General features: G+C 61.8%; 120 protein-coding genes, 1 pseudogene and 1 riboswitch (2 of these 122 only partly in view). Of the genes and pseudogenes, 72 read left to right on the top strand and 49 right to left on the bottom strand.

The window, feature by feature from the left end:
- From H4W29_RS18820 to H4W29_RS18800, 5 genes are all read left to right on the top strand, one after another.
- Window positions 1-917: the 3' portion of a carbohydrate ABC transporter permease gene (locus H4W29_RS18820; protein WP_192730778.1), read on the top strand. It extends 25 nt beyond the left edge of the window; the window shows 917 of its 942 coding nt (coding positions 26-942); its start codon lies off the left edge, out of view; the stop codon is at window positions 915-917.
- Window positions 910-1,758 (top strand): carbohydrate ABC transporter permease, encoded by an 849-nt coding sequence (locus H4W29_RS18815; RefSeq protein ID WP_192730266.1) that lies wholly within the window; start codon window positions 910-912, stop codon window positions 1,756-1,758. The genes H4W29_RS18820 and H4W29_RS18815 overlap by 8 nt, the downstream gene beginning before the upstream one ends.
- Window positions 1,759-1,777: 19 nt before the next feature.
- Window positions 1,778-2,986: a glycoside hydrolase family 172 protein gene (locus H4W29_RS18810; protein WP_192730265.1), complete on the top strand. Its 1,209-nt coding sequence runs from the start codon at window positions 1,778-1,780 to the stop codon at window positions 2,984-2,986.
- A 91-nt stretch (window positions 2,987-3,077) separates the two neighbouring features.
- Window positions 3,078-4,406: a DUF7256 domain-containing protein gene (locus H4W29_RS18805; protein WP_192730264.1), complete on the top strand. Its 1,329-nt coding sequence runs from the start codon at window positions 3,078-3,080 to the stop codon at window positions 4,404-4,406.
- Between the two features lie 57 nt (window positions 4,407-4,463).
- Window positions 4,464-4,796 (top strand): HNH endonuclease, encoded by a 333-nt coding sequence (locus H4W29_RS18800; RefSeq protein WP_192730263.1) that lies wholly within the window; start codon window positions 4,464-4,466, stop codon window positions 4,794-4,796.
- A gap of 24 nt (window positions 4,797-4,820) precedes the next feature.
- On the opposite strand, the gene H4W29_RS18795 is transcribed toward H4W29_RS18800, so the two are convergent.
- A complete protein-coding gene (locus H4W29_RS18795; RefSeq protein WP_192730262.1) occupies window positions 4,821-5,252 on the bottom strand; it encodes a helix-turn-helix domain-containing protein in 432 nt (143 codons plus the stop codon).
- A gap of 69 nt (window positions 5,253-5,321) precedes the next feature.
- On the opposite strand from H4W29_RS18795, the gene H4W29_RS18790 reads away from it, so the two are divergent.
- A complete protein-coding gene (locus H4W29_RS18790) occupies window positions 5,322-6,578 on the top strand; it encodes an MFS transporter (protein ID WP_192730261.1) in 1,257 nt (418 codons plus the stop codon).
- 12 nt (window positions 6,579-6,590) lie between these two features.
- Here the strand turns inward: H4W29_RS18790 and H4W29_RS18785 are convergent, their stop codons facing one another.
- Complete coding sequence (locus tag H4W29_RS18785) at window positions 6,591-7,037, bottom strand: ABC transporter permease family protein (RefSeq protein WP_192730260.1); 447 nt, start codon at window positions 7,035-7,037, stop codon at window positions 6,591-6,593.
- Between the two features lie 150 nt (window positions 7,038-7,187).
- Between H4W29_RS18785 and H4W29_RS18780 the strand changes: the two genes are divergently transcribed.
- The gene (locus H4W29_RS18780) at window positions 7,188-8,255 is read left to right on the top strand and encodes a DMP19 family protein (protein ID WP_192730259.1); all 1,068 of its coding nucleotides are present in this window, start codon (window positions 7,188-7,190) and stop codon (window positions 8,253-8,255) included.
- Between the two features lie 81 nt (window positions 8,256-8,336).
- Here the strand turns inward: H4W29_RS18780 and H4W29_RS18775 are convergent, their stop codons facing one another.
- Both H4W29_RS18775 and H4W29_RS18770 read right to left on the bottom strand, forming a co-directional pair.
- On the bottom strand, window positions 8,337-8,663 hold the full coding sequence (locus tag H4W29_RS18775) for a hypothetical protein (RefSeq protein WP_192730258.1): 327 nt from the start codon (window positions 8,661-8,663) through the stop codon (window positions 8,337-8,339).
- A gap of 140 nt (window positions 8,664-8,803) precedes the next feature.
- A complete protein-coding gene (locus H4W29_RS18770) occupies window positions 8,804-9,562 on the bottom strand; it encodes an SDR family oxidoreductase (protein ID WP_192730257.1) in 759 nt (252 codons plus the stop codon).
- A 284-nt stretch (window positions 9,563-9,846) separates the two neighbouring features.
- On the opposite strand from H4W29_RS18770, the gene H4W29_RS18765 reads away from it, so the two are divergent.
- A complete protein-coding gene (locus H4W29_RS18765; RefSeq protein ID WP_192730256.1) occupies window positions 9,847-10,539 on the top strand; it encodes a hypothetical protein in 693 nt (230 codons plus the stop codon).
- A 218-nt stretch (window positions 10,540-10,757) separates the two neighbouring features.
- On the opposite strand, the gene crcB is transcribed toward H4W29_RS18765, so the two are convergent.
- Both crcB and H4W29_RS18755 read right to left on the bottom strand, forming a co-directional pair.
- Window positions 10,758-11,183, bottom strand: coding sequence for a fluoride efflux transporter CrcB (gene crcB / locus H4W29_RS18760; protein WP_192730255.1), 426 nt, complete (start codon window positions 11,181-11,183; stop codon window positions 10,758-10,760).
- 77 nt (window positions 11,184-11,260) lie between these two features.
- Window positions 11,261-11,322: riboswitch (Fluoride riboswitch) on the bottom strand.
- Between the two features lie 58 nt (window positions 11,323-11,380).
- On the bottom strand, window positions 11,381-12,259 hold the full coding sequence (locus H4W29_RS18755) for a LysR family transcriptional regulator (protein ID WP_192730254.1): 879 nt from the start codon (window positions 12,257-12,259) through the stop codon (window positions 11,381-11,383).
- A gap of 109 nt (window positions 12,260-12,368) precedes the next feature.
- Here H4W29_RS18755 and H4W29_RS18750 point away from each other — a divergent pair, with 109 nt between their 5' ends.
- From H4W29_RS18750 to H4W29_RS18710, 9 genes are all read left to right on the top strand, one after another.
- Complete coding sequence (locus H4W29_RS18750) at window positions 12,369-13,313, top strand: AEC family transporter (RefSeq protein ID WP_192730253.1); 945 nt, start codon at window positions 12,369-12,371, stop codon at window positions 13,311-13,313.
- A 166-nt stretch (window positions 13,314-13,479) separates the two neighbouring features.
- A complete protein-coding gene (locus H4W29_RS18745; RefSeq protein WP_192730252.1) occupies window positions 13,480-13,665 on the top strand; it encodes a hypothetical protein in 186 nt (61 codons plus the stop codon).
- A 151-nt stretch (window positions 13,666-13,816) separates the two neighbouring features.
- Window positions 13,817-14,539, top strand: a complete 723-nt coding sequence (locus tag H4W29_RS18740; protein WP_192730251.1) for a DUF6892 domain-containing protein — start codon at window positions 13,817-13,819, stop codon at window positions 14,537-14,539.
- A gap of 319 nt (window positions 14,540-14,858) precedes the next feature.
- Window positions 14,859-15,659, top strand: a complete 801-nt coding sequence (locus H4W29_RS18735) for a class I SAM-dependent methyltransferase (RefSeq protein WP_192730250.1) — start codon at window positions 14,859-14,861, stop codon at window positions 15,657-15,659.
- 296 nt (window positions 15,660-15,955) lie between these two features.
- Entirely contained in the window at window positions 15,956-16,591 is a 636-nt protein-coding gene (locus H4W29_RS18730; RefSeq protein ID WP_192730249.1) for a phage connector family protein, read from the top strand.
- Window positions 16,584-18,683 (top strand): phage tail protein, encoded by a 2,100-nt coding sequence (locus H4W29_RS18725; RefSeq protein ID WP_192730248.1) that lies wholly within the window; start codon window positions 16,584-16,586, stop codon window positions 18,681-18,683. Before H4W29_RS18730 ends, H4W29_RS18725 begins: the two co-directional genes overlap by 8 nt.
- A complete protein-coding gene (locus tag H4W29_RS18720; RefSeq protein WP_192730247.1) occupies window positions 18,664-19,140 on the top strand; it encodes a hypothetical protein in 477 nt (158 codons plus the stop codon). Before H4W29_RS18725 ends, H4W29_RS18720 begins: the two co-directional genes overlap by 20 nt.
- The gene (locus tag H4W29_RS18715) at window positions 19,133-19,645 is read left to right on the top strand and encodes a virion core protein, T7 gp14 family (protein WP_192730246.1); all 513 of its coding nucleotides are present in this window, start codon (window positions 19,133-19,135) and stop codon (window positions 19,643-19,645) included. The genes H4W29_RS18720 and H4W29_RS18715 overlap by 8 nt, the downstream gene beginning before the upstream one ends.
- Before the next feature lie 7 nt (window positions 19,646-19,652).
- Complete coding sequence (locus H4W29_RS18710) at window positions 19,653-22,187, top strand: hypothetical protein (protein WP_192730245.1); 2,535 nt, start codon at window positions 19,653-19,655, stop codon at window positions 22,185-22,187.
- Between the two features lie 51 nt (window positions 22,188-22,238).
- Here the strand turns inward: H4W29_RS18710 and H4W29_RS34795 are convergent.
- A pseudogene (locus H4W29_RS34795) lies at window positions 22,239-22,445 on the bottom strand (alpha/beta-hydrolase family protein); the annotation flags it as partial.
- 156 nt (window positions 22,446-22,601) lie between these two features.
- On the opposite strand from H4W29_RS34795, the gene H4W29_RS18700 reads away from it, so the two are divergent.
- Window positions 22,602-24,200, top strand: coding sequence for a hypothetical protein (locus tag H4W29_RS18700; RefSeq protein WP_192730244.1), 1,599 nt, complete (start codon window positions 22,602-22,604; stop codon window positions 24,198-24,200).
- Window positions 24,197-24,610, top strand: a complete 414-nt coding sequence (locus H4W29_RS18695; protein ID WP_192730243.1) for a hypothetical protein — start codon at window positions 24,197-24,199, stop codon at window positions 24,608-24,610. Before H4W29_RS18700 ends, H4W29_RS18695 begins: the two co-directional genes overlap by 4 nt.
- A 62-nt stretch (window positions 24,611-24,672) precedes the next feature.
- On the opposite strand, the gene H4W29_RS18690 is transcribed toward H4W29_RS18695, so the two are convergent.
- Both H4W29_RS18690 and H4W29_RS18685 read right to left on the bottom strand, forming a co-directional pair.
- On the bottom strand, window positions 24,673-25,344 hold the full coding sequence (locus H4W29_RS18690) for a VOC family protein (protein ID WP_192730242.1): 672 nt from the start codon (window positions 25,342-25,344) through the stop codon (window positions 24,673-24,675).
- Between the two features lie 108 nt (window positions 25,345-25,452).
- Window positions 25,453-26,370, bottom strand: coding sequence for a LysR family transcriptional regulator (locus H4W29_RS18685; protein WP_192730241.1), 918 nt, complete (start codon window positions 26,368-26,370; stop codon window positions 25,453-25,455).
- 133 nt (window positions 26,371-26,503) lie between these two features.
- Here H4W29_RS18685 and H4W29_RS18680 point away from each other — a divergent pair, with 133 nt between their 5' ends.
- Together H4W29_RS18680 and H4W29_RS18675 are read left to right on the top strand one after the other, a co-directional pair.
- Window positions 26,504-27,382, top strand: coding sequence for an aldo/keto reductase family oxidoreductase (locus H4W29_RS18680; RefSeq protein ID WP_192730240.1), 879 nt, complete (start codon window positions 26,504-26,506; stop codon window positions 27,380-27,382).
- A gap of 259 nt (window positions 27,383-27,641) precedes the next feature.
- Window positions 27,642-28,646: a carbon-nitrogen hydrolase family protein gene (locus tag H4W29_RS18675; protein ID WP_192730239.1), complete on the top strand. Its 1,005-nt coding sequence runs from the start codon at window positions 27,642-27,644 to the stop codon at window positions 28,644-28,646.
- Window positions 28,647-28,859: 213 nt separating this feature from the next.
- Here the strand turns inward: H4W29_RS18675 and H4W29_RS18670 are convergent, their stop codons facing one another.
- Window positions 28,860-29,471, bottom strand: coding sequence for a hypothetical protein (locus H4W29_RS18670; protein ID WP_192730238.1), 612 nt, complete (start codon window positions 29,469-29,471; stop codon window positions 28,860-28,862).
- A 74-nt stretch (window positions 29,472-29,545) separates the two neighbouring features.
- Between H4W29_RS18670 and H4W29_RS18665 the strand changes: the two genes are divergently transcribed.
- Genes H4W29_RS18665 through H4W29_RS18655 form a run of 3 tightly spaced genes read left to right on the top strand, consistent with a single transcriptional unit; the run spans window position 29,546 to window position 36,210 of the window.
- Window positions 29,546-32,029: an LPD22 domain-containing protein gene (locus tag H4W29_RS18665; protein WP_192730237.1), complete on the top strand. Its 2,484-nt coding sequence runs from the start codon at window positions 29,546-29,548 to the stop codon at window positions 32,027-32,029.
- 31 nt (window positions 32,030-32,060) lie between these two features.
- Entirely contained in the window at window positions 32,061-35,903 is a 3,843-nt protein-coding gene (locus H4W29_RS18660; RefSeq protein ID WP_192730236.1) for a hypothetical protein, read from the top strand.
- 55 nt (window positions 35,904-35,958) lie between these two features.
- Window positions 35,959-36,210, top strand: coding sequence for a hypothetical protein (locus H4W29_RS18655; RefSeq protein WP_192730235.1), 252 nt, complete (start codon window positions 35,959-35,961; stop codon window positions 36,208-36,210).
- A 250-nt stretch (window positions 36,211-36,460) separates the two neighbouring features.
- On the opposite strand, the gene H4W29_RS18650 is transcribed toward H4W29_RS18655, so the two are convergent.
- The gene (locus H4W29_RS18650) at window positions 36,461-37,399 is read right to left on the bottom strand and encodes an IS110 family transposase (protein ID WP_192730234.1); all 939 of its coding nucleotides are present in this window, start codon (window positions 37,397-37,399) and stop codon (window positions 36,461-36,463) included.
- Window positions 37,400-37,736: 337 nt separating this feature from the next.
- On the opposite strand from H4W29_RS18650, the gene H4W29_RS18645 reads away from it, so the two are divergent.
- The 9 genes from H4W29_RS18645 (at window position 37,737) to H4W29_RS18605 (ending at window position 44,357) form a co-directional block, all read left to right on the top strand.
- Entirely contained in the window at window positions 37,737-37,940 is a 204-nt protein-coding gene (locus H4W29_RS18645) for a Pam3-gp28 family putative phage holin (RefSeq protein ID WP_192730233.1), read from the top strand.
- Window positions 37,937-38,332, top strand: a complete 396-nt coding sequence (locus tag H4W29_RS18640; RefSeq protein ID WP_192730232.1) for a hypothetical protein — start codon at window positions 37,937-37,939, stop codon at window positions 38,330-38,332. Before H4W29_RS18645 ends, H4W29_RS18640 begins: the two co-directional genes overlap by 4 nt.
- 234 nt (window positions 38,333-38,566) lie before the next feature.
- The gene (locus H4W29_RS18635; protein WP_192730231.1) at window positions 38,567-38,899 is read left to right on the top strand and encodes a DUF6572 domain-containing protein; all 333 of its coding nucleotides are present in this window, start codon (window positions 38,567-38,569) and stop codon (window positions 38,897-38,899) included.
- A gap of 96 nt (window positions 38,900-38,995) precedes the next feature.
- Window positions 38,996-39,811 carry a hypothetical protein gene (locus H4W29_RS18630; protein WP_192730230.1) on the top strand — a complete coding sequence of 272 codons (816 nt, stop codon included), beginning with the start codon at window positions 38,996-38,998 and terminating at the stop codon, window positions 39,809-39,811.
- A 161-nt stretch (window positions 39,812-39,972) separates the two neighbouring features.
- Window positions 39,973-40,800, top strand: coding sequence for an oxidoreductase (locus tag H4W29_RS18625; RefSeq protein WP_192730229.1), 828 nt, complete (start codon window positions 39,973-39,975; stop codon window positions 40,798-40,800).
- Window positions 40,801-40,886: 86 nt separating this feature from the next.
- On the top strand, window positions 40,887-41,825 hold the full coding sequence (locus H4W29_RS18620) for an AraC family transcriptional regulator (RefSeq protein WP_192730776.1): 939 nt from the start codon (window positions 40,887-40,889) through the stop codon (window positions 41,823-41,825).
- Window positions 41,826-42,018: 193 nt separating this feature from the next.
- A complete protein-coding gene (locus tag H4W29_RS34790) occupies window positions 42,019-42,735 on the top strand; it encodes a hypothetical protein (RefSeq protein ID WP_192730228.1) in 717 nt (238 codons plus the stop codon).
- Window positions 42,736-42,737: 2 nt separating this feature from the next.
- Complete coding sequence (locus H4W29_RS18610; RefSeq protein ID WP_192730227.1) at window positions 42,738-43,964, top strand: HlyD family secretion protein; 1,227 nt, start codon at window positions 42,738-42,740, stop codon at window positions 43,962-43,964.
- A gap of 78 nt (window positions 43,965-44,042) precedes the next feature.
- Window positions 44,043-44,357, top strand: coding sequence for a hypothetical protein (locus H4W29_RS18605; RefSeq protein WP_192730226.1), 315 nt, complete (start codon window positions 44,043-44,045; stop codon window positions 44,355-44,357).
- On the opposite strand, the gene H4W29_RS18600 is transcribed toward H4W29_RS18605, so the two are convergent.
- Entirely contained in the window at window positions 44,318-45,247 is a 930-nt protein-coding gene (locus H4W29_RS18600) for a LysR family transcriptional regulator (RefSeq protein WP_192730225.1), read from the bottom strand. The genes H4W29_RS18605 and H4W29_RS18600 overlap by 40 nt on opposite strands.
- Before the next feature lie 121 nt (window positions 45,248-45,368).
- On the opposite strand from H4W29_RS18600, the gene H4W29_RS18595 reads away from it, so the two are divergent.
- Both H4W29_RS18595 and H4W29_RS18590 read left to right on the top strand, forming a co-directional pair.
- Window positions 45,369-45,968: an NAD(P)-binding domain-containing protein gene (locus H4W29_RS18595; RefSeq protein WP_192730224.1), complete on the top strand. Its 600-nt coding sequence runs from the start codon at window positions 45,369-45,371 to the stop codon at window positions 45,966-45,968.
- Window positions 45,969-46,121: 153 nt separating this feature from the next.
- Complete coding sequence (locus H4W29_RS18590; protein WP_192730223.1) at window positions 46,122-46,880, top strand: dienelactone hydrolase family protein; 759 nt, start codon at window positions 46,122-46,124, stop codon at window positions 46,878-46,880.
- A 181-nt stretch (window positions 46,881-47,061) separates the two neighbouring features.
- Here H4W29_RS18590 and H4W29_RS18585 read toward each other — a convergent pair whose 3' ends face one another.
- Window positions 47,062-47,217: a hypothetical protein gene (locus H4W29_RS18585; protein WP_192730222.1), complete on the bottom strand. Its 156-nt coding sequence runs from the start codon at window positions 47,215-47,217 to the stop codon at window positions 47,062-47,064.
- 198 nt (window positions 47,218-47,415) lie between these two features.
- On the opposite strand from H4W29_RS18585, the gene H4W29_RS18580 reads away from it, so the two are divergent.
- The 5 genes from H4W29_RS18580 (at window position 47,416) to H4W29_RS18560 (ending at window position 49,968) form a co-directional block, all read left to right on the top strand.
- Window positions 47,416-47,556 carry a hypothetical protein gene (locus H4W29_RS18580; RefSeq protein WP_192730221.1) on the top strand — a complete coding sequence of 47 codons (141 nt, stop codon included), beginning with the start codon at window positions 47,416-47,418 and terminating at the stop codon, window positions 47,554-47,556.
- 60 nt (window positions 47,557-47,616) lie between these two features.
- Complete coding sequence (locus H4W29_RS18575) at window positions 47,617-47,799, top strand: hypothetical protein (RefSeq protein WP_192730220.1); 183 nt, start codon at window positions 47,617-47,619, stop codon at window positions 47,797-47,799.
- A 73-nt stretch (window positions 47,800-47,872) separates the two neighbouring features.
- Entirely contained in the window at window positions 47,873-48,118 is a 246-nt protein-coding gene (locus H4W29_RS18570; RefSeq protein WP_192730219.1) for a hypothetical protein, read from the top strand.
- Between the two features lie 72 nt (window positions 48,119-48,190).
- Window positions 48,191-49,090, top strand: a complete 900-nt coding sequence (locus H4W29_RS18565) for a transglutaminase family protein (RefSeq protein WP_192730218.1) — start codon at window positions 48,191-48,193, stop codon at window positions 49,088-49,090.
- Between the two features lie 68 nt (window positions 49,091-49,158).
- The gene (locus tag H4W29_RS18560) at window positions 49,159-49,968 is read left to right on the top strand and encodes a transglutaminase-like domain-containing protein (protein WP_192730217.1); all 810 of its coding nucleotides are present in this window, start codon (window positions 49,159-49,161) and stop codon (window positions 49,966-49,968) included.
- Between the two features lie 150 nt (window positions 49,969-50,118).
- Here the strand turns inward: H4W29_RS18560 and H4W29_RS18555 are convergent, their stop codons facing one another.
- Window positions 50,119-50,751, bottom strand: a complete 633-nt coding sequence (locus H4W29_RS18555; protein ID WP_192730216.1) for a CatB-related O-acetyltransferase — start codon at window positions 50,749-50,751, stop codon at window positions 50,119-50,121.
- Window positions 50,752-50,917: 166 nt separating this feature from the next.
- On the opposite strand from H4W29_RS18555, the gene H4W29_RS18550 reads away from it, so the two are divergent.
- On the top strand, window positions 50,918-51,256 hold the full coding sequence (locus tag H4W29_RS18550; RefSeq protein WP_192730215.1) for a YciI family protein: 339 nt from the start codon (window positions 50,918-50,920) through the stop codon (window positions 51,254-51,256).
- Window positions 51,257-51,263: 7 nt separating this feature from the next.
- On the opposite strand, the gene H4W29_RS18545 is transcribed toward H4W29_RS18550, so the two are convergent.
- Entirely contained in the window at window positions 51,264-52,061 is a 798-nt protein-coding gene (locus H4W29_RS18545; RefSeq protein WP_192730214.1) for an ATP-grasp domain-containing protein, read from the bottom strand.
- 280 nt (window positions 52,062-52,341) lie between these two features.
- Here H4W29_RS18545 and H4W29_RS18540 point away from each other — a divergent pair, with 280 nt between their 5' ends.
- On the top strand, window positions 52,342-52,878 hold the full coding sequence (locus H4W29_RS18540; RefSeq protein ID WP_192730213.1) for a DUF1269 domain-containing protein: 537 nt from the start codon (window positions 52,342-52,344) through the stop codon (window positions 52,876-52,878).
- A gap of 199 nt (window positions 52,879-53,077) precedes the next feature.
- On the opposite strand, the gene H4W29_RS18535 is transcribed toward H4W29_RS18540, so the two are convergent.
- The gene (locus H4W29_RS18535; RefSeq protein ID WP_192730212.1) at window positions 53,078-54,436 is read right to left on the bottom strand and encodes a HEPN domain-containing protein; all 1,359 of its coding nucleotides are present in this window, start codon (window positions 54,434-54,436) and stop codon (window positions 53,078-53,080) included.
- 175 nt (window positions 54,437-54,611) lie between these two features.
- On the opposite strand from H4W29_RS18535, the gene H4W29_RS18530 reads away from it, so the two are divergent.
- Entirely contained in the window at window positions 54,612-55,007 is a 396-nt protein-coding gene (locus tag H4W29_RS18530; protein ID WP_192730211.1) for a hypothetical protein, read from the top strand.
- Window positions 55,008-55,080: 73 nt separating this feature from the next.
- On the opposite strand, the gene H4W29_RS18525 is transcribed toward H4W29_RS18530, so the two are convergent.
- Window positions 55,081-56,856, bottom strand: a complete 1,776-nt coding sequence (locus H4W29_RS18525; protein ID WP_192730210.1) for a PAS domain-containing HWE histidine kinase family protein — start codon at window positions 56,854-56,856, stop codon at window positions 55,081-55,083.
- 542 nt (window positions 56,857-57,398) lie between these two features.
- The gene (locus tag H4W29_RS18520) at window positions 57,399-58,037 is read right to left on the bottom strand and encodes a helix-turn-helix domain-containing protein (RefSeq protein WP_192730209.1); all 639 of its coding nucleotides are present in this window, start codon (window positions 58,035-58,037) and stop codon (window positions 57,399-57,401) included.
- 161 nt (window positions 58,038-58,198) lie between these two features.
- On the opposite strand from H4W29_RS18520, the gene H4W29_RS34385 reads away from it, so the two are divergent.
- The 4 genes from H4W29_RS34385 (at window position 58,199) to H4W29_RS18500 (ending at window position 61,876) form a co-directional block, all read left to right on the top strand.
- Window positions 58,199-58,549, top strand: coding sequence for a hypothetical protein (locus tag H4W29_RS34385; protein ID WP_246517224.1), 351 nt, complete (start codon window positions 58,199-58,201; stop codon window positions 58,547-58,549).
- Window positions 58,542-58,754: a hypothetical protein gene (locus tag H4W29_RS18510; RefSeq protein WP_192730208.1), complete on the top strand. Its 213-nt coding sequence runs from the start codon at window positions 58,542-58,544 to the stop codon at window positions 58,752-58,754. Before H4W29_RS34385 ends, H4W29_RS18510 begins: the two co-directional genes overlap by 8 nt.
- Window positions 58,755-58,862: 108 nt before the next feature.
- Complete coding sequence (locus H4W29_RS18505; protein ID WP_192730207.1) at window positions 58,863-59,264, top strand: hypothetical protein; 402 nt, start codon at window positions 58,863-58,865, stop codon at window positions 59,262-59,264.
- Window positions 59,265-59,359: 95 nt separating this feature from the next.
- Entirely contained in the window at window positions 59,360-61,876 is a 2,517-nt protein-coding gene (locus H4W29_RS18500) for a CHC2 zinc finger domain-containing protein (protein ID WP_192730206.1), read from the top strand.
- Here H4W29_RS18500 and H4W29_RS18495 read toward each other — a convergent pair.
- Window positions 61,858-62,184: a hypothetical protein gene (locus H4W29_RS18495; RefSeq protein WP_192730205.1), complete on the bottom strand. Its 327-nt coding sequence runs from the start codon at window positions 62,182-62,184 to the stop codon at window positions 61,858-61,860. The genes H4W29_RS18500 and H4W29_RS18495 overlap by 19 nt on opposite strands.
- A 65-nt stretch (window positions 62,185-62,249) precedes the next feature.
- Between H4W29_RS18495 and H4W29_RS18490 the strand changes: the two genes are divergently transcribed.
- The 5 genes from H4W29_RS18490 to H4W29_RS18470 all read left to right on the top strand — a co-directional run bounded on the left by H4W29_RS18490 (window position 62,250) and on the right by H4W29_RS18470 (window position 65,522).
- Window positions 62,250-62,474, top strand: coding sequence for a hypothetical protein (locus tag H4W29_RS18490; RefSeq protein WP_192730204.1), 225 nt, complete (start codon window positions 62,250-62,252; stop codon window positions 62,472-62,474).
- A gap of 531 nt (window positions 62,475-63,005) precedes the next feature.
- On the top strand, window positions 63,006-63,809 hold the full coding sequence (locus H4W29_RS18485) for a glycoside hydrolase family 108 protein (protein ID WP_192730203.1): 804 nt from the start codon (window positions 63,006-63,008) through the stop codon (window positions 63,807-63,809).
- Window positions 63,810-64,039: 230 nt separating this feature from the next.
- Window positions 64,040-64,381, top strand: coding sequence for a hypothetical protein (locus tag H4W29_RS18480; protein WP_192730202.1), 342 nt, complete (start codon window positions 64,040-64,042; stop codon window positions 64,379-64,381).
- Window positions 64,382-64,654: 273 nt separating this feature from the next.
- Window positions 64,655-64,996 carry a hypothetical protein gene (locus H4W29_RS18475; RefSeq protein ID WP_192730201.1) on the top strand — a complete coding sequence of 114 codons (342 nt, stop codon included), beginning with the start codon at window positions 64,655-64,657 and terminating at the stop codon, window positions 64,994-64,996.
- Between the two features lie 91 nt (window positions 64,997-65,087).
- A complete protein-coding gene (locus H4W29_RS18470; protein ID WP_192730200.1) occupies window positions 65,088-65,522 on the top strand; it encodes an energy transducer TonB in 435 nt (144 codons plus the stop codon).
- Window positions 65,523-65,603: 81 nt separating this feature from the next.
- Here H4W29_RS18470 and H4W29_RS18465 read toward each other — a convergent pair whose 3' ends face one another.
- From H4W29_RS18465 to H4W29_RS18450, 4 genes are all read right to left on the bottom strand, one after another.
- The gene (locus tag H4W29_RS18465) at window positions 65,604-66,944 is read right to left on the bottom strand and encodes a hypothetical protein (protein ID WP_192730199.1); all 1,341 of its coding nucleotides are present in this window, start codon (window positions 66,942-66,944) and stop codon (window positions 65,604-65,606) included.
- A gap of 88 nt (window positions 66,945-67,032) precedes the next feature.
- Window positions 67,033-67,707: a hypothetical protein gene (locus H4W29_RS18460; RefSeq protein ID WP_192730198.1), complete on the bottom strand. Its 675-nt coding sequence runs from the start codon at window positions 67,705-67,707 to the stop codon at window positions 67,033-67,035.
- Between the two features lie 184 nt (window positions 67,708-67,891).
- The gene (locus tag H4W29_RS18455; protein WP_112706271.1) at window positions 67,892-68,086 is read right to left on the bottom strand and encodes a hypothetical protein; all 195 of its coding nucleotides are present in this window, start codon (window positions 68,084-68,086) and stop codon (window positions 67,892-67,894) included.
- Between the two features lie 336 nt (window positions 68,087-68,422).
- Window positions 68,423-68,626, bottom strand: coding sequence for a hypothetical protein (locus tag H4W29_RS18450; protein ID WP_192730197.1), 204 nt, complete (start codon window positions 68,624-68,626; stop codon window positions 68,423-68,425).
- A gap of 285 nt (window positions 68,627-68,911) precedes the next feature.
- Between H4W29_RS18450 and dusA the strand changes: the two genes are divergently transcribed.
- The 3 genes from dusA to H4W29_RS18435 all read left to right on the top strand — a co-directional run bounded on the left by dusA (window position 68,912) and on the right by H4W29_RS18435 (window position 71,768).
- Window positions 68,912-69,949: a tRNA dihydrouridine(20/20a) synthase DusA gene (gene dusA / locus H4W29_RS18445; protein WP_192730196.1), complete on the top strand. Its 1,038-nt coding sequence runs from the start codon at window positions 68,912-68,914 to the stop codon at window positions 69,947-69,949.
- Between the two features lie 150 nt (window positions 69,950-70,099).
- A complete protein-coding gene (locus H4W29_RS18440) occupies window positions 70,100-70,618 on the top strand; it encodes a DUF992 domain-containing protein (protein ID WP_192730195.1) in 519 nt (172 codons plus the stop codon).
- Between the two features lie 310 nt (window positions 70,619-70,928).
- A complete protein-coding gene (locus tag H4W29_RS18435) occupies window positions 70,929-71,768 on the top strand; it encodes an SDR family NAD(P)-dependent oxidoreductase (RefSeq protein ID WP_192730194.1) in 840 nt (279 codons plus the stop codon).
- A 2-nt stretch (window positions 71,769-71,770) separates the two neighbouring features.
- Here H4W29_RS18435 and H4W29_RS18430 read toward each other — a convergent pair whose 3' ends face one another.
- Window positions 71,771-72,310 (bottom strand): Pycsar system effector family protein, encoded by a 540-nt coding sequence (locus tag H4W29_RS18430; RefSeq protein WP_192730193.1) that lies wholly within the window; start codon window positions 72,308-72,310, stop codon window positions 71,771-71,773.
- Between the two features lie 178 nt (window positions 72,311-72,488).
- Between H4W29_RS18430 and H4W29_RS18425 the strand changes: the two genes are divergently transcribed.
- The 4 genes from H4W29_RS18425 to H4W29_RS18410 all read left to right on the top strand — a co-directional run bounded on the left by H4W29_RS18425 (window position 72,489) and on the right by H4W29_RS18410 (window position 79,610).
- Window positions 72,489-76,229: a FecR domain-containing protein gene (locus H4W29_RS18425; protein WP_246517223.1), complete on the top strand. Its 3,741-nt coding sequence runs from the start codon at window positions 72,489-72,491 to the stop codon at window positions 76,227-76,229.
- Window positions 76,229-78,238 (top strand): adenylate/guanylate cyclase domain-containing protein, encoded by a 2,010-nt coding sequence (locus tag H4W29_RS18420; RefSeq protein ID WP_246517219.1) that lies wholly within the window; start codon window positions 76,229-76,231, stop codon window positions 78,236-78,238. The genes H4W29_RS18425 and H4W29_RS18420 overlap by 1 nt, the downstream gene beginning before the upstream one ends.
- 138 nt (window positions 78,239-78,376) lie before the next feature.
- A complete protein-coding gene (locus tag H4W29_RS18415) occupies window positions 78,377-79,069 on the top strand; it encodes a fumarylacetoacetate hydrolase family protein (protein ID WP_192730191.1) in 693 nt (230 codons plus the stop codon).
- Between the two features lie 10 nt (window positions 79,070-79,079).
- Window positions 79,080-79,610 carry a gamma carbonic anhydrase family protein gene (locus H4W29_RS18410; RefSeq protein WP_192730190.1) on the top strand — a complete coding sequence of 177 codons (531 nt, stop codon included), beginning with the start codon at window positions 79,080-79,082 and terminating at the stop codon, window positions 79,608-79,610.
- 59 nt (window positions 79,611-79,669) lie between these two features.
- On the opposite strand, the gene H4W29_RS18405 is transcribed toward H4W29_RS18410, so the two are convergent.
- Window positions 79,670-80,368: a DUF1223 domain-containing protein gene (locus H4W29_RS18405; RefSeq protein ID WP_192730189.1), complete on the bottom strand. Its 699-nt coding sequence runs from the start codon at window positions 80,366-80,368 to the stop codon at window positions 79,670-79,672.
- A gap of 223 nt (window positions 80,369-80,591) precedes the next feature.
- On the opposite strand from H4W29_RS18405, the gene H4W29_RS18400 reads away from it, so the two are divergent.
- The 4 genes from H4W29_RS18400 to H4W29_RS18385 all read left to right on the top strand — a co-directional run bounded on the left by H4W29_RS18400 (window position 80,592) and on the right by H4W29_RS18385 (window position 83,601).
- Entirely contained in the window at window positions 80,592-81,446 is an 855-nt protein-coding gene (locus H4W29_RS18400; protein ID WP_192730188.1) for a cytochrome b/b6 domain-containing protein, read from the top strand.
- On the top strand, window positions 81,443-82,219 hold the full coding sequence (locus tag H4W29_RS18395) for a molybdopterin-binding protein (RefSeq protein ID WP_192730187.1): 777 nt from the start codon (window positions 81,443-81,445) through the stop codon (window positions 82,217-82,219). The genes H4W29_RS18400 and H4W29_RS18395 overlap by 4 nt, the downstream gene beginning before the upstream one ends.
- 75 nt (window positions 82,220-82,294) lie before the next feature.
- A complete protein-coding gene (locus tag H4W29_RS18390) occupies window positions 82,295-82,567 on the top strand; it encodes a hypothetical protein (RefSeq protein ID WP_112547111.1) in 273 nt (90 codons plus the stop codon).
- Window positions 82,568-82,830: 263 nt separating this feature from the next.
- Complete coding sequence (locus H4W29_RS18385; protein ID WP_192730773.1) at window positions 82,831-83,601, top strand: SDR family NAD(P)-dependent oxidoreductase; 771 nt, start codon at window positions 82,831-82,833, stop codon at window positions 83,599-83,601.
- Window positions 83,602-83,722: 121 nt separating this feature from the next.
- Here the strand turns inward: H4W29_RS18385 and H4W29_RS18380 are convergent, their stop codons facing one another.
- The 9 genes from H4W29_RS18380 to H4W29_RS18340 all read right to left on the bottom strand — a co-directional run bounded on the left by H4W29_RS18380 (window position 83,723) and on the right by H4W29_RS18340 (window position 90,707).
- On the bottom strand, window positions 83,723-85,267 hold the full coding sequence (locus H4W29_RS18380; protein WP_192730186.1) for a DHA2 family efflux MFS transporter permease subunit: 1,545 nt from the start codon (window positions 85,265-85,267) through the stop codon (window positions 83,723-83,725).
- A 159-nt stretch (window positions 85,268-85,426) separates the two neighbouring features.
- Entirely contained in the window at window positions 85,427-86,284 is an 858-nt protein-coding gene (locus tag H4W29_RS18375; RefSeq protein WP_192730185.1) for an alpha/beta fold hydrolase, read from the bottom strand.
- A 98-nt stretch (window positions 86,285-86,382) separates the two neighbouring features.
- Window positions 86,383-87,558, bottom strand: a complete 1,176-nt coding sequence (gene arsK / locus H4W29_RS18370; protein WP_192730184.1) for an arsenite efflux MFS transporter ArsK — start codon at window positions 87,556-87,558, stop codon at window positions 86,383-86,385.
- Window positions 87,555-88,262, bottom strand: a complete 708-nt coding sequence (gene arsH, locus H4W29_RS18365; protein WP_192730183.1) for an arsenical resistance protein ArsH — start codon at window positions 88,260-88,262, stop codon at window positions 87,555-87,557. Before arsH ends, arsK begins: the two co-directional genes overlap by 4 nt.
- Window positions 88,255-88,683 (bottom strand): arsenate reductase (glutaredoxin), encoded by a 429-nt coding sequence (gene arsC / locus H4W29_RS18360; RefSeq protein ID WP_192730182.1) that lies wholly within the window; start codon window positions 88,681-88,683, stop codon window positions 88,255-88,257. Before arsC ends, arsH begins: the two co-directional genes overlap by 8 nt.
- Window positions 88,680-89,384: an aquaporin gene (locus H4W29_RS18355; RefSeq protein ID WP_192730181.1), complete on the bottom strand. Its 705-nt coding sequence runs from the start codon at window positions 89,382-89,384 to the stop codon at window positions 88,680-88,682. Before H4W29_RS18355 ends, arsC begins: the two co-directional genes overlap by 4 nt.
- Complete coding sequence (arsN2, locus tag H4W29_RS18350; RefSeq protein WP_192730180.1) at window positions 89,381-89,824, bottom strand: arsenic resistance N-acetyltransferase ArsN2; 444 nt, start codon at window positions 89,822-89,824, stop codon at window positions 89,381-89,383. The genes H4W29_RS18355 and arsN2 overlap by 4 nt, the downstream gene beginning before the upstream one ends.
- On the bottom strand, window positions 89,824-90,354 hold the full coding sequence (locus H4W29_RS18345) for an arsenate reductase ArsC (protein WP_192730179.1): 531 nt from the start codon (window positions 90,352-90,354) through the stop codon (window positions 89,824-89,826). Before H4W29_RS18345 ends, arsN2 begins: the two co-directional genes overlap by 1 nt.
- On the bottom strand, window positions 90,351-90,707 hold the full coding sequence (locus H4W29_RS18340; protein WP_192730178.1) for an ArsR/SmtB family transcription factor: 357 nt from the start codon (window positions 90,705-90,707) through the stop codon (window positions 90,351-90,353). Before H4W29_RS18340 ends, H4W29_RS18345 begins: the two co-directional genes overlap by 4 nt.
- Before the next feature lie 42 nt (window positions 90,708-90,749).
- Between H4W29_RS18340 and H4W29_RS18335 the strand changes: the two genes are divergently transcribed.
- Together H4W29_RS18335 and H4W29_RS34680 are read left to right on the top strand one after the other, a co-directional pair.
- A complete protein-coding gene (locus H4W29_RS18335; protein ID WP_192730177.1) occupies window positions 90,750-91,268 on the top strand; it encodes a DUF6428 family protein in 519 nt (172 codons plus the stop codon).
- A gap of 9 nt (window positions 91,269-91,277) precedes the next feature.
- Window positions 91,278-91,520, top strand: a complete 243-nt coding sequence (locus tag H4W29_RS34680; protein ID WP_281401367.1) for a pyridoxine 5'-phosphate oxidase C-terminal domain-containing protein — start codon at window positions 91,278-91,280, stop codon at window positions 91,518-91,520.
- Between the two features lie 185 nt (window positions 91,521-91,705).
- On the opposite strand, the gene H4W29_RS18325 is transcribed toward H4W29_RS34680, so the two are convergent.
- The 4 genes from H4W29_RS18325 to H4W29_RS18310 form a co-directional block, all read right to left on the bottom strand.
- The gene (locus H4W29_RS18325) at window positions 91,706-92,416 is read right to left on the bottom strand and encodes a GIN domain-containing protein (RefSeq protein ID WP_192730176.1); all 711 of its coding nucleotides are present in this window, start codon (window positions 92,414-92,416) and stop codon (window positions 91,706-91,708) included.
- A gap of 52 nt (window positions 92,417-92,468) precedes the next feature.
- Window positions 92,469-93,032 carry a DUF1700 domain-containing protein gene (locus tag H4W29_RS18320; protein ID WP_192730175.1) on the bottom strand — a complete coding sequence of 188 codons (564 nt, stop codon included), beginning with the start codon at window positions 93,030-93,032 and terminating at the stop codon, window positions 92,469-92,471.
- Complete coding sequence (locus H4W29_RS18315; RefSeq protein WP_192730174.1) at window positions 93,029-93,355, bottom strand: PadR family transcriptional regulator; 327 nt, start codon at window positions 93,353-93,355, stop codon at window positions 93,029-93,031. Before H4W29_RS18315 ends, H4W29_RS18320 begins: the two co-directional genes overlap by 4 nt.
- A 216-nt stretch (window positions 93,356-93,571) precedes the next feature.
- Window positions 93,572-94,225, bottom strand: coding sequence for a TetR/AcrR family transcriptional regulator (locus H4W29_RS18310; protein WP_192730173.1), 654 nt, complete (start codon window positions 94,223-94,225; stop codon window positions 93,572-93,574).
- A gap of 188 nt (window positions 94,226-94,413) precedes the next feature.
- On the opposite strand from H4W29_RS18310, the gene H4W29_RS18305 reads away from it, so the two are divergent.
- Window positions 94,414-95,316: an NADP-dependent oxidoreductase gene (locus H4W29_RS18305; RefSeq protein ID WP_192730172.1), complete on the top strand. Its 903-nt coding sequence runs from the start codon at window positions 94,414-94,416 to the stop codon at window positions 95,314-95,316.
- Window positions 95,317-95,339: 23 nt separating this feature from the next.
- Window positions 95,340-96,551, top strand: a complete 1,212-nt coding sequence (locus tag H4W29_RS18300; protein ID WP_192730772.1) for a TCR/Tet family MFS transporter — start codon at window positions 95,340-95,342, stop codon at window positions 96,549-96,551.
- 25 nt (window positions 96,552-96,576) lie between these two features.
- Here H4W29_RS18300 and H4W29_RS18295 read toward each other — a convergent pair whose 3' ends face one another.
- Window positions 96,577-98,361, bottom strand: coding sequence for an adenylate/guanylate cyclase domain-containing protein (locus H4W29_RS18295; protein ID WP_312872309.1), 1,785 nt, complete (start codon window positions 98,359-98,361; stop codon window positions 96,577-96,579).
- A gap of 200 nt (window positions 98,362-98,561) precedes the next feature.
- On the opposite strand from H4W29_RS18295, the gene H4W29_RS18290 reads away from it, so the two are divergent.
- Together H4W29_RS18290 and H4W29_RS18285 are read left to right on the top strand one after the other, a co-directional pair.
- Window positions 98,562-99,194, top strand: coding sequence for a DapH/DapD/GlmU-related protein (locus H4W29_RS18290; RefSeq protein ID WP_192730171.1), 633 nt, complete (start codon window positions 98,562-98,564; stop codon window positions 99,192-99,194).
- Window positions 99,195-99,226: 32 nt separating this feature from the next.
- Window positions 99,227-99,652, top strand: a complete 426-nt coding sequence (locus H4W29_RS18285; protein WP_192730170.1) for a GFA family protein — start codon at window positions 99,227-99,229, stop codon at window positions 99,650-99,652.
- Between the two features lie 150 nt (window positions 99,653-99,802).
- On the opposite strand, the gene H4W29_RS18280 is transcribed toward H4W29_RS18285, so the two are convergent.
- From H4W29_RS18280 to H4W29_RS18240, 9 genes are all read right to left on the bottom strand, one after another.
- Window positions 99,803-100,669, bottom strand: coding sequence for an arginase family protein (locus tag H4W29_RS18280; RefSeq protein ID WP_192730169.1), 867 nt, complete (start codon window positions 100,667-100,669; stop codon window positions 99,803-99,805).
- 102 nt (window positions 100,670-100,771) lie between these two features.
- Window positions 100,772-101,659 carry a copper homeostasis membrane protein CopD gene (gene copD, locus H4W29_RS18275; protein ID WP_192730168.1) on the bottom strand — a complete coding sequence of 296 codons (888 nt, stop codon included), beginning with the start codon at window positions 101,657-101,659 and terminating at the stop codon, window positions 100,772-100,774.
- On the bottom strand, window positions 101,659-102,024 hold the full coding sequence (gene copC / locus H4W29_RS18270; RefSeq protein WP_192730167.1) for a copper homeostasis periplasmic binding protein CopC: 366 nt from the start codon (window positions 102,022-102,024) through the stop codon (window positions 101,659-101,661). The genes copD and copC overlap by 1 nt, the downstream gene beginning before the upstream one ends.
- 162 nt (window positions 102,025-102,186) lie before the next feature.
- On the bottom strand, window positions 102,187-102,786 hold the full coding sequence (locus tag H4W29_RS18265) for an SCO family protein (RefSeq protein ID WP_192730166.1): 600 nt from the start codon (window positions 102,784-102,786) through the stop codon (window positions 102,187-102,189).
- Window positions 102,783-103,691, bottom strand: coding sequence for a copper uptake system-associated protein (locus tag H4W29_RS18260; RefSeq protein WP_246517218.1), 909 nt, complete (start codon window positions 103,689-103,691; stop codon window positions 102,783-102,785). The genes H4W29_RS18265 and H4W29_RS18260 overlap by 4 nt, the downstream gene beginning before the upstream one ends.
- A gap of 7 nt (window positions 103,692-103,698) precedes the next feature.
- On the bottom strand, window positions 103,699-105,069 hold the full coding sequence (locus H4W29_RS18255) for a PepSY-associated TM helix domain-containing protein (RefSeq protein WP_192730164.1): 1,371 nt from the start codon (window positions 105,067-105,069) through the stop codon (window positions 103,699-103,701).
- Between the two features lie 88 nt (window positions 105,070-105,157).
- Window positions 105,158-105,565, bottom strand: a complete 408-nt coding sequence (locus H4W29_RS18250) for a hypothetical protein (protein ID WP_192730163.1) — start codon at window positions 105,563-105,565, stop codon at window positions 105,158-105,160.
- Between the two features lie 102 nt (window positions 105,566-105,667).
- Entirely contained in the window at window positions 105,668-105,943 is a 276-nt protein-coding gene (locus H4W29_RS18245) for a hypothetical protein (RefSeq protein WP_192730162.1), read from the bottom strand.
- 170 nt (window positions 105,944-106,113) lie between these two features.
- The gene (locus tag H4W29_RS18240; RefSeq protein WP_192730161.1) at window positions 106,114-106,290 is read right to left on the bottom strand and encodes a hypothetical protein; all 177 of its coding nucleotides are present in this window, start codon (window positions 106,288-106,290) and stop codon (window positions 106,114-106,116) included.
- A 136-nt stretch (window positions 106,291-106,426) separates the two neighbouring features.
- Between H4W29_RS18240 and H4W29_RS18235 the strand changes: the two genes are divergently transcribed.
- Complete coding sequence (locus H4W29_RS18235) at window positions 106,427-106,948, top strand: NuoB/complex I 20 kDa subunit family protein (RefSeq protein ID WP_210332197.1); 522 nt, start codon at window positions 106,427-106,429, stop codon at window positions 106,946-106,948.
- 39 nt (window positions 106,949-106,987) lie between these two features.
- Here H4W29_RS18235 and H4W29_RS18230 read toward each other — a convergent pair whose 3' ends face one another.
- Window positions 106,988-107,926, bottom strand: coding sequence for an AraC family transcriptional regulator (locus tag H4W29_RS18230; protein WP_192730160.1), 939 nt, complete (start codon window positions 107,924-107,926; stop codon window positions 106,988-106,990).
- A gap of 270 nt (window positions 107,927-108,196) precedes the next feature.
- Here H4W29_RS18230 and H4W29_RS18225 point away from each other — a divergent pair, with 270 nt between their 5' ends.
- Window positions 108,197-109,045 carry a VOC family protein gene (locus H4W29_RS18225; RefSeq protein WP_192730159.1) on the top strand — a complete coding sequence of 283 codons (849 nt, stop codon included), beginning with the start codon at window positions 108,197-108,199 and terminating at the stop codon, window positions 109,043-109,045.
- Between the two features lie 142 nt (window positions 109,046-109,187).
- A protein-coding gene (locus H4W29_RS18220) for a putative quinol monooxygenase (RefSeq protein ID WP_192730158.1) crosses the window boundary here: on the top strand, window positions 109,188-109,225 show its 5' end (the start). The gene runs 388 nt beyond the window's last position; the window shows 38 of its 426 coding nt (coding positions 1-38); it begins with the start codon at window positions 109,188-109,190; the stop codon falls past the right edge of the window.

Below are 109,225 nucleotides of genomic sequence, written 5' to 3'. Positions count from 1 at the left end.
ATCAGAGCCAGCCCATCAGGCCGAAGGGCCTGTCGGCCAAACATCGCGAATGGGTGGCGGGCTATCTCTTCGTCCTGCCTGACGCAATCGGCCTCCTGATCTTCCTCGGCCTGCCGATGGCGCTCTCGCTGGTGCTGGCGGTCTTCGAGGTCAACGGCTTCGGCGGCTATCGCTTCGTGGGCTTTGCCAATTTCCTGCGCATGGGCAAGGACCCGCTCTTCTGGCAGGCCGCCCGCGTCACCGCGCTCTATGCCGTCCTGCTGGTACCGCTTCTCTATGTCTGCGGCCTCGGGCTTGCCCTTCTCGTGCAGAAGACCAACCGTTTCAACGCGGTCATGCGGGCCATGTTCTTCGCGCCGCACATGGTCAGCCTCGTCGTCGTCGCCGTCGTCTGGCAGTTCATGGTGGTCGACAAGATCGGCGTGATCAACAAGCTGACGCCGCTTCTCGGCATATCGGGCGTTTCCTTTCTCGGCGATCCGCAATTTGCGCTCGTCACCGTCGTCTTCGTCAGCCTCTGGTTCCTGATGGGCTTCTACATGCTGATCTTCTTGGGCGGGCTGCAGGATATTCCCAAGGAATATTACGAGGCCGCCAAGATCGATGGCGCGACGGCCTATCACTGCTTCTGGCACATCACCCTGCCGCTCCTGAAACCCACGAGCTTCTTCGTGCTGATGGTCTCGATGGTGGCGGCTGTCGCCGGCGCCCAGGCCTTCGACATCATCTACGTCATGACCAAGGGCGGGCCGGCCAATTCCACCTCGGTGCTGATCGTCTACATCTACCAGCAGGCCTTTTCCTTCGGCGCCTTCGGTTATGCCGCCGCCATGTCCTCGGTGCTGGTCGTCGTGCTGATGCTGGTCACCGCCATCTTCTTCGTCATGACCAAGGGAGGCCGCTTCAACTATGACTGAGGCCCGCGCTTCATCCTATCCTTCCAACTCGCAGGTGACGATCGTGCGCATCCTCTGGATGATGATCACCGCGATCCTGGCGCTGATGATCCTCTTTCCGCTGCTGTGGATGGTGTCGATCGCCTTCAAGACGCCGGCCGAATCCTTCTCCGCCAACCTGATCCCCGAGCATCCGACATTCGACAATTTCAAATATGTGCTCACAGGCGTTCCCTTCCTGCGCTACATGGCCAACAGCTTCTTCGTGTCGGCGAGCGTCACTGTCATCGCGCTGTTCTTCCACACGATGGCGGGATATGCGCTGGCGCGCCTGCGCTTTCCCGGCCGCGAGGTGATCTTCCTGGCGATCTTCTCCACCTTCCTTGTGTCGCTGCCTGTCATTATCGTGCCGCTCTTCGTCATCGTGCGCGCCATGGGCATGCTGAATACTTATGCCGGGCTGATCGTGCCGGCGATCTTCAATGCCTTCGGCATCTTCCTGCTCAGGCAATATTACCTGTCGCTGCCGCGCGAGATCGAGGAAGCGGCGATCGTCGACGGCGCCGGCTACTGGCGCATCTACTGGAGCATCATCCTGCCGCTCAGCCGGCCGATCATGGCCGCGCTTGCCATCCTGTTTTTCCTGGCCAACTGGAATGCCTTCCTCTGGCCGCTGACGGTCGCCTCCAAGGCCGACCTCTGGGTGGTCCAGGTCGGCATCGCCAATTTCAAGAGCCAGTATTCCGCCTCGTGGAACTACATGATGGCAGCCTCAACGATCGTCGCCATCCCGACGCTCGTGCTCTTCATCATCTTCCAGCGCCAGATCATGGATTCGCTGAAAACCAGCGGTCTCAAATAACATCGAAAAGGAGATATTGATGACCCAGGCTGGCATTTCGCCGCTGCGCGGGCTTGCGACACTGAGACAGGCAAGGACGCGCCGTTTCTCCAGCTACGACCGCACCGGCGGCAATGACGACAGGCTGCATATCGAGCCCGGCAAGACCGTCGTCATCGCCGAACATGCGGGTGCCGGCATCGTCACCCATATCTGGGCGACGCTTGCCTGCGAGAGCGAAAGCTTCCTGCGCAAGATCGTTCTCCGCGCTTATTGGGATGGCGAGAACAGCCCGAGCATCGAAGCGCCGATCGGCGATTTCTTCGGCATGGGCCATGCGCAGACAGGCAATTATGCAAGCTTGCCGATGCAGGCGAGCCCCGAGGACGGTAAGGCCTTCAACTGCTATTTCCCGATGCCCTTTTCGAGCCACATGCGCTTCACCATTACCAATGAAGCCGAGCATGACCTGCTCTTCTATTACTATGTCGATCTCGAACTGCATGATGCGCTGGAAGACGGGCTCGGCCGCTTTCATGCGCAGTACCGCCAGGCGCGCCCGAAAGGCGAAAGCGAGGCGGGTCTCACCAACGAACAGTTCCTGTTCGGCGGCGAAACGACCGATGGCAAGGAGAGCTACACGATTCTGGAGGCCGAAGGCCACGGCCACTATGTCGGCGTGCTCTTCTCCGTCTATTCGCGCCGCCGCTCCGATGTCTGGGACTGGTACGGCGAAGGCGACGACATGATCTTCATCGATGGCGAGCCGGGGCTTTCGGTGCCGGATACGGTGCGAAAACCCGATCCGCGCATCGGCCCGAAAGCGGCGCTGATCGAGCCGCGCGGCGAAAGCAGCGAAGGAGCGAACGACGCCTGGCCGCCGACGCTGCACGGAACCGGCACGGAAGATTATTTCAACACCGCCTGGTGCCCGACACAGGAGTACAGCGGTCCCTATCACGGCATCATCTCAGCCGGCGGCCCGAACTGGACGGAACCGGTGACGCTCTATCGCTGGCACCTCGAGGACCCCACCATCTTCCAGAAGCGCATCCGCGTGACGATCGAGCACGGCCACGCCAACCGCCGCTCCGACGACATCTCCTCCGTCGCCTTCTGGTACCAGGCAGAGCCGCACAAGCCGTTCGACGCCTTGCCCGCGACGGAAGAGCGTATCCCGACGTTCCGGCGGCCCTACCAGAACTGGAACACGGCGGCAGCGGCGGCGAAGAAGGGTGGCAGCGCTTAAGCGCCCCTCGCTCCAGCCTCCCGCCACGTCATTGCCCTGTCTCCAATCCGTCCTATCTGTTGCGCGGGACAATCAGCGAGAGAGGACGCGCATGCCGATAGACAATGCGAAATTGGCGCCGATGCAGCCGGGTGTATCGGTGGAGGAGCTGAAGGCGGCTTTGGGGGCGAGCTGGGAGGAGCCGCGCATCCAGGCGGAAGGCCGTCTGCATGTCGAGGAATTCGGCACGCGCATTACCGCCGATGGCAGGCTCGGCGAGGTTTATTTTCGAGCCCCCTTCGAGCTTCCCCCTATCCATGGTGTCACGATGGGAATGCCGGCCGACGAGCTGCATCGGCTTTATCCCGGCGCCGAGCGCATTTCCGACGAGAGGGAGAAATATGGCTGGACCATCCTGAAGATGAACCTCTCGGATACGCTGGATCTCGGCGTCGCCATCAGGGAGGACGTCGTCAGGATGATCAGCCTCACGGACCCGACGGCGGTCTATCCGGAGCGGCCCTATAAACATGCCGATCCCGATCTTACCGAGGCCTATGACCTGACGCTCACCGACCCCGTCAATCTCGCCCGCCGCCCAAAGAATGGCTGGTGCTACGGCCGCCCGCCCGGCATCGATGGCGACAGATGGCCGATCAGCACCACCAATGGCATGCCGCTTCGCCACGCCTTCACGGTGAAACTGCCGCCGCAATACCGCACGCAGGGTGATGAATACGTAGCGATCTCGCTCTTCGTCGACGAACAATGGGAAACGCCACCGGCAAGCAGGAATGCCGGAGCCGGCGGCGCACGCCGCGCCGATCCTCACCGCTTCGACATGGAATTCATGGACAACGACTATGTTCTCTTCTGGCTGACGGAGGAGGAGCTTGCAGCTCCGCTCGGCGTCCCGCCGGAGATCGAAGGCGCCCCCGTTCCCGGCTGGCTCTCGAAATCGCCGCTCGATTATTTCGGCGAATTCAACCTGCCGAGGACGGCGGCCGAGCAGCAGGCAAAGAACGTCTTTTCGCCCGGCGGACTGGCGGTTAACGAGCTTCTGGCGGCAGCCCGCCCCACACCCCAGCCCCAGGCCGGCTGGAAGCACCTGCCCGGCCCCGAGGCGCTCGATTACGGCTGGCCGGTCGAAATCACGCTGCGCGAGGGCGACCCGAATGTGGGCAGGCCGGCGCGCGAATTCAGCCACGAGAACGAGCTCAGCGGCTATATCGCCGCCTATTCGGAGGAAGGCCAGGAACTGGGGCTGGATCGCTTTCAGGACTGGCACGCCCATCTCGGCGGCACGATGTTTCCCATGCAGGGGTATCCCGATTTCTCGCCCTATTACATCGAGATCGCGGAAATCTTCGGCGGCTTCAATTTTGGCGACGGCATCGCCCAGATCGACCTCAAGGAGATGAAGCTCGAATGGGCGTGCTGATGCTGAAAAGCTTGGAGACGGTTGCCCGCCGGCCTGATTTGCCGCTAACTTTGTCCGATGGCGCGAAAGAGAAACCGAGACGTCACCTCCTGGTATGAGGCGCCGACGCCTGATATCTGCCCACTCTGCGGCCGGGTCGTTCCGGCCGAGCAGCGGGATGAGCATCATCTGGTGCCGAAGAGCCGCGGCGGACGGGAGATTCAGGTCCTGCACCGCATCTGCCATCGCCAGATCCATGCGCAGTTCAGCGAAGCGGAGCTGGAACAGTCCTACCCGACCGTCGAGGCTCTGCTTGCCCATCCCGCCATCCAGACCTTCGTCGCCTGGGTGAAGAAGAAGCCGCCGGGATTTTATGATGGGACACGGCGGAGCAAACGCCGGCGAGAGTGAACCATACAAGCCGTCGCCCCGGCCTTATTGGACCTTGCCTGCCCGCCTGCTTTTGCCCGCGCCTGCTCGCTTTCCCGCAACCTCGACCAGCCGCCGGAAGGTCGGGCATTCCATGTGCGAGGGTGCCGAACATTCGGCGACATGGCGCAGCGTGTCGCTGAGCGCCGTCAGTTCCCGGATCTGGCGGTCGATCTCGTCGGCCTTCTGATGCAGCGCGGCGCGCGGCAGTTCCGGAGCGCCGGTCTTGCCGAACATGCCCGAGATTTCCTCCAGCGAGAAACCGGCCGTCTTGCCCATGGCGATCAGCTTGAGCTGCAGCAGCACCTCGGGCGGAAACTGGCGGCGCAGCCCATGGCGGAAGACCGACGTGATGAGGCCGATCTGCTCGTAATAGCGCAGCGCCGAGGGCTTGATTCCGCTCCGTGCGGAGACCTCTCCGATATCCAGAAATTTCATGCTTGACCTCAAGTCGGCTTGAATTCGTAGCCTGCTCCTGAACAACATTTCAAGCAAGAGGACATCGACATGGAACAAGCAGAAAAAACTGGATCGGAGCGAACGGAAAGACGGGGCGTGACGCTGACGCTGTCGCTTTCGATGCTGCTCGCCTCGCTCGGCACCAGCATCGCCAACATCGCCCTGCCCGATCTGGCGAAGGCCTTTTCGGCGCCCTTCGCTGAGGTGCAGGGCGTCGTGGTCAGCTATCTCGCAGCCTTGACGATTTCGGTCGTCATCACCGGCCGGCTCGGCGATCTCTACGGGCTGAAGCGCATGCAGCTTGCGGGCCTTATCCTCTTTGCCGCCGCTTCGCTGCTCTCGGCTGCCGCACCCGATCTGCCGCTGCTGATGGCGGCACGCGTGGTTCAAGGCGTCGGTGCGGCCTTCCTGATGACGATCTCGATGGCGCTGATGCGCGAGACCGCAAGCAAGGCGCGCATCGGCCGCGCCATGGGCCTGCTTGGCACGGTTTCCGCTCTCGGCACGGCGCTCGGCCCCTCGCTCGGCGGCGCGCTGATCCCGCTTGCCGGCTGGCGCGGCATTTTCTGGGTGCAGGTGCCGCTGGCGGGACTTGCGCTGAACCTGGCCATCGCGACACTGCCGGCCGACAAGGCCAGGGGCAAGACGCGGCCGGCAAGCCTGCTTGCCACCCTGGAAGGGCGCCTCGTCCCCAATCTCATCGTCAATATCGTGGTGGCCGCCGTGATGATGACGACGCTGGTGGTAGGCCCCTTCTACCTGGGCCTGGCGCTCGGGCTGAAAGCCGCGATCGTCGGCCTCGTCATGTCCGTCGGCCCCGTCATCTCTGTTGTCAGCGGCGTGCCCTCCGGCCGGCTGGTCGATGCCTGGGGCGCACGCACCGTGCTTTCGATCGGCCTCGCTATGCTTGCGGCCGGCGCCTTCCTCTTGGCAATCCTACCGCAGATGCTTGACGTCGCGGGCTATATTGCCGCCATCATCGTGCTGACGCCCGGCTACCAGCTGTTCCAGGCCGCCAACAACACCGCAGCCCTTGCCGACGTGCCGAAAGACCGGCGCGGCACGATCTCCGGCCTGCTCGGCCTGTCGCGCAACATCGGCCTGATATCAGGCGCATCCCTCATGGGCGCCGTCTTCGTCTATGGCGCAGGCACCGACGATTTCATTCATGCGACGCCGGCAGCAATTTCCGCCGGCATGCAGCTGACCTTCCTGCTTGCCGGCGGCCTGGTGCTATCAGCCATGGCCATCGTCTTCGCGGGCGCCTTCAAACGGACATCGGCCACGATTGCTTCCGGTGGCTGATATCCAGTCACATCACAGCGCACCGCCGGATAGCTCCTCAAAACCTTTGCGCGAGACGTAAACTGTAATGGTCGCCTCGGCAGATGGCGCGAGCTCTATGACTGCGGCGACCTTGAAGGTCGTTGTTCTTGGTGCAACACCAAACGGTGTCCGCGTGCCCTGAGGATCAATCAGAAGGAACCGATCACCGACCTTGATGGCAAGCGCATCGGCCACCTGCCGGCCGATAACAGCATGACGACCTGCGGCAAAATCGGCTGACGCCACACCGGTCCAAAGGTTAAGGCTGCGAAGATCATCGGCTTCGATGCCTCGAACCATGACTCCGGTACTCCGATCATTGGCCGTCGCCAGGGCATTGGAGGACTGACCGGCGATCTGCCCAAGGCCGGCGTTCGTGAAAACAAAAACAACTATGATCGCAACGACAAAACCAAGAACATTCTTCATGAGCGCCATCTGTTCAGCGTACTCCAAGCGAAACTTCCCGTCATGATGCGGTGAGCCCTGCCGCGGTATAGGTCGGTCACCTCATCCCCAGCGCGCCTGGCGGGCTTGACCTCTGCAGGTAGTCCGCCAAATCTACCAGCGCCACGGGAAAAAATATCCATGAAATATGCCAGTGTTTTGCTCGCCGCCCTGCTTACCGGTGCGATCGTAGCCACAGCGTCCGCGGCATCCGATCAAACACAACCGGAGGCGCGCGATTTGCAGGCCCTGACGACCATGTCCACCGAATTCGTCATCGAGACGACCTTCCTGCCGCAGATCATGCGGGTGAAATATGATGACGACAAGGGGCCGATACTGGCCGATATCGGCAGGCTGCAGCCTGACGTGCGCAACCTCTTCTGGCTCTCGTATCTGCACTACGTGGCGCCGGGCAGCGGGCTGCACCATTTCTTCACCACCGTCGCCGAGGGGCGGAAGATCACGGAGGAAGCCAAGAAACTGCTGGTCGCGCAGGGCCAGTCCGTCAGCGACGATACGTTCCACGAGATGACCGCGATGACCGAAAAATCAGATCCGGCACGCAACGCCGATGCCGTGCTGCAGGCGCTGACAGCGGCCGGCCTGACGCGGCAGGCGCAGGCCTTTGCCGCAGAGCGCGATCTCGCGGCCCAAAATGAGGACGCCGATTTTGCCGCGCTCGACGCCGCCTTCGGTGAGATGACCGAGCTTCCGGCCGCCATCCGCAGCTATGTCGAGCGTACGCCTGTGCTTGTCGAATGGGCCGCCAGGGCGCGCGCCGAGATCGGTGACGAAGACCGGCTCAGCTATCTGACGGGAAAACTCAACAAGATGGAGGATGCCGAGATCGATCGCCTTCCGAAAGCGCTGAAGCAGATCTACGTCGTCGATTATTTCAACGCCGAGATGCTGAATGGCGGCGTCCACCAGTTCTTCTTCAATTCGTCCGGCCGCTATGCCCCCGATGTCGCAGTCGCCTTGCGCGAGCTCGGATTGACCAGGCATGCCGATGTCGTCAAGCGGGGCATCGACATGTTCAGCAAGCCCTATCCGACCGATACGCAGAAGCGGCGGGTGCTGAACTACGCCGGCGAATGGGGGCCATGGGATGATGCCCTCTCCGCCCTCACCTATGAAGTCGATGATGGAGAGATGACGCCTGCACTGATCACGCTCGCCAAGCGCGAAAACCTGCTGCCGCGATAGGCCGGAACCGGCCTCGACTGGAGCAACCGAACCGACATGCCGCCATCGACGATCATCGGCCTACCGGTCACGCAGGGCAACTCAGGCAAATACGGTAATACAGACGGCCGTCCAGATTAGCGCCGTCCCCAGTGCCATCGCTCGCCTGGCGACAGCGACTTTGTCTGCCTCGTCCTCCGCGACAGGTGTGGTCACGATCCAGGGCACGCAGCCAAGTGCTGCAAATCCGATGACGGCAACGATCATCACAAGATAATCGATTGCACGCCAACTCCCCTGTTCATAGACCCCCCAGTAACCCAGAAAGGCCATTCCGACTGCAAACATGGTGGCGGATGCAGAGCAAAGCCCCGTGACCGACCCGGTAGGTGCACGCAGGTTGCTTTTTTCACGTGTCTGCGAATTCATGGCGCGATATCCACGACGGTTGGCTGTCCCTCTGCAAATATGTCAGGAATTGAGCCCGTCGTGAAGCGCTGGTGCCCCTCTGGAACGGCCGCGAAATTCCCCGCCTCGGGCGGCGCGACCACCGCCCGAGGCCAGTTCTGCTAGAGTAGCCGAACCGACATGCCGCCGTCGACGATCATCGGGCTGCCGGTCATGAAGCTCGACTGGTCCGACAGCAGGAAGAGTGCCGCCTGCGCGATCTCCTGCGCCGCCGCCATCCGCTTCATCGGATGCAGGCCCGAGATATAGTCGAGGAATTCGGGATTATTCTCCCCGCCGGCCGGCGTGATGGTTCCACCGGGAAGCAGGCTGTTGATCCTGATGCCATCGGCCGCGTAATCGGCAGCGACCGATTGCACGAGGCCGATCAGGCCCGCCTTGGAGGCTGCGTAAGCCCCCATGCCGGGCAGGCCGCCATTGCTGTATCCGACGAAGGACGAGGTGAAGACGATCGAGCCGCTGCGCTGCGCTTTCATCACGGGCAGCTGCGCCTTCAGCGCGAAGAAGGCGCTCGTCAGGTTGGTGGAGATCACCGTCTCCCAATTGGCCGCGCTCATTTCCGCGAACGCACCCATCTCGCCGACGACACCCGCATTGTTGAAGGCCCCGTCGAGCCGGCCATAGGCATAGAGCGCCCGGTCGACGAGGGCCTGCGCATAGGCTTCATCGCGCACATCACCAGCCAGGGACACGGCCATGCCACCCATTTCGATGATCTCGGACACAAGCTCCGCGAGGTTCTGCTCGCGGCGCGCACCGAGCACGAGTTTTGCGCCTTTGGCCGCAAACAGCCGGGCGGCAGCTGCTCCGATGCCGCTGCTTGCGCCGGAGATGATGATGACCTTGTTTTCCAGTTCCATGTCCAAACCTCCTGTTTTGATGGTCATGGAGGGGTAGGAAATATGGGAAGCGGCAGCCACCCGATTCCGGATCGGCGCCCTGCCGGCCGGCAACGCCTGATGAACGATCCGCCCCCGAAACCCGTTAACCATCTCCCGCTCTCTAAGACCATAGTCCGGCGGATGCCGGACCTCGGTCCGATGCACGCTCCGCATTTCGCACCTAACATCGTGATCCTGATGGTGGCCTTCCCGAGTCGGCTATCCCATGACTTTCGATGAATTATCCTGCGAGGGAGAGACGGATGCGTTTCGTAACTTTTGCGTCCATAGCTGCGCTTTCAATGATCATGGCTTCCAGCCCGCTGGCGATCACCGGCTTCGATAGTGCCGCCATGGCAAAGGGCGGAGGAAACGGTGGCGGCAACGGCGGCGGTAATGGCGGAGGCAACGGCGGCGGTGGCGGCAGCAGCAATGGCGGCGGCAACGGTGGCGGACAAAGCGGCAGTCACGAAAACCGCGGCAACAAGTCTGGCAGTTCCCAGACCGGCAAATCATTGCGCGACGGTTCGAAATCCGGGAGCGCAGCGAAGGGCAAATCCGGCGAGGCGAAGACGAAATCGCTCATCGCGAAAAACGCCGCAGCCGATATCAAGCAAAAGAACCTCGCCTCCGAGCTGAAGGGCCTGAACTCTCTCAACCGCAGCTACAAGGCCTATATGCATACGTCCGATCCGAAGATGACCGCGATCGCCGCCTATGCCATGGCCTATGCCCAGTTCGAACTCGATAACGGCATCGAGCCTTCAGTCGACGATCCGGTTCTCGGCGATGCGGCATTGGAGGATGCGCTGGCTTCCGCAACGCGCAGCGGCGAAGTGAGCCCGGAAGTCCTCGCCGAGGCCAAGACCATCCTCGGCGTCGGTGACGCCGACGGCAAGATCGACCAGATCCGTGAATCCCTGTCCTACTCCGCCCCGACCTCGACAGGGAATTAACGGCCGCTCGATCCGCCGGGCGGCATACCCGGCGGATCGATTGCACCTGTCGCGGATTTTCTGACGGACAGGATAATCTCTTTCCCCCTTGAATTACGCCATTTGCCGCGCGACCCGCGCTGGCCTGTTCCCCGGCGACATCCCGTCCGCCTCGGGCAGGCATCAAGCCGAGACTGAAAAAACCGTCAAAAACCTGTTGAGCCATTCCTCCTCCCGCCTCAAGCCTGCTCCTCGATCGCCGCCTGCGCCGCGTCGGCCACCCCGCCATTGATCCGCGTCGCGATCAGATGCCCCACCGCGCCGATGCAGAGCACGACCGATGCCGCGACATTGATGCAGGCCCGGATCGTCGCGCCCGAGCGCAGCAGGTCGAGTGTCTGCAGGCTGAAGGAGGAGAAGGTCGTGTAACCGCCGCAGAGGCCGATCATCACGAAGAGGCGCATATTGTCGGAGACCGGAAAACGGCCATTGGCGAGCGTCAGCGTGCTGAAGAGGCCGATGATGAGCGAGCCTGTGACATTGATGATGATGGTGCCCCAGGGCAGATCGCGGCTGACGGGCATGGCAAGGACCGATGCGGCATAGCGGGCGAAGGTGCCGAGCGCACCGCCGGCCATGACGATAAGGCAGGTATAGAAGGACATGCTCGCTCCAAAACTCTCGGGCGGGCAATAAAGAACCCGCCTTGCGGCGGGCTCCGGACAGATTCCCACCGCGGTTGAACACGGTAGGAGTCATCAGCCTTGTGGGCGGTTTCGGGGGCACTCCATCCCCATCGGGTGATGTATAGCGCCGGCTGCGGTGGGGTGGCAAGGGGTGCCAGGCGGCATAACCTTACCCTTCAATCCACGCCACGCTCCGCCACCTCGAACAGCTGCGGCACGGCCGGATTGCGCGCCGCGCGCGGCGCGCAGAGCACGACATCGAATTCCGGCGCATCGTCGAGCGCTCTGGAGACGACACCCTCGGCCAGATCGCCGCACAGCGATTGCGGGATCAGCGCAATGCCCAGCCCCTCCTGCACCAGCCGGATGATGGTGTGCTGCAGGCGCGGCTCGAAGGCAAAATGCGGGATGACGCCGCCGGCAGCGCAATAGAGGCCGATCGCCGTGCGCAGTGTCGGCGCCACGGTCGCGGGCGCGGCGATCAGTTTTTCGCCCGCAAGCGACTGCGGCCCGATCGTTTCGGCCTCGGCCAGCCGATGGCCTTGGGGCACGATCAGGCACAGCCGGTCACGGGCGAGCAGTTGCGTGCGCAGATGCGGAGCGGAACCGCCGCCGAAGGTGACGGCAGCATCGAGTTTGCCTTCGGTGAGCATTTCCTCGATATCGGTGGGTATGCGCTCCTCCAGGATCAGCCGCACATCCGGACGCGCCTGCGAATAAAGCCGCACCAGCGCCGGGATGACGCTATGGGCGGCATGCATCATGAAGCCGAGCTTCAACTCACCCTTCATGCCGCTGGCAACCAGCTGCACATCGCGGCAGGCGGCATCGAAGCCTTCAAGCACGGCGCGGCAATCGGCAAGGAAATGCTGGCCGGCGGGTGTGAGCGCCACGTTGCGCGAATTGCGCTCGAAGAGCCGCACGCAGAGCGTTTTCTCGATTGCCGATATCTGCCGGCTGAAGGGCGGCTGACTCATGTTCATGCGCTTGGCCGCATGGCCGAAATGCAGGGTTTCGGCAAGCGCCACGAAATAGCGCATATGGCGCGTGTCCATTCAATACCTCAGAAGCATCAATCAGCGCTCAAGATGACATTGGATTATCTTGATCACGCACGCTAGGCAAGGATCACCCTCTCGCAAGACCTGCCCCGAGTTACCCCTGATGCTGACGAACCTTTCGATTGTCCTGCCGATCTTCGCCCTCATCCTTGCCGGCTGGATCGCCCGCAAGACCGGGGCGCTCACTGAAAATGCCACGCGCGAGGTCAACCGGCTGGTCGTCTATCTCGCTCTGCCCGCACTGCTCTTCGATATCATGGCCAATGCCAAACCCGCCGAGATCTGGCAGCCGGGCTTCATCCTGGCGTTTACCGCCGGCTGCGCCGTCATCTTCGGAGCCACGCTCTGCTGGCGCGTCGCCAGGGGCCGGCATCTGGCGGATGCCGCGATAGACGGGCTGAATGCCAGCTATGCCAATACCGGCTTCATTGGCTTTCCGCTCGTCCTGTCCCTGATCGGCGATACTGGCATGGCACCGGTGCTGATCTCGACCATCCTCACCGTCTGCGTGCTCTTTGCCGTCGCTATCGTCCTGATCGAAGGCGGGCTGCAATCCGAGGCCCGGCGGCGCGATATCGCCATCAAGACGGCCCGCTCGCTCGCCAAAAACCCGCTGCTCGTCGCACCCGCCCTCGGCGCGCTGGTGATGCTCTTGGATGTAACGCTTCCCGCCCCCGTGCATGCCTTCCTGAAGCTCCTCGGCGGCGCCGCCTCTCCCTGCGCACTGATCGCGCTCGGCCTGTTTCTGGCTGGCACCAAAGCCGGCGAAACCAACGCGCGGGCGACGACCGCAAGCATTCTCGTCGGCCTCAAGCTAATCGCTCAGCCCGTCGTCACCTGGCTGATTGCCGCGCCACTCCTCAACCTGCCGCCGGCCGCCACCCATACAGCCGTGCTGCTCGCGGCCCTGCCGACCGGCACCGGCCCCTTCATGCTGGCCGAATTCTATGGCCGCGAGGCAAGCCTGACCGGCCGCGTCGTGCTCGCCTCGACCGTCCTTTCGGTGCTGACGATTTCGGCCTATCTGGCGCTGGCGGGGCGGGTATAGGAACTGGCGGCACCATCCATCTCAGAGCCCAAGAAATCGGCGCAGCAGTTTATCCATGTCCCGCCTCTTGAACCGGCGCGGCGCTGCAGCATGTCCCTGACTAATCACTTTTCGTTAGTCGCCATTTCAGAGCGTGGCGGTATTTTTGTTCAGGGAGGATGCAGCCATGGAACGCGTAGAGCCTGCAGATGTCGAGCATGATGCCCTGACCAAGGTCTGGTCCGTCACCGAGTTCTGCACCCGACACCGGATCGACGGCAAGGAGGAGAAACGGCTGCTGCAGCTCTTCGGCGTTTTCGCCACCGCCAGCGAACTTCTGCACAACGCCCGCCGCGAGCCGCGTTTCCGCTGATCGCCCGGCAGCATCAGGCATTCGGGAGCAGGCCGGACATTCCCTTCGGCGCACAGATTTCACCTGCTGATGTGTGATAGCCCACTTTTTTTCATCCACCGGCTGCACTAGCTTCTGTCGCAGAGACCCGATCCCTGGTGCATGAGGCGGCATGATCCGAAGACGCAATCTACTGGTCGGCGCAACCGCCGCAAGCATGCTTGGCACGGCGAAAACGACCCGCGCCGCCTTCTATCCCGAACCTTCGGGAGCGTCGGGCGCGCCCTTCGGCGATCCCAATCTCAAGCTCGTCGTCATGTCCGCGATGATGGACAAGGGCATTATCGATCTCGGCACACGCGAGGAACTCGCCGAACATGTGCTTGGCCGCCGCGTCGATCTCGACAGCGAGGGCTATTATCCGCTTCTGCCGGTGCGAACCTATCTGGAGCGCTATCCGCTGACGCGGGAGATGCTGGACAGGGTGGATACGCTTTATTTCGACGGTGGCAACACGATCTATTCCTATATCTGGAAATTCTGGGGCGGCGAAGATGAGAGTTTCGATGTGCCCGACATGTCGGGCATCGCCAATTGCCCCAATATCACCACGCTCGATTTCACCTCAATGGTCCGCTTCGTCGATCTCGAAACGCTGGGACCACCGCTGAAGCTGCAACATCTCACCCTCGGCGTCGATCTCGCCAACCTGCCCGCACTGCTCGACATGCCCGCTCTGCGCGGCGTGAAGATCTACGATGACGATATCTATCGCGATGTGATGACGCCGGGGAGCCCGGCCCGGCAGGTGATGGAGAGGCTGAAGGCGCGCGGCGTTTCAGTCTTCGTTCACTGGATATCAAGTGATCAGGGAGAGCCGCCGGCCTATCAATGAGCAGGCTAGAACAGGCCGACCAGCCGGGCGGAGCTGATCGCAAGGCCGGCGATCGCAACCAGCAGGACGGCGCACATGATGATGAGAAAGACCGGGTTCTTCACTGTTGCTCCTTCGAAGCCGGGCATGGCTGAGAGGGTGACCTAGCAGCTGCCGGCAACAACGACAACCATTCCGCCGAGACCTTATTTCCAGCCTCACTATCACGACCCGGGAGGCGCGAGCCGAGTCATCTACACCAATTGCTTCATCCACCACAACGATGCAGGATCAGTCGCCGGATTCATTCCATCTGACATCGAGGGAAGCAGGGCCGATCATGTCATCCATCACGACAGGCAATGACGAGCAATATAGCGACAGCAAGAAACTCGCCGCCCGCGGGCGCCTGAACCGGGAATATACGATCGCCGAAACCGGCTGGTTTCTCTGGGTGGCAAGACAGCTTCCCCTAAAGCCAGGCGATCGCGTGCTGGATATCGGTTGCGGCCCCGCCTGGTTCTGGGCTTCGGTGGCAAATGAATTGCCCGACGATCTCGCCCTCACGCTCGCCGATCTCTCCCCCGGCATGCTGCAGGAAGCCCTCGAACGCTGCCATCCGCTCTGCTTCGCAAGCGTGACGGCTCAGCAGGCGGACGCCACGGCCCTGCCCTTCGAAGACGGCTCCTTCGATACCGTCATCGCCATGCACATGCTCTACCACGTGGCCGATCAGAACAAGGCGATCGCCGAAATGCACCGCGTGCTGAAGCCCGGCGGTCACCTCGCAGTGACGACCAATGGTGCCGGCAACATGCGCGGCATGTATGCGCTGACCTCAGTCTTCGGCAGCCCACCCTACGACCCGGCGGGTGCGGCCTTCGGCTATGAGACGGCCGAGCGGCTGATGCAGGCGCAGTTCGGCAATGTCACCATGACGGAGCATCCGGCGCATATGCGGATAACGGAGCCGGAAGATGTGTTTCTGGCGTTGACCTCCTATCCGCCCGGAGACCGGGCGAGCGAGGCGGAGCTTGCGGCGTTTCGCGCGGCGATTGCCGAGACGTTCCGGGCAGGTGGCGGCGTGCTCGAGGTGGGCAAGGAGACCGGCTTGTTCATCAGCCGGAAGGCGGGGGTTTAGGGGAAGAATAGCGAAGGTGTGCCGCGTGGCACCCCCCTCTGGCCTGCCGGCCATCTCCCCCACAAGGGTGGAGATTGGCCGGGCGCACCGGTTTCCCCAACAAGCAGCGTTGCAAACTGCGCGACGTCAGTGATGTCCGAAGGTCACGCCACGTGTCGATCTCCCCACCTGTGGGGGAGATGGCCGGCAGGCCAGAGGGGGGTGCCACGCGGCACACCTTCTCCTGCCCATTACGCCCCACTTCACCCCAACAACCATCCACACCGTACGCCTACCCCAACACGAGAGGTTGGTTCATGGCTACGGTCGTCTCTATCTGCAATCTCGCCCTTTCCAATATCGGCAAGGACAATATCAACGATCTGACGGAAAAGAGTGCGGAGGCACGCGCCTGCAATCAGTTCTATGCGCAGACGCGCGATGTGCTGCTGCAGTCCTTTCCTTGGGCTGCTGCCGGCAAGACGCTGGCACTGGGCGCACTGGACAATGACAAGCCCGGCGTCTGGCGCCATTCCTATGCGCGACCGGCCGATTGCCTGCAGATCCGCTGGATCAGGACGCGTTATTCCACCAACGCGGCAGATCTGCCGGAGACGCTGAACCCGGATCTCGACGAGGCCGGGCGCGAGATGCAGTATCCCTACGCGCTCGAGGGCGACAGGCTCTATTGCGATCTCTCGCCGGTGCTCCTGCGCTATACCTGCCGCCTGACCGACCCGACGAAATATGCGCCTCTCTTCATCGAGGCGCTCTCCTGGCATCTCGCCGTCCGCCTCGCCATGCCGCTGACGCGCGATCCGAAAATCCGCGCCGATGCCATGGCGCTTGCCCAGAGCAGCCAGCGGGCCGCCGAACAGGCCGAGGCCAACCAGGTGAGGCACACGAGCGAGAATTTCGTCAGCGAACTGATTGCGGTGCGCGCCCATGGCTGATTTCCGCGCCTACCAGCCCTCCTTCACCGCGGGCGAACTCTCGCCCGCACTCGGCGCCCGCGTCGATCTCACCAAATATCAGAGCGGTCTGCGCACGGCGCTGAATGTCTTCGTGCATCCGCATGGGGGTGTCTCGAACCGGGCCGGGCTGCAATTCATCCACGAGATCAAGGACAGTTCGAAACAGGCCCGGCTGATCCGCTTCCAGTTCAATACCGAGCAGACTTACATCCTCGAATTCGGCCATCACTACATCCGCATCTTCCGCGATGGCGGGTTGGTGCTGTCAGGCGGCGCGCCATACGAGGTCGCGACCGCCTATACAGCAGATGACGTGCAGGACCTCGTCTTCGTGCAGGAAGCCGATGTGCTCTATCTCTGCCAGGTCAATCACCCCGTGCGCAAACTCGGACGTCTTGCCGACAATAGCTGGACGCTGACGACAGTCCTGTTCAAGCCCCTGATCAATCCGCCGGCGGGCACGCCATCTGTCACCAAACCCGGCGATACCGCGGGCAAGCCGGGCTACGTGGCAACCACATACCGCTACTGCGTCTCCGCAGTGGCAGACAGCGGCGAGGAAAGCCTGCCGTCGAGCGCCGGCGCCACCGTCAACGATCTCGCCATCCAGGGCGGCATCAACCGTGTCACCTGGGCGGCCGTGTCAGGTGCTGCGCGCTATATCGTCTACCGCGATGACAACGGCATTTTCGGCTATGTCGGCGGCACGACGGGCCTGAGCTTCGATGACGAGAACATTACGCCCGATCTCTCCGACACGCCGCAGGCCGGCCGCAACCCTTTCAGTGCGGCTGGCAACTATCCGCGCTGCGTCACCTTCATCGAGCAGCGGCTGGCCTTCGCCTCGACACAGAATGACCCGCAGGCCGTCTGGCTCAGCCAGTCCGCCAATTACGAGAATTTCGGGGTCTCCTCGCCGGCCAAGGCGAGCGACGCCGTGACCTTCCGCATCCGCGCAAGGCAGGTGAACGAGATCCGCTCGATGATTTCGGTGCGCGGGCTGCTGCTGTTGACATCAGGTTCCGAATGGATCGTCACCGGAGGCTCGACCTCCGATGCGATTTCACCCTCCGCCATCAAGCTCGACAACCAGGGTTATCGCGGGGCCGCCAAGGTGCAGCCGATCGTCGTCGGCAATACCGTGCTTTTTGCCCAGCGCCTTGGCGGCGTGGTGCGCGATTTCTCCTATGAATATACGCAGGACAGCTATGTCGGGAAGGATCTCACCGTCCTTGCCCGCCACCTCTTCAAGGGCCGCGAGATATCAGCCTGGGACTATGCCCAGGCGCCCGATTCCGTCGTCTGGGTGGTGCTCGATGACGGCGCGCTGGTCTCGCTCACCTACATGAAGGAACAGGATGTCTGGGCCTGGACCCGCCACGAAAGCGGCCCCGGCAACGACGCCTTCTTCGAGGATGTGACCGTGATCGAGGAAAACGGCGAGGACGTGCCCTATTTCATCGTTCGCCGCACGATCAATGGCGCACAGAAACGCTATATCGAACGGCTGCACAGCCGCGCTTTCGAGGATGTGCAGGACGCCTTCTTCGTCGATTGCGGCCTCACCTATTCCGGCCCGCCCGCCACTACGCTAAATGGGCTTGGCCATCTCGAAGGCCAATCCGTCGTGGCGCTTGCGGATGGCAACGTCGTGCGCAATCTCACTGTCACAGGCGGAGCCGTGCGGCTGCAGAACGCCGCCTCGAAAATCCATATCGGCTTGCCGGTGACGGCAGCAATCGAAACGCTCGATCTCGATGTCGGCCAGGTGCAGGGCCTCGGTACCGTGCAGGGCCGCACAAAATCCGTCTCCGAAGTGACCTTCCGGGTGGAAAATACCCGCGGCATCTTCACCGGGCCAGAGGATGGCGAGCGGGATGGCGGCAGACTGGTGGAATACAAGCAGCGCCGCAACGAAAACTGGAATGAGGCGATCAGCCTCTATACCGGCGATCTCACCATCACCCCCTATTGGGACTGGAGCACCAGCGGCGCCATGTGGGTGAAGCAATTCGACCCGCTGCCGATGACCATTCTCTCCATCATGCCGGATGTCACCCTTGGCCGCTGAGATCACCATTATCGAGGCGCGGCCGAGCCATATCCGCACCATTGCCTCCCGTATGCGGGCGGCCGACCGCGAGGAGGTTTTCGCCGCCTCCGGCCGCTCTCCGCTTTCAGCTCTCTGTTTCTCCTACCGCCACTCCTCCCTTGCCTGGACAGCCCTCTTCGATGGCCGGCCGGAGGTGATGTGGGGTATCGGCGACATCAATATCCTCACCGGCATCGGCGCGCCCTGGCTGCTCGGCACGGATGCTGTGGAGAAGAATTTCCGCGGCTTTCTGAGGATATCCAAGGATTGGCCGGCTCAACTGTTGAGCCACTATCGCTTGCTGCGAAACGTCGTGGATGCGCGCAACGCGATCTCCATTCGCTGGCTCGAATGGCTGGGCTTCCGGCTGTTCGCACCCGTCGAGATCAACGCTCATCCATTCCACCTGTTCGAAATGGGAGAAGCTGATGTGTGATCTTGGTCTGGCGTTGACATTGGGCTCGACGCTTCTTGGCGCCGCCGGCCAAGTGCAGCAGGCGAAAGCGACGGCTGAGGCGAACAAATACAACGCCCAGGTCGCCGAAATGAATGCGCAGATCGCTGACAAGCAGGCGAAGGACGCGATCGAACGCGGCAAGCAGGAAGAGCAGCAGAAGCGCCTGCAAACGGCGCAGCTGGAGGGCCGCCAGAAAGCCGCGATGGCCGCAAACGGCATCGACCTCTCCTTCGGCTCGCCGCTCGATACGATCGTCGATACCGCCAAGATGGGCGAGATCGATGCACTGAACGTGCGCACCAATGCCTATCGCGAAGCCTATGGCTACAAGGTGCAGGGCACCAACCAGCTGGCAAGCGCCAAGCTGGACCGTATGCGCGCCGACGCCGCCGTCAAGGGTGGCTATCTCGAAGCCTTCGGCACCGTGCTCGGCGGCACGGGCAAGGTTTATACGCAGGGCAAGGCCCTGGGTTATTTCAAGTGAGGGTTTGATGCCGACTGTTCCGACTTATCAGGATACGCAACAGCACGTAGCACTGCGCCCGGAATATACAGAGGGCTTCACCGTGCAGGCCGATGCCGAGGCTTTCGGCTCCGCCATCGGCAAGGGCATGCAGGGACTGGCAACCGGCATGGGCACGCTCGGCGAGGCCGTGGTAGAGGTGGAAAAGCTTGACAATGCCAATGCCGCCAAGGATGCGCAGACGAAGCTCAACGACTGGCAGCGCGACGGGCTTTACGGCAAGAGCGGCTTCCTGACGCTGACCGGCCGCGCCGCCGTGGAAGGCCGCGCCGCCTTCGAAAAGCTGGCCGAGCAGAAGCGCGCCGAATTCGGCAAGAGCCTGACGCCGGGTGCCGCGCGCATCTATGAAGAGACCAGCCGCGCCAGCATGAACACCCTGCTGGACAGCACGATCCGCCACACATTCGACCAGCGCAAGGCATGGTTTGCCGAGACCTCGGCCAACAGCATCAAATCCGCCGGCGCCGGCGCCGTCGCCGTCTACAGCGATCCGGCCAAGGTGGATGCCGAGATCGGCAAGGGCGTGGCCGAGATAGAGCATCAGGGCCACATGCAGGGCTGGAGCAGGGAAAGGCTCGACCAGGAACGCGCCCGGTTCGTCTCCGACACGACGAAGAATGTCGCGCTGGGCATCGCCAATGACAGCGCCATCAAAGCCGAGCAATATGTGAAAGACGCCGGCGACCGGATGCTGTCGGCCGACAGCACCGCCCTGCTGAAATCGCTGCAGCCCGCCGTCACCGAGGAAAAGGCCCGGCAGAACACCACCGACATCATCGCCGGCCTGCCGCCGACCTATACCGGCGCGCCTGACGCCAATGCCGCCCCCACAGCGGCGACGCCAAACGCTGATAGCGGTACAGGCGGCCAGCCGCAGACCGGCGGCCCGGTTCAGCCCTCTACAGCAGGCGCAAGAACCACCGGCCTCGAAACGGATGGCGCCGGCAGCGGAACCGGGGGAGCCCGCACACTTGGCGCGCCGCGTTCGGCGGGCAAGACCGCGGCCCCGCAAATCGCCCGCTCTCAAACAACTGGCCAGCAACCCGCCGGCCCGCAGGTATCGACCACTCAGACCCCGCCGCGCCAGCCGAGCGGCCTGGAGGATTTCCGCACCGTTGCCGCCACGCTGACCTTCCCCGGCAAGGCGAAGGACGATCTGGCGGTGGCGAGCTTCGTGAGAAATGCCGCCGGCACCACGGTCGCCCCGTCGCTCCAGCCCTGGTTGACCGATGTCACAGGAGCTATCCTCGGTACAGCCCCCGCCGGAAGCACTGCGGCCGATGCCACAAGCTTCCGCCATTTCGGCCTGCCGACGCAGACACCCCGCCCCGGCGACATCGTCGTGCTCGGCCCGCCTCAAAGCAAAGGCGCCGGGAGGAACGGCGGCAACGCCCCTGATGATCGAGAGAAGGGTCAGATCGGCATCTTCCGCGGCTACGACGCCGACGGCAACATCCTCGTGCTCGGCCGCGATCCCAGACGCGCTGGCGAAACCGCGCTGACGGCCCACGCCGCAAGCCAGGTCATCGGCTTCCGCACATCCGGCACCGTCGACGAGAAGACCATGACCTTGCCGAACTACAATCCCGAGAGCTTGCGCAGGATCGAAGAAAGCCTGAACAGCATCGCCGACCCCGCCTTGCGCGCCGCCACCGAGGCACAGCTGAACGGCTATACCGTCTCGCTGAAGAAGGCGATCGACGCCCAGCGCGTGCAGGTGCAGGAATGGGCCAACAACGAGGTCATCGCCGACCCGACCTTCGACCCGACGAAACTGCCCGTCCACATCCAGCAGGCCATCGGCCCATCCGGCATGCTGGCGCTGCGCGACTACAAGGAAAAAGTCCGCGCCTACGGCCAGCCGGCGACGGACACGCAGACGCTCTACGATCTGCAGACCGAGTTCGCCAGGGATCCCGCCGCCTTCTCGCAGATCGATCTCCTTGGGTATCGCTCCAAACTCTCCGACAAGGATTGGGAAAAAGTCACCGGCTGGCGGCAGATGGCCCTCACCGACCAGCGCAAGGCCCGGCTTGAAAGCCTGGATATCAATAGTGCCTTCGAACTCGCGAAACCTCAGCTGGAATCGCTCGGCTTCTTCGCCCAGGACGGCGGCTTCGCCACCTCCTACAGTGTCCCGCACCGCGTCGCCGAGTTCCGGTTAGCGCTCCTGGATCAGATGGACGTATTCAAGGACAAGAACGACGGCCAGAACCCGACCCAGAGCGACATCCAGAAAATGATCAACCGCCTGCTGTTCCCGATCGTCATCAGCTCGCCGGGCTCATTCGTCACTGGCTGGACTCCCACAAAGAAGCAGGGCTACCTTTATCAGGCCAACGCGCTTGCCGACGATCAGAGCTACGATATCGCCGTAGAATATGAGGATATTCCACGCGATCTCAGGCAGTCGATCGAGGCGGATTTGACGAAGAAAAACCGCAGGAAGCCGTCTCAGGATGAAATTGTGAGTGAATACGAAACATCCATACTCAATCGTTGAGTGACGGGGAAAACCTGGTGGCGGGAAATCGCAGGCACCCTGGCAAAAGCCTCACTTCCCGACCGCCTCCCTCTCGAACTTCCCCTTCAGCCTTACCACCTCAGCCGCCGTCCGCCACCGCCAGCCACGCATCGATATAGTGCTGCGGCGCGTAGACATGGCCGTAGCCCATCGGCGAGGTGGTCGCGATTGTCGCGTCGAAGCCGAACTGCAGAGCTGTAACGATCGGATACCAGCCGAAGCCGGCGAGATGTCAGGACTTGTTTCATCCACACGAAAACGCAGCGATCAAGGCGCCTGCTGTCACAGCCCCGTGACGAGGCAAGACCGTCTCGCCGCTCAAGGCGGATAGTCGCCATGTCGAGCCGACAACCTTCCTGAGCCTATGGTTCAGGAAACCAGAGGTACAATCATATGACCATTTCGAGCGAGATAAACCGATCCGGCCCCTATAATGGGGACGGCACCGCCACGGCTTTCGAATACAAGTTCAAAATCCTTGAGCCCCGTCACCTGCAGGTGATCCGAACGGATGCGTCGGGCACGGATTCAATCCTGGTACTCGACGCCGACTACATCGTCACCGGCGTCGGCAACGATGGCGGCGGAAGCGCGGTCATCGTCCCCGCCCCGGCGGACGGCACCAAGATAACTTTGCTGCTGGACGTGCCCTTCACCCAGGAAACCGACCTGGAAAACCAGGGGGCTTATTATGCGGAGACCCTCGAGCAGGCGCTTGACCTCGTTGTGATGAGGCTCCAGCAACTCAAGGAGAGAGCGGCCCGTGCAGTCACCATTCCGCCGTCATTCGATTCAGCAACGATCGACAAGCTGATTGCAGACGTTCTGACGCTCAGCAACAAAGGCGATGCACTGGAGGCCGTTGCCGCCGTCTCGCAATATCTGGAGACTGTGGCTGATATTGCCAACGACATTCCCGATGTTGCTGGCCTGACGCAGACCGCCCAGCAGAAGGCCGCGGAAGCCGCTCAATCGGCAACGAGCGCAAATACCAGCGCCGGCCTCGCGACCGCCTATGCAACGAATCCGGAAGATATTGTGGTTCCCGGTTCGGGCGGGCTGTTTTCCGCCTTTCATTGGTATCGCAAGACGCTGGCGATCTACAACGACGTCGCCAATACCCTGGCCGGCTGGCTTCACGGCGCGGCGGCAAAGAGCGAGATCGGCGATGACGACGAGTTCGCCATCGCCGACAGCGCGACAGGCTGGGGCCTGAGAAAGGTTCTGGCGGGCAGCATCGTCAAATATGTCTGTGTTGCAACCGGTCTTGATTTCTTTACAGGATTCATCCCCGCCTATGTCGGTATTACGTCTGTAACCATCGGCCCAGGCGTTGGCTGGTTTGGCGGTAAGAAGCATCAGACCGCCCTTGCCGCAGCAAAAACGCTCGTTCAACTACTCGACACGGGGGCTGTGCAGGCGTCAAAGACGTATTTCCTGTATGCCATCAGGAAGCTATCAGATGGCACTACAGATTTCGTTATGTCGCTGTCGGGGTTAGAGGCAGATGTCACGAAGCCGGTCGGGTGGGAATGCTTGTCTGGGAGCCGCGTGGGCGTCGTCATCACCAACTCATCGGGAAACATTGTTCCCTTCTGGCAGACTGGCAACGAGGTCAACACCGACACCTACTCGTGGTTCATCGCCAACGCCAATGTGCAGGGCCTAGCTGTACCGAGCAACGTTCCTGTGGGACTGAGCGTGGATATCTGGGTACTGATTGATACCGTTGTGGCAAGCACGGGGCAAGACTGTATCGGCATCGTCTCAGATGCTGCTGCCGCCAAATACACTACTGGTGCCGCCCATCAGGTGCGGTGCCGATCGCGCTCAGGCAACGACTATCCCGATCAGAGTGCGGCGGCAGGCAAGGCGCGAAGCAATACTAATGGTCAGCTCTGGAGGCACGTCAGTGTAACAAGCGCGGCCTGTTCAGCCTCCTTCTTCGTGTGCGGCTGGTACGATTACACCTGCAAGAGGCTATTCGCATGACCACTGTATATGTTCGTTATGGCAGCGCCGGAACTATCCTTGAAATATTCACCCGCGATCAGCCTGATATGATCCTCACCCCTCACGATGACGAGGAACCGTTGATCGCCAAATTCCTCCGCGACCCCCTCGGCCTCGAAGACGCCTTCCCACCCCTCAAGAAATGGCAGCTTTGGCTCGCCGCACTCGAACTCGAACCACCGGTTTTCAAGGCTGATGTCCTCTCTCTCGTCAACGGCATGGGTGACATGTCGGTGAAGGACAAGGAAACCGTGCGCATCATGATCGAGGACGCACAGGAATATTCCCGCAACGATCCCCGCATCGATCTCCTCGCGATGGCCATGGGCATTCCGCCGAACCAGATGGACGATCTCTGGAGATGGGCAGCCGGGATCAAGCCTGTGTGAGTGAGCTGCCGTAAAATGGCGAGCGAGGCCAGCCAATCCGGCCGCCCCGCTCGCCAATGACCTCATTGCGGCAGCGGCTTGCCCGTCTGCTCAGCCATCATGTATTGCGCATACCAATCCGGCCAGTTTTCGTCATGCTTTCCGCCATTGCGCTTCTCGTGCTCGCCATGGGCTTCGGCTGCCCGGCGCAGCCCCGCAGCGAGGTCTTTCGCCGTGCCGAAGGCGGCAAGGTCGGATGTGATGCGGCCCGGCAGCCGAGCGGTGATTTCCTGGAAGAGCCAGCCATTGCCGTCAGGATCGCTGAAGGCTGCGAAGGAACGATAGCTGCCGCGGTCGGGATCGGGACCGCTGACCCGGCGCCGGCCGAAGAGATAGGGCGCGTCGGGCCCGCTATAGACCTCGCCTTCGGGATGAAAGACCTCGCTGACATCAACACCGCGCTGCCGCAACTCTTTGCGGGTAGCCTCGATATCGGAGACGATGAGATAGAGCCCCTGCGCGGAGCCGGGTGCCGCCGGCGTCACGTTTTTCCCGAAGATGACGGAGGCGTTCGAGCCCGGCGGAGTGAACTGGATCACCCGGTAATTGTCACCAGAGGAATAATCCGCATCGAGGCGCCAGCCGAGCCCACCGTAAAATGCCTTGGCCCGGTCGACATCAGAAACGGGCACGACGATGATTTCCAGCTTCATCTCGCTCGTGCCGTTGCCGGTCATATTGCTTGCGCTGCTCATTATCTTCCTCCTCTCATCGTCACGACGATGGTGATGTTGATGATGATGGTGATGCGGCGAATGCATCGCCCTTCCCACTCTACCACGTTGCGGGCCGATGATCTCCGCTCACCCTTCCCGCGGCATCGCCTTGATGAAATCGATGAAGGCGCGCAGCGGTGCGGGCACCAGCCGGCGGCCGGGATAATAGAGGAAGGGGCCGGAAAAACTTTCCCACCAGGGCTCCAGCACCGGCTCCAGCGCGCCGCTCTCGAAATAGGGCCTGAGCCAATCCTCGAAGGTGAAGACGACGCCGGTTCCGGCCACCGCAGCATCGACGGCGAGATCCGTGCCGCCGCCATTCTGGACGATCAGTGGGCTCGGCGGATCGACCCTGACGATCTCGCCATCGCGCTCGAATTCCCAGACCGGAATAGCGCGACCGGCAAACCGCCCGCGGATACAGGCGTGATTGAGCAGATCGCGCGGATGCTCCGGCCGGCCATGTGCAACGAGATAGGCTGAAGATGCACCGCCGGCATAACGCTGAATGCGTGGGCCGATCGGCACGGCGATCATGTCCTGCTCCAGCCGCTCGTCGTAGCGGATGCCGGCATCGCAGCCCGCGGCAATGATATCGACGAAATTCTCCTCGGTGACGATTTCGAGGCGGATATCCGGATAAGCTCTGAGAAATGCCGGCACGATGCGCGGCAGCACCAGCCGTGCCGCACTGACCGGAACATTGAGCTTCAGCATGCCTCCCGGCCGGTCGCGGAGATCCTTCACGTAATCGAGCGCCGCATTGATCTCGCTGAAGGCGGGGCCGAGCCGCTCCATCAGCCCTCGGCCGGCCTCGGTCGGCACCACACTGCGTGTGGTGCGATTGAGCAGCCGAACGCCAAGCTCGGCCTCCAGCCGGCGCACTGCATCACTGAGCGCCGACGAGCTCATATGCCCTGCCCGCTCCGCCTCGCGGAAACCGCCGGCCCTCGCCACAGCAAGAAACGCGCTGACATCGCTGATTTCTGGCGAACCTTGCTTCATAATCCTGATCTCACTCATTGTCCTCCACACAGGACAGCCCGTCCGGATTATAGCCAATTGTCGCAGCAATGATACGAGCCTATCTCCCTCGTGCCTTTAATCGTGACCTGCCTTCAATCGGAGAAGAGATTTCATGTCTACTGTCGAAAAATCCGGAACCTTCAAACTGGGCTCCCGCTCGGTGAAGCGCCTCGGCTATGGCGCGATGCAGCTCGCCGGCAAGGGTGTCTTCGGCCCGCCGCGCGATCGCCACGAAGCGATCGCCGTGCTGCGCGAGGCGGTCGAAAGCGGCGTCGATCACATCGACACCAGCGATTTCTACGGCCCGCACGTCACCAACCAGATCATCAGGGAAGCGTTGCACCCCTACAGGGACGATCTCGTCATTGTCACCAAGGTCGGCGCGCTGCGCGGGTCGGACGCGTCCTGGAAGCCGGCTTTCTCGAAGGAAGAGCTAAGGGCGGCGATCCATAGCAACCTGAAAAACCTCGGCCTCGACGTGATCGAGGTGGTCAACCTGCGCGCTATGTTCGATGTGCACGGCCCGGCCGAAGGCTCGCTCGAAGCGCCGCTCACGGTTCTGGCCGAGCTGCAGCAGCAGGGCCTGATCAGGCATATCGGCCTGTCGAATGCCACGGCAAAACAGGTGGATGACGGCCGCAGGATCACCGAGATCGTCTGCGTCCAGAACCAGTACAACCTCGCCAACCGCGGCGATGATCCGCTGATCGACAAGCTTGCAGCCGAAGGCACCGCCTACGTGCCTTTCTTCCCGCTCGGCGGCTTCTCGCCCCTGCAGTCCTCGACGCTCTCTGATGTCGCTACCCGCCTGAACGCCACGCCTCTGCAGGTGGCCCTCGCCTGGCTCCTGAAGCGCGCGCCGAACATCCTGCTGATCCCCGGCACCTCCTCCCGCGGCCATCTCAGGGAGAACCTCGCGGTGGCCGACATCGAATTGTCCACAGACGTGATGGCGCAACTCGACGGCATTGCCGCCGCGAAAGGCGCCTGACCTTACGTCAGGACCGAAACGCGGCGGATCACCTGCCGCGTTTCGAAGCCCACGTTACGGCCGCTCTCCAGATTGACGAATCGCCACGGCATCGACATCTTTCTCGTCAGGCGTGGCCTGCGCCCAACCTCCAGCGATCCTCTCCGGCAGGATCTTTCAAACGGAGGCAAAGGGACTTCCGTCTCGGGTTCGAAACCTAGGTCCGATCGCTCGGGCGTGGTTGCCGGGGAACAGACGTCCGTGACGGAAAGGCCAGACAATGACCCGAAACGGTAATTTCAAGCGCAAGGTGCGCGCCCGCGCTGCACGAACCGGCGAATCCTATACTTCGGCCCTCAGCCATATCCGCAAACCGAAAACAGAACCGCAAACGGGTGCGCCCGCCGGAAAATCGCTGCGGCTCGCCGTCGCCCAGACCACGGTTTGCCTCGATCCGCGCGATGCCGATGCCTTCCGCGCCAATGGCGCCGAAATGCGCCTGTTGATGCGCCAAGCGAACGAGGCCGGCGCCCGGCTGATCCACTTCCCGGAGGGCACGATCTGCTTTCCGAGCAAGCGCCTGCTTTCCGAAAGCGGCCCCAGGGAGATCGGCGCTGCCGATTGGAGCCGCTATCAGTGGGAGGTTCTGCGCGAAGAGCTGGAGGAAACGAGAAAGCACGCAAAGGAGTTGAAGCTCTGGACGGTCTTCGGCGCCCCCCATCGGCTGACCCCGCCGCACCGGCCGCATAACAGCCTCTATGTCATCTCAGACCGGGGCGAGCTGGTGACGCGTTATGACGAGCGCCTGCTCTCCCACACCAAGATTTCCTTCATGTATTCGCCGGGCAGGATTCCCGTCACCTTCGAAGTGGACGGCATGCGCTTCGGCTGCGCTGCCGGTATAGAGTCGCACTATCACGAGATCTTCACCGAATATGAGCGGCTCGATGTCGATTGCGTGCTCTTCTCCACATCCGGCGAAGTCCCCTCCGCCGCCCCTCCCTTCGGTGCTGAAGTCCTGGGAGTTGCGGCCAGCAACACATTCTGGGTGAGCTACGCTGCCCATGCGCCGCAAAGCGTCATCGCCCCCTGCGGCATCGCCGGCCCCAAGGGCCAGTGGGTAGCTCGTTGCCCTGATGATGGCAAACCCGGCATCGCGATCGCCGAGATCACCACCGACCCGGCCAATCTCGCCCGCCCCTGGCGGCGCAACGCCCGCGGCGATCTCTACCGGCCGCACCAGATTGAGGGGGATCCCAGAAGCGACAGCCGCGAGGCTTTCTGAAGTCCATCAACGGACCGGCGGCCCTTGTCCGCCGGCATTTCACCGGCTTCAACCCCCGTCAAGCGCGCCCCGCTGTGTCCCTTGCCATCGGGCAAGGTTCCGGCGCTGCTTGTCTCTACTGAAGTTAGCGCACGTGAAGGAGCTCGCCTCTGTACTGCGCATATGCGAACTGAAACGCCACCAGCCGCCATTCCTTGCCGCGTCGCCTCAAGCTCAATCGTTGAGATGGTTGAGCATCCCGAGATAAGCGAGCCCGCTCATCGCAACTGCGACCACGGCTCCCCCCATCAGGCCGGCATAGGCATCCCGCTTTCTTCTGGTAAAACGGGTGGCGAAAAAGCCGACAAGGGCAAGAGAGACAATCAGGATGGCCCCACCGATGAACTGACCAATGAGACGCGCTCCGCCACCATGAACCGGCATCCGACCACCCGCCGCCACGTTGGCGCAGAGAAAGCAGATGAAGGAAAAGACTACCAGCAGCCAGATGCTGTTCTTCATTCCGGCGGACATATGGGCAGCCCGACCGGCCTCGTCCGGCTGGTCGTGTATGAGGCGAAATCGATAGGCAGCAATACCCGCCATCACGGCGACAATAGCGAGTCCGTATAGCCTATCGGTGACGAAAGCCGCGGCCGTAGCATTGGACTGCTCCGGGTCGCGGAACCAGACCAGCAGAACGCAGGCGAGATAAGTGGGCCAGGCGCCGATCAACGCGTAGACGAAGACCCGCCACGCCTGCCTGCGACCTTCCGGCAGCATCTCGCTCCAATATTTCGCCCCCAACCATGCGGCAAATACCGCAGCCGCAAAAGCCCCAGGCATCGTTCCCCTCCTCCGATTTATAAAACAACCCTTCCGCACCTACCCCTGTCTCTCGGCCGAACGGGAGACAAACCATGGATATCACGTCGGATTATGACGTCTGGTCGCGCAAACGGCGCCAGCAGGACGCTGCCGCAGCGGACAGCAATATTCAATCCTCGGATGAAAATCCAGACGAGGTTGCAGATAACCTTAACTTCGCGCGCGAGTATGCGGATACCACGGGAAATCCGGCCCCTTCCCTGGAATTGGTAAAGGAGCATCGCGACCTGCTCCAAAAGCGCATGGACGAGCAACGCAACAAGGCGATGCTCTCGACCGCACGGCGCACGGCGACCTGGTATGGCGAAAACCCGATGGCGGTCCTTCTGGCGAAGGACGACGTCTACAACCTGTGTTCCTTCGAAGAGATTGTGCAGCGGTATGGGCAGGTGCCGAGGGCGTTCGGTGACGTGACAATTCCCGCGAAGGAGCCTGCCGCTGCGAGTGCAAATCCTGCAGCTCCCCCGAGTCCCGCCGGCCCGATCCTACAGCCCGCCGCTTCACCCGGTCCCATTGCCCCGTCCGCGGCGCCCGGCACCCCAGCAGCCGAGAATATCGCTCCAACGGTACAGCCCAGTCCTTCGGCTACGCAGTCGACCCCTGCATCCACTCAGTCAGCCGCCCAGTCTACAGAACCGGCGGCTCAAACTGCGGGATCTGTCAGATCGATCACACAACCCACTGCTCCAACTGCGGTTGATGCAACGCCGTCCGCAGAGCTGACTGTCCCTACCGCGGGCAGTACCTCCCAAAATCCTCACGAGGTTCTCAGCGCTGATGAACAAGCCAAAGAGGAGCTCATCGACGAGATTGCTGACGCATTAGCCCACCCCGAGCGTGTTCCCAAGTTGCGCAACAAGATCGGAGAACAATCTTGGTTCAACAAGGGTGACGGTATCACCGCCCTTAACGCAGTGTTGGCCGGGATCGCCACGAAAGACGATGTCAGATCAACGCTCGACTCCCGATACAAGCACAAGGTCACAGCTGAGGAAGCCTGGGAAAACACCAAATCAGCCGGCCAGAGCAGCTGGGAACTGGTGAAAGCTCTCCCCGGCGGCCTCATTTCCTTTGGAGGCGTCCTTTTGGAAGCCGAAGGCCAGCTCCAAAACAGCTATCCAACGCCCAAACAGCGCGCTTTTCTGGACCAGATGACGGGAGCAATAAATCTCACGGACGACGAGTTTGCTCGCTTCGAACGAAGTATATTTGAGCAAAACTTAATCGATCCGATGGAAGCGCACATGATCTTAAGGGCGCTTCGGTCGGGCGATATGAAGCCAGAACAAGTTAGAAAGTCTTTCGACAACCCATTTCCCGAGTTCGCCCAAAAACTTGAGATCTGGGGCCAGCAACTTCAGGACTATGGCGACAATTTTATTCCAGCGGCTCCGGGATACGAGAACAGTTTCGGACGCAAGATCGGCAAAGCAATCGGAATGGGCCTTCCCGCCGTATTGGCTGGATATTTCGGCGGCCCCCTTGCCGTAGCTGCTCTGGCTATGCTGCAGGCCGCTGGCGAAGGCGCTGCAGAGGCAAGAAAAAAGGGACTGCCTGAAGAGAAGCAGTCCGAGGCTGCGCGGCAGTACGCCTGGACAGGATCGATCGCCGCACTTCCTGTAGCAAAAGTCTTATCGCCGGCACTCAAGTGGCTGCCCGTCGGCCGCGTATTGCAGGGGGTTATCGGTGGCGCCGCCGATGAAAGCTTGAAGCAAGGCACCCAGAAAGTGATGGGCAACGACATTGCCCGGCGGCTGTATGATCCCAACAGGAAATGGTCCGATGGTGTCGCGGAAACCATGCTAATTGCCACCGTAGTGGGTGCGGTCAATCACGGCGCCGAGAAAGGGCTCGGCTTCGTTGGAGGGCACAGAAACTCGCCTACGTCCGAGCAGCAGATAGCCGCGGCCGCCCAAACCCGCCAGTCACTTGAAGAAATCTCTGTCGCAGCGCAGGCATCAAAGCTCTGGCAACGGTCACGCGACGAGTTCCATAAATTTGCCACCAGGATGACGCCAAACCCCGAAGCGCGGGATGTTTTGGTTCCAGCCGGCGCCTTCGTGAAAGCTGCCAAGGCAGCGGGTATCAACCCTGAAGATCTGGTGGATAGTCGCGCTCTCGCGTTCGCCAGAACGACCGGCGGCGACGTAAAGCTCTCCATGGCGACCTACGCCACGTACTTCGCCGGTTCGAAGGGCGACGGATTTATAATGGATAATATCCGTCCGCACGCTAGCGGCCTCACCTTCGCGGAATCCCAAGCGTTCCGCGAGCATGCGAACGCCTACGGTAGCGTCCTCAATGCGCGAGCCAACCCCGCCTTCTCGTCCCCCATCATCGATCTTGCGGCCGAACGGCGGGCCTACAATCTCGCGGTGCTGCGTTCTGCCATCGCCGGACATCCTGCCGAGACCGTATCCCATTTCGCCATGAGTCATTCCGCCTTCTCGTCTGCCCTGGCGCGCTCGGAGGGCCGCAGCCTCGATGAATATCTGAAGCTCTATCCGCAGCCTTGACCGGCAAAGCGATTTCCCGAGGGAATTCAACTTGAAAAATCTGACCAACCGTCCCGCAGGCACCGCGACCGTGTCCGCCCAACCTCCATCTGATAACGCGGTGATGAAGACCGATGACCTCACATCCGGCGCGCCGCCGCGTTTGTTCCAAAGCCCGGCCGTCTCGCCCAACAGCCCACTCCGTATCCCAGCCGGCACCGAAACCATCCTCGACATTTTCCGAAAGCCCGATTTCTCCGCGCTGCTGCAAGGGGCAAGCCGCCATTTCCTCGATATCATGCAGGACATGGCCGGCAGCGGCGTTCGCCCGGCCGCAGAAAGTTTCGCCCATCTCGAAAGCTGGTGGCGCGAAAACGCGAAGCTCGTCACAACTGACGGAGTGCGCACCAAACCCGGCATCAAGGTCACTGCCAAGGATGTGCTCGCCGCGCTCGATCGCGGCACCACCGGAAATCCCGACAAAGACGCGGCCATCGACACCGCCATGCAGTCTCGCTTCACAGATGCCGCCGAAACCTACCTTATCGAAGGCAAAGCACCCTCACCCGAGATGCGCGGCGTCTTCGAGCAATTCCGCGACTGGTTGCTCTCGATCTACCGCCGCCTCGTCGCTCTCGACATTTCCCTCGCCCCCGACGTCGCCGCCATCTTCTTCCGGATGCTCGCCAGCGACACCGCAATAGAAATGGCGCACCAGAATGTCGGCGGCGATGAACCCGTCTTTGCCAGCGCCGAGACCGCCGGCCTCACCCAGCCGCACTACGACCACCTGCTGAAGTTGCGCGCGCTCGCCGCGCAGGAGGCGAAAGCGCAGCTGCTGCGCCAGGTGATGGAGCCGGTGCGGCGCGAAGAGCAGAAGGCCTATCAGGCGGAAAAGGCCTCCGTGCAGCGCAAGGTGGAAAAAGAGATCGACGCTACCGGCCTCTACCGCGCCATCGAATGGATGGCGAACCGGCGCTGGCTGGATGCGGAAACTCCCACACCGGCTGGTGACATTCGTTTCGACAAGGCGGCCCTCGTGGCGCGCTATGGCGCCGCCATCCTCGAAGCCCTGCCACAGGGCGAGCACCCCATCTATACCGATGAGGGCGGGCTTGATCCCGATATCGTCGCGGATCTCTTCGGCCTTGGCTCCGGTGATGAGCTTGTGGCGGCCATGACGCTGGCGCCGGCCCGCGCAGATGCGATCGCCTTCGAAGTCGAGCGCATCATGCTCCAGCGTCACGGCGACATGCTGATCGATGGTTCCGCCGAAGAGCGGGCGATTGCGGCCGTGCATAATGACAGGCGGGCGGAATGGCTGGCGGCCGAGCTGAAGGCGATCGTCGAGATTGCAGGCGGTGGCGAGGGGCTGACGGTGGCCGAAGCGCAAGCCTATGCGCTTTCGGCCACCGCTGGCATGGAGGTCGGCGATGCGATGGACGGTGCGCGCTTCCTCGCTGCCGGCCGGCGTACCGGCATTGAGGCTGTCCGGCTGGGCGATCAGCTGGCGCAGGATGAAGACTGGCGCGGTAGGGCAAGCCGGGGGATCGCCGGCGAAGGCGAGGCGCAGACGGCCCCCCACCTCGATCAGGACGAGCGGATCGGCAAGCTGATCACGGCCAAGCGCCGCCAGCTTCTCAATCACACGATCTATGCCGAAAGCCTCAAGGTTGCCCGCGAAGTCGAAACGTTCGAGGCTGATGCCGCGCGTCTAGCAAGCGGTCCGGCGCGCGAAAAGCTGGCCGAGGCAAGCCGACGCGACAATGGCCATATCGACTATCTCGGCGCGATCGACGCGCTGCTTGGGCGCTACGGGCTTGGCGGCGGGCCGGATGGCGAGCAAGCTGGGCAGAGTGATCCGCGCATCGCCCTCAGAAACTACATGGTGGCCATGAAGGAAGCCGGCAGGGAAAACGAGCTTGCCATTGCCGATAGCGTGCTGATCGCCTCCGGGCGCCAGTCCTACAAGGAGATCACGCTGGAGCGTTTCCGCGCCGTCATGGCGGCGGTGAAGAACCTCGAACATGCCGCAGAGCGCGCCAGCCGGCTGACCAATGCCGATGGCGATGCGGATTATGACGAGATCGTCACCGCGCTCGCCGATGCCATCGGCAAAGCCCCACCACCGGCTGCCTCCGTTTTCCTGGACCTCCCGCACCTCGACCCCGCGCTGGAGGCGAGCACACAGCTACGGCAGATCGGCGGCATTGCATACCAGGCCATCAAGACACCGCTCGATGCGGCCGCAGACCGGCTTGCGTTACGCCGGCAGAAGGCCGCCGCCGACCTGCAGGCGCTCTATGATGTCTATTCGCCAGAAGAGATCAGCGAGATGGGCAAGTCCCGTTATATCGCGGCCCTTGGCCAGTCCTTGTCGAAATGGGAGGCGATCGCCATTGCGCTCAATGCCGGCAACGAGGCGAACCGCCGGCGCCTGACGGATGCTCGCATCCCCGGCGCGCTCGATGAAGCCGGGCTTGCCGCCGTGCTCGCCTCGCTGGATGCGCGCGATGCGGATTTCGCGCAATCCGTGTGGGATTATCTCGCCGCCTTCCAGCCCGATATCGCCGCGCGCGAAAAGCGCCTGACCGGCATCGCACCGCAATGGGTAGAGCCCACTCCCGTCACCATCGCCGGCAAGGCGCTGAAGGGCGGCTATTATCCGCTGGCCTATGATGGCGCGGATGCGGCGCCGGACCGGGCGCTGGCGCTGGCATCAGGCCTCTTCGCCAAGTCGCAAACCGAGGCCGGCCACGGCCGGTCCCGCGCAGATCGCATGGCCCGGCCGCTCGATCTCGATATCGCCGTGCTGCACCGGCACGTCAACCATCTGCTCTATGATCTCGAATTCTGCGAGCCGCTTGCCAATGCCAGGCGCCTGCTGGATGATCCCAGGCTAGGGAACGTCTTCGATCGGACCAAAACCTTCGCTGTCCAGCACCGCCTGACAGTCTGGCTGGACGAAGCCGGCGCCGGCGAACTGCGCGCCGCAGACGGCATCGGCCGCATGGCCCGCCTGACGAAAAAGAACGTCACCGCAACAAGCCTCGCCAAAAATCTCGCGACCTCGCTTTCGCACCGCTACCGGCTGGATGACATCATCGCCGCAACAGGCAGGGGCGATTTCGCCACGGCACTTCAAAGCGCCTTCCGCCCCGGCATCATCGACCAGGTCACCATCCGCTCATCCCTCATGCTTGGTCGTCAGGCCTTTTCGGATGCCCGAACGGCGTGGAAGACGCTGACCGGCTGGCTTGAGGGGACGCTGCGATACTGTTTCATCGAAATACCGGCCTGGCTCGCGCATTATCATAAGGGGCTCAAGCAATTTGGCGGGGATGAAGCGAATGCTATTGCCTATGCCGATACCGCCATGGAGCGGGCGATATTCAACCCGTTCCCGGCCCATGCCGACGGGGACGAAACCCAGCGCCTCTTCAAGGCCCTCGGCGCGCATCTCGCGGAGAAGTTCAGGGCCAGCGCCGCAGGCGTAGATCAAAGCGCTGAAGCCACCGATCAGGATGCCACCGCCCGGCAGGGCATTGCGCTCGCCATGGATATGATCGCGCTCGCCATAACGGACAGGGTGTTTACCGCCGCCCTCGGCGGACACGATCATGACACGACATGGCCGGCATATCTGGCAGAGCATACGGGCTATTCAGTCATGGCCGCCCTACCCGAGATCCGCGATACGCAAAGCCCGCCCGCGGGCACGGCGAGCGATGCAAGGGTGCTCGTAAAGGCCATCCGCTCACCGCGCGGCGATCTTGGCATCGGCAACGAGCATATCACGGAAATCCTCGAAGCCACCGGCCTGTCGGCGGAGTCGCCCGCAGACGCGATGCTCAGCACGGCGAATGCCGGCCTGGCAAGGATCGCGGGGCGGTGATTTTCGCTCTCAACCTTCCGCACCCTATCCATGATGCCAAACAAGGAATGGCATCATGGATGAAACCACCCGCAACGAGCTTGAAAAGCTGCATGGCAGGATCAACGATTTGAAGGAGCGCGTCGTCTCGCTGGAAGCGCAGCAGCCGCATATCAACGCCGCCCTGCTGCGCATCGAAGGCAGCGTCGAAAAACTCGCAAACCGCATCGGCAAGGCGCTCTGGGCGGTCGTCGCCATCATGCTGACCCCGCTTGCCGGGTTGTTGATCAAGGCTATCGCGTCAGGCGCGCTGGCGCGGTTTCTTTAAGGCGGATCTGCGTTCAAGGATTGTGCGGAGCAGAGAGACGCCGCCTGCGACCAAGTTTGATAACAAGCAAGGTAGTGCGCTGCGGCCCCCTCATCCGCCCTTCGGGCACCTTCTCCCCGCGGGGGGAGAAGATGGAACCCGCCGCACCCTTTGCGGAGACACTTCGATGAGGAGCAGGACATCGCGGCATCTCCCTTCTCCCCCGCGGGGAGAAGGTGCCCGAAGGGCGGATGAGCGACTATCTTGTGTGTCAAGTTGCATATTGGAATTCCCTTCGCGCGTCTCGTGCTTTTGCATTGAGAATGACGAGGAGCTTTCTGGCGAGGGCGATGCGGATGACCATTTTCGGTTTGCCCGCCGCCTGCAACCGTTGCTGGAAGGCGCCCAGATGCGGGTCGTATCTGGCAGCGATGGCGGCGACCAGGAAGAGGATGCTGCGCGGTCCGCTGCGTCCGCCGCGCACCGGCCGTGGTCCGTTTTTCTTGCCGCTGTCGTTGGCAATCGGCGCAAGGCCCGCAAGCTTGACGATCGCCTTGTTAGAGATCCGGCCGATCTCGGGCAATTCGGCCATCAGCCGGGCAACGGTGCGCGAGGCAACACCTTTGATGGAACGGAAGGCCTGGTTGAGGATGGCCCAGAGCGGATCGTCGTCGATCATCGAGGCGATCTCGCCTTCCAGCCTGCGGCTCTGACGCACCAGAAGCGCGATCACCTCATCGAGGCTTTCGAGAGCCTGTGCATCATTGGCAACGCCTCTGCGCTGCCTCTGGATGATCAGATCGCCGGTGACCTGCGACAGCCGCGCCACCAGCGCCTGCAGCCGCATCTGCGCCGGCTTCGGCGGGGGCAAGGCACGCAGCGGCTTGACTTGGGCATAATGAGCAATCACCGCCGCGTCGATCGTGTCGGTCTTTTCCAGAAAGCCCATGGCTTCGGCAAAGCGGCGCACATTGCGCGCATTGGCGAGCGAACAGGCGATCCCCATCTCCCACAACAACAGGAAGGCCCGCCGCTCATAACCGCCCGACGCCTCCATGACGACGAGCTCGACCGCCTCGGCCCGGCAGAGTTCGGCCAACATACCAATGCCGTCGGCATCGTTGCTGAACCGCCGGGAAACACTCAACGGGCGGATGAACACATCCAGCCAGTCCTTCGAAACATCCACTCCACATATGATGCTGTTCACGGTAACCTGCCTTGTGCGTGCGGTTGGAACCGAGCGACTGTTCGGTCGTACGTGACGATGGCGACGATCCCTGGCTCATCCACGGTTGTAACCGAAGGGGGAACGGGCGACGCCGCCACGCCTCTTGCCGGGTGGCCACCCGGCAAGAGGCTCAGTCGCTTCAATCCTACACATTCATCAAGGTGCAGATACAAGGGGGCTCCGGCTCAACATATTTTGCCTGATTTCCTCTACCCCACCTGTCGAACATCGGCAAATCTGCCAGATATCGCCCCCGACTTCACCCAATCAACCTTTCCCAATCCATCCTGCCGCCCTCTCCAACCGGGCAGCACACATGACCCTTGTCTTCATCCGCATCCTCCTGCGCTACCTCGCCGCCGTCCTCGTCACCCGCGGACTGATCGCACCCGATCTCGGCGAGATGATCTCGCGTGATCCCGATGTCGCCATGGCGCTTCAGGTCGCCTCGGGCGCGCTCATCGCGGCAACAGCCGAAGGCTGGTATTACCTGGCGCACCGCTGCGGATGGGCGAAATGAAGTGGCTGACGGACCTACTGCTCGGCGGCATCATCGACAAATTCACCGGCCCGCTGCTCGCTGCCTATCAGGCGAAACTCGCAGCCGAGACCGATCAGCAGAAGCTTGCCGCCGAAGAGGCCATCAAAGGCATCGAGGCCGCCCGCGACATCGCCGTCGCCGAAACTGCCGACCGCTGGAGCGCCACCCGCCTCGGTCGTCTTCTTATCGTCGTGCCCTTCGGGCTCTGGTGGGCGGCGATCTACATGGTGCAGATCCTCAATCCCTGGTTCGGCCTCCACCTCGTCGTCGTCGATGTGCCGCCGCGCATCAATGATATGGCGCTGGTGCTGATCCCCGCGATCGTCGTCGGCGATGCCGGCGCGCTCTTGGCGCGGCGGCTCAAAAGATAATCAGGACACGCCCTCAACCATTGCCTGCCATCATCATCCCATCAAGAGAGCGCTGGGTTGGGGGCCGAATTCCTCCGGTGACCTTGCGAAACGCCTTCGGCCGGAGCCAGGCGCTCTCTTGACCACACCTCGCGGCGAAGTCAGTTGCCGTCGATTGCGAACATCGGGCCGACATCGTAGATAGCCGCATCGGAGCCATGCTCTCGAATTATCTTGGCGGGCACGGCAACGGCAATGTCTATCACCGAAACAGAGACCATCGATTTTGCCACGGTCGACAATGCAACGGGCGACCTCTGGCTCAGCATAGTGGATCATCTGCCTTGGGACGATGATGAAAGCAGCCACCTGCTGCCGCTTCAGGACAAACTCAATGCCTATCTGCGGTTCATCGAAAGCGGCGAACTATCCCGAACGCTTCCACAGGCGGTCGGGCGTCGCATCGTCGTCGATCTCGGCGGGAAGTTTCCGTTGAGTGAACAAGCTCAACTCTTTTTCGAGAAGGCAAGAGCTGCAATAGAAGATGCAGGTTTCGCATTACAGTTCCGCCTCATAAACCCCAATTGAAAGGATCGGGGCGCCTGCATCGGAGTCACCATCTGGCACCCCCGCCCAGTCACTGTTGCTCACTCCAACCATCGAGAAAACGCAAGGCCCTTGAACATGTCGGCAGATCTGATCGTGGCGGAAGGCGCCGGCAAAATCGTCACCCTTGTTTCCGCCGAGGAACGACCCGATCTCATTCCCGCCTTCGACGAACTCGGTGCGGCCGTTTGGCCGAAATTCATCGGCGGTGACGAGGTCATCATAAAACACTGGGACAGCCTGTTTTCCAAGGGCCTGCGCCGCCATCAGTTTCTTGCTCTGGGCATCGACATCAAAGGAAACGAACGCGTCCTTGCGACATCGAACAGCGTCCCCTTCGTCTGGCCTCATCCCGAGGATGACGCCTCCCTGCCCGATGCCGGATGGGATGCCGTTCTCGCCGGCGGTGTGGAGGCCTCTGCATCGGGCCAGAAACCCAATGCGCTTTCAGCCCTCGCCATCATCGTATCGCCCGCCATGCGCGGCTCTGACCTCGCCGAGCGGCTGATCGGCAACATGAAGGCCAGTGCGAAACGACACGGGTTGCAAGCGTTGGTCGCCCCCGTGCGCCCGACGAAGAAGGCCGCCTATCCGCTGACCTCCTTTGCGGATTACATCGGCTGGACGACCCCGGCCGGTGCGCCCTTCGATCCCTGGGTGCGCAAACATTGGCAGCTCGGCGCGAGCCTCGTCAAAGTCGCGCCGCGCTCGATGAGGGTCGAGGCTCCGCTGTCGCAATGGAGCGAATGGAGCGGGCTGCGCTTTCCCGTTTGCGGGCTCTATCATCTGGAAGGCGGGCTGGCGCCGCTGATGGCCGATTGCGAGAGCGGGCTTGGCCTTTATGAGGAGCCGAATATCTGGATGCGCCATTCGCTGGAGGATGGTGGACGGTGATGGTGTTGGCTCGCTGACTGCCGAGGATGTGTCCGAACGTGACCGCTGGCGGTCGATCTTCAGGATTGGCGCCTTTCGCATTATCTCTGGCGTCGTCTGCAACTGAACTGGCAGGATGCGCAGGCTACCTTACGTTCCATGCAAGAGCAAAAAGGTGCGTCATGAACAGCAAATCCCAACCCTCGGTCCTAGTCACCGGCGCGTCATCCGGCATGGGAAAGACCATCGCCGGGCGCCTGATCGCCGACGGCTATCTGGTCTATGCCGCCGCCCGCAGCGTCGAGAAAATGGCCGATCTGGCGGCGCTTGGCGCAATCCCTCTGCGGATGGATATTTCGAAGGATGAGGACATCGTTGCCGCTGTCCGGGCCATCACCGAAAAATCTGGTGGCGTCGATGTGCTGGTCAACAATGCCGGCTTCGGTCTCTACGGCCCTGTCGAAGAGATCCCGCTCGATGAGGCGCGCTACCAGTTCGAGGTCAACGTCTTCGGCGCCGCGCGCCTGACCCAGCTTCTGCTCCCGGCGATGCGCGCGCGTGGCGCAGGCACCATCGTCAACATCACCTCGATGGGCGGCAAGATCTATACGGTGCTGGGCGCCTGGTACCACGCCACCAAGCATGCGCTGGAAGGCTGGTCCGACAGCCTGCGGCTTGAGCTCGAACCCTTCGGCATCCGCGTCGTCGTCATCGAGCCGGGGCTTATCGAGACAGGCTTTGGCGACGCCGCTTCCCGAGGCATCCTGGAACGATCCGGCGCCGGCCCTTACCGCAAGCTCGCGCAAAGCGTGGCCGCCTCCATCGACAGGAGCTATGGCCGGGGCCAGGGCACCGATCCCAAGGTCATCGCCGATGTCGTCGGCAATGCCCTCCTGTCGGCCCGGCCGAAAACCCGCTACGCAGCGGGCAAATATGCAAAGCTCATGATCTGGGTGCGCAAGTGGCTGGGCGACCGTGCTTTCGATCGGCTGATCAAGAGCCAGATGTGAAGGCCGTGGCGGAGGATGCAACGATGACCAGGGACGCTGGCGACAGATGCAGGCTGCCGCAGGCCTTCTGGCGCGCGGCGGAACGTATGGGCCTGCCCGCTCCCGCTCTGCTGCGTCAGGCAAGGCTTCCGGCGACACTGCATGTTGCGCCGGAGACATGGCTGACGACGGCGCAGTATTTCGCGCTGTGGCGTGCGGTCGAAACGCTTTCGCAAGATCCCGCCATCGGCCTGCGCATGACCGTCGAGACCGATACTTCGGTTCATCCCCCCGCCACGATGTCGGCCTTCTTCGCTCGCGATTACCGCGATGGGCTGCACCGGCTGGCGCGGTTCAAGCGGCTCTGCACCCCTGAGGAACTGACGGCCGCCGAAACGGGGACAGAATGCCGGATCGCGGTGCGCTGGCTTTATACTGATGACGCCGAACCGGATGCGGCAGCCGACGTCACCTTTGCGGCAATCCTCGAACTCGGGCGGCGGGGAACGGGGCGGCATCTCACGCCCATCCAGGTCGAGATGACCCGAACCAGCCCCGTGACCGAGGCACATCGATCCTATTTCGATGCCCCGATCCAAACCGGCTGCGCGCAGAATGCGCTGGTGCTGGATCGCGCCGATCTGGACCTGCCTTTCGCCGGATATAATCCCGAACTTCTTGCAATCCTCGATCCCTCTCTTGCCGCATCGCTTGGCGAGATCGAAGCGCAATCTTCACTGCCAGATCAGGTGAAGATCCTGATCAAGCGCCGCATCGCCAGCGGAAAGCCTGATATTGCCGAAGTGGCCCGTGAAATGGGCATGAGCGAGCGCACCCTGCAGCGCCGCATCACCGAACAGGGCACGAGCTATCGCGGCCTGCTGGACGAGGCGCGACGCGAACTCGGCCGCCAGTTGCTGTCCGACGGGCAGAACGGCATCGACGAGATCGCGTTTCTGCTTGGCTTTCAGGATACGAGCTCGTTCTATCGGGCCTTCCGCGCATGGGAAGGGCTTACCCCGGCAGCGTGGAGAGACCTTCACTGAACCCTTCATCCGGCGCCACACCCCTGATCTGATCCGCCTGATGCCGATAGCGGTCATCTGCGCCTGCCCGTCCTCGTAGCGCCAGCCCGCCTCCCGAATTTACACAGTAATTACGGTTGCGTACTTCCGCGTTACGCACAAAAAGCTTAAACTTCAGGCCACACTAAAATGCCGTCCGGGGGGAAGCACTGGCATGGGAAATCTTAGCAAGACAGCAAGGCAGCGCAGCCACTACTGGACCGCCATCGGCGCGACGGCCGCAACGGTTTCCGTGGCCGCTCAAACCGCGGCCGCAGCGGATGAGGCAGCGACCCAACCCTATCACGCCGCCCTCACCGACCATGTGCCCGGTTTCATCACCGCGCCGGGTGAGACCGACATTCTCTTCATCATCGTCATCGTGTTTCTGCTGGCGGTCGTTCTCGTCATCGGCAACCTCTATTTCCAGCTCCATGCCGTTCCCGAGCGCATCGCACACAAGACGAATAAGGTGCAGATGGAGATCGTAGCCGTTCTGGCGCTGATCTCGCTCTTCACCCACAACCACATCTACTGGATCATCGGCCTGCTGCTCGCCTTCATCCGCATTCCAGATTTTTCGACGCCGCTCTATTCGATCGCCCGGTCGATGGCGAGGCTCGCCCACCGCGATCCCGCTGAGGTCGACAGCGCCGGCGCGCCAGTCGCCCATTCGCCGACGGCCCACGCGCCGCCCGCCCCCGCCTCAGTCAACCACGCGCCAGCCACCGCAGCCCCGATCGCTGCAGCCCCAATCGCCAAAACCCCGATCGCAGGCGCCCCGATTGCCCCCGTGCCAGCCGCCTCCCGTCCGCAGCCGCCCGGCCAAACGAACGCACAACACCCCGCCCAAAATGCGATAAAGACCGGCCCGCACGAAGGGAGTATCTGACCATGCTCGAACTGATGCTCTGCTCGATGTTGACCATCCTCCCTGATTATCTCTACCGGCGCTATGTCCAGGACAAGCGCATCGGCCGCGAGATCACGCTTTACAGCATGTGGTACGAACTGCGCTGGGGCATTACCGCCTGCCTCGTACTGACCATCTCGCTGATCACGATGATCTTCTACTTCCACCCCGCGACGAAGAGCGTCACCGCCATCTTCCGCACCGTCACCATCCTACCGGAAACCATTGGCCGGGTCGACGAAGTCTATGTCGGCATCAACCAGAAGGTTGAGGCCGGCGCGCCGCTCTTCCGGCTCGACGATTCCGCCCAGAAGGCGGCCCTCGATGTGGCGCATAAGCAGATTGCCGAGGTCGAGGCTGAGACCAGGGTGGCCGAGAGCGAGCTTGCCAGCGCCGACGGCGTGATCCGGCAGGCCGAAGGCGCGCTGCAGGTCTCGATCGACGAATTGCAGATGAAGACCCAGCTTTTGAAGAACGATGCGGTTGCCCGCCGCGAGGTGGACCGGCTCACCAATACCGTCGAAAGCCAGCGCGGCATGGTCAGCGCCGCCTATGCCAACAAGGAGACGCTGCAGACCAAGCTCAAGGTGCTCCTTCCCGCGAAGAAGGCCAGTGCCGAGGCCGCCCTCGCCGCTGCACAGGTGGAATTGGACAAAACGGTCGTCAAGGCCGGCGTCTCCGGCACCGTCCAGCAGTTCACGCTGCGCAAGGGCGATGTGCTGAACACCATGCTGCGCCCGGCCGGCATCCTGGTGCCTGAAGCGGCCGGCCGAGGCACGCTGATTGCCGGCTTCGGACAGATCGAGGCGCAGGTCATGAAGCCCGGCATGGTGGCCGAAGCCACCTGCGTCGGCAAACCCTTCACCATCATCCCGCTGGTGGTGACAGAGGTGCAGGACGTGATCGCCGCCGGCCAGCTGCGTCCGACCGACCAGCTCGTCGACGTTACGCAACTGGCACAGCCCGGCACACTGACCGTCTTCCTGCAGCCCCTCTTCCCCGGCGGCCTGGACGGCGTGCCCCCCGGCGGCAGCTGCATCGCCAATGCCTATACCAGCAACCACGATGCGCTCGCCGACCCCAATATCGGCACTTTCAAATCGATCGGCCTGCATGTCATCGATACGGTCGGCGTGGTGCACGCCATGATCCTGCGCATGCAGGCGATGCTGCTGCCGGTGCAGACGCTGGTGCTGACGGGGCATTGAGGGAAGCGTTGGCCGGCCTTGCGAAGTCGCGCCCGGCCCGCCATCTGAGGTGCAACCCTCGCCTCACGAGAAGCACCCATGCGATCAGCAGATGACGATTTCACCCGTGCCCTTGCCCGCATCCCGGAGGGCTACAGCGAAGGCGATTTCGAGGCGGGCCGCTGGGGCGCCACCGTCAAGCGCTCGCCCGATGGCAAGCGGATTTGGCTCTATGCCGAGGATCTCGCCGGCAACGATATCGTCAGCTTCAATCTCTACCTCCTGGAGCAAAGCGGCAGCACGCTGAAACCCTGTGAAATGTCCTCCGCGAAGATCATCGCCTTCGTGCTCGGCTACCGGCCCGACAGGCAGGGTCAACCGATACTGCCGGCAAAGCGTTCGGCCAGCCGCTGACGCTGAAAAGCCTCGACGACGAAATCGACGAACACCCGCGTCTTGAGCGGCAGCAGCGTCCTGTTGGCGTAATAGATCGAGATCGGCCCTATATCGACATACCAGGAGGGCACGAGCCGGATCAGTTCGCCGCTGTCGAGATAGGCAAGCGCATCGGGCTTGGAGAGCAGTGTGACGCCGAGCCCGAGAAGGGCGGCACCCCGCATGGCGGCAGGGTCGTTGACGACGATCCTTGGCGTGAGATCGACAGGCTGCTCCTCTCCCGCGGCGTTACGCATCTGCCGCAGCGGAATGCGCCCGGTATTGATCGATTTCATGACGATGCCGTCGAGCCCCGCAAGCCCGGCCGGATCGACCGGCGGCACGCGGCCCTGCATATAGGCAGGTGATGCCACGGCCACGAGATGGGCCGGCGCAAGAGGCCGCGCCATCACGCCCGAGGCAAGCTCGAAGCCGCCCCCGATTGCCGCATCGTAACCCTCGCCGATCAGATCCACCTGCCGGTTCTCGAACATCCATTCCGGCTGCACCTGCGGATAGCGTTTCATGAAATCAGGCAGCATCGGCAGGATATAGCCCGTGCCTAAACCCGGCGGCAGGCTGACCTTCAGCACACCTCCCGGCTCCGCATGCTCGTTGGAGATTTCGGCAATCGCCCCCTGCAGCCCCTCGAGATGGTCGCGCATGGAGATAAGAAAGCGCTCACCCGCCTCCGTCAGCGTCAGGCTGCGGGTGCTGCGGTGAAAGAGCCGGAGCTTCAGATTGGCTTCGAGTGCCGCCACATTGCGGCTGACGGCGGCAGGCGTCAGGCCGAGGCGTCTCGCCGCCGCCGAAAAGCCGCCAAGCTCGGCACTGCGCACGAAGGATTCCAGGTTAGCCAGGCTTTCCATCGTTCATCACCTTCAACAATGACTTGAAACTGATACCACCCACTACCGTCTAATCAAAGGGGAATGGCAGCGCGATATTGGCTCCATCGTAACGAACACGACATGCAGAAAGGAATTTGCCATGTCCATCGGCATCATCGGCGCCGGCAATATCGGCTCCGCCTTCGCCCGCGCTCTCTCGCGCAACGGTATTTCCGCCACCATCGCCAACAGCCACGGCCCGCAAACCCTTGCCGAGCTCACCGCCGAACTCGCCCCCCACATCACCGCCGGCACCATCGAAGAGGCGGCAAAGGCAGATATCGTCCTCATCGCCGTGCCCTGGTCGAAGCTGCCGGCAGCGCTCTCCGGCCTGCCGGATTGGGCCGGCCGCATCGTCATCGATGCCAATAACCCGATCGAGGCGCCGCTCTTCAAGCCGGCCGAACTGAACGGCCGCCTCTCCAGCGAAATCGTCGCCGATCTGGTGCCCGGCGCCCGCCTGGTGAAGGCCTTCAACCACCTCTTCGCCAATCTCGTTTCCGCTGATCCCAAAGCCGAGGGCGGCAACCGCGTGCTCTTCTACTCGGGCGATGATATCAAGGCGAAGGCGGAAGTCGCTGAAATCATCACGCGCCTCGGCTTTGCCGGCATCGACCTCGGCCCGCTCAAGATCGGCGCCAGCCTGACGCAATTCCCCGGCGGCCCGCTGCCGGCCCTCAACCTCGTCAAGTTCGGCTGAACCCGGCCTCGAAGAAAGCCCCGGCCATTATGTCAGTGGCCGGGGATGTCACGACCACAGGACACCTCTGAAGGCGCATGTCTGCAATTGGTGGACGCCGTAAAATCTTACCGCTAACAATCGGGATATTGGCGAAGATAACGAAGGCATTTCATGCGTATATTCTTGGTCGTCATTTTCGTGATATTCCCGATTATCTTGCTTCAGAAGGCCGAAGCTTCGGATCGCCGGCATTTCACCGTTCAGACGGCCGGCGGTGAAATCCTGGTCGAGAGTTTCCCGAGCGGCGAAAGCGGCTCCCACCCCGCGGTGCTGATTTTGAGCGGCAGCAAGGGATTTGGCGCCGCCGCCTATCGGGAGATGGTGCAAACCTTCAATGCGGCTGGGTTGGATGCCTATTATGTCCACATACTTTCGCCGACCGATCTCACTTCGATTGTTAAAGCTGGAAATGCGCAAGCCCGCATCCGCTACTATGCGACGCGGCAACTGGATTGGACAGCCGCAGTTCGTGGTGTGGTTTCCTACGTCAATGTTCTGCCCGATCATGCCGGCAAGGTCGGTCTGGTCGGCATATCGCTTGGAGCGCAGATCGCCGCCTCGGCAGCTGCCGATAGCGCAGATATCAATGCGCTCGTCCTTGTCGATGGAGGCTTTCCGCAGGGGTATTCGCAGCCGATACGCGCATTGCCACCCTTGCATTTGATCTGGGGAGAGGCCGATCAGACCTTTCCCCTGTCTGTTGGGCAGGAACTGCTACGAAGGGCGCAAAGGCTCGGCGGCCAGGCAAGTCTCGATGTTTACAAGAATGGCGCACACGACTTCTTTTTGAAATCGGGAGCGTCACAGGCGCGCGCAGCTCACCAGAGCGCAGCCGATTATCTGGCATCTCGACTGAAGCGAAAATCCTAGTTGCCAACACGAAAAGAAGCGCCTTACCCCCGGCCACTGTCTTCTCCGAGAAACGCCTTGCGCAGCACACCGAATAAGCGCAAGATTCAGTCTCTGGCAGCCACTTCAAGGGCGCTGCCGGTTCGGGCGTTAGCCCTGGCCCCAACGAAAGGAGGGCGCGATGTCTTCCGACTTTTATCCGTCAAGTCTGTCGCGCAATCTCATCCGAACCGGCGCATTCGCCTACCGCGAGAATGTGGCGCTCGGCATTCTCAATCGTGCCGAAGACGCCGCCCGGCAGCAGCGTGATCGTTTCGAAGCTGTCGGAAGTTTCGCCGCTTTTCCCGATTTCAGCCATGGGCCGCGGGCCGGCCGGGGAACAAACACTCGGCACATACATTCCCTGGGGCAGTTGCGTCTTTCCACATTGGCAGCCTCTCTGGACAAGCGTTCGGGCATCGGACCCCTGCCCCTTTGATACCCCGGCGACCGCCGGCCAGCCGGCGGCAGGCCGCAATACCTGATCTGTCCCGCATCACCACACCAGGAGGAAACCATGGCCAAGGGCCAAGTGCGCAGCAACAAAGAAACCCGCAAACCGAAGAAAGACCGCTCTGCCTCAGCGACACCTGCTGCCGCACCCGGCACGCAGGTCAAGATGGCAAGCAGCCACACGGGCAGCGACAAGAAGAAATAGCGCCCGCCCCGGCGCGACGGCCTTTCGGCCGTCCCGCCCATCGTCCGAGAGGATAGCAATATGACTACCGACAAGCGTGCAGCGGAGAATCTCTTCCGCGCGCCGCAGCCCGAAAAAGCCTCCGATGCCGAAAAGCTTCAGGATGTTCGCAAGCGGCTGCGCTTGAGACAGCGCGAAACCAGGCAGGACGAACGCCGCCAGCGCCAGAAGACGCGGGCTGGCCTACCCGTCGTTTCATCCTGAAACCGCCGGCCCCGAAGGCCCGGAAGACACCAGAATGGCTCGGCCATATCAAGGAACGAGCAAGGACGATCACGTGGCAGAATTCAACTATATGACCGAAGCCGGGCTTTACACCGGCAAGACATTGCGCGGCAGCCGTGCCCCTCGCTATAAGCGCTTCGAAACCGCCGCGGAAGCGGTGCGTTTTGCCATGGAAGACCTGCCCGGCTCGCAATTGCGCGGCTGTGTGCTGGAGGTGAATGAGGCCCGCTTCGACGAAAAGCAGATCCGCATGCTTTACGATGCGCCCGCCTATCCGCTTTCGCGCAGAGAGAAGTGACGGGCGCCGCGGATATTTTCAGCGGTCATGTCCCCCATGGTTAGTGCCGCCTCATGAAAACAGGGAGGCAGGATGACGATTTTCTCCGTCCGCCACATCACGTCCTACCATTACAAAAGGCCGGTGCATTTCGGCCAGCACCGGCTGATGTTCCGCCCGCGCGACAGCTTCGACCAGACGCTTCTGACCTGCAGCCTCGATGTCTCTCCGAGGCCCGCATCCGTGCGCTGGATCCACGATGTCTTCGGCAACTGCATCGCACTCGTCGATATCACCGCCGCCTCCGCCGAGCTGCGTTTCGAAACCGTCATCCGCCTCGAGCATACGGCGCAGGTTCCGCTCGATCTGGAGATCGATCGAAAGGCGCTCAGCTTTCCCTTCGCCTATGACGAGGACGAGGCGATCGATCTCGAACGGACTATCGTCAGGCACTATCCCGATCCCGGTGACGAGGTCGGGAAATGGGCGCGCCAATTCGTGCCCGTGAGCCGTCAGGCGCGCACCGGCCATATCCTGATGACGCTCTGTTACGCCATCCATGAGAGCTTCAGCTATGCCAGGCGCTTCGAACACGGCACCCAGCCGCCCGACGTTACATTGCGGCTGCGCAGCGGCACCTGCCGCGATTTTGCGCTGCTGATGATGGAGGCGACCCGCTCCCTCGGCTTCGCCGCCCGCTTCGTCACCGGCTACGTCTATGTGCCGGATCGCGACGGCTCCGTGACACTCGGCGGCGGCGCGACCCATGCCTGGTGCCAGGTCTATCTGCCGGGCGCGGGCTGGGTGGAGTTCGACCCAACCAACGGCATCGTCGGAAACCGCGACCTGATCCGCGTCGGTGTGGCCCGCGACCCGCGCCAGGCGGTGCCGCTCTCAGGCAGCTATGACGGCGGCGCGCGCGATTTCGACAGCATGCGCGTACAGGTCAACGTCACGACCGAACAGGAATTTAATGCCGCAAGCAGCGGGTGACGGAACGCCTGGGCCGCTTGTGCATTCGCCTGCAGGACGTTTCATCTGACCCAGGGAACCACGACCCCATGAAGATCCGTGCAGGCTTTCACATCGGCTATCAATGCAAGCACGAAACACCCATGCTGCTGGTCCTCGACATCCATCCCTCCCGCCGCGCGGATCTGCTGACGGAACAGGTGCTGAGCTTCGACCAGCCGATCGGGGCCTGGTCCTATGTGGATGGCTTCGGTAATGCCTGCAGCCGCATCGTGGCGCCACCGGGTCTGACGACCATCTCCACCGAATTCGAAATCTATGACAGCGGCCTGCCCGATCCCGTGCCCGAAGACGCCCTCCAGCACGCCATCAACGATCTCCCTGATGATGTGCTCGTCTACCTTCTCGGCAGCCGCTATTGCGATACAGATCGTCTGGCCGATTTCGCCTGGAAGACCTTTTTCAAGACAGCGCCCGGCTGGCCGCGCGTCCAGGCGATCCTCGATTTCACCCACAGGCGCATCGCCTTCGATTACCAGAAGGCCGATCCGCTGCGCACGGCCTTCGGCGGCTATACTGACCGATCAGGCGTGTGCCGCGACTTCGCCCATCTCGCCATCACGCTCTGCCGCTGCATGAACATCCCGGCGCGCTATTGCACCGGCTATCTCGGCGATATCGGGGTGCCCAGGGATCCGAACCCGATGGATTTCAGCGCCTGGTTCGAGGTCTATCTCAGCGGCCGCTGGTACACGGCCGACGCCCGCCACAACACGCCGCGCATCGGCCGCATCCTGATGGCGACAGGCCGCGACGCCACCGACGTCGCCATGTCGACGGCCTTCGGCCCCGCGGCGCTCAAGCGCTTCGAGGTGATCACCGAGGAGATGCCGGCTTGATGAGGCCAGGCTTGTGGTCTTTCAATTCGTTAAAGCCTGTGGCTTCAAAACGCTTTCGGAAGACCGGCCTGCTTCAGCGTCTCATTGGCAGTGTGTCGGGATTTGACACCATGATCGACCGTCGCGCCCATGTCCATGTGCAGCACCGGTTCAGGCCCGCTTCAGGGCTGCGAGATCGCCGCTCTCCAGAGCCGACAGATTGGCCTCGATCTTGTCGATCGGCCAGTCCCACCATGCAAGGTCAAGGATCTCGCTGATGATCTCGACGGGATAGCGCATGCGGATGATGCTCGCCGGATTTCCGCCAACGACAGCATAGGGCGGCACATCGCGGGTGACGACCGAGGAAGCGGCGACGATCGCCCCCGCACCGATCCTGACGCCAGGCATGATGACGGCGTCATGGCCGATCCAGACATCGTGCTCGACCACGGTATCCTTCACCGGCAGATCCTTGTAGCCGAAGGTCTCAGGCTTGAAGATGCGGAACGGATAGGTGGTGATGCCGCCCATCGGGTGATTGGCCGAACTGGTGATGAAATAGCTGCCGCGGGCGATCTGCACGAACTTGCCGATCACCAGCTTCTCCCGGCAACCCCGCCCGAGATAGGGCGCAAGGATCTCGGCCGTCTCCTCCAGCTTTCCGTAATGCGTGAAATAGCTGTAATCGTCGACCTCGATGCGCGGATGATCGATGACATTCTTCAGATACATCGTCGCCTTCGAAAGACTGCCATCGGGATAGGTGATGGGAAAGACTGAACTCGCATCGAGAAGCGGCATGGGGAGACCTTTGCGCAGAGGGGATCCGGGAGCAGAATTCCCTATAGCCGATTGATCGGCAGTATCCAAAATTTCGCAAGCTGCCGGTCGAAATCCGCCCCGCTTGTTCGTCTGCAAAATGAAGGCAGGGCCGCTGGCCGGCCGGACATCGCAACAGGAGAAGCCCATGCCGCAATATCTGGTCGCCATCCACCTCCCCGACGATTACGCCCCCTGCCAGGAAGACGATGCGCTCCGCCGCGATATCGACGTGCTGAACGAAGAGATGGTGGCCGCCGGCATCAGGCTCTTCGTCGGCGGCCTGCAACCGGTCGGCAAGGCGATATCCGTCCGCGCCGCGCCCGATGGCAAGCTGCTCGTTACCGACGGACCGTATCTCGAAACCAAGGAGCATATCGGCGGCTTTTGGGTGCTGGAATGCGCCGATATGGACGAAGCCCTCGCCTGGGGCCGCAAGGCAGCCATCGCCTGCCGCGCGCCGGTCGAGGTGCGCGCATTTAATTGATGCCGGCTTATCGGGAAGACCCGAGGCGCACGAGACCATCAATCGCCGCTGCAAGCTTCGCAAGATCCGCCGCATAGAACCCTGCGGCGTTGACACAGTTCGTCTCGACGATCTTCAGCCCCTCTTCAGTGCGGCAGATATCGACGACATAGGCTGGCGAATAGCCGGGATTGATGTCGACCATATGCTGGGCGAAATCAAGCGCATCGTCATCGATCTCGTGGCGATGGATGACACGAGAGCCATCCTTGTAGAGCGAATAGGTAACGACCCGCCCGTTCACGGCCCAGATACGCCATTCGCGCAGGATGCGAACGGGTTTTGTGAGCATCAGCAGCGTGTCGTGGCGAAGCGATCCATCAGGTATCTCATCTTCGTCAAGCGCCAGCACCCTCTGCGCCATATGGATGATCTCGCCCGTCGATTTCACATTGCCGGGCTCTTCCTTGCTGTCGTCAACGGGACGCAGGAACCATTCCTTCCCGTCGGCGGCCAGATGCTCGGGCACCTCCCTGAGCGTCATGAACAGCGCATCGGCTCCGTTGAGGAGGTAAGGATGCCACGCCTCTTCCTCAACGAAGGGACGCAGCTTGAAGACACCCGGCCAGTAACCTTTCGCCTCGGCATACCGCCACAGCGAGTAGGCTCCGAACATGACCACCGCTTCAGGATCGGCAACGGCAGGCTCGGGGATCAGCTCCCCGACGAAGGGAACGACCTTGTGCCATGTGTAGGGGATGGCGAGCCGGTCGAGCGCCTCGGCCAGCTTTCTGGTATCGTCGAACTCCTGAAGAAGCCACTGCATCGTCTTGCCACTCTTTGTCACCGGAAGCTTTTTGACGTAGCAGCCGCGGCATCGCAACGGGGTCGTCGCTGCGGATCGGCATTATTCGCCTTGCCCGCACCGGCCCCACCCTTCATCGCCCTCTCACATGCGGGTGGTAGAGCAATTCCAGCAAAACTGTGCAGCGGTTTTGCGTCCGGAATTGCGCAAGCAAAAAGCCGTAGCAAATGGCGGCAGCTTATGGACAGAGCGCCGCCGACGCCTATCTGCCGCATCTGTAAATCCAACTGGAGGGAAAGCGATGTCAGAACTTGTGGTGCTTGGTTTCAATACTGCCGACAAGGCGGATGCCGTGCTCAACCGGCTCGTCCAGCTTGAGAAGGAATATCTCGTCGATCTCGAAGACGCAGTCATCGCCGTGCGTGACGCATCCGGCAAGGTGCGCCTGAAGCAGAGCGTCAATCTCACGGCCGCGGGTGCTGCAAGCGGCGGCCTTTCCGGCGCGCTCTGGGGCACGCTCGTCGGCCTCCTCTTCCTCAATCCGCTGGCCGGCATGGTCCTCGGCGGCGCTTTCGGCGCAGGCTCCGGCGCGCTCGCGGGCTCGATGACCGATTACGGCATCGACGACGACCTCATCAAGAAGCTGGCCGACACCATCCCCGTCAACAGCTCCGCCCTCTTCCTGCTACTGCGCAAGGTGCAGCCCGAGAAGGTGCTGGCCGAATTCAAGGGCGAACACGCCACCATCCTGCGCACATCGCTCTCGCCGGAGCAGGAAGAGCAGCTGCGTAAGGCGCTGGCGTTGGAGCCGGTGGTCGGGGCGGCGCCGGCGGCTTGAGCACGGTCGGATTGAGGGACTATGCCGGACGCAAACGCTGCGTCCGGCACATCTGTTTTCATATCCCAGTCTCGCATCGATGCGGCAAGCGCTCGCACCCGCCCGCTTATCGTTGGCATGCAGCGCAAAGCGATCGACCATATCGTCGCTCACCCTGTTGAAGCCGAACACCTGCACTACGTGCCCGCCGGCGGTATGTTCAGCCACCAAATTTTGTCCGATCAATAGCTTCGAGAAACTCGTCTCTAGTTTTAAAGCGTGACATATGAGCAATAGCTTGAGTGAGCGCAGCTCTAATATTAATGAAAGATTGATCAAGCTCCTCTAGATCAATCTCAGTCAGTCGGTGATGAATATACTGAGATCGCATCCTATAAGCTTTACGAAAATTCTCGACGATTGCGTATCGCTTGTCGGCATTGGCGGCGGTGAGAAAGGCGATTCTCTCTCCAACATTTTGCTGTATTGGCTCACTGGCATTCCGCAGCAAAAGACCTTCGATAGCTGAGAAAGCAAATACAAGCCTGTCTGAAACCTCGGTGAAAGTGATGGCGCGCGAAAAGGCCAACACGCTTGATCGAACAGCAAGCTGGAAATCAGACAATTCGTCCCGGTCGAGAAGTTTCCCCACTTCCTGTAGCCGCTCCTTTTCCAGCAGTTCGACTTCCTTCTTGCTGATCATCCAGCGGTCGATCTCATCGATTTTGATACCAGACGTATATGAGATACCCCCATCGGGGCTGGTAACGACGATATGGCTTTCAGGAATGGAAAGCGCACCAAGAAGAGTAACGGGAGACATAACAGTTGACGTTATCGTCGCAGCGCAGAAAAATCGAAGCAAACCAATAGCATCGCCGCAACGATTTAGCGCAGCTTCTTTCGCATACTCTGGTTCGGCGAATATCTTGAGTGTTATAGCGGAACAGTCTTTAAATTCCTTCTGAAGCATGCGCATGAACGCTTCAGCATCATCTGACCTTTCGGGTGCTAATCGAACCAAGGACGATCGCATCTTGTCAAAGAAGGTTCTGTCCAAAGGGACGACCGATGCGCTTCCAAATGCAAAAGGCGCTTCAACCTTCATATGTTGAACCGGAGCCCAGACGGTTAGCTCGGCGACATCTCGCTTACAGCTATCAAGGAAAATGTCAGAGAAGTCGCCCTCAGTCTGATTGAGAAATCGATCACGCGCCCATTTGATGAAGCAATTCAGAATGTACTTGGCACTGACCGATTTCTGCACCCATTTCACTTTTAAAAGCGCACCCGTGAGCCGACTGATGATCCTGTAATCATCTTCGGTCAAGCCGATAGGGTCTCGGTCCTGCCAGATGAAAATATACGCTCTGCCCCCTGCCACCTGTGGCAACCATGCGATTGGATCACCAACGATATCCTTCGCAGTGATTGTGACAGTGTCCTCGGGCACCCACCATTCATCGGATCTATTTTCTGACTTTGCGATATCAAGCGATCGCACTGCTGCAAAGGCCTCCAACGCAATTGCATCGATCGAAGCGCGTGCGGCCGGATGAATGGTGAACTCAATGTCCATGGGGGCTCGACAAATGAAGATCAATACGACCTTGATCGAATACCTGAGTGAAATTCAAAGCAAGCTTCAGCGTGTGAAGGTATTGCATTACTCACAACTTCTGCAAGATATGGGTGCAGTTGTTCGCCTATATTGTCCTGGGCGATAGCGAGCGATTTTGCGCGGGAGGTTAGGTATGCTGGACAGTTGCATCTCCGCTTGGCTGCGGCTCCCAGTTTGGGGTCGATTTGCGACTGCAATATTCGGACTATTCGCCATTTCATCCATCGGTCCAGCAATTCACGAACGCAGCCCTGTGGCATTCATCGAAAGCTTTTTAGCTTTGACGTTCCATTGGGCGTTAGTTCTTGGGTCTTTTGCAAGCGCAATCTGGGGAGGAGTTAAAGTCGCCGAAAAGCTTGCGAGGAATTGGATTGGATGGGTTGTAGGTACCGCAATCTTCATCACCTTTGGCTTCGTCTATGTCATTTTCGAGCAACTGCCTGGTATTGGATGGCGAATGGAATCTGTTAGAAATTCAAATTGCTATGTTGATTGGGACGGCAGAACCAACCCAACTGTTTGCGACTGAGCTCTCTGAGGTATCCGCCTAGCTAATTAGTTGGCAACAAATGTTGCACGAACGAAGGCGTTACTTCCTCCCCTCACCCCCTCCGCTTAATCACCTCCCCCAACGGCGCCTCCAACATAAATTCAAACCCCGCCGCCTCATACCGCAACTCCGCCTTCCCCTGAAACGAAGCCGGCAACAACTTCCCGATCATCCGCGCCCCAAACCCTTCCCGGCTCGGCGCACTGATCTCAGGCCCGCCGCTCTCGCGCCACCCGAAGGTAAACTGCAGCTCGCCTTCCGCATCGCTCCCGATGCCCCAGCTGAGATCCACCACCCCCGTCTCATTGCTCAGCGCCCCGTATTTCAAGCTGTTGGTCGCAAGCTCGTGCAGCGTCAGCGTCAGCATCAGTGCCTGCTGCGGCGCGAGGTCGAGATCGGGGCCGGATATGCGGATGCGTTCGCTGAAATCGCCGACCGAGGTCAGTCCGGCCTGGACGAGGCTGTGCAGGCTCGCATCCGCCCAGGCGGTCTCCGTCAGGATATCGGTCGCGCGCCCGAGCGAGATGAGGCGCGAACTATAGGTTTCGGCCGCCTCCGCGAGATTGTCGGCCTGGCGAAAGGTCTGGTTGGCGATCGATTGCACGAGGCTCAGCACATTCTTCAGCCGGTGGCCTAGTTCGTGGTTCAGCATCTGCTGGCGCTCACGGGCGTTCACCCGCTCGGTCACGTCCGTGGCCATGCCGAACCATTCGGCAATCTCGCCCCTGGCCCCGAAGATCGGGATGGCGCGCGAAAAGGTCCAGCCCACGTCGCCATCGGCCCGGCGCACGCGGTGTTCGAGTTCGAAGGGCCGCCGCTCGCGGATGGCGCGCGCAACCGCCGCGCGGATGCGGGGCTGGTCCTCGGGAAAGAGATAGTCCTCCATCCAGCGCACCGTCGGCCCCTCGACATCGGAGCCGCGGCCGTCGAGCTGGCGCATCTCCTGCCAGTCCGGGCTCATGCGGTAGACGGCATCGGAGCTGGCATTGATCAGCGCGCGGGTGCGCTCCTCGCTGCGGCGCATCGCCTCCTCCGCCCGCCGCCGCTTGGTGATGTCCTGCATGACCGCCAGCAGCTGCGGCGGCTCTTGGCTGAGGCGCGAGACGAACATTTCCAGAACCATGCCCTGCGGTTCGGACTCCCGCTCGAAGCGGATGGGCTCGCCTGTCTCGAGCACCCGGTCGTAATCGTCGTACCAGTCCTCCACCTCGTCGGGGAAGAATTCGCGGATCGTGCGGCCCGAGAGATCGGCGATGCCGAACATCGCCTGCATCGCCTTGTTCATGGCGATATAGCGATAGTCGCGCAGGCCATCGGGCCTCAGTGGCAGGCGTTCGATGATGCAGGCGCCCTCGTCGATGGAGTTAAACAGCGTCCGGTATTGCGCCTCGCTCTCGCGCAGCGCCGCTTCCGCCTGCTTCTTCTCCCTGATGTCGCGAAAGATGATGGCGACCTGCCGCTCCTCGGCCGCGCCGATGCGGAAGGCATGGACCTCGTACCACCGCCCGCCGAGCGCAGCGGCCCGACGCTCGAAGCGAACGGGCTCGCCCGTCAGCGCAACCTTGCCGTAAATGTCGAACCAGTATTGCTCGTGGCCGGGCGCCAACGCCCGCATCGTCCGCCCGGCGGCCTCGCTCAGCCCCGTCTGCCGCTCGAAGGCCGGGTTGGTGCGCAGGAAACGATAGTCCTGCGCCCGGCCCTCCTCATCGAACAGCACTTCGATGATGCAGAAACCGTCATCGATGGCATCGAAGAGAATTCGGTAGTGATCTTCGCTATCGCTCTCTGCCATTACCGCCCGACCGGAGCCATGTGCCTCGGTGCCCATCCAACCCGCCTTAGAGGCCGCTCCTATCCCCATCCGCCGCAAGCGCATGGCTGAACGCAGATGCATCGACAGCTGATCGCCCGGGCTGATGAACGGCCATTCCTGCACTATAAATTAGCACTGGGCGGATGATTTCCAAGGGAGGTTGGAGGTGGATTAGGAGAGAACGACATCGCCGTCAGCGAGACATGCGCCTCCAACGGCCACAAGAAATTCCAGAAATGAAAAGGCACTATTCTTCAGCTGTCGAAAGCTTGTTGCGAGGTCCATGCCGAGGTCTGCCATGTTGTCGCCTGGTAGCCTGTCAGGCGGCACGCCGTGGGGCACCCCCCTCTGCCCTGCCGGGCATCTCCCCCACAGGTGGGGAGATCGACAAGCGGCCTGACCTTCGCACATCACTACGTCGTGCCGTTTGCAACGTTCTTGTTTGGGGAAGCCGGTGCTCCCAGCCAATCTCCCCACCTGTGGGGGAGATGCCCGGCAGGGCAGAGGGGGGTGCCACGCGGCACGTCCGTGCTTCCCTATGCCTGCCATCACGCCCCCTACGGCACCACCGCCAGCACCGGCGTCGCCGTCGTGAGCACCGCCTCCTCGATCCCGCCATCAGGAAAAATCACCCTCGCCTCTCCGGTCTTGCGGGCGCGGTCGAGCTTGGCGAGTATCTGTCTGCCGCCGGCAAGGCCGCAGATCGAAAGCGCGCCGATCGCGCCGGGCTCGATGCCATCTGATGGCGCAAAGAGCAGCACCGCATCGTCCCAGATCGACAGCGCGCCAGAGGAGGCCCGCACCTCAGCGGCGATGATCCGCCGGTTGCGGCTGGCGCCGATCGAAAGCTGCGCCTTGTCGAGCACAGCCTGCGGCAAGGGCTGCGGTTCGGAAAGCGCGCGCACTTCGCCATCCTCGCCGATCACGGCAGACAGCAGGATCTTCAGCCCCAGCCCCTCGCTATCCCGGGGCATGCCGGCATGCCCAGTGATCCCCGCATGGTGCATGACCTCGGTGACGGATACGCCGAGGAAGCCTGCGATCTCGGCCGCCTCCTCCATCGTCATGCGGCGCTTGCCGGAGAAGGTTCGGGAAACGGCGGAGGCATCCTTGCCGAGATGGCGGGCGAGCGCGCGCAGCGATTGCCCCCGGTCATCAAGCTGGTTGTGAAACCAGCTGCCATCAATCTCAGCCATCGAGTTCCCCCATCAGCGTCCCCATGCACATATGCAGCGTTGCTTATTTGTTGCAAAAAACGCAACGAGGCGCAAGCAACCGCACCGGGCTTTTTACCGTCAACCTTTGACATGGTTGATCTGCTCAAGTTGCAATACGACCCACGTATCTGCCGGAAAACATGCTCTTCGGCATCAAAATGCAAAAGATAGGTATTTTTTCCTATTTCGGATTGACGTTGCGATTTCGACAACATAATCTCAACTTCAACAACAAGAGCCGCATCAGACAGGGGAAGATCAGCATGGCTAAGGCGAAAACGCCCTGGCAGAAAGTCGCCGCCAAATTTGCGCTGACGCCCTCCGCGCTCGCAGCCGAGCTCAAGCGCCATCGCTCCAAGATCTGCAGGGCGCTCAGAGACGAGCACGGCCTCATCAATGGGCGCGACCAGTTGCTTCTGTTGCAGGCCGCAAGGCGCCGCGGCGTATCACTTACCCCATCGGACATGATGCCGGAGGAAGAGGATGCGTAAGGAGCCGCTCTCCATGCTGGCGCAATCGGAGCTGATCGATGCGCTGATCGGGCGCTGCGTCATGCATGGCGGGGCGGCCGCCGGCGAGGCGCTGCTGCTCATCGATGGCGATGATGTCGACGACCTTGTGCATCTCGCCAACCGGCTGCGCCGCCTTTCCCTCTTCGAAGACCGCATCCGCGCGATGATGATGGCCTCTCCATAGGCATTAACAGCGCCGGCAAACCAATTCGCAATGTCACCGGAATTCCAGATCCAGTGAGGCCAAGCTCAGTGCGGCCAAATTCAATGAGCCAAATTCAGTGAGGATGATATGCAGACGATCACGACACGCTCGAGCCCGGCACCTGCGCCTGCCCCGCTCGCCATCTCCAAGCCGCTGCTCTGCCCCTGCTGCAAGCAGCCGGTCACCGCGCCGCAGCCCGAAATCGTCATCGATCACTATGGCCTGACTCCGATGCAAGGCCGCATTTTCGAGGCGGTCTGGAAGGGCAAGGGCCTGCCCGTCATCACCGAGCGCATCTTCACCGCCATGTATATCGACGATCCCGATGGCGGCCCCTCGCCTGACAAGATGTACCTCGCCTTCAAGGTCGCCCTTTGCCACCTGCGCCAGAGGCTCGAAGGCTCCGGCATCGGCATTGCCAATGTCGGCTATCGCCGCGGCTACCGGCTGGTGCTGGAAGGCAAGTTTCCCGGTACCACCACCCGTTAAATCCCCGCGCAGATACGTGAAATGACCATGGCCGCCGCCCGTTCTGCGCCGGCCATGTTGCGATATTGACAACATTCCCTTGCAAGAGCCGCAACATGCCTGCAGATCTCGAACAGCTTCGCCGCGATGTGTCGCTGTCTGAGACGGCGGCGCGCTATGGCTGCAGGCTGGAGAGGAACGGGCACGAACATGTCGCCTGCTGCCCCTTCCACGCCGAGGAGACACCCTCCTTCACCATCTTCAGGGGGCAGGATGGCGTCGAGCGCTACCATTGTTTCGGCTGCGGCGCCGGCGGCGATGTCCTGGATTTCGTGCAGCAGATCAAGGGCGTCGATCTTGCAGAAGCCATCCGGATTCTCGACGGCAGCAGCCATGCCCTGCCGAACGCAAGCGCCCATGCGCGGCAGGTGCGCGATCCCTATGAGGGCATCACGCCGCTGACGCCTCCATCCGAGCCGGTCAGATCAGGCACCCGCATCCGCCTCTATAATCCCAAGCGCAAGGGCGACCGCTCCGAATGGGGCTCATTTTCTCCCTCCATGGTCTTTCCCTACAGGCATGCCGACGGCGCGCTGATCGGCTATGTGCTGCGCCATGACCTGCCTGATGGGGCCAAGGAAACGCCGATGGTCATGTTTGCCCGTCTGCCCGACGGCAAGGAGACCTGGTGCCGCTACCCCTTTCCCAAACCGCGCCCGCTCTACGGCCTCGAAACGCTCGGCAAGACGAAGCAGGTGATTGTCGTCGAGGGCGAAAAATGCCGCGACAGGCTGGCGGGCAAAACCGGCCGCATCGTGCTCTCCTGGGCCGGCGGCACGCAGGGCGTCAAACACACCGACTGGTCGCCGCTATCAGGCCGCGATGTGGTGATCTGGCCGGATTTCGATGCGCCTGGTCTTTCGACGGCAGACGAGATCGCCGCCATTCTCACCGCGCTGGGGGCACGCGTCCGGCTGACGGGTTTTACCGATGCCGGGGCCGCTTCCGATCTCGGCCATTTCGCCTATTGCGACTGGCAGGCGGGCCGCCTTCCCTGTCGCGGCTGGGATAGTGCCGATGCCGTCGATGCCGGCTGGACGCGCCTCGAACTCGATGCCTTCATGCGCGCCACCATCCGCCGCCATGTGCCTGCCCCGGTCGAGCCGCCGCCATCGGCAGAAGAGCCGGACCCGCACGCGCCCAAGGCGCCACGAGGCATCGACGGCGTAGACAGTATGCCGGAATGGTTTCCGAGCCAGCCTTTCGGCTCCGAAGTCTGGCTGGCGCGCATTTTCGACGAGCATCTGGCGAAGGCCTGCGGCGGACGGATCGTCCGCGCCGACGGCAAATTCTGGGCCTATGGCCCCTCCGCCTGGCGCCCCATCCCCGAACAGAAGATCCGCCTTGCCATGCATGCCTTCGATGCTGTCGGCATCGGCCCGAAGGAAAAGCCGCTGAAGCTCGGCAGGCATATGATCGACGGCATTCTCAACGAGTTCGGCACGCGCACCGCCGAGGCCGGCTTCTTCGGCAATCCCGCCATCGGCGTCAACGCGCTGAACTGCACCATTACTCTCGATGAGACCGGCAAGGTGATCTGCCGCCCCCATGACCCTGACGATCGCTTCCGCTTCACAATATCCGCGGACTACAATCTGCACACCGAAAGCCATCCGCCAGAAGGATCGCTGCTGCATAAATTGCTCCACGGCGCCTTTCAGGGCGACCCTGATGCTGCCGACAAGATCAAACTCGTGGCCGAGATGCTGGGCGCTGCCGCCTTCGGCCTTGCCACCCGCATCCGCCAGCCGAAGGCCTTCATCCTGCTCGGCGAGACCGCCAGCAACGGCAAATCCACCATTGCCGCGCTCTTTCGTGCGCTGCTGCCTGAAGGCGCCGTCTCCTCCATTTCACCCGCTTTCTTCAATGACGAGAAGCGCATCATCAACCTCGCCGGCAAGGCGGCGAACGTCGCCGACGAGCTGAGTGCCGCTGCCATTTCAGGCGAGGAATTCAAGGCGGCCGTCACCGGCAACCCGATCGAAGGCCGCAGCCTCTACAAGGATGTCCAAAGCTTCATCCCGCGGGCGCTCCACTGCTTCACGACAAATACCCTGCCGCGCTTCAACGGCGGTATCGACCGGGGCCTGCGCCGCCGCCTCGTCGTCATCCAGTTCAACCGCAGCATTCCCGAGCATGAGGTCATCCCCGATATTGCCGAGCGCATCGCAAGGGAAGAGCTGGAACTGCTGCTCGGCCTTGCCGTGTCGGGCGCCCGGCGGCTGAAGCGCAATGGTGGCTACACCATGCCCGAAAGCTCGAAGGAGGCGCTGAACGGCTGGCTGCTGCTCGACCCGCTCAACGAATGGTTCGATATCCGCATTGAGCCAGCAGAGGCCGAACCCACAGGCGGCTGGCTGCGCACCGCAAAACTCTTCGAGGATTTCCGCAAATGGGCGACCGACCAGGGCTACCGCGAAAGCTTCCTGCCGCCCGTCAACACCTTCTCCCAGCGCCTGAAATCCATGCCCGACGTGCGCCTGAAGCGGCTTGCAAACGGCACGGTGGCGCAAGGGGTGATTCTCAAGGAAAGCACGCTGATGGGATCAGCCAGTTACGCCGATGTCTTCTGAGATGCGGAGCGGCCGAGTTTCCGATCAACGGTCATAACAGTCTCGCGTAAAAATTGACTCGCCTTCGTCAGGGAGATGTGACCATGTGCATGTGTGGTCGGCTCTTCCATCAGCACCTGGAGCTGTTCTTTTTGAAGCCCGCCCACTGTTGCGGCAGGCTCGTTCCGAACCGCGAGCGCCCGGTACCCAACCGAGAACCACATCATGTGGTGGGCTTTTGCCGTCAATGTCGTGCTTGCTGAGCCTCGGCAGCTTTTGGGCTGATCGCCTGCAGCCTGCTCCTGCGGCGTCAGCGTCAAAACCAACAAGAAAATATGGCCAGCAAGAAGGCATGGCCAGGGCATGGGCCAGGACATGGATGGAAAGAAATAACATGTCACGCCAGGATCTCGACCGCATATTGTTTGACCGCATCTGGGACCTCGGCGCACAGGCGGTGAAGGATGAACACCTGTCGGCGCTCGCCTATGCGACCGTCACCAAGCCGACCCTGGAAGAATATCAGGAGAGTCACGGCACCCTGCAGGCCGATCTCATAAAGGTCATCCAGCTCGGCATCCTGAAGCTTCGCGAAAGAGGCGAACTGCAGGAGCCGTAGGACCTGTGCCTTCGAGGCTCGGCGGCTCTGCTGTTGCCGAGCGAAACGCGACATTTCTCCGCCCTCGTCCCCCAAAGGCAGTGGCGATCAACTTCGACCGCCATGGAAGAGAGCTTGCCCGCCTTGCTCAGGTATTTCCGGCGCGACATTCCACTCCTGCAAACCCTCCATAGCCCTATTTGATTAGGCTCTTTTGGGGAACGATGTCTCAGGCTCGTGGTTCTGTTACAGGCCCTCAAAAGCCGGCCGCCGCGCCCCACTCCGTTCTCCTGTGACGGAGGCGGCGGTCACTTCTCCCATCCAGAAATCAGACATTCGCCGACGTTTCGATTCGAAACGCGCCCCGCAGAAAATCCCGAACGCTACGGGTAAACCCGGCCGCCGACCTCAACGAACGATGGGTTCCCAATCGTCTCGGAGAGGGTGTGAGTGCGCGAGCCATTGCCAGGCATTCCGCCTGATATCGCCATGCAACGGGCACAACTGTTGCCATCCGAAACTTGTCGCGATCCATCGAAAAAGGAACGCGGCATGACCAGCGCGAATTTCCCCGAATGCCTCTCGATCACCCTGCAATCCGAAGGCGGCCTCTCCCTGGAACGCACCGACCCCGGCAACTGGACCGGCGGCAGGATCGGCAAGGGCACGCTGAAAGGCACCAAATACGGCATCTCGGCCGCCGCCTTCCCCAATCTCGATATCCGCAACCTGACGCTCGACGACGTCAAACCCATCTACAAGGCGAAATACTGGGACGAAATCGGCGGCGACGCCCTGCCCCCGGGCTTCGACCTCGCCACCTTCGACTACGCCGTCAACTCCGGCCCCGCCCGCGCGCTGCGTGACGCCCAGTCAGTCATCGGCGCCCCCGCCGACGGCAAACCCGGCCCCCTCACCCGCGCCAAAGCCGCAACCGCCGGCACTAGGGAAATCAAAGCCCTCTGCGCCCGCCGCCTGAGCTTCATGCATGGCCTGGCGATCTGGAAAACCTACGGCAAGGGCTGGTCGGCGCGCGTGGCGAAGATCGAGGCGAAGGCGGTTGCGATGTATCTCCGCGTGCAGCCGGGCGTGGATGTGAAGGCAGCGCTGGCCGATGAGGCTAGCAAGGCGGAAAAGACGGCGGGTACGCTGCAGAAGGCCGGCGCGGCAATCGCAGTGTCGGCATCAGGTGGTGCGGGCACGGGTGCGGCGCTGCCGGCGGAGGTAAATTTGCTAGTGCTTGGTGGGGTGATGGTGCTCGGGCTGGTCGTGGCGGGCGCGCTGGTGGTGAAGGCAGTGCGGGCGAAGGAGCGGGCGAAGGCTTATCGGTCGGCAGAAATGGCGATCGGGCAGTAACGGCCGAAAGTTGATTCATTGCCATGTGGCCTCACTGGCTCACGAGCGAGCCCATAACAGGAACTTTCCGCACCGCGCTACGCGCATCATCCACCCATGCGATCTTCAACCTTATTTAGAAGAAATAGAAGAGTTGCGAGAATAGAATTCCCGCGGAGCGAGAATCGAAATAAAGATGCCCTGCCCATCGCAGCACAAGACGCTGTCAGCAGCATAATTAAGGGATAATCATGCGCGCCTATATTGCAGTGACACTCATCGCCACCGCATTACTGACCGGCTGTGCGCCGACCGAGAAGCAATATGATGCAGCTGTCAGAGTGTTGCGAGGCAGCGAGCGTGAGAGAAACGGACTTTTGGACGAGTGCATAAGGCAGCTCGGCTTTTCCGACAAGAAGGCCCGCCATAACGCTGCTGTCGCCCTGAACGTGGCGGACAAGGACGCTGCGAAAATTGTCTGCAGCCGATACACAAAAGCGATCGTTTCCGGCAGCATAACCTATCAGGACACGCTCGACGTCAAAAATGGCCACTACAGCCCGAAGGTGGTCAAGATCCTCCGGGGTGGCTGACGCGGGCAGCGCTCGCCTTTTCGCTCGCCTCGCGACCAGCAAGACGGGCGCAGGCGGCAAAAAGCCGGCAAGGCTTCTGTGAAGGTTCATCTTCATGCAAAGCCTGACAATCTCGAAGACCGCGGCAAGGCTGGTCGGTGCTGTTACACGCACGTCATTTCAACTGTATTTAGAATAAACAGAAGAACAGAATTCTCGTGAAGCGAGAATCAAAATAAAGAAACCCTGCCATCGCAGCACAAGACGCTGCCGCACTATAATTGAGGAATAATCATGCGCGCTTACATTGCAATGACATTGATTGCCACAGGACTTCTCGCCGGCTGTGCTCCGACTGAACAGCAATATGATGCAACGGTGACGATGCTGCAGGGCAGCGCGCGGGCACGAACCGAAGTTCAAAACATGTGCGTCAAGCGCATGAGCGCGACCGACGCTGCCTGGCACCGCAACGCCGCCATTGTCATGAACGTATCGGACAAGGACGCCCCGCGCGTTGCTTGTAGCCGGTACCTGAAGGCCCTCGTCTCCGGCCGCGCCACCTATCAGGACACGGTCGACCTCAGCAATCGTCGCTATACCCCGAAGCTCGTCAAGATCTTCCAGGGTCGCTGAGGCGGACGCGCCGAATGCCTTTGGCGCTCGCCTTACGGATGGCAAGGCGGGTGCAGACGGCACAAAGTCGGAAAAGCAGGGAATTGAGAAGATGAAGGCAGCGCTTTCGCACGCGGCCCGGACCCTCGTGCTGCTTCTGGCACTGGCTACAACGGCTGGTTTTGCCGCCACTGCCAAGGCGCAGAACGCGTCCCTCGCAGGAGAACGGCAAGCCGTTCTGGAGATGCGCAATTCCATCAAGCAGCACTGGCGTCTGAATCCGGAACTCGGCGCACTTGACGGCATCCGCGGCACTGTACGCTTTGCGGTCAACGCGGAAGGCCGACTTGTTGGCAAGCCGCAAGTCAGCGTGACGGGCGGGACTGCCGCCAAGCGCGCTTGGGTGAAAAGCAGCGTGAAGGAGGTTATCCAAAAGGCCTCTCCCTTCCCCAGGCGGCCCAAAGGCGCCTATCCGAGCGTGATGGAGTTTATGCTTCCTTTCCAGTTCGATCAGCCCCCCAGACGGGCGCCGCTCGAGCGAAAATAATCGCCGTGCTTCATCCTGCGCATAGCCAGCGATGAAAACCCATCGCCGGCAGGGCAGTGAATTGCACCCGAAAGGCAGCGCTCAACCGGCCCATGACATGGTGGCCCTCGCCCAGCTGCCGCGCTGCGCCTCCGGAACGGGATCGATCGTGTTGAGCCTCATCGTTATCGAGCAAGCCTCTTCGTCGCTGAGTTCGGCAAGTTTCGTCAGCTTGTTCAACTCGTCCAAGGTCACACCCAGGCGCTGCGTGATCATCTGCGCGATGTCCTGAGCGGTCAGCGTAACGGTCACGGGCTCCCGCACCTTTCCGTCCTCATAGGCCAGGCGCTTGGCTTCCAGATATTGCCAGTAGCGTTCTCTCACCTGCGGAATGGCCTGCGCGCTCTGCGACATTCTCATGCTCACGAGATCCTTGCAGCCCTGCGGATAATAACGGGCAAGAGCCTCATTGAGCTCGCCGACTTTCTTCAAGACATCGATTGCGACAGCATCGCTGGCCCGCGACAGTGCGGGATTGCCGTATTTCGCCACCATCGCAGCGGCCTGTACACGCGGATCGATCTTTCCTCCCGAAGCTTCGGCCTCGGCAAACATCTGCCGTGTTTCATCCTGGTGATCCATGAAGACCGCGTGAACGAAAGGATTGATACCGGCGAGAACCTTCATCTCCCTTTCGAAGGCGCCAGCCTTCGTTTCCTGCGCAGCCGCGCCCGATGCGGGCTTCGCATTTGCGGCAGGCTTCCTCTTTTGCAGGGATGGGCCATTCCCGAGCCACGCCCTCGCCCAATCGCCCTGCAACTCCTTCGGCAGGGCGCCGACATTGTTGAGCTTTTTTGCGAGAGCGCACATGTCTTCGTCGCTTACGTCGATCGGGGCCGTGTTTGACTTGAACGCCTCGTCTGCCGTCATCCCGAGATACTGCGTCATGATGACGTATTGTTTGTCGAAGGTCATCACTTCCCTATCAGCACGGAATTTCCCGTCCTGATAGGCATAGGCCTTCGCCCGCAGATCAGCCATGCGCCCGTCCCTGACCTCGGGAACCAATGCCCAGTTCGGCATATTGCCAGTGAAGAAATACTCGCAGCCTTCGGGATATTTTTCTGCCACGATTTCGGCGAGTGCAGCGGTTTTGTTCATGGCTGAAATCACGGTACTGTCGCCTGCACGCGCGAGAGCAGGACTGCCGTATGTCGCAATCACCCGAGCAAGGATCTTCCGCTCCTCATACACATCCGCCCACCCTTCCCCATAGACTTTCCGCGCTACATCCATGTGATCCTGGTAGATAGCCTGCAGAAGAGGATTGATCCTCCCCATGAACCGAACCACCCCTTCCAGCGGATCCTTCTCGGCGTCCTTTGCAAATGCGCCTGATGCGACCAGCGCCATCGCAGCCACCAGCGACAATAATCTCTTCATGAAACCCACCCCAAATAGTTACAAATCTTCTAGGTCTGAAAATCCAGACTGCCCACGGTCGGGAGGTGAAACTGGCCGGATCAGTACGCTACCCTCCCCACGAGATGGTCATCCTTGCCCAATCCCCCCTCTGCGCCTCCGGCACCGGGTCGATGGTATTGAGCCTCTTGATGATCGAGCACAGTCGTCCAGCCGGAGCCTGCATGAAATTTGCCAACACCTGTAAATCCTCAATGCTGAGGCCGAGGTGGGTCGTTGTCAGCTGAATCATATCCTTGGGCACCATCCTGGGAACCTGCTCGCGGGATCTCCCGTCCTGATAAGCAAGACGCTTGGCCTCCAGATAACCATGGTATCGTTGAGCGACCGCCGGAATGGCCAGCCCCTCTCGCGGGATGGCATCGGCCTCAAAATATCTGCATCCTTCGGGGTATTGGGCAATCAAGACATCGACGAGTTCAACTGCCTTGTTCAGAACGCCAATCGCATATGTGTCACTTGCACGCGACAGCGCCGTCTTTCCTGACATCATGGCGACTGTACCCAGGGCCTCCTGCATGGCAGTCACATCTCGGCCCTGCAAAAATTCGTCGAATACTTGCCGCGTCTCATCCATATGATCGACAAGAATTGCATGCATGTAAGGATCGACCCGGGCAAGAGCATCCATCTGCTTCTGCAAAGCTGCTTCTTTTTCATCCTGCGCAAACGCACCGGATGTAATGACCGCAACCGCGGCCATGATCCACCACAATCTTTTCATAAAACCCCACCCCAAATAGTTGCAAATATCTCTATCTTTGAAATCCCAAACCGTCCACGGCCCATTCAAAAAATGGTAAAAGCATCAGAGGAATACGCAACGCCAAGCAACGCTTCACGCAGATAGTACCTCAACACCCTGGCGACCGCCCGATCACCTTGGGACGTTTAATGCTTGCAACAATCTAGCTGTCGAGCTTCAGCGCCAGCTGCTGCCCGCCAAAAACCTTCAGCACGTGTTTGTTGATCGGCCGCATCGCCTCGATGCGGCGTTGTTCTTCCCGCCTGCGCGCTTCGTGGCGCTCGCGGTCTGCGCGCAGCTGCGCGGCAAAGGCCATGGCCTTGTCTGCTGCTCCTGAATAACTCGGGCTTGCTGCCATCGAACTCTCCATCAGAACATAGCTGAGAACGTTTATTTGTTCTCATTTTGTTCTCATTTTCGGGGAAGTCAAGAGCGTCGTTTCAGGGCAGTAACAAGGGTGGGTTTCCGGTGCGAGCAAGCGCAGCCGGCAAAAAGGCGGGAAAGCGTCAAGTCTTTGACGCAGCAAACTATTCTTTCGTCTGGATCCAGATCATGGCGAAAGACATGAGGCCACAAAGCGTGGCGATCAGAAGCAGGTCGTCCATCGAAATCCTCCTGTTTGTGGCAGAAACGCGGCAGAAGGATTTTGGTTCAATTGTTCATTGTTCCAGGCGATCGTCTCGCCCTGTTCTCGTCAGGCCGGCCTGATCACCGTCATGATGACGATATTGCCGGCTTCGTCCCGGGCGCTGTCTGTCGTCGCGATGACTTTGCCGCCGAATTCCGCCTCGGCCTCGGCGAACGCCTCCTTCACAAGCCGGAGCGTTTCCAGATAGGCGCTGTTGTCTCGCCTGGGCATTGAGAGCAATGCCTTGATCCCCGCGCTATCGTCGGCCATGACGCTGATTTTACTCCTTTGCTCGATCCCGATATCGCGAATATCAGGATCTTCCTTCGTTGCCTTCCGGGAAAACGGCACGCGGGTCAAGGGCGGGAAGCGGTCTCCGGCCAGAGGATAGCGGGAGAATACGCGATCTCGCTTTATCCCTATCTCTCATGTATAAGCCCTCGTCCCATTGCCAAGCCCGGTTCCTGCGTTTCGCGAGCGAGGGCTTGCAGGATCAGGCCCCTGCCACGACATGAGGCCACGGGCCCGCGACCAGACGAAAGAAGACTTGAGATCATGACCACGGCAAAGACGGCTGTTTCGGAAGCAAACCAGCGCTATTTCAAGGCGCCGGTCTTTGCCGTTGCGCCCATGATCGACTGGACGGACCGTCACTGCCGCTATTTCCATCGCCAGATCAGCCGCAACGCCCTGCTCTATACTGAAATGGTCGTCGCCGATGCCATCATCCATGGCCCACGCGAGCGCCTGCTCTCCTTCGATGGCACCGAACACCCCGTTGCCCTGCAGCTTGGCGGTTCCGATCCGACCAAGCTTGCCGAGGCCGTGCGCATTGCCGAACCCTATGGTTATGACGAGATCAATCTCAATGTCGGCTGCCCGTCGGATCGCGTGCAGTCAGGCACCTTCGGCGCCTGCCTGATGCTGACACCCGAGACGGTTGCCGAATGCGTCGCCGCCATGAAGAAGGTCGCGAACGTACCGGTCACCGTCAAATGCCGCATCGGCGTCGACGAGCAGGAGCCGGAAGAGGCATTGCCCACGCTGATGACCAGGGTGATCGATGCCGGCGCCGACGCGATCTGGATCCATGCCCGCAAGGCCTGGCTGAAGGGCCTGAGCCCCAAGGAAAACCGCGAGATCCCGCCGCTCGATTACGACATCGTCTACCGCATGAAGGCCCGCTTCCCCGATGTCTTCATCGGCATAAACGGCGGTATCCAGACGCTGGACGAGGCTGAAGGCCACCTCGCCCATGTCGACGGCGTCATGCTCGGCCGCGCCGCCTATCAGAATGCCGCCATCCTTTCCGATATCGACCACCGCTTCTACGGCGCGCCGGCAGCCGAGCCGGACTGGAACGCGCTGCGCGACCGTATGATGGTCTATGCCGCCGGCCATATCGCCGCCGGTGGCCGTCTGCAGCATATCGCCCGCCATATGGTCGGCCTCTTCACCGGCCTGCCGGGTGCGCGCCGCTACCGCCAGATCCTGTCGACAGATGCCGCAAAGCCGAATGCCGGCCCGGAAGTGATCGCCGCAGCCTTTGCCGCGGTCGATTTCTCCGGTGCTGCGGAAGCTGCCAGCGCCTGAGCGGCATCAGGCATCGATCCGAGCCAGGAGAGCAAACATTTGCCGATGGATCGGGCTTGCTGCCCGGTCCGTTTCCTTTCCACGTTTGAACGAAGTTCGGTTGAACGCGTTTACAACGATCCCCGCGAAGGAGCATGGAAGGAAACGCTCATGAAGAACCTCATGATAATAGTCGCTGCCGCTTCTCTGGGTTTCGTACCCGTGGCTGAGGCCGCGAGCCAGCAGAAGCAACCGAAACATGCCGCCCAGCAGGTCGCAAATGAGCCGAGGCAGCGTCTCGGCACCCTCTCCTGCGTGGTCGCCGGCGGGCCTGGCATGATCATCGGCTCGAGCAAGGCGATTGATTGCAGCTTCAAGCAGAACAGCGGCAAGGTCGAGCATTATACCGGCACGATCGGCAAGCTCGGTCTCGATGTCGGGGTCACCGGCAAATCCTATCTCAGCTGGGTCGTCGTCAACACCGCGCCCACGCGCGTCGGCGATGGCGCTCTCGCCGGCACCTATGTCGGCGCCTCGGCCGGCGCGTCTGTTGGTGTCGGCCTCGGAGCAAATGCCCTGGTGGGCGGAAATTCGAAGAATTTCGCGTTGCAGCCACTCAGCGGCGAAACCGGAACCGGCGTGAACGTTGCCGCAGGCGTCTCTCGCCTCCAGCTGAAGGCAACGCGCTAAGCCCTACAGGCGGCGGCCAACCGGTCGCCGCCGCTTAACCGCAAAGTCGCTTGCACGTCATCCGCGAGAAACGATTGACGTTTTTCCGCTGCCTACTGAGCATCTCGACACGGTGCTGGCGTTTTGATGAAGCAGGCCGAAATATCGGCAATGGCAGTCCGTCCAGTCGATCATTGGCTGAACAGCTGCCCCGCCTGGTCTTCACAATCGCACGGCGGCGCCGTATCTTGCGCTGTCCCCCGATATGCCGCCCATATGCATGCTCACCAGCCGCGCCTGAAAACGGCCATCGTATAGGAGGCCAGCCAGCATGAAAGATGTCGTCGCTCTGGTAACTGGCGCAAGCCGCGGTGTCGGCCGTGGGATTGCGCTCGCACTGCTCGCCGAGGGAGCCACGGTTCACGTGACCGGCAGGACGCTTTCGGAGGCCGAAGCAAACGGGGGCAAACGTGCAGGCTCGCTGGAGGGGCTCGAGCTCGAGGCTGCGAACCTGCCCGGCCGCGTTGTCATTCATCAGTGCGACCACAGCAACGACACCGAGACCGAGCGCGTGGCCGAAAAGATCAGGGCCGGCAACAGGCTGGATATTCTGGTGAATAATGCCTGGCCCGGCTACGAAAACATGGTCGAGGACGGCGATTTTACCTGGCCTCGCGCTTTCTGGGAGCAGCCTGTCTGGCGGTGGGACGCGATGATCGGCACAGCACTGAGGGCGGCTTTCATGATGTCGCGTGCGGTAGCACCGGTCATGATCTCGGCGCAGCGCGGTCTGATCGTCAATATTTCATTCTGGGCGGCGCAATTCTACGATGGCAACGCGATCTATGGCATGGCCAAGGCCGCCGCCGACAAGATGGCTGCAGACTTCGCCCATGATCTGCGCCCGCACCATGTCGCCGCTGTCGCCCTCTATCCTGGCCTGGTGCGCACCGAAGCGGTCATGCAGAACGCCGAATATTTCGATCTGTCCAATTCCGAGTCACCGCAATTCATCGGCCACGTCATATCAGGACTTTGGCGAGACCCGGCGCTGATGTCGAAATCCGGAAAGGTCCTGGTCGCGGCCGAGCTCGGCCAGGAATACGATATCGCTGACATCAACGGCTATAAGCCTGTTCCCCTCACAGCGGCGGACTTTGCCAAAAGCTGAAGTCATGCCGCCACCAAGAGCAGCACATAAGCCACGACCGTCACCATCAGCCCCCGAAACGCAATCGTCACGAATCGGTATTTGCATCGGGCGATATGCGAGAGAATGTCGGCATTCTCCACATATTGGTCGAAGAGATAGCGCTCGTCGCGCCGGATCGCCGCATCGAAGAAGGCATCGCGATGTCTGGGCCATGCACCCCAGAACATCGAAGTGGACTTATCGAGCCGCCGCGGCAACACCACGAGGATGGCCGACAGAATCGAAAAGACCGAGGCCGCTGCCAGGAGCCCGGAGAAGAGAATGGCCTGCGGCGTGCCCTGCGCATAGCGTGCCCATGTGAAGACCGCCCTCACTTCGGCTGAGCTCACAAGAAAGGCGAGCATAAAAGTAAAGATATAGGCAGCCTTCTGGTCCGAGATCTTGATCTGATCGTAGAATATGTCGTTGATTTTCTTGATATGGTCGAAATATTCCGAGCCGATATCTTCCGTCGACGGAGCGCTGGAAGGCAGTTCCGCAAAGTTTTCAAATTCACTCAAGAAAATCCCCATCCTACAATAGTGTTTCCCTAATAATACACTTGGTATCGAAAGCAAGAACACGTGTGCAGTCAGCTTGACTTTTGCACCGCGCTTGGCCAAAGGGGAAAAAGGTGCGGGGGTATCTGAAATGTCGGGGCTTAAGTATTTTCTGTGCGCAAGTACATCTCTTGCGCTCATGTCAACGTTACTTGCATTTCCGGTTGCAGCCGAGCCGCTGCAGCGCCCGACCCCGGTTGCAGGCTCGGTCATCGCCCGCAAGACCGGCGAGGAAGTGCGCTTCGTCGATGTCAGCAACTGGCGCGTCGTCGACCTCAATCAGGATCTGCTCGATGGCGACGTGCTGCGCACCAATGCCACCGGCCAGCTCGCCATCCTCTTTTCCGATCACACGCAGATCCGCCTCGGCCGCAATTCCGCGCTGCAGGTCAAGAAGATGTCTCAGACCGGCGATACGATCCTCAACCTGCAGTCCGGCACGATCTGGGCCCGCGCCCAGCGCGGCGGCCAGGGCTTGACGGTCGAGACGCCGGCCGCCGCAGCCGCCATCCGCGGCACGGACTGGACGATGACCGTCGAGGGCGCCAGGACCTCGATGATCGTGCTTGAAGGTCGCGTGGCGCTCAGCAACCCGCAGGGCAGCGTCGAGGTGAACGAGGGCGAAGGCGCCGTCGCCACCATCGGCCAGGCGCCGCACAAGATCATCAGCGTCAATCCCGACGACCGCGAACAGATGCTCTTCTATCTGGACCTGCGGGACGGCTTCGACCTGATGCCGACCTCGCCACTGCGGGCGGACCGCATGGCGAGCGAGCGCCGCCGCCTGCTGGCTCTGCCGCCGGAGCGCCGCACGACGGAAGACTGGCTGGAACTCGCCGAAGTGCAGAGCGCCTTTGACGGCCGCCAGGCTGCAGCCGCAACATTGAAGAATATCCGCGGCAGCAAGCTGACGGTCGCCCAGCAGGCGCGCGTCGACCTGATCGACGCCACGATTGCCGGCGCGGAAAAGCGCTATGGCGATGCCGCCAGGCTCTTCCAGAAGGCCCTGCCGCATCTCGATCCGACACGCCGCAACATGGCCCAATATGGCGGCTATTTCGCCCGTTCGCTGGCCGACCCCGCCCATGCCGAACCGCTGCCGGCCAACACCACCGGCCCCTATGGCGCAATGATGGAGGCCTATGCGACAGGCTTCCTGGAAAACCCGCGCGCGGCGATCGAGATCATCAGGAAAGCGGAAAAGCGCTATCCCGATGACGCGACCCTGCCGGCGGTCCGCGCCCAGCTGGCGGAGCTCACCGGTGACCGTGAGCAGATGAAGGAAGCGATCGAACGCTCGCTGGCGCTCGACCCTGATCATCCGATGGCGCTCTCCGCCCGCGCTGGCTACAGGGCAGCCTATGAGAGTGACATCAACGGCGCACTTGCGGACCTGAACCGCGCAATCGAGCTTGCCCCCGGCGCATCAGGCACACTGAATTCGCTCGGCCTGCTGCAGAGTTCGCGCGATGCCAACGGCGAAGCGGAAAAGGCCTTCAAGAAGGCGATCGAGCTTGATCCGCAGGATCCGCTGCTGCATGCGAACCTCGCGATCCTCTATCTCGACCAGGCACGCATGAAGGAAGCCAAGCGCGAGATCGATACGGCAATCGCGCTCGATCCGTCCTTCGACCTCGCCCTGCTTGCCCGCGGCCGCTACTATCTGCAAGCCGGTGAGCGCGACAAGGCGCTGGAAGACCTGCTCGCCGCCAGCACTGCCAATCCCGCTCATTCGCAATCGCAGCTGATGCTCGCCGCCGCACACTATGAAAAGGGCGACCGGCTTCCGTCAGAGCAGGCGCTCGACAACGCAAACCGCATCGATGATGACGATCCGGCCATCTCCGCCTTCCGTACGGCTGTGGATATCGACGACTACAATGCCGATGGTGCCATCAGCAACGCGCAGGAATTCCTGCGCCGTTCGCGCGCTCGCGGCGGCGATTTCAGCGGGCTCGGTGCCAATCAAAGCGCCGGCTCGACCCTGAACAACGCCTTCCGGCTGCAGGGGCTGGATGCCTGGGGCCGCTATTACGGCGATGCGGTCTTCGACCCCTTCAAAGGCACCGGTTATATCGATCAGTCGATCAAGGGCAGCATCTTTCCTTTCGTCAACGCAACAAGCTTCAGCGATGACAACATTATCCAGAACCGCAACAACGCGTCGAGCTACTCATCCTTCATCCAGGGCCTGCTGCTTTCTCCGCATATGCTGTCCGGCCGTTCGCGCGCGGCAACGCTGTTCGACGTGCCATTCATCGAAGGTTCGCTCGGCGGCGGCATCAACAGCGTCGACGGCCATACGCGTCGGACCGGCGAAGCGGAAATCCAGGGTTATTCGAACTCCACTATTCCGATCAGCTTCTACGGCAACCTGACCTGGGAAGAGCTGGCGCTGGATGGCGACTATCGCGATTTCGGTGGATATGCGACGGAGAATAAGCTGCTCGCCGGCAATGCCTACCTGACGGCAACTGTGACGCCGGATGATCGCGTTGTAGCCTATTTCAATCATGCCAAGAACGATGGAACACTAAGCGCGCTATCGACGGATCCCACGCTCTCGACCATCCTGAACCTAGGCGTATTCGACCCGATCCTCACCCCAATCCTCGGCATTCCCCCTGCGCCTGACGAATTGCCACTCTACCGGACGCAGATCAATAGTGCGGAAGTGACCAGCGCCGGTGTCGGCTGGAGTCATACCTTTGCCTATGAAAATATCCTGAACGGCGCATTGCTCTATCAGGAGACAAAGTCGAAAACCTCCTTTGACCTGTCATACGACTGGTCGGATGTACCTTTCTTCAGTGTTCCCGGCTCAGGGGATATCAGGCCCTTCGGCCAGACGAGCAGAGAAACGGAATCGCAGGCCTATATCGCAGCGCTTAGCCACAGCATTGGCGATGGACCGCTCACCTGGCGCTACGGCGTTGAAGGCGGTTGGATCAATACGTCTCTCAAGACGTATTTCCATCTAGACGATATCATTCCCGGCTTCATCGACGGCGTGACCGACGCTCCCCCGGAGGCTGAAACCCGCACAAATATCGGCCGCGCCTATATCGATCTCCTTCATGAGATCGCGCCTGATCTGAAGGGCGAATATGCGCTGTTTGCCACCCGGCTCGAAGGCGATGGCGTCGATGTGAGCCGGCTCGAACCGCGCTTCGGTCTTGCCTGGGCGCCGGCTCAGAACCATTGGCTGCGCGCTGCCTTCATGCGCCAGAGTCTCGATACGGGTGTCCCGACGCTGGCCCCGATCGGCATCCTTGGCCTGCAGGCAAATCAGTTTTCGGTCAGTGCCGAAGGCTACGCCGATACGGCAGCCTTCCAGTGGGACGCCGAGTGGACCGACAAGTTCTTCACTTCGGTCGAATACCAGCATCAGGAATTGCATGATTTCTCGATCGACCTGCCGTTGATAGCGCTTCCGGCCATCGAGAGCTTGCCGCTGTCGCGCGGCACAATCGACCGCGCAGCCGTTACGGCCAACGTCGCGCTCGGAGCCGGCTTCGGCCTTTCCGCCACATACGCCTATATGGATTCCGAGAACAAGGATCCGCTGGAGCCGAACTTCGGCGGCAACCTGCCCTATATCCCCACAAACTCCGGCCAGATCGCACTCACCTGGGTCAACGAGGCCAAGGTGAAAGCCACCGTCGCCGCCAACTATATCGGCGAGCGTGATGGCGACGATCTCGGCACCAAGCTCGACGATTACTGGAGCCTCGACGCGCACCTGATCTGGGAACCCTTCGACAAGCGCCTCGCGCTTGAGGCGGCCGCCTATAACCTGCTCGACGAGGATTTCGAAATAACGCCCGGCGTGCCCGGCTGGGGCCGCGCCTTCAAGGGCACTCTGAAGATCCGCTTCTGATGTCCACGCGCCCTCATGCAGAGCGCCCGATAAAGCAGAACCGCCCGTCGCAGCGCCTGCCCGGCTGGCCCTTCTCCAGCCGCGGCATCCGTCTTCTCGTCCTGGCGCTGGTCACGCTGGTCACTATTTCGCTGATCTCCCGCCTGCCCGCCTGGACGCTGACGGAGCTGCGCACCTTCGACTATCTCTCGACGGTCGACGATCCGACGCCGCCCGACGGCGGCCCGATCATCGTGGCGATCGACGAGCCGGCACTTGCCGATATCAACGCCCAGTGGCCCTGGCCGCGCAGTCTGCATGCCGAGCTCGTCAAACAGCTGCGCGCTGCCGGCGCAAAGGCCATCGCGCTCGATATCATCATGGCCGAGCCCTCGACGGCGGAAAACGATCAGGCCATCACCGCCGCCGTCGGCCCCGATGTCGTGCTCGCCGGCGATGAAACGCTGATCAAGACGCCGCAGGCCGACCAGCTCCTGCGCACCACGCCGCTGCCGCAGATGACGGATGCCGGCGCACGCACCGGCATCGCTTCCATCACCCTGAATGGCGACGGCATCTTCCGCAATATACCACCCTATGAGGATGGCTTCGCAATGGAGCTCGCAAAGGCTGCGGGCATCAAGACGCTGCATCTGCCGGCAGGCTCTCTCATCCAGTCCTTCGGCCCTGCCCGCTCCTATCCCACCGTCTCCTATTATCAGGCGCTCGACCCGAAGAATTTCCTCCCGCCCGATATCTTCAAAGGCCGTGTCGTATTGGTCGGCCTCAGCCTGCAGAACGCCCCCGAGATTGATCAGGGCGGCGCCGATGCCTATGCCACGCCCTACACCGTCCACACCGGCAAGCTGATCTCGGGTGTCGAGGTGCAGGCCACCATCTACGACAATATCGTCCATGGCCTGGCGATCACGGAAGCCGGCCTGCCTGTCGTTGCGATCTGCATCCTCATATCAGTCGCTCTCGCTGCCGCCACCGTCTGGAAGGCCACGAGCTGGCGCACGCTGGTCGCCACCGCCGCCGCAATCCTCGCCTTTGCGGCAGTCAGCTATGCCGGCATCCGCTTCGGCCATGTCTTCGTCTCACCGCTTGGGCCGACCGTCGCCTTCGTGGCCGTCGCCTTCGGCCAGGCCGCCTTCGATTATACCGAGGAGCGCCGCCAGAAGCGCCAGATCACGCTGGCCTTCGCCCAATATATCTCGCCCGATCTCGTCAAGCGCCTCTCCAACGATCCCTCACAGCTGAAGCTCGGCGGCGAGCGGCGCACGCTGACAGTCTTGTTTTCCGACGTGCGCGGCTTCACCACCATTGCCGAAACGATGAAGGATGATCCCGAGCAGCTGACGGCGCTGATCAACCGGCTGCTGACGCCGCTCTCGGATGTCGTCATGGATCATGGCGGCACGATCGACAAATATATGGGCGATTGCATCATGGCCTTCTGGAATGCGCCGCTCGATGATCCCGACCATGCCATCCACGCGGTAAAAGCCTCGATCGCCATGCAGGATGCGATCGGCACGCTGAACCGCGAGCTGGAGCGCGAAGCCACCGCGTCAGGCCGGACGCTGCATATCCTCAAAATGGGCGTCGGCATCAATACTGGCGAATGCATCGTCGGCAATATGGGCTCGACCCGCCGCTTCGACTATTCCTGCCTCGGCGACAGCGTCAACCTCGCCTCACGCCTGGAAGGCGCCTCGAAGAATTACGGCGTGGCATTGCTGCTCGGAGAGGAAACCGCCCGCCTCGTCAGCGAGCGTTACACCGTGGTCGAGCTCGACCGCATCATCGTCAAGGGCCGCACCGTGCCCTCGCCCGTTTTCACCGTGCTCTACGGCTCGCACCGCGCGGCACTCCCGGAGCACAACGCCTTCCTGGAAGCGAAATATGCGGGAACACTGACCCTCTCCGACCCCGCCTTCGACACCCTGCCGAAAGCCGTTCCGGAACTTTCAGCCTATTATGCGCTGGTGCGCGGCAGCCTTGCACAGGACCAAGCGGCTCCCTGAGCAATTCCAGAAAAAGTGTGAAGCGGTTTTGCGTCCGGAATTGCGTCAGGACAAAAAGATAGTGCACTTTCCCCTGGCCGTCATTTGCGTCTAGGATGTCGTCAGACTTTCCAGATCAATCAGCCAAGAAGTCCCGTCATGTCCCTTCCCGCCACCGTCATCCCCCTGCCGCAGCCGGTTCTCCTGCCCGTCGAAGGCAGCGCCGAGGCCTTCCCGGTCCGCCGCGTCTATTGTGTCGGCCGCAACTATGCCGACCACGCCATCGAAATGGGCCATGACCCGAACCGCGAGGCGCCCTTCTTCTTCCAGAAGAATGCCGACAATCTCTATTCCGGCAAGGATTTCCCCTACCCGCCGCTCTCGAACGACGTGCATTTCGAGGTCGAATGCGTGCTGGCGCTCAAGGCCGGCGGCGCGAATATTCCCGCCGAAAAGGCGCTCGACTGCATCTATGGCTACGGCGTCGGCATCGATTTCACCCGCCGCGACCTGCAGGCCGAAGCCAAGAAACTCGGCCGCCCGTGGGAGCTTGCCAAGGCCTTCGAATATTCCGCCCCGGTCTCGCCCCTCGTGCCCGCCAGCCGCCTCGGACATCCCGTAAGCGGTCGCGTCTGGCTCGACGTCAACGGCGTCCGCAAACAGGATGGCGACTTAAACCAGATGATCTGGAAAGTCCCGGAAATCATTGCAGAGCTTTCGAAACTCTTCGTTCTCGCCCCCGGCGATATCATCATGACCGGCACGCCCGCCGGTGTCGCCGCCATCAACAGGGGCGACAGCATTTCCTGCGGCGTCGACGGCATCGCGACGCTCTCGCTGAAAGTGGTCTGAGGAGGAAGACATGGCGATCTACGCGCTCGGAGGCCAGCACCCGAAACTGCCACCGCACGGCACCTTCTGGATCGCCCCCGACGCGCATGTGATCGGCCATGTGGAACTCGCCGAAGAGGTCGGCATCTGGTTCGGCGCCGTGCTGCGCGGCGACAACGAACCGATCGTCATCGGCAAGGCCACCAACCTGCAGGAAGGCGTCATGGTCCACACCGACCCCGGCTTCCCGACCACGATCGGTGAAAACTGCACCATCGGCCACCACGCCATCATCCACGGCTGCGCGATCGGCAACAACTCCCTTGTTGGCATGGGTGCGACCATCCTGAACGGCGCAAAGATCGGCAACAACTGCCTCGTCGGCGCCAATGCGCTCATCACCGAAGGCAAGGAATTCCCCGACAATTCCCTGATCGTCGGCTCGCCCGCCAAGGCCATCCGCACGCTGGATGACGAGGCAGCCACGAAGATCACCCAGTCCGCGAAGAAATATGTCGGCAACTGGCAGCGCTTTGCGCGGGATCTCAAGCGGATCGATTGAAAATCGACCGCGGGCGGATCGACTAAGGTCGACCGCGGGATCAGGCAGCGAGGCGGTTTTCAGTCGGTCGTTGCGGCGAGAATCCTGCCGCCCTTCGGCTCCTGGACGATGATCGCGCTCTTCAGGTCGCCGGTTGCGGCCGGGACCGGCAGCTTCAGCATCTTGCCGTCCCAGGTGCCGAGATGCGTCAGCTCGTGCACGACATGGGCGTGAGGCAATGTCTCACCGGCATTCTCACCTCTGGCGACCGGAACCTGCACGGTGCCCGGAGCATAGCGGACAAGCCACACGTCGGCAGCGGCGGTCCGCCCCTTCGCAGCGTCGATGACAGCCACGTTCCGCGCCAGCGCGATCCCGGGACCGGACAGTGCGGGCTCGGACGCAATCACGCGCCGGATCTGATTGAGATCATAGCCGACAGTCGACTGATGGCCGTTGACCACCATCTGCGGCGTGAAAGGGCCGGATTGGCCGAGTGCGGGCTCGTAGGTCACCTGCCGGTCGGTGAATTCCTTCTTACCGAAAATGTCCTTCCATCCGAGATAGTCCCAATAAGTCACCGAGAAGCTCAGGGCGAGCACATCAGGATCGTTGCTGAGCTTGACGAGGTTGGCATTGGCCGGAGGGCATGAGGAACAGCCCTGGCTGGTGAAGAGTTCGACGACCGCAGGCGACTGCCCGGCGAAGGCCTGTGCGGTGGAACCAAGGCCGAAGATTGCTGCGATGATCGCAAGATTGAACGCGGCGGATTGTTTCATGGCGGTGCTCCCTGATGATCTGCATCTCGTTCTCCTTCGCAGATGGAACGCCATTCGTTACAGCTTCACGCACTTGTGACGGCGTCCGGAAAGCCGCGCCGCCAGCCTTTCCCGGCGAAAGGTTCCCGGCTGCAACGAAAAAACTTCGGGACGCCTGTAACAAATCCCGTTTCGCCTACGTACATGCTGTAGGGGCGTGACGGTACCGGACATCGAAACGATCATGGCAACACTCGACGATCACAGCCAGGCCACTCCAACAGGCCCGACGATAACAGTCATCCGCCGGCACTCGCTGGCGACCCGCATCACACACTGGATCAACGTTCTCTGTCTCAGCCTGCTTTTGATGAGCGGGTTGCAGATTTTCAATGCCCATCCGGCGCTCTATTGGGGCCAGTACGGCGCGGATGCAGACCCGTCATGGCTGTCGATCGGCGCCGTCGATGGCGGCACGCGCGGCGTGCTTCGCATTGGCAATCTGCAGATCACCACGACAGGCGTTCTCGGCGTTTCGGGAACGGGCGATGACGCGACCGAGCGTGGCTTCCCTTCCTGGATCACTATTCCGAGCTACCAGGATCTCGCAACCGGCCGCCGCTGGCATCTGTTCTTTGCCTGGCTCTTCGTCATCAACGGATCGATCTATGCGCTCATCGGCTTTCTGTCAGGCCATTTCCGACGCGATCTGGCGCCGAGCGGCGAAGAGATCTCGCCGCACCATCTGGGGCAGGAAATCGCCGACCACGCGCGCCTGCGCTTCCCGAAGGGTGAAAAGGCAAGGCGTTACAATGTGCTGCAGAAGCTCGCCTACCTGATCGTCATCTTCATCCTGCTGCCGCTGATGTTTGCAACGGGCTTGACAATGTCACCCGCCATGGATGCCGGCTATCCCTTCCTGCTCGACCTCTTCGGCGGCAGGCAAACGGCCCGGTCGATCCACTTCATATGCGCCTGGTCGATCGTCCTCTTCGTTTTCGTGCATATCGCCATGGTGATCCTGTCCGGCCTCTGGAACAACATGCGCTCGATGATAACGGGCCGCTACGTGATCGAAACCGAAAGGGACGATCGATGACCTTCTCCATCACACGCCGCGGCCTGCTGATCGGCTCGGCTGCCGGCCTCGGTGCTTTCGGCCTCACCGGCTGCGACGATGTCGTCCAGAACCCCAATGTCCAGTCCGTTCTCGACATGGCCGAGACGCTGACGATGAAAAGCCAGCGGCTGCTCGTTCCCAAGGACAAGCTGGCGCGCGAATATTCCGAAGCCGATATCTCGCCGACATTCCGGCCGAACGGCACGAGCCAGCCCGACAGCGAAGCCTATGCGCAGATGATGGCAACCGGCTTCGCCGACTGGCGACTGAAGATTGACGGGCTGGTAGAGCGTCCCGTCGAGCTTTCGCTCGCAGATCTGAAGAAGCTGCCCTCACGCACCCAGATCACCCGGCACGACTGCGTCGAGGGCTGGAGCGCTATCGGCAAGTGGACGGGCGCGCAGCTCGGACCACTCCTGCAGAGCGTGGGGCTGAAGCCTCAGGCCCGCTATGCCGTCTTCTATTGCGCAGACCAGCTCGAACTAACGCTGGACGGCAGCGGAACCTACTACGAGAGCATCGATCTCATTGACGCCTTTCACCCGCAGACCATCCTCGCCTACCAGATGAACGGCAAGGATCTGGAAGTTGCCCACGGCGCCCCGCTTCGCCTGCGCGTCGAGCGCCAGCTTGGCTACAAGCATGCCAAATACCTGATGCGGATCGAGATGAAGGACAGCTTCGCCGGCCTGTGGGGCGGCAAGGGCGGCTTCTGGGAAGACCGGGGCTACGAGTGGTACGCCGGAATCTAGGCACTCGCGCCTTCGGACAGTCTTGCCGCGGGACAGCTTGCAAAGGGCAATGGCGCCCACAAGGAGGAGAAGGTCATGTTGAAATGCACAGCAGCAGCAATCGTCCTGGCAGCGGCTTCCGCGCTGCCTGCCTTTGCGCAGGACGCGATGATGTCGGCGAAATGCGACGAGGCTTCGATGATGAAAATGCAGGCCGACATGGATGCCATGACGGATCCCGCCATGAAGGAAAAGAAGGAAATGGCGTCCAAGGAAATGATGATGGCCAAGGATTCCATGAAGGCCAACAAGATGGAAGAGTGCAAGACGCACATGGAAAAAGCCATGAAAAGCATGAGCAACATGTGAAGCTTGTCAGAGAGATGCGGGCGGCCCTAGGGCTGCCCGTGCCGGCATCGGCATGAACCCGACTGCATGATCGGCAACAACTGCCTCGTCGGCGCCGAAGACTAGGAATTCCCCGACAACTCCCTGATGCCTCTGCGCAATCCGTCGGGCGAGTAAGCGCGTGCTGCGCGAGACGCCGGGGGAAGCTCATTGATGTGCGCAGAACATCTGGCATCCGCACACCGACGCTGGCATAAATGAGCTTCATCGAGGGAGGCATCATGATGCAGAAGAACGCGCCGGACTTCAGCCTTGCGGGCAAGGTGACTTTGGTGACGGGAGCGAGCCGCGGCATCGGTCGGGCTTGCGCACTTGCCTGCGCCGCAGCAGGCTCCGATATTGTTTTGGGGGTCCGTGATGTCGCAGCCTCAGCGGGCCTGGTTGCCGAACTCGAGGGCACGGGCCGAAAAGTTCTCCCGGTTGAACTGGACATTCCCAACAAGGCCCATATCGCGCAAGCCGTCGACGCGGCGCTGGCTGCGTTCGGTCGGATCGACATCCTCGTCAACAACGTCGGCGTGGCTCCGGGCAACCTCGCGGAACTCGTCGAGGAGAAGGACCTTGACGAGATACTCGACGTCAACATCAAGGGCACCTTTCTGATGACCCAGGCAGTCGGCCGTCACATGATCAAGCGCAATGGGGGCCGGATCATCAACATCAGTTCGCAGGCCGGTACCGTGGCACTGCGTGGCGAAGCGATCTATTGCATGAGCAAGGCGGCAATCAATCACCTCACGCGCTGCCTTGCGGCCGAATGGGCACGCTACAATATCACCGTGAATACCGTATCACCGACCTTCATTCATACCGACGGTACAGCACCTTTTCTATCCGATGCCGACAATCACAAAGCGACCCTCGGTCACATTCCACTCGGCCGGATCGGTGAAACCGATGATGTGGTGGGTGCCGTCGTCTTCCTTGCATCGCCGGCTGCAAGCCTGATCACCGGCGCGAACTTGCTGGTGGACGGTGGATGGTCCGTCGCCTGAGGCCGAGCGACTCCGAGAGCGACGTTCCCCTGACAAGGACCGCCTTACATCATCTGCAAAGGCGATGGCGATCTGGGGTTTCGACCATCGCATTGGTGATTTTTCGCCCTGGCGCGGCCCCTCACCCGGCCACCTCTACCTTCTTCGCAAACGGCACCCACAGCAGCGCACAGGCCGTCAGCACTGCAACCACCATCCACGCCTCGTTGATCGCCTGAACACTCGCCGCCGTCTGCACCAGCGGATCGAGCATGGACGTCGTATCCGCGTCGAACTCGCCCTGATGCCCCGCAATCGCCTGCAGCGGTGCGCCGACAAAGGCGGCAACCCCTACGTCCCCCGCTTTCAGCCGCTCCCAGAGGCTGTCGCCGAGTGGTCCCGAGCGCGTGTAGACGATGGTGTCGATCAGCGCGATGCCGATTGCGCCGCCAAGGTTGCGCATCAGGTTGAACAGGCCGCTGGCATCTGGAATGCGCTCCGGCGGCAGGGTGCCGAGCGCGAGGCGCGTCGGCGGCAGCAGGCAGAACATGATGGCGGTGCCGCGGATGATCTGCGGCCAGAACATCGCGTCGAAATCGGTCTGCGGGTCCTGAAAGGCGCTCATGCCGATGCCGATGGCAAAAAGCGTGAAACCGGCCGCAGACAGCAACCGCGCATCCATCCGTTTTTCGAGCGCCACCGCGATCGGCGCGGTGATGAGCTGGGCGATGCCCGTCACCAGCATCGTCATGCCGATTTCGAGCGCGTTGTGCCCGCGCACGAAGGCGAGAAAGACCGGCATGAGATAGACGGAGCCGAAGAGGCCGATGCCGAGAATGAAGCTCATTGCCGAGCCCGCCAGGAAGTTCCGGTCACCGAAATTCCTGAGCTCGACCAGGGGTATGGCTCTCTTCAGCGAGCGCCATGCGAATACGAATCCCGAAACCGCCGAGAGGCCGATGAGGCCGGAGACGTAAAGTGAGGTCCAGCCGCTCGTCGGCGCTTCCTTGAGGCCGATTTCCAGTGCGGCAAGGCTTGCCGCCATCAGCAGCAGTGAGACGATATCGAGATGCCAGAGCTCGGAGAGATTGACGCCCTCGCGCGGAAGCGAGCGCATGGCAACGAGCGCTGCCAGAATGCCGGGGATGATATTGATCAGGAACAGCCAGTGCCATGAATAGGTCTCGGTCAGCCAGCCGCCAACGATAGGCCCGATGGTCGGCGCGAGAACAGCGAGAACACCGGCGATCGTCGTCGCCAGCGCCTGCCGCTCGTCCGGAAAGAGAATGAACACGGCCGAAAACACCGAGGGGATCAGCGTGCCGCCGGAAAAACCTTGAATGACCCGCCAGGTGACGAGCCCGCCAAAACTGTCGCTCGCCGCACAGCCCGCCGAGGCGATCACGAACAGCGACAGCGACACGACGAAGAGCCAGCGCATCGTCAGCAGGCGCGTGAGAAACCCCGTCAGCGGTATCGCCACCACTTCGGCGATGAGATAGGCGGTCTGCACCCAGCTCATCTGATCCGGATGAATATCAAGCGCCGACTGGATGGTCGGAAGCGAGGTTGCGACCACCTGAACATCGAGGATGGCCATGAACATGCCCAGGCACATCGCCAGGAAGCCGATCCATCTGAGCTGTGATGGAATTGCGGATAAAACGGGTTCAGACCGGTGGGACATGGAGTGGTCCTAGAAACCTGAGTGGAATCTCAGGATCAACGCATCGACGAGGGACAATAGCAGGGCATGAACCGGCATGCCAAAGCATAATGGGGGGATTGCGACTGCCGCGATCACAAAGAGGTGGCTCGGTGAAATGCCTCGATCCACATCCGCGGGTCACCGATTGCGCGACAGGAACCCGGCAATCAGCTGCGCCGCGACGGGCGCGTGTGTTTCGAGCAGGAAGTGCCCGCCATCGAGAATATGGGTTTCCATTCTCGGCAGCGCCTCCATCCAGGACAGTGTTTCCCTGAGTTCGAAGAACGGATCGTGCCGTCCCCAGATCATCAGAGAGGCAGGCTGATATGTCGCGAGATAGTCGGCAATCGCTGCGAATTTGGAAACATAGTTCCCGTAATCCGCGATCAGGGCGCGCTGCGTTTCCATGCGCCCCGGCAGCTGCATCACCCGCCAATCCTCCTCCCAGCTTTCCGCTGCCATGCGCGCGGCGACATCATCAGGTACACCGGCCACATATTGATCACGGATCCCTTCGAAAGTCAGGTGAGCGGTCGCAGCCGCCTCGTTCTCGCGCGAAGGCGCGCTCCAGAATGCCTGGGTTGCTGCCCAGGCAGGCCCCTGGCCGGTCATGTGGGCATTGGCGTTCTGGATGATGAGGCCGAGAACATCGTCCGGCGCCCGCATGGCGATGTCGAATCCGACAGGCGCACCGAAATCGTGAAGGTAAATGTGGCGGAGGCCGATGCCGAGCTGTTCCAGCAGCTCGGAAATCGCCTCGGCGAAGGCACTGAAGGATGGCGACGGCAGAACCTCGGATTCGCCAAACCCCGGCAAATCGGGCGCGATCACCTGCGCCACGCCAGACAGGCGGGGTATGATATCGCGAAATGTCCGTGACGAACTCGGAAACCCGTGGAGCAGAAGGATCGGCGGGCTCGGCGGCGCGCCGGCCGTCACGAAGGACAAAATTCTGCCGTTGGAAAGACGAAACTGTTGCCGGCTCGGTGATTGCATCGGAAACTCCGTCCCCATGACCCTCTCGGGAAAATGCGGGCCGGAACCCAGAGTTCCCTTTTATCGAAGGTCATCAACCGCCCTGAGGCGGTACGCTATCATCGCATTGCTGCGATGAGGAGAAAGGCAATGATGGAAAGCCCGCCCAGGGCGGCGGTGATGCCGAGCGACGGCGCAATGCCGATATTGGCCATACCGAAGGCCAGGACGAAGGGCGCCAGCGCCGAAAGGATCAACCGCGCCGCCATCATCCTGCCCTGCAGCTTGCCATAACCGTCGCTGCCGAAAAGCTGCAGCGGCAAGGTGCCGCTGACGATGCTGAGCAGGCCGTTGCCCATGCCGAAGATAACGGCAAAGAGCATGGCGCCGGCCACTGACGGTGCCGAAACCAGCAGCACCAGCACGCCGCAGGGGATCAGGAGCGCCGAAATCAGCGCCAGCGAGAGCGCCGGCAGGCCCTTGCCGAAGATCATGTTGATCAGCCGGCTGCCAACCTGCGACGGGCCGAACAAGGTGCCGGCCAGCGCCGCGGCACCGCCAAGCCCGAGGCCGGAGAGCAGCGGCACCATATGCACCAGCATTGCCGAGCCGACGAGCGACATCAGCGAAAATCCCGTGACCATCAGGCCGAATCCGAGGCGGCGGCGCGCAGGCGGCAAGATGCCTTCCACGCGCGGCGCAGCCGTCGATGCCATTGCCCGGCGCCCGGCCACGCCGCGCGAAAGCCACGCATGAACAGGCACGCAGACGGCCATGTTGAGGGCCGCAAAGACCAGATAGACATTCTGCCATGAGAGGGCCGCATGCAGCGCCGTGGTGATCGGCCAGAAGATCGTCGAGGCGAAACCGGCAATCAGCGTCAAATAGGTGATGCTGCGTGACGCGACCTGCGGCCGCAGCTGCACGAGCAGCGCAAAGGCTGCCCCATACTGCACGAAGTTGGCTGCAATCTCGATGGCGATGAGCGCCGCGACATAGGATGCCTTGCCGGGCGCATAGGCGCAGGCAATGAGCGCGAGCGCCGCAACGGCCGAACCCAATGTCATCACCCGCCCTGCCCCGATCCTGTCGATCATCACGCCGAGCCACGGCGCCGTCAATCCGCCGGCCAGAAGTGCAACGGAGAGTGCTCCGAAAATCCATTCGTTCGACCAGCCGAGAGTGGCCGCCATGTCGGGCGCGAGGATGCTGAAACTGTAATAGAGGGTGCCGTAGCCGATGATCTGGGTGACGCCGAGCCCGAGCACGGCGGGAAGCGGAATGCGTTCGCTCATATGGATTTCAGGCTCACGCGCTGCTCCAGCTTCTGAGCCTCTTCCTTCCGCTCGCTGTAGCGATCGGTGAGGTAGCTGGACGCGTCGCGCGTCAGCCAGGTGAACTTCACCAGCTCCTCGCAGACATCGACGACGCGGTCATAAAAGGATGAGGGTTTCATGCGGCCGTCGGCGTCGAACTCCTGGAAGGCTTTCGCGACCGACGACTGGTTGGGGATGGTGATCATGCGCATCCAGCGGCCGAGAATGCGTAACTGGCCGATCGCGTTGAAGGATTGCGAGCCGCCCGAAACCTGCATCAGCGCCAATGTCTTGCCCTGTGTCGGCCTGACGGAACCGACCGAGAGCGGAATCCAGTCGATCTGCGCCTTCATGATGCCAGTCATCGCACCGTGGCGCTCCGGGCTCACCCAGAGTTGACCTTCCGACCACTCCGACAGATCCCGCAGCTCCGCTACCTTGGGATGGCTGATCGGAGCGCTATCGGGAAGCGGCAGGCCTTCCGGATTGTAGATCCGAACCTCGCAACCGAAATGTTCGAGCAATCTTGCGGCCTCCTGCGCGAGGAAGCGGCTGTAGGAGACCGTGCGAAGCGAACCATAGAGGATCAGAATACGCGGCCTATGCGAGGAGAATGCCGGGCGAAGCTGCGCCAGATCAAGCTGGCGCAGATGTTCTGGCGCAGCGGCTTGCAAATCAGACAATGCGCTTGCCCCCGGCGTCGAGCACCTTCTCGCCGTCTTCCTTGGTGAAGGCGCCCTTGTGCGTGTCGGGCAGGATATCCAGAACCAATTCCGAGGGGCGTGCGAGGCGCGTGCCGAGCGGCGTGATGACGAATGGTCGGTTGATCAGGATCGGGTCTTTCAGCATCGCATCGAGCAGTTGCCCGTCGGTCAGGTCAGGATTGTCGAGGCCGAGTTCGGCATAGGGAGTTCCCTTCTCGCGGATCGCCTGCCGCACTGTCAGGCCGGCATCGGCAATCATCTTCACCAGTTCTTCGAGCGAAGGCGGATCTGTCAGATATTCGATGACATCGGGCTCGATGCCGGCATTGCGGATCATTGCCAGCGTGTTGCGCGAAGTGCCGCATTCCGGGTTGTGATAGATCGTAACATCCATGGTCATGGGGCAGATTCCGTTTCAGTGAGCGTTTCAGGATTACGGGCTTCCATCAGCAGCCATCCCGCAAGCATCAGTGCCAGCACTGCGCCGAGGATTTCGGCGATGATGAAGCCCGGAAGATCGACCGGCCGAATGCCGGAAAAGGTATTCGTCAGCGACCGGGCAATCGCCACGGCCGGATTTGCGAAGGACGTGGATGCGGTGAACCAGTAGGCGGCCGTGATGTAGAGGCCGACCAGCCATGCCACGGCATCGGCGCGGAAGCGGATGCCCGAAAGGATCACGAAGACGAGGCCGAAGGTCGCCGCCACCTCGGAGAGCCATTGCGCGCTGCCTGATCGCACGGTTTCCGACGCCTGCAGCAAAGACAGAGCGAACATGCCGTGCGCAAGCACGGTGCCGGCAATGCCGCCGACGATCTGCGCGGCAATATAGGGCGCCAGCGATGAGCCGGGCAATTCGCGCCTGATGGCAAGGATCATCGAAACGACGGGGTTGAAATGCGCCCCGGAAATCGGCCCGAGCGTGGTAATCAGCACGACCAGTATGGCCCCCGTTGCCAGCGTATTGCCGAGCAGCGCAAGGGCGGTATCGTCCGTCAGCTTGTCGGCCATGATGCCTGAACCGACCACGGTTGCGACCAGCAGCATCGTGCCGAGCGCTTCGGCGACGACGCGCCGCGATAGTGGAAAGACCGCACTCATGCCGGCAGGCTCCGCACCATCAAGGCGGCCGATGCCGGGCAGAGGCTTGCGGCCTGCCGCGTCGTCTGGATGGCAGCCGGCGCTTCATCGCGGGCGATCGGGCGGAAGCCGAGCGACAGGAAGAACGGCGCGGCCGATTCCGTCAGCAGATAGGCAGCATCCGCGCCTTGTCTGCGGGCCTGATCGAGCAGGCCGAGCGTTATGGCATGGCCGAAACCGAAACCCTGCCGATCGGACAGGACCACGATGGAGCGCAGGAACGCAGCCTCGCCGTAAAGTTCCAGCCCGCCGAAACCGACCGTCTCGCCACCCTGGGAAAAACGGAAGAAGCTGCGGCCGGCATCCGTCAGGTCATCGACCGGAAGGCCGGCGCCGGCGAGTGCCGAACGCAGGCCGTCGTCATTGCCTTCCACTGCCTGTTGATGAAGGGCAACACCCATCAGCTTGCCTTTGGCTGTTTGATGCTTGCGCCTTCCATGGTGCCGATCTGGCGCAGATGCGTTTCAAGCGCCAGCTTGTCGATCGACGTGATCGGCAGGCTAATGAAGGACATGATGCGGTTCTTGAGGAAGCGGGCGGCTTGAGCGAAGGCGCGGCCAATTTCCACTTCGCTGCCTTCGACTGCGGCGGGATCTTCGATGCCCCAATGAGCCGTCATCGGGTGGCCGATCCAGACTGGGCAGGCTTCGCCGGCAGCACTGTCGCAGACCGTGAAAATGAAATCCATCTCGGGCGCACCGGCCTCGGCGAATTCGTCCCAGCTCTTCGAGCGGAAGCCCGTTGCGGGATAGCCGAGCGCTTGCAGCTCCTTCAGCGCATGCGGATTGACCTCGCCCTTCGGCTGGCTTCCGGCCGAATAGGCCCTGAAGTGGCCCTTGCCTTCCGTATTCAGGATGGATTCCGCCAGGATCGAACGGGCGGAATTGCCCGTGCAGAGAAAGAGCACATTGTAAACGCGATCTGTGGTCATTGCAGTTTCTCCTCCATTTTAGGAGTGCAGCAGGCCGCGACCTCTGCGGCCGGCGCACAGATTTCCGGATGACCGGAACAGCAGTCTTCCATCAGGAAGCGAACAAGGCCGCCGAGCGCCTCATAATTCGCCGTGTAGATGATCGAGCGCGATTCCCGCTGTTGCGCGATCAGACCGGAGCGTTCCAGCTCCTTCAGGTGGAAGGATACGTTCGACGGCGACACCTCGAGCTTTTCCGCAATCGCGCCGGCCGCCATGCCGTCAGGGCCGGCGACGACAAGCATGCGGATGACCTGCAGCCGGGTTTCCTGCGACAATGCGCCGAATGCGACGAGGGCTTGACGTTGGTCCATATTTCAACAATCCTTGAATAATTGAAACGAGGAATAACGCAGATGAACGCGATCGACAACAGCAAAATGCAGAAGGACGATATCGCCCTCGGCGAGCTGATGAGCATCCTCTCCGGCGCCAAGGATTCACCGCTGATCTTTTACTATGACGGCCGCCCGGTGAAGCCCGGCTATCACGTCACCGAAGTCAAGGCCGGGCAGTTTTCGGCGCTCGACTGCGGCGCCAATCCGGAAGCCTGGAACGAGATCTTCATTCAGCTTTGGGATATCGAAGAGGACGACCGCAGCCATATGCCATCAGGCAAGTTCCATGCGATCATCCGCAAGGTCACCGAGCACGTGAAGCTCGACGACGCGGCCAGGCTGACATTCGAAGTCAGCGACGGGGTGCGGCCGATGCAGCTCTATTGCGCCGCAATGCCGACGCTCCGCGCCGGCACCGTGCATGTCGAGCTCTCCCCGCGGCCGGCAAGCTGCAAACCGCGCGACCGGTGGCTGGCCGAACAGGCATCGGCTGCCGCCTGCTGCGCGCCCGCCAGCGCTGGAAAATGCTGCGGCTGAACGAGCGCAATGTGCGTTTTTCGAACATCCTGTGTTCGATCATATCGGTTTCCACATTGCCGCAAAGCATGTTTCATCCCCCGTGTCAGGCACATCGCTGTCGAGCCCGAACTTGTGGCGCCGCACTGGCAGCTCTTCATCGTGATGCCGCATGAGGTGGAATTCTGGCAGGGCGCCGAGGACCGACGTCATCACCGGCTTTTATACCGGCGTGAAAAGGCCGGCTGGCAGCGCGAAAATCTCTGGCCGTAAGCGGGCGGGAAAAATATCGACGTTTCCCGATGTCACCCCTTGCAATGCGCCCTGCCGCACACCATTTCACGGCTTCACCTGAAAATGGATTTGCGCTTGGTATCGACGTTGGTCGAGCCGCGTTCGAGTCTGACAGGTAAAGGGCGCTCCCCGCAAGGGTCGAGCGCCCTTTTGATTCCGGCCTCTTACGGCACCTGCACGATACGGCCGTTGCCGCTGATATCGGAGCGCCGCAGCACCGGTTGCCCCGACAGTTCGACATTGCCGTTTCCGGAGATCGAGACATCGGCATCCGCGCTTGCCGTCATCTGCGCATCGCCGTTGCCGCGGATCGCGACCTGAGCGGATTTCGCCTCGAGACTCCTAAGCCGCGCCGCACCCGAACCGGATATGTCCACGCCAACCGTTTCGGCATGTCCCGTGGCGGCAACATCGCCGTTGCCGCGAATGCTCAGCCGCAATTCCGGCTGGGCGATCCCCGACAAGGTCAGGTCGCCGTTGCCGAGCAATGTCCAGTTCGTGACAGCAGGGCCTGACATGCTGACATCGAGCTTCGATGCAAACCAGCCCGGATCGCAATCGAGGCTCAGCATGCCGCCGTCGAGCTTCACATGGTCGAGAAGCGTCGGATCGCCGCTGACCACGACTTCCGCCGGTTCACCCGGCCGGTAACGCACCGAGGCCGGCAGATCGATCGTAAAACCGTCCTCACCGGCGGCAAACGGCAGGACGATCTTCTCCTGGCTGGAGGCAGCCGATCCGCAGGTGGATTGCGTGGCACCTATCAACTGCGCGGCGTCTACCCAGCCGCCACCGGAAAGCCCGATACCGAGCGTCAAAAGAACGGCTGCGCCAATTGCTCCAGCCGCAGCGACAAATGCTAACTTCCCGATCATTATCCACTCTCCTCAACAACGTGGTGAATGTTCAAATACGGCCTTGCCCGCCTCAGCCGGGAGGCAATGTAGCCAGACGGAAATGCAGCCGGGCATAATGGCCGAGCACCCGTATGCCCGCTCCGAGCCCCAGCAGGAGCAGCGCCCCGCCGCCGATGAGGCAGCTCACCAGCCCTGCCCCGATGCAGAGGCGCGCGATCACGTCCGTCACCGGCCCGCCAAGCTGCAGCATGGTGGCGAAGATGATCTTCATGCCGACCGCGCCCGTTACCGCCAGCCCGATTGCCAGGCCCGCAGCAATGAAAATGGCAACGAGCAGCAGCGGCAGCAGGAAAAGGATATCGACGATCGCAAGGCCGGCGAGCGCCATGGCGGCCGCTAAAAGGTTCGTCAAGCTCCAATGCGCCTCGAAACGGCGCAACCCCACCTCGGCGCGCAATTCCCGCGCGGTTCTCGCCGGATCACCCAAGGCCGCCGCGACCTCCTCCTCGCTGCGCCCGGCAGCGGCGGATTCGGCAAAATGGGCGGTATAGTCGCCAATGATCTCTTCGATCTCCTGCGGCGGCAGCCCAGCAAGCCCATGTCTCAGCTTTTGTAGAAAGGCATCTCTGGTCATGGCAAATCCTCAAGAAGTTTGTCGACCGCATCGGAGAAGGAGCGCCAGTCGCGGCGATGGGCTTCGAATATCGTTTGGCCGAGCGGCGTCAGCCGGTAATATTTGCGCGGCGGCCCGTTGCTGGATTCAACGATGCGCGTGGCCACCAGGCCATCATTCTGCATCCGCCGCATCAGCGGATAGATCGTCCCTTCCCCCATGCCCACGGCCTCCACCAGCGTACTGGCGATTTCGTAGCCGTAGCTCTCACCGCGCGAGAGCACGGCCAGCACGCAGAGATCGAGGGCGCCTTTTCGCAGCTGAACTTGGATCGAGTCAGTCATGGATACCTCCGCCTGCGAATTAGATATAACAAGCTATCTGTTTATACAAGGTAGCGGCGGAAATTTCGCAGAGCGCTCGCCTCGGCCATGACCGCCTCATTTGAAAATGACATTGAGCTTGTTATCGACGCCGGCTCGCACCGTGTTCGAGCACCACAGGACACGGGCGCCGCAGGAGTCCGGCACCATTCTCACTTCGGCGCATGCCGAATTGTTTCAGGCGTAAGCCGTGCCCGCCATGGCCGCCTTCACGCCGAGACTTCCCTGATCGACGAGCGCGAGAAAGACGACCTTCGCCTTCTCCGTATCCCGTCCCTGCCGAAAAGTCCGGTGCGCCTCGATGAAGGCGACGCTCCAGCTCGCAAGCAGCATGGCGGCGGCGAGCTTCGCCTTGGCATCGCCAGCCTCTTGGCCAACGCTTTCCGTAAGCGACACCGCCAGCTCTTCAGCAATCTCGTCCCGGATCGCCCGCGCCCTCGCCTTCAGCGTTTCGCTGTTTTCCACCGTTTCGATGAAGCTCTGGCTCGCCGAGGAAAATAACAGATAAGGCGTCTGCTGCCGCACAAGCTGATGCGCCAGCAGCCGCAATGCCTCGATCGGCGGCACTCTGGAATCACGCTGCCGCAAGGCCTCACGAAGTGTCTCGCGCGCCTCTTCGTCTCGATCGAAGAACATGTCCTCCTTGCGCGGGAAATGATTGAAAACCGTCATCCGCCCGACATCGGCGGCGGCCGCAATCTCATCGACCGTCACATTCTCGAAGCCCCGCTCGAAAAACAGCCGGTCGGCGGCAAGCGAGATGGCGCGCCGCGTGGCAAGGCGCTTGCGGGATCTACGATCTGAGGGTGTCTCGTCTGATGGCATCGTCATGTGCCCTCCATAGCAGGATTCATGTACTGAGTACAACGAAGTTGACAGGCATCATCAAGCACCCTATTACTGTACTAAGTACACATTAATATGCAGTACATAATAGACCAGACAAACGGGGAGCCGCGCCGCCGTGCCCGGCACCGCGATCGGCCGAGCCGTGTCTGCATCTGCCGAAAGGAGCCCCCATGAAAGCCATCCAGTTCAGCCGCTATGGCGGCCCTGAAGTCCTTGATACCGTCGAGATCGATCCGCCGCATCCCGGCCCCGGAGAATTGCGCATCAAAGTGTGTGCTGCCGGCGTCAATCCCTCGGACTGGAAGCGTCGCGAGGGACAATATCGCGCTTTCGAGGAGGTCGGTTTTCCCTCCGGCGTCGGCGTGGAGGCCTCCGGCATCGTCGATGAAGTCGGCCCGGGCGTCGCCAGCACCTTCGTCGGCGATGCCGTCTTCGGCTATGGCCGGGCCACGATGGCCGAACATGCCATCCTCACCCACTGGGTCCACAAGCCCGATGACCTGCCCTTCGAGATCGCGGGCGGCCTGCCTGTCATATCGGAGACAGCCTGGCGCAGCCTCGATGAACTTGGCGTCCAAGCCGGTGAGACGCTGCTCGTCAGCGATGCCGCCGGCGGCATCGGCTCGGCCGTCATCCAGCTGGCGCGCATTCGGGGCATCACCACCATCGGCACGGCAAGCCCGCAGAAACACGACTATCTGAAGAACCTCGGCGCCATCCCGACGACCTACGGGCCGGGCCTAGCCGATCGCGTGCGGCCGCTTGCGCCCGAGGGGATCGATGCGGCTCTCGATGTCGCCGGCTCCGGGATCATCCCCGAACTGATCGCCCTGACCGGCGATCCCACCCGCGTGCTGTCCGTCGCCGATTTCGCGGCGGAGGAATATGGCGCGAGGTTTTCGCACGGCCCACCGAAGGAGCCCGAACGAGTGCTTGCCGATGTGGCACGGCTCTATTCCATGGGTCAGTTCCGGCTGCACATCGAGCGAAGCTTTCCGCTCGAACAGACTGCCGAAGCCCAGACCATCAGCGCCGCCGGCCGCGTCACCGGCAAACTCATCATTTCCCCATGAGCTCCGCTATGAACAAATTCGGTATGAACAAACCCCTCATCGTCATCTTCACCGCAATCTGCCTCGATGCCGTCGGCATCGGCCTGATCTTCCCGATCCTCCCGCGTCTGCTTCAAGACGTAACGCATACCGCTGACATCGCCGTCTACGTCGGCACCATGACGGCGCTCTATGCCGCCATGCAGTTCGTCTTCGCACCCATGCTCGGCGCCCTCAGCGACACGATCGGCCGGCGTCCGGTGCTGCTGATCTCGCTTGCCGGCGCGGCGATCAATTACGTCATCATGGCCTTTGCGCCATCGCTGCTGCTGCTCTTCGTCGGCCGCGCCATTGCCGGCCTTACTAGCGCCAATATGTCGGTTGCCTCGGCCTATATTACCGACATCTCGCCGGAGGATCAGCGCACCCGCCGCTTCGGCCTGTTCAACGCCATGTTCGGCGCCGGCTTCATCATCGGCCCGGTCCTTGGCGGGTTGCTTGGCGATTACTGGCTGCGCCTGCCCTTTATCGCCGCCGCAGCGCTCAATGCCGCCAACCTGCTGCTTGCCCTCTTCGTCCTTCCGGAATCCCGCACACTTGAATCGCGTACCCCCTCTCGCTCGAAGGTCAACCTCGCCACGCTGAACCCGCTGCGGCCGCTGCAACGGATCGTCTCGATGAAAGGGCTTCTGCCCATCGTCCTGGTCTATTTCGTCTTCAGCGCCGCCGGTGAATCCTACGGTACCTGCTGGGCGCTCTGGGGCTTCGACACTTTCGGCTGGAACGGTTTCTGGATCGGCCTGTCGCTTGGCGCCTTCGGCATCTGCCAGACCGTCTGCCAGGCCTTCCTGCCGGGGCCGGCAACCCGCCTGCTCGGCGAGCGCTGGTCGGTCATGACAGGCATCGCCGCCGCCATGAGCGCCCTCCTCGTGATGGCCTTCGCGAACCAGGGCTGGATGATCTTCGCCATCATGCCGATCTTCACCCTCGTCGGCATCGGCAACCCCGCCTTCCAGGCGCTTGCCACAAGCAAGGTCGCCCCCGACCGGCAGGGTGAACTGCAGGGCGTGCTCGCCTCCACCATCAGCCTCGCCTCCATCATCGCGCCGCTCGGCTTCTCGTCCCTCTATTTCCTCACGCGAGAAAGCTGGCCGGGCGGCATCTGGCTCTCGGTGATCGCGCTTTATGCAGTTGCGGTGCCGCTGGTGCTGATGAGCACGAGCAGCCGTGCCATTGGAGAGGCCGCAAATGCTTGAGGACTTTGCATGACCCAAAGCCGCGTCAGCGTTCGGGCAAGCCCGCCTGCCGTAAGCCCTCTGCCGTTTGCGCCGCCCATTGCGGCACGCCTCGAAACACGGGCCTCGACAGATACCGCTCGATTGTAAAGTGCGGTTCGATCTCCAGGAGCTTGCCCGCCGCCCACCGGGCTGTCTTCAGGTCGCCGCTCATCGCCGCCCAGGCCGCCATCATCCGGTAACACCAGGTGACATCAGGATGTTTGTTGACGACCTCGCGGGCGATGGCGACGGCCTCGGAAAGGGAACCTGCCATGGCGAGCGAAAAGGCCATCCCCATCCGCATGTTGAATGTCAGCGGGTCCGCCGGGCTCAGCGTCAGCGCCCGTTCGAACCGTTCCGCAGCACCGGGTTCGCCCTTGTAGCTCGCAACCCAGCCATAACGCGCCCATGCCCAGGCATTGTTCGGATCGAGCGCAAGGGCCCTTTCGAGATAGGCGGCCGCACGCTCCTGATCGCCGCAATGGCTCAAGGCGCCGCCGACCGCCGTCAGCGCCGTCGGATCATCGTCGATGGAGCCCACTGCGGCCTCGACGGCCCTCAAGGACCGTTCCAGATCCCGCTCCGGTTCTTCAGTCCAGATATAGCCGAGGTGCTGGGCGTAGCACCATGCCAGAAAGGCGTGAGCGCGGCCGTAAGCGGGGTCGATCGCGATGGCATCCTGTAGCAATGGTATGGCCCGCTCGTTCGTCGCCTTGCTTTGGCCCCAGAGATACGGATAGGCGCGCATGACGAGATCGTAGGCCCGCAGACTGTTTGGCGGCTTGCGCTTCGACAACTCGGTTTCAGCACTGCGAATGGCCGGATGGATGGCACCGGCGACCTGTGCGGCGATCCTGTCCTGAAGCTCGAAAATATCCTCGGCAGCGCCCTCATAACGCTCGGACCAGAACTGCGTGCGCGTCTCGGTATCGACCAGTTGCACCGAGATCCGCAGGCGGTCTCCGCCGCGCCGCACGGTGCCCTGGACCACGTAATTGACGCCGAGTTCGCTCTCGAGGTCATGCACGTCGACGAAGCGTCCCTTGTAGGTGAAGGCGGACTGGCGCGCGATGACGAAGAATTCGCGAACGCACGAAAGCGCCGCGGTGATTTCCTCCACGACCCCATCTACGAAATATTCATCGCCCTGACCGCTGAGATTGTCGAAGGGCATGACGACGATCGACGGCTGGTCTCTGCCGAAGCGGGGCGCAGGTGATGGCATTGCTGGCCCTGTCCCCTGCGCTGGTCCGGCATCCCCGCCTTCCAGCGCCTCCTGCAGCCAGTCGACCCGAAAGACGGATATCCGCCGGGGTATGTTCTTCATGGCGCGTTCACCGAGGCTCGTCAGCGCGAACGGCACCTTGCCATAGAGATGCTCGCGCACGGACCCGGAAATGCAGATGCCTGATGGCGGCGCCATCTCCTGCAGGCGCGCGGCGATGTTGACGCCGTCGCCGAGCAGATCGTCGCCCGACACGATGACATCACCCAGATTGACGCCGATGCGGAACTCCAGCCGGCGATCCCCCGGCATATCCTCCGGATTGCCGGCAAGACGACGCTGGATTTCAACCGAGCACCTGGTAGCCTGAACGGCGCTTGCGAACTCGGCGACAAACCCGTCCCCTGCGGTGCCGAAGATGCGGCCGTCATGCGCGCGCACGATTTCGCCGATCAGGTCGAGGCTCGCGTTGAGGGCATGGATCGTGCCCTCCTCGTCCAGCGCCGCAAGGCGGCTGAAACCGGCAACATCGGCGGAAAGGATGGCTGCGAGCTTTCGATCCACAGCAGTGATTGCTCCGGCGGAGTATCGTACCCTGGAATCAATATGCGCGGATTCCGCCAAAATCATAGAGTTTTGTCGGTTGGCCCGAAGCAGAAAAGGCTTCGAGGCGCGCTGCCATGTCTGCCCGACCCTTTGCCATTCCTTGCGTCACACATCCTTCATCCTGCCCGGTTAGGCAGGCCGAAATCCGGAGATTGCCCATGGATTCGACCACCCAGCCAAACCGCCCCAAGATCGCCGAGACCGTCATCCATCCGACAGCCAGCATCCGGGATTCCAGCATCGGCAAATGCTGCGAGATCCTGGAGCATATCTCCCTGCGCACGGTCGAACTCGGCGATTATTCCTACCTCGGCCAGCGCTGCATCGTCGGTGATGCCTCGATCGGGAAATTCTGCGCCATCGCCGCAGAGGTCAGGATCGGCGCGCCCAACCACCCGATGGACCGCCCGTCGATGCACCGCTTCACCTATTGCCCGGAATATTATTCTGCCGATGCCGTGCGCGATCATGCCTTTTTCGCCGATCGAAAAGCCGATCGCGCCGTCATCGGCAATGACGTCTGGATCGGCCACGGCGTCATCGTGCTTCCGGGTGTGACGGTCGGAGACGGCGCCGTACTCGCGGCAGGCGCTGTCGTTACGAAAGACGTCGAACCCTATACGATCGTCGGCGGCGTTCCCGCCAAGTTCATCCGCGAACGCTTCTCGCGAACGACTGCTGAAAAACTTGCCGCCATCGCCTGGTGGGACTGGCCGTTCGAGACCATCATGGAGCGGCTCGCCGAATTTCAGTCCAGCGATATCGAGGCTTTCTGCGAGCGCTGGGCCTAATTTGGGATTTCATTGAGAGAGACAGGCAGATCATGAGCGATGAAAGACATCAGCATGAAGCAGCCTGCCACTGCGGCCGCGTCAAATTCCGGGTCCGGCTGGCTGATGAATTCAACACGATTCGCCGCTGCACATGCTCCTACTGCCGCATGCGCGGTGCCATCGCCGTCTCTGCCGATCTCAAGGATATCGAGTTCGTAGAAGGTGAAGACAACCTGACGCTCTATCAATTCAATACCCGCACAGCGAAGCACTATTTCTGCAGGACCTGCGGCATCTACACCCATCACCAGCGCCGCTCGAATCCGAACCAGTTCGGCATCAACGTCGCTTGCATCGAGGGCATCAGCCCCTTCGATTTTCCGGAGGTGCAGGTCATGGATGGCGTCTCCCATCCCTCGGATTCCGGCACCGGCCCGAAAATCGCCGGCATCCTCCGCTTCGATCCGACAAAATGAGATCATGCCCGGCAAGCACCCTGCCCCGGAAATGGCTCCGGCGACATGCAGCCGCCGGGGTGAAACGAGGGACCGAAGCGGCCATTCGCTTAGAGCGCCGTGCGTCCATTCGGACGCACAAAGGACGCTCTAACTCTTTGAATCTACGCATCAGGCTTTCCGAAAATCGATTCCGATTTTCGGGCCGATGCTGTAGCGACAGCCCTTCGTCAAAACCGGCTCGAGGGCATCGAGCAAAGCACCCGGTGATACTGGCGGGCCGCCGGCTTCCCACGCATCCTGAAACTCGGCAATTTCTATCCCGACGAAGTCGTGTTCTGCGATAACCTTGCAGCAGGCTCGCACATCATCCAGCGACAAGCCGCCTTCGCATTCATAGTCCGTGGGCACGATGCCCGGCTCCAGGACATCGCAGTCGAAATGCACATAGACGGGGCGGCCGGCGATCGCGGTCCTGAGGCCAGTCGCAAGATCGGCTCCAGGTTTGATATGCGGAATGTCGTGTTTCGCAATCAGATCCAGTTCGTATGGATCGAGGTCACGTTGACCGACGAGAACGACCTGACCCGGACCCAGACCTGCACCGAGACCGGAACTCCAAAGGCCGAGTGGCCCCGCAAGCGCCAGCCCGCCGAGATATCCGGTAGGGCTGGCCTCCGGTGGATTGAGATCGCCATGTGCATCGAACCAGACGATGCAGACCGCAGGATGATGTTTCGCAACGGCTGGAAGGGTCGCCAGCGAAACCGCGCACCGGCTGGTGGCGGCGATCGACATTGCGCCTGCGGCCAACACGTCGTCAAATCGGGACTGCAACTCTCTGAGCGACGGTAGCGCCGCATCGAGCTCTTCGCGCCACCCGCCATTCAAGGCGGGCTCCGGAGTGCCGATCACGGCGGGCGAAATGCCGGTTCGGCGTTCCAATTCCTCGCCGATTGCCTTCGCACCCGGCATCGCCAGGTCGTTGTGATCTCCTGCGCGTCCTTGGAACACGGTATATTCGACTTTTCCAGCCACCGCTCACAACCTCGCAATGTGGTGTTCCCTCCCATTTAGCCGGTTTCCCTGCGGAAAGCGAGAATTGCAGCCCCATATCCTCTGGGAATTCCGTGGTGCGCCCTATCCAGGAAACGGCTCCAGCGTCCCGAACCAGGCAACGAGCGCGACAACACAGACGGCGATCGCGATCTCCGCCAAGGTGCCCGCCGCCAGCGCTTTTCCGGCCGAGTGCGACCGGCCCATGCGCGGCACCAGCCCATAGCGGTTGAAGACGGCGATCAGCATCATCAGAAGGGCAAGCGCGATCTTCAGGGAAAGCAGCCGCTGATAGGCAATGCTCCAGTCAAGCGGCAAGCCGCCGATGATCAGCAGGCTGTTTGCCACGCCTGATAAAATGACCAGCGCCACGGCCACATGCCCCGCCGTCGAGAAGCGGATCAGGGCTATCCGGGCATCCGCCCCCGCCATGCCGTCGCCAAGCCGGCAAAGCACGAGCGCCACAGGGATCAGCGCCCCGACCCAGGCGCCGCCCGAGAGCACATGCACCATGTCGTTCGCCCGGTGCAGCACCCGCAGCCATCCGTCGTTCATGGCCGCATGGCCGGTCAGCGACAGGCCGCAGAGCAGCAGCGCGGAGACGACTGCCGTTGCGGCAACCTTCCGCCGTAACGGCAGCAATGTCACCATAAGGAGAGCAGCGGCAAATGCCGCCTGCCAGGCCCAGGCAGTGCCGATGGAGGTTGCCGTCAGCACCGATATCATCACATCGCCGTCCAGCCCGTCCGCCCAGCCATTGCCGATCATGGCGCAGCGCACCGGCAGCAGCACCAGTGTCGCAAGCACAGCCAGCACCACCGCCGCGAGACGCCAGACCGCGAGCCTCGCCCAGATGCTGCCGCTCAGCCCCTTGGGCACGAGCAGCCACAGATAGGCGGCACTGCCCCAGAGAAACAGGACAGCCCCGTCGAAGACGAAACGACAGGCGATGTTGGCGGTATCCGGTGTCATCAGGGCTTTACGGTGAAGGTGAAGTTGCCCTCAGTCTTGTGCCCGTCGGTCGAAAGCACATGCCAGTCGACCGTATAGCTGCCGGGCGCGAGCTTATCGGACACCGGCACCATCAGCACCTTGTCGCCATCCATAAGCATTCCCTCGCCAAGCTTGACGCCTTTCTTGTCAGGACCGGTCACGGTGACGCCGCTGAACTTGAGGTTCAGTTCCTCGGTGAACGTGAGATCGAGTTCGCTGGGGGATGCAACGGCTGCCTTGTCGGCCGGCACGGAGCTTTTCAGATGTGCATGGGCGAATGCCTGGCCGGCAAGGGCAATGCTTGCGACGGTGGCAACGGAGAGAATGCGGGTCAGTCGTGACATCGGATTATGCCTTTCGGTTCATAGGGACAGGCGATGGCGCTCGGCCCTTGCCTGGTTAGACAGTCGGAGAGCGGATTTATTCCGCTCGATGCCGGAGTTTGTTGGTGAGAGCCGCTTCTCAGTCGGCGTGATCCCCTTGCTCGTCGCCATCCTCGGGCCATCTCACGCGCCTCCTCCGCCCAGCAACACATCACGGATCTTCGCCAGCGCCTCGTCGCGATCCATGCCGTACGGGATCAGCCCCTTCAGCCGCCCGTCGGCACCGATCAGCAGCAGCGAAACCGTATGGCTCATGTGATAATTGCCGTCCTCGGCAGGCAGTTTCGCCGCATGGATGAACCAGCCGTCCGAAACCTTCCTCATCTCTTCCGGCGTGCCGGTAATGCCCATGATCCGGCTCGAGAAGGCGGTGACATAATCATGCATCACCTCCTGCGTGTCGCGCTCCGGATCGATGGAGAAGAAATAGGCCTTCAGCGCCCTGCCCTGATCACCGAGTGTGCCCAGCCAGTCGGCGACCTCGTAAAGCGTTGTCGGACAGGCCTCCGGGCAATGCGTATAGCCGAAATAGACGAGTGCCGGATGGCCCCGGAAGATCGACTGATCGACCGCGTTGCCCCTGTCGTCGACCAGCGAAAACGGCTGGTCGAAAGGCCCCGTCCGCGGCTCCGAAAGATAGAGCGAAACCATCAGCGCGACGAGCGCGCCGACGAAGACCGCACTTGCGGCAAAGCCCGTGATGGCAAGGGTCTTCTGTCTCATTGCCCATGCCCCTCATGGCCGCCCTGACCGGCATCGCCTGCCTCGCCCGCCATCATGACGGTGCCCTCGAAGCTCGCAAACGTCGCCAGCACCTTGGGGTCGAGCTTGGCCTCGGCATCGGCCAGATCCGCCGCCAGCGCCCTGGCATCGTCAGGCGAAAGGCCGGCCTTCTCCAGCGCTGCGGCCTCCCGGATGCCGTCGCCGCTGCAGAGAAAGACGCTCCAGCCGTGATGGCCCTTCTTCAGCATTGCGCGGCCACCGCGCCCATCCTGTTGCCAGCCGGCAATCGCCCAGACGTTCCTGACGACCACGGGCAGAATGGTCAGCGGCTTGTCCGGCCGTTCGAACATGGTTTTCAGTGTCTCCGGGATCGCCTCTTCAGGTGACGGCCCTGACATGTCCATGCCTTCCATGCCAGGCATATTCATCGCCCCATGGTCCATGGCCCCGGCGTCGCCGCCGACATCGTCGAGCGGCCCGGCGATCTTGCCGACGGCGAAATCGACAGTGATCTCGCCGGCCTTCTCGAAGCGCAGCACCGCGCGGATCGTCTCGCCCTGCCTGAAGGGCTTGGCCACGTCCTGGAACATCAGGTGGTAGTTTGGCGCGAGCGTGATTGTCTGCCCGGCCGGAATGGCGAGCCCGCCTTTCAGCTCGCGCATGGTCATGATGCCGTTCGCCATGGTCATCTGGTGCAGTTGCACGGTCTTTGCCCGATCCGAGCTTGCGGCAACAAGCCGGTCCGGTTCACCGCCGCTATTGGTGATGACAAGATAACCGTCGCCGACCTTGGCGCCCGGCACCATGGAATGCGAGGCCGCATGATCGATGCGGATAGTGTCCTGCGCCGCCGCAGCGGTCGCGATCAGCAGGCCAAGGAAGAGAGAAAATAATGTCTTCATCATCCCCTCCTCAGGCAAAGGCACGCTTCAGCGGCGGCACGAAGCGGATCACCGTCTGGTCGAGGGCGATCATCAGCAGGATCGTCAGGCCGCTCATCGGAAAGGCGATGGCGAATGCAAGCACGATGGCCCACAGCCCGAAATAGACCGAGCGCCGCGGCGGCATTGGCGGCACGCCGAGCCGGCCGGCCGGTCGCCGCTTCCACCACATGACGATGCCGGTCACGCAGGAGAGAATGATGGCAAGGCAGGTCGCCAGCATCAGCAACTGGTTAAAGAGCCCGAATTCCTGCCCCTGATGCACGTTGACGCCCCATTCGATCGCCCGGCCGAGCAAAGGATACTGCCCGAAGGAGAGATCGATGAGCGGCTTGCCGGAATACTGGTCGATGTGAAGCGTGCGCTCGTTGGTCAGATCATCGGGATAGATCGCCGCCGTGTAGACGCCGCTCTCGCTGCCGGGAATGGCGAGATCGAAGCCCGGCGCCATGCCGAGACCGCGGGCAATTTCCACGGCGCGATCGAGCCCGATCGGCTTCTTCGACTGTGCGGCCGCAATCTCCGACAACGGCACGGGCGCCTTCTCGACGATCCATCCGGCCTTGGGCAGGATATCCTCGGTCACCTTCTGCGATTTCGGCACGGCATCCCAGAGCTGCACGGGATAGCCGAGATCGTGGCTCGTCAGCCAGGCATTGACATTGCTGCCCCAATAGCCGGACCAGGGCATGCCCGTCATCGCCATGAAGAAGATCAGGATGCCGGCAAATGCGCCCGTCACCGCATGCAGATCCCGCCAGAAGACCCGACGCGAAGGCGTGCCGCGCACGGTGACCACCCCACCCGCCTGCCGCCGGGGCCACCAGAGATAGATGCCGGTCACGACCAGCACCATGGCAAAGCCGCCGGTGATCTCGATCAGCTTGTTGGGGATGCCCCCGAAGAGCGCGAGGCTGTGGATGCGCTTGACGACGTAATTGAATTCCTCGGTCGTTCCGACGGCATCCAGCACCTTGCCGTCATAGGGATTGACGAAGACCAGCGTCGAGCCGGCATCCGAAGACACCGTGACGATCGCCGACCGGTCTGACGCACCCGGGTCCTTGTAGGAACTCGCAACCGAGCCCGGTACGGCTGCCGCCGCCAGATCGGCGATCCGTTGCGGCGCAAGCGGCTCGCCGGCAGGCTGCACGATGTAACGATAGGCAAAGACCGAATTGTTGATCTCATCTTTGAAGAGGTAGAGCGAGCCGGTAATGGCAAGGTTCAGCAGGAAGGGAATGACGAGCAGGCCGGCGAAAAAATGCCAGCGCCAGATCGCGCGATAGAGCGAAACGCCCGATACGGCGTTCTCTGCCTCAGTGGCAGTGATGATAGACATGGAAGTAGATCCGGATCCTCGGCCGGCAGCATCAATACAGCCCGGCCATGATTGCAGGACGCATCACGGCCTTGGCCGCAATACGGGTTCAGGCAAGGATCGGATTGGCAGGCGGGGCGCGCGGCCCCGTATTCGGCGGGAAAAGCTGGCGATGGAAGGCTTCGACACGACGCGGCAGTTCCGCCGCCAGCACGAAGCCCATGGGGGCGCCCGTAATGTCGGCAGGCTGCGGCAGCAGGACGGCAGCGCTGATGCGGCAGGCTTCGCACGGATTGAGATGCGCGATCTTGCCGTGTTCCTTGCCGCTGTCGTCCGTGACGGTGACGCAAAGTGTGGGCAGCGTGCCGTCAGGCAGCACATATTGGGCAAGCGCCGCAGGGTTCAGATCATTTTCGGCAGCGGCGGGAACCTGGTGCGCAAGGCCGACGAAGACGAGCGCGATGGTGCACAGAATGCGCACCAGCCATTGCTCGATCCTGTCCACACGGTGTTGCATCGTTCCCCTGCGCCGAAAGGCCCCTGCCTCAGCATCGAATCCGTGATAGCGGCATCCGCGGGAAAGCTCAATGCGACATTCGTTCGCCGCGGCGAGAACGGTTCACATGCGATGAGAGAGTTCGTCCCGATGGTGTTCGTAGGCGTGCTTTGCCTCGGCCAGCGCCTCATCGAGATTGTGCGACCGGCCGGCCAGCGGCATGTCGCCCTGCGTGCCGTCGGCGGCCATCAGGCGCCACCCCCAGGGTTTTACCATCGACAGGCTCTTGTCGTCGCTGGCGATGGTCCCGACATATTTTCCGTCGACGGTCAGGTGGAAAACATTAGGCTCGCCTGACGGCACAAGCGCGAAACGCGCGCCTTCCTGATGTCCGGTCATGGCAGTGCTCCAACTGATGATGATCGAGCCGAACCGCCCTGCCGCACCTTTGTTCCCGAAAACCTCTCAGCCGCCGGCGATGAACGCGCCGACGGTAATGATGACAGCCACTGCTACGATCAGGCCGATATAGATCGACAGATGCTTGACCTGGTATTTCGCTGCCGGCGTCATGGCGCAGCCTCGACGGACGTCCCATCCTCGCCGGGATCAGGCACCGGTTCGTCATTGTCAGGCTTGTCCGGCGCGGGCTCCTTGACGGGCGGAGCGGGTTTTCCGGGCGGCGGAACGGGAACCGACGGAGGCTCGGGCGCCAGTATCCTGATCGCTGTGGCAGGACTTGTCATGGTCTCATCCTCCGGCTTGCGTGAGGAAACCCAACGAGGCCGGAGCTGCAATGTTCCAGAGACGGAGCCTTTTTCCGGCCGGCGGGAACCTTGGCATCCTCATCAGGTTCGAAAGCCATTTCGAAAGGAGAAGGCCATGCCGGACCTGTCCGAGAAAGCCCTGATTCCCGCCAATTTCCAGGACATGAATGACGAGCTTGCCGATCGCGGCTTCATCCTGACCTCGACCGACGACCTCATCACCTGGGCGCGCACCGGCTCGCTGATGTGGATGACCTTCGGGCTGGCCTGCTGCGCCATCGAGATGATGCAGGTCGCCATGCCCCGCTACGACATGGAGCGTTTCGGCGTCGCTCCCCGCGCAAGCCCGCGCCAGTCCGATCTGATGATCGTCGCCGGCACGCTCTGCAACAAGATGGCGCCGGCGCTGCGCAAGGTCTACGACCAGATGCCCGAGCCGCGCTACGTCATCTCCATGGGCTCCTGCGCCAATGGCGGCGGCTATTACCACTATTCTTATTCGGTGGTTCGCGGCTGCGACCGCGTCGTGCCTGTTGATATCTACGTCCCCGGCTGCCCGCCAACCGCAGAAGCGCTGCTTTACGGCGTGATGCTGTTGCAGAAGAAGATCCGCCGCCGCGGTTCGATCGAGCGCTAGGCGGTGCCCGTGACAGTGGCACCGTCAAGCCACTGAAAATCACTGTGCGCGCCGGCGATACTCTCCGGGGGTGACACCGAGACAACGGCGGAACACCGTCGTCAAATGGGACTGGCTGGAAAAACCGCAAGCGAGCGCGATATCGACGAGCGGCACATCCCTTCGGCGCAACAAGGCTCCAGCCCGTTCGATCCGCCGTCCCAGCACATAAGAATGGGGCGACATGCCAACCGTCTCTTGGAAGCGACGGGCAAAATGATAGGTACTCATCCCTGCAACGGTCGCGAGCGATGACAGCCGCAGGTCATGGTCGATGCCATCTTCGACGTAATCGACAACGCGTGCGATGCCCCGAGCCGGAAGCTTGCCGAATGGTCCGTGCCCGTTTCGCTCGCCGTGACTCGATAACCGCAGAAGAAACGTTTCGGCGAGGATCAATGCCCAACTGTCGAGGAGGAGATTGGTAGGCTCGATTGAGGAGGCTATATGCCGTATGCGCTCCAGGCTACGGTGCAGCCGAGCATCCAGCACGTCGGCGGGCATCCGCAGATGATCGTGGGTGAGCTCCTTTCCGAACAGCGAAGCGCAAACCATGCCCATCAGGTCGAATGGAATGTGGAATTGCATGAAGCTCACCGGCTGCTCGAAGCGCCACTGTGCGCCTTCGAACGGCAACATGGAAACCAAGCCCGACGGCGCCGCGTCGCGCCAGGCCGTCGCTGTGCTCGTTCGGAGCGAGGCACTGACGAAGTTCGGATCACCCTCTTGCGGGGAATCCTCGACGGTCGAGAACCAATAGCTCAACTTGAGCGACGCCGCCGTTTCGGCGCCGATCGTGCGTACCGGTGCGATCAGATGATCTGTCCAGTATCGCGGCACGCCGGAAGTGCATACCGCCCTGCAGGAAGCAAGGCCGGCGCCCTCGCCATCCCGAGCTTCATTGTGGCCGAACCCCTTCCAGGCCTCTTCGAATTTCAACCGCCCGCCCTCCAGGCCGCCTCGACGCTTTTGATGACGCAAATTCAGCGAACCATCGAAGCGCCTAGGGCAGCAAAATAGCAAGATTCTGAAATACCCACCAGCCGCGGCGCTCTTATCTGTCGTCGGACATCGGCATTCACTTCGGGCGGCGGAGGATGATGAAACCGCTGGAATGCACGGCAATTTTTTGAAGCGGCAGCGTGACGCTGCGCCAAGAAGCATCAGCCGGGGCCGCCAAGCACTCGCATAAGCTGAGGGAAGCAAAAGATGATAGAAGATCGTGGGCAGATTTCAGGCGGCCTCAATCGCCGGGACGCATTGAAAAGCACGGGCGCGGTCCTGGCCGCATCGATGACCGGGATGGTGCAGCCGACCGCGGCGCAGGGGCAGCAGACGGCCTCCCCGGCCAAACCCGAGCTGCCGATTGGCCCCCGGTTGCAAGGCGTCCAGCATTTCGGCCTGACGGTCCAGGACATGGAACGGGCCTTCACCTTCTATACACAGGTTCTCGGCGGCACCGAGGTGATGCGGGACGGCGACTTTCAGGGCGAGCGTATTCACAATACGCTGCTGACCGGTCAGGAAATCGAAGCGCGCACACGCGGTGTCAATCCGCGCGTAATGGGAATTCCCGATCTCCGCGGCGGCGCGCAGCGGCTCGATGTGCGCTTCGTCCAGTTCGACAATGTCGTGATCGAGCTTCTGCAATATCGCGACGCCGATCAGCCGATGGGTGGTCCGCGAGCATTTGCCGAGCCGCTCGATCATATGAGCCCTGCTTTTCCGCGGATGATGCACATCTGCTTTCACATTCGCGACGATGTCGATTTCAACCAGTTCATCGCCGACCTCGAAGCGGAATCGGCGCGGCGCGGCATGACGCATGTCCGCGCGAACCGCGTCGTGACCGTGACGAGCGAGGCGGAACGCAGAGCAGCCCCGCTCGACGCCAATTCCAACCCGATCACCGAGGGCAAGTCGGATGGGTGGCGGCTGATCTACTGCACCGGCTCGGAAGGCGAACAGCTCGAATTCGTGCAGGCGCTGGGTCCGGTCAAGCAAACCTTCGACGATGCGTTCGAAGCGCGACGTAAAATGGTGGCCGCATCGCGCTGAGCAGAGAGCAGGAAATGTTGCTGCTGCCGCGACATCGCCCGCTAACCCCTTCCTCACCGGCGCCTCGGCTCGAACCCGATGGCGCAACTCCAGCGTGAGACCTGAGAGCAGCGAGCGAGCAATCGAAGGAAGGAGATAAGTAATGCCACTGAGATTCCTGTCCCACATCACGCCGGCGGC

It is taken from the genome of Rhizobium viscosum (genome assembly GCF_014873945.1).
Taxonomy (GTDB): Bacteria; Pseudomonadota; Alphaproteobacteria; order Rhizobiales; family Rhizobiaceae; genus Rhizobium; species Rhizobium viscosum.
The sequence above is the reverse complement of the archived record's forward strand: the minus strand, read 5'-3'. Positions and strand labels throughout refer to the sequence as shown.

Excerpts from the sequence above, each read along its gene's own strand:
- H4W29_RS18815 (WP_192730266.1), top strand. The coding sequence starts at position 910 with ATGACTGAGGCCCGCGCTTCATCCTATCCTTCCAACTCGCAGGTGACG.
- H4W29_RS18810 (WP_192730265.1), top strand. The coding sequence starts at position 1,778 with ATGACCCAGGCTGGCATTTCGCCGCTGCGCGGGCTTGCGACACTGAGA.
- H4W29_RS18805 (WP_192730264.1), top strand. The coding sequence starts at position 3,078 with ATGCCGATAGACAATGCGAAATTGGCGCCGATGCAGCCGGGTGTATCG.
- H4W29_RS18800 (WP_192730263.1), top strand. The coding sequence starts at position 4,464 with ATGGCGCGAAAGAGAAACCGAGACGTCACCTCCTGGTATGAGGCGCCG.
- H4W29_RS18795 (WP_192730262.1), bottom strand. The coding sequence starts at position 5,252 with ATGAAATTTCTGGATATCGGAGAGGTCTCCGCACGGAGCGGAATCAAG.
- H4W29_RS18790 (WP_192730261.1), top strand. The coding sequence starts at position 5,322 with ATGGAACAAGCAGAAAAAACTGGATCGGAGCGAACGGAAAGACGGGGC.
- H4W29_RS18785 (WP_192730260.1), bottom strand. The coding sequence starts at position 7,037 with ATGGCGCTCATGAAGAATGTTCTTGGTTTTGTCGTTGCGATCATAGTT.
- H4W29_RS18780 (WP_192730259.1), top strand. The coding sequence starts at position 7,188 with ATGAAATATGCCAGTGTTTTGCTCGCCGCCCTGCTTACCGGTGCGATC.
- H4W29_RS18775 (WP_192730258.1), bottom strand. The coding sequence starts at position 8,663 with ATGAATTCGCAGACACGTGAAAAAAGCAACCTGCGTGCACCTACCGGG.
- H4W29_RS18770 (WP_192730257.1), bottom strand. The coding sequence starts at position 9,562 with ATGGAACTGGAAAACAAGGTCATCATCATCTCCGGCGCAAGCAGCGGC.
- H4W29_RS18765 (WP_192730256.1), top strand. The coding sequence starts at position 9,847 with ATGCGTTTCGTAACTTTTGCGTCCATAGCTGCGCTTTCAATGATCATG.
- crcB (WP_192730255.1), bottom strand. The coding sequence starts at position 11,183 with ATGTCCTTCTATACCTGCCTTATCGTCATGGCCGGCGGTGCGCTCGGC.
- H4W29_RS18755 (WP_192730254.1), bottom strand. The coding sequence starts at position 12,259 with ATGGACACGCGCCATATGCGCTATTTCGTGGCGCTTGCCGAAACCCTG.
- H4W29_RS18750 (WP_192730253.1), top strand. The coding sequence starts at position 12,369 with ATGCTGACGAACCTTTCGATTGTCCTGCCGATCTTCGCCCTCATCCTT.
- H4W29_RS18745 (WP_192730252.1), top strand. The coding sequence starts at position 13,480 with ATGGAACGCGTAGAGCCTGCAGATGTCGAGCATGATGCCCTGACCAAG.
- H4W29_RS18740 (WP_192730251.1), top strand. The coding sequence starts at position 13,817 with ATGATCCGAAGACGCAATCTACTGGTCGGCGCAACCGCCGCAAGCATG.
- H4W29_RS18735 (WP_192730250.1), top strand. The coding sequence starts at position 14,859 with ATGTCATCCATCACGACAGGCAATGACGAGCAATATAGCGACAGCAAG.
- H4W29_RS18730 (WP_192730249.1), top strand. The coding sequence starts at position 15,956 with ATGGCTACGGTCGTCTCTATCTGCAATCTCGCCCTTTCCAATATCGGC.
- H4W29_RS18725 (WP_192730248.1), top strand. The coding sequence starts at position 16,584 with ATGGCTGATTTCCGCGCCTACCAGCCCTCCTTCACCGCGGGCGAACTC.
- H4W29_RS18720 (WP_192730247.1), top strand. The coding sequence starts at position 18,664 with ATGTCACCCTTGGCCGCTGAGATCACCATTATCGAGGCGCGGCCGAGC.
- H4W29_RS18715 (WP_192730246.1), top strand. The coding sequence starts at position 19,133 with ATGTGTGATCTTGGTCTGGCGTTGACATTGGGCTCGACGCTTCTTGGC.
- H4W29_RS18710 (WP_192730245.1), top strand. The coding sequence starts at position 19,653 with ATGCCGACTGTTCCGACTTATCAGGATACGCAACAGCACGTAGCACTG.
- H4W29_RS18700 (WP_192730244.1), top strand. The coding sequence starts at position 22,602 with ATGACCATTTCGAGCGAGATAAACCGATCCGGCCCCTATAATGGGGAC.
- H4W29_RS18695 (WP_192730243.1), top strand. The coding sequence starts at position 24,197 with ATGACCACTGTATATGTTCGTTATGGCAGCGCCGGAACTATCCTTGAA.
- H4W29_RS18690 (WP_192730242.1), bottom strand. The coding sequence starts at position 25,344 with ATGAGCAGCGCAAGCAATATGACCGGCAACGGCACGAGCGAGATGAAG.
- H4W29_RS18685 (WP_192730241.1), bottom strand. The coding sequence starts at position 26,370 with ATGAAGCAAGGTTCGCCAGAAATCAGCGATGTCAGCGCGTTTCTTGCT.
- H4W29_RS18680 (WP_192730240.1), top strand. The coding sequence starts at position 26,504 with ATGTCTACTGTCGAAAAATCCGGAACCTTCAAACTGGGCTCCCGCTCG.
- H4W29_RS18675 (WP_192730239.1), top strand. The coding sequence starts at position 27,642 with ATGACCCGAAACGGTAATTTCAAGCGCAAGGTGCGCGCCCGCGCTGCA.
- H4W29_RS18670 (WP_192730238.1), bottom strand. The coding sequence starts at position 29,471 with ATGCCTGGGGCTTTTGCGGCTGCGGTATTTGCCGCATGGTTGGGGGCG.
- H4W29_RS18665 (WP_192730237.1), top strand. The coding sequence starts at position 29,546 with ATGGATATCACGTCGGATTATGACGTCTGGTCGCGCAAACGGCGCCAG.
- H4W29_RS18655 (WP_192730235.1), top strand. The coding sequence starts at position 35,959 with ATGGATGAAACCACCCGCAACGAGCTTGAAAAGCTGCATGGCAGGATC.
- H4W29_RS18645 (WP_192730233.1), top strand. The coding sequence starts at position 37,737 with ATGACCCTTGTCTTCATCCGCATCCTCCTGCGCTACCTCGCCGCCGTC.
- H4W29_RS18640 (WP_192730232.1), top strand. The coding sequence starts at position 37,937 with ATGAAGTGGCTGACGGACCTACTGCTCGGCGGCATCATCGACAAATTC.
- H4W29_RS18635 (WP_192730231.1), top strand. The coding sequence starts at position 38,567 with ATGTCTATCACCGAAACAGAGACCATCGATTTTGCCACGGTCGACAAT.
- H4W29_RS18630 (WP_192730230.1), top strand. The coding sequence starts at position 38,996 with ATGTCGGCAGATCTGATCGTGGCGGAAGGCGCCGGCAAAATCGTCACC.
- H4W29_RS18625 (WP_192730229.1), top strand. The coding sequence starts at position 39,973 with ATGAACAGCAAATCCCAACCCTCGGTCCTAGTCACCGGCGCGTCATCC.
- H4W29_RS18620 (WP_192730776.1), top strand. The coding sequence starts at position 40,887 with ATGGGCCTGCCCGCTCCCGCTCTGCTGCGTCAGGCAAGGCTTCCGGCG.
- H4W29_RS34790 (WP_192730228.1), top strand. The coding sequence starts at position 42,019 with ATGGGAAATCTTAGCAAGACAGCAAGGCAGCGCAGCCACTACTGGACC.
- H4W29_RS18610 (WP_192730227.1), top strand. The coding sequence starts at position 42,738 with ATGCTCGAACTGATGCTCTGCTCGATGTTGACCATCCTCCCTGATTAT.
- H4W29_RS18605 (WP_192730226.1), top strand. The coding sequence starts at position 44,043 with ATGCGATCAGCAGATGACGATTTCACCCGTGCCCTTGCCCGCATCCCG.
- H4W29_RS18600 (WP_192730225.1), bottom strand. The coding sequence starts at position 45,247 with ATGGAAAGCCTGGCTAACCTGGAATCCTTCGTGCGCAGTGCCGAGCTT.
- H4W29_RS18595 (WP_192730224.1), top strand. The coding sequence starts at position 45,369 with ATGTCCATCGGCATCATCGGCGCCGGCAATATCGGCTCCGCCTTCGCC.
- H4W29_RS18590 (WP_192730223.1), top strand. The coding sequence starts at position 46,122 with ATGCGTATATTCTTGGTCGTCATTTTCGTGATATTCCCGATTATCTTG.
- H4W29_RS18585 (WP_192730222.1), bottom strand. The coding sequence starts at position 47,217 with ATGGCTGAAATCGGGAAAAGCGGCGAAACTTCCGACAGCTTCGAAACG.
- H4W29_RS18580 (WP_192730221.1), top strand. The coding sequence starts at position 47,416 with ATGGCCAAGGGCCAAGTGCGCAGCAACAAAGAAACCCGCAAACCGAAG.
- H4W29_RS18575 (WP_192730220.1), top strand. The coding sequence starts at position 47,617 with ATGACTACCGACAAGCGTGCAGCGGAGAATCTCTTCCGCGCGCCGCAG.
- H4W29_RS18565 (WP_192730218.1), top strand. The coding sequence starts at position 48,191 with ATGACGATTTTCTCCGTCCGCCACATCACGTCCTACCATTACAAAAGG.
- H4W29_RS18560 (WP_192730217.1), top strand. The coding sequence starts at position 49,159 with ATGAAGATCCGTGCAGGCTTTCACATCGGCTATCAATGCAAGCACGAA.
- H4W29_RS18555 (WP_192730216.1), bottom strand. The coding sequence starts at position 50,751 with ATGCCGCTTCTCGATGCGAGTTCAGTCTTTCCCATCACCTATCCCGAT.
- H4W29_RS18550 (WP_192730215.1), top strand. The coding sequence starts at position 50,918 with ATGCCGCAATATCTGGTCGCCATCCACCTCCCCGACGATTACGCCCCC.
- H4W29_RS18545 (WP_192730214.1), bottom strand. The coding sequence starts at position 52,061 with ATGCAGTGGCTTCTTCAGGAGTTCGACGATACCAGAAAGCTGGCCGAG.
- H4W29_RS18540 (WP_192730213.1), top strand. The coding sequence starts at position 52,342 with ATGTCAGAACTTGTGGTGCTTGGTTTCAATACTGCCGACAAGGCGGAT.
- H4W29_RS18535 (WP_192730212.1), bottom strand. The coding sequence starts at position 54,436 with ATGGACATTGAGTTCACCATTCATCCGGCCGCACGCGCTTCGATCGAT.
- H4W29_RS18530 (WP_192730211.1), top strand. The coding sequence starts at position 54,612 with ATGCTGGACAGTTGCATCTCCGCTTGGCTGCGGCTCCCAGTTTGGGGT.
- H4W29_RS18525 (WP_192730210.1), bottom strand. The coding sequence starts at position 56,856 with ATGGGCACCGAGGCACATGGCTCCGGTCGGGCGGTAATGGCAGAGAGC.
- H4W29_RS18520 (WP_192730209.1), bottom strand. The coding sequence starts at position 58,037 with ATGGCTGAGATTGATGGCAGCTGGTTTCACAACCAGCTTGATGACCGG.
- H4W29_RS34385 (WP_246517224.1), top strand. The coding sequence starts at position 58,199 with ATGCTCTTCGGCATCAAAATGCAAAAGATAGGTATTTTTTCCTATTTC.
- H4W29_RS18510 (WP_192730208.1), top strand. The coding sequence starts at position 58,542 with ATGCGTAAGGAGCCGCTCTCCATGCTGGCGCAATCGGAGCTGATCGAT.
- H4W29_RS18505 (WP_192730207.1), top strand. The coding sequence starts at position 58,863 with ATGCAGACGATCACGACACGCTCGAGCCCGGCACCTGCGCCTGCCCCG.
- H4W29_RS18500 (WP_192730206.1), top strand. The coding sequence starts at position 59,360 with ATGCCTGCAGATCTCGAACAGCTTCGCCGCGATGTGTCGCTGTCTGAG.
- H4W29_RS18490 (WP_192730204.1), top strand. The coding sequence starts at position 62,250 with ATGTCACGCCAGGATCTCGACCGCATATTGTTTGACCGCATCTGGGAC.
- H4W29_RS18485 (WP_192730203.1), top strand. The coding sequence starts at position 63,006 with ATGACCAGCGCGAATTTCCCCGAATGCCTCTCGATCACCCTGCAATCC.
- H4W29_RS18480 (WP_192730202.1), top strand. The coding sequence starts at position 64,040 with ATGCGCGCCTATATTGCAGTGACACTCATCGCCACCGCATTACTGACC.
- H4W29_RS18475 (WP_192730201.1), top strand. The coding sequence starts at position 64,655 with ATGCGCGCTTACATTGCAATGACATTGATTGCCACAGGACTTCTCGCC.
- H4W29_RS18470 (WP_192730200.1), top strand. The coding sequence starts at position 65,088 with ATGAAGGCAGCGCTTTCGCACGCGGCCCGGACCCTCGTGCTGCTTCTG.
- H4W29_RS18465 (WP_192730199.1), bottom strand. The coding sequence starts at position 66,944 with ATGAAGAGATTATTGTCGCTGGTGGCTGCGATGGCGCTGGTCGCATCA.
- H4W29_RS18460 (WP_192730198.1), bottom strand. The coding sequence starts at position 67,707 with ATGAAAAGATTGTGGTGGATCATGGCCGCGGTTGCGGTCATTACATCC.
- H4W29_RS18455 (WP_112706271.1), bottom strand. The coding sequence starts at position 68,086 with ATGGCAGCAAGCCCGAGTTATTCAGGAGCAGCAGACAAGGCCATGGCC.
- H4W29_RS18450 (WP_192730197.1), bottom strand. The coding sequence starts at position 68,626 with ATGGCCGACGATAGCGCGGGGATCAAGGCATTGCTCTCAATGCCCAGG.
- dusA (WP_192730196.1), top strand. The coding sequence starts at position 68,912 with ATGACCACGGCAAAGACGGCTGTTTCGGAAGCAAACCAGCGCTATTTC.
- H4W29_RS18440 (WP_192730195.1), top strand. The coding sequence starts at position 70,100 with ATGAAGAACCTCATGATAATAGTCGCTGCCGCTTCTCTGGGTTTCGTA.
- H4W29_RS18435 (WP_192730194.1), top strand. The coding sequence starts at position 70,929 with ATGAAAGATGTCGTCGCTCTGGTAACTGGCGCAAGCCGCGGTGTCGGC.
- H4W29_RS18425 (WP_246517223.1), top strand. The coding sequence starts at position 72,489 with ATGTCAACGTTACTTGCATTTCCGGTTGCAGCCGAGCCGCTGCAGCGC.
- H4W29_RS18420 (WP_246517219.1), top strand. The coding sequence starts at position 76,229 with ATGTCCACGCGCCCTCATGCAGAGCGCCCGATAAAGCAGAACCGCCCG.
- H4W29_RS18415 (WP_192730191.1), top strand. The coding sequence starts at position 78,377 with ATGTCCCTTCCCGCCACCGTCATCCCCCTGCCGCAGCCGGTTCTCCTG.
- H4W29_RS18410 (WP_192730190.1), top strand. The coding sequence starts at position 79,080 with ATGGCGATCTACGCGCTCGGAGGCCAGCACCCGAAACTGCCACCGCAC.
- H4W29_RS18405 (WP_192730189.1), bottom strand. The coding sequence starts at position 80,368 with ATGAAACAATCCGCCGCGTTCAATCTTGCGATCATCGCAGCAATCTTC.
- H4W29_RS18400 (WP_192730188.1), top strand. The coding sequence starts at position 80,592 with ATGGCAACACTCGACGATCACAGCCAGGCCACTCCAACAGGCCCGACG.
- H4W29_RS18395 (WP_192730187.1), top strand. The coding sequence starts at position 81,443 with ATGACCTTCTCCATCACACGCCGCGGCCTGCTGATCGGCTCGGCTGCC.
- H4W29_RS18390 (WP_112547111.1), top strand. The coding sequence starts at position 82,295 with ATGTTGAAATGCACAGCAGCAGCAATCGTCCTGGCAGCGGCTTCCGCG.
- H4W29_RS18385 (WP_192730773.1), top strand. The coding sequence starts at position 82,831 with ATGCAGAAGAACGCGCCGGACTTCAGCCTTGCGGGCAAGGTGACTTTG.
- H4W29_RS18380 (WP_192730186.1), bottom strand. The coding sequence starts at position 85,267 with ATGTCCCACCGGTCTGAACCCGTTTTATCCGCAATTCCATCACAGCTC.
- H4W29_RS18375 (WP_192730185.1), bottom strand. The coding sequence starts at position 86,284 with ATGCAATCACCGAGCCGGCAACAGTTTCGTCTTTCCAACGGCAGAATT.
- arsK (WP_192730184.1), bottom strand. The coding sequence starts at position 87,558 with ATGAGCGAACGCATTCCGCTTCCCGCCGTGCTCGGGCTCGGCGTCACC.
- arsC (WP_192730182.1), bottom strand. The coding sequence starts at position 88,683 with ATGACCATGGATGTTACGATCTATCACAACCCGGAATGCGGCACTTCG.
- H4W29_RS18355 (WP_192730181.1), bottom strand. The coding sequence starts at position 89,384 with ATGAGTGCGGTCTTTCCACTATCGCGGCGCGTCGTCGCCGAAGCGCTC.
- arsN2 (WP_192730180.1), bottom strand. The coding sequence starts at position 89,824 with ATGGGTGTTGCCCTTCATCAACAGGCAGTGGAAGGCAATGACGACGGC.
- H4W29_RS18345 (WP_192730179.1), bottom strand. The coding sequence starts at position 90,354 with ATGACCACAGATCGCGTTTACAATGTGCTCTTTCTCTGCACGGGCAAT.
- H4W29_RS18340 (WP_192730178.1), bottom strand. The coding sequence starts at position 90,707 with ATGGACCAACGTCAAGCCCTCGTCGCATTCGGCGCATTGTCGCAGGAA.
- H4W29_RS18335 (WP_192730177.1), top strand. The coding sequence starts at position 90,750 with ATGAACGCGATCGACAACAGCAAAATGCAGAAGGACGATATCGCCCTC.
- H4W29_RS34680 (WP_281401367.1), top strand. The coding sequence starts at position 91,278 with ATGTGCGTTTTTCGAACATCCTGTGTTCGATCATATCGGTTTCCACAT.
- H4W29_RS18325 (WP_192730176.1), bottom strand. The coding sequence starts at position 92,416 with ATGATCGGGAAGTTAGCATTTGTCGCTGCGGCTGGAGCAATTGGCGCA.
- H4W29_RS18320 (WP_192730175.1), bottom strand. The coding sequence starts at position 93,032 with ATGACCAGAGATGCCTTTCTACAAAAGCTGAGACATGGGCTTGCTGGG.
- H4W29_RS18315 (WP_192730174.1), bottom strand. The coding sequence starts at position 93,355 with ATGACTGACTCGATCCAAGTTCAGCTGCGAAAAGGCGCCCTCGATCTC.
- H4W29_RS18310 (WP_192730173.1), bottom strand. The coding sequence starts at position 94,225 with ATGACGATGCCATCAGACGAGACACCCTCAGATCGTAGATCCCGCAAG.
- H4W29_RS18305 (WP_192730172.1), top strand. The coding sequence starts at position 94,414 with ATGAAAGCCATCCAGTTCAGCCGCTATGGCGGCCCTGAAGTCCTTGAT.
- H4W29_RS18300 (WP_192730772.1), top strand. The coding sequence starts at position 95,340 with ATGAACAAACCCCTCATCGTCATCTTCACCGCAATCTGCCTCGATGCC.
- H4W29_RS18290 (WP_192730171.1), top strand. The coding sequence starts at position 98,562 with ATGGATTCGACCACCCAGCCAAACCGCCCCAAGATCGCCGAGACCGTC.
- H4W29_RS18285 (WP_192730170.1), top strand. The coding sequence starts at position 99,227 with ATGAGCGATGAAAGACATCAGCATGAAGCAGCCTGCCACTGCGGCCGC.
- copD (WP_192730168.1), bottom strand. The coding sequence starts at position 101,659 with ATGACACCGGATACCGCCAACATCGCCTGTCGTTTCGTCTTCGACGGG.
- copC (WP_192730167.1), bottom strand. The coding sequence starts at position 102,024 with ATGTCACGACTGACCCGCATTCTCTCCGTTGCCACCGTCGCAAGCATT.
- H4W29_RS18265 (WP_192730166.1), bottom strand. The coding sequence starts at position 102,786 with ATGAGACAGAAGACCCTTGCCATCACGGGCTTTGCCGCAAGTGCGGTC.
- H4W29_RS18260 (WP_246517218.1), bottom strand. The coding sequence starts at position 103,691 with ATGATGAAGACATTATTTTCTCTCTTCCTTGGCCTGCTGATCGCGACC.
- H4W29_RS18255 (WP_192730164.1), bottom strand. The coding sequence starts at position 105,069 with ATGTCTATCATCACTGCCACTGAGGCAGAGAACGCCGTATCGGGCGTT.
- H4W29_RS18250 (WP_192730163.1), bottom strand. The coding sequence starts at position 105,565 with ATGCAACACCGTGTGGACAGGATCGAGCAATGGCTGGTGCGCATTCTG.
- H4W29_RS18245 (WP_192730162.1), bottom strand. The coding sequence starts at position 105,943 with ATGACCGGACATCAGGAAGGCGCGCGTTTCGCGCTTGTGCCGTCAGGC.
- H4W29_RS18240 (WP_192730161.1), bottom strand. The coding sequence starts at position 106,290 with ATGACAAGTCCTGCCACAGCGATCAGGATACTGGCGCCCGAGCCTCCG.
- H4W29_RS18235 (WP_210332197.1), top strand. The coding sequence starts at position 106,427 with ATGCCGGACCTGTCCGAGAAAGCCCTGATTCCCGCCAATTTCCAGGAC.
- H4W29_RS18225 (WP_192730159.1), top strand. The coding sequence starts at position 108,197 with ATGATAGAAGATCGTGGGCAGATTTCAGGCGGCCTCAATCGCCGGGAC.